Source organism: Paenibacillus sp. Marseille-Q9583, from assembly GCF_976954365.1.
Window position 1 is genome coordinate 1 of sequence record NZ_CDRJTB010000004.1, and the last position, 115,343, is coordinate 115,343.

A 115,343-nucleotide genomic window follows, 5' to 3' on the forward strand; every position below is an offset into this window, starting at 1 on the left:
GTCCATTAGGGACGCAGAAGGCGTTTTAGCTTGTGACGCGGAGAAATGTTGTACGGCCAATGTATGTATCTTTCTTAGCCGAAAGAAGTGAGAACGCTCTCCGTAACGATGTCCCTCAGCTCCGCTTTGTGTGCTGTATACTGCTCGGCTGTAATATTTCCGGAAGCTAGTCGTGAATCTAGCTGTTCCGTTAGCTGGGTTACCTGTAGATCGATCACATCTTCAATATCTGTGTTTTGTTCTATTGCAATATCTTGAAGTGATTTGCCGTCATATAAGGCATCGTACAGATCATCATCTGTGGGTTGGTTAAGGGCTTTCAGTAATAATTCGTCTTTATCCGCAACACTTGTGGTGGACCATTGAGTTGACGAGCTTGCGTTAGCAGTAAGGCTACTCCAAGCATTTCCGAAAGACATTACTATAACTACGGTTCCTACTATAATCACTCTTTTTATATCCATTAGAGTCCTCTTTTCTTATTTTACAAATAACGTTTTGTGGTTTCTGTCGAAAGTGTCTGTGATGGTTGAGGTTTAACTTGTTTCTATTATAACCCGGAAAGCTGAGCTGAAGCTTAAACAATATTTAAGATAACCTAAAGATTTAACATTGGAATAATATAGCGATAATATACCCCTAGTATACTTTCCAGATGATCTAAATTGCATATTTATGCAGAAGGGTCACAATCAAACTTACGGGGAGTGTTCGGGATTTTGAGAATAACAGCAAAAGCTAAACGTTTTCTATCCAGCGTAATTGCAAGTAGTTTGATGTTGGGGATCATGGTTCCAGCAGGATATGCAGAAGAACAGCAGCCGGATACGGAGCAGACATCTTCCGAATTAGGAGCATATTTTGATGAAAAGGTTGAGCTCGACACGCTTTTAAGTCAACCGACTGTAATGACAGATGTGTATGCGACACCAACCAATCCAGGCTCTTTACTTATTACAGAGGTTGTTCCAGATACTAAAAATGTAAAAGGCACGGACGGGACCTCAGTAGATGGCTATGAATTTGTCGAGGTCTACAATAATACGGACGAGCCGGTTAACTTTAAGGATTATTATTTCTTTTATAATGACAAAGATACTTGGACACCAAATGGCGATGCGGTCATACCGGCGCATGGAAATATCGTCTTCTGGATTATGAACGGCAATAATCTGAGTGTTCCTGCCGAGGATTTCATCAAAAACTTTAATCCTTCAGCATCTCTGCAGGAAGGTGTAAACCTGTTCCGTATTAACGGTGGCGGTGGTATGGCAAACACTTCTCCGCGCAACTTACAAATTAAAAGTAAAGCAGGAGATGCTCTTATTGTCTCTGCTTCTTATGGAAAAGAACAGGTGAAGGAAAACAACGGGATTTTCTATAAGTATTCGCAATCCAACAGCTCTATGATGAGTCTCATGGCGATTTCGGGAACGGTTGCGGCTACACCAGGAACCGTAGATCCAGAGCAACTGCCTGAGCTAGTACCTGGAGACAAGCAACCGGTAATTGAACACCACTCGCAGAGCAGTGTGGATCCAGCGGATCTTCCCGTCACCGCGAAGATTACGAACCTAGAGATTGGACCAGACGGAACGCTACCGGTAGTGAAGTTGCAATACGGCTCTCCTTCTCAGGTGAAAGATACGGTAATCACCATGACCTCAAAAGGCGAGGGGGAATATACGGCCGTGATTCCTGCGGCTGCACTGGAAGAACCAGAACTGCACTACAGCATTCGTGTAAACAATGTAACAGAGAGCTATTCTGTTCATGTGAACCTGCCTGCATTCGATTCGAGTAATGTGCCGCCGCTGTTAATTACAGAGCTGCTGCCAAATTCGACGAATGTAAAAGGTACGAGCAGCGATGCTTTTGAATTCATTGAGGTATATAACAATACTGATGCACCGATTGATTTTAAAAACTACAAGATCTATTATCGCTATCCTGATAAAGGCAATGCTTCCGATGTGAAGTGGCCCTCTACGAAAGAGAGTTTTGTAATTCCTGCACAGCATTCCGTAGTGTTTTGGGTTATTAATAGTGCTAACAGTACATACACCGCTAGTGATTTTAATGCGGAATTCAACACTAATCTGATGGATGGCACGAATCTCTTTCAAATCAAAAGCGATGGGATGGCGAACTCTGGCCGCCGGGCCGTCGTAATCAAAAGTAATACCGAGAAAGAAATCTCCTCTGCGTATTATGATGCTGATCTTACCTATGATGGTGGGGCTAAAGGTGATGACACCAAAGAAAATAAAGCCCTTCTATACAAGTATCCTGTGAATGGGCAAAGTAAAATGCTCAAGATTAGCACAGGATCAGCGGTTCCGTCACCAGGGCAGGTGGATGTAGTACAGCTTCCTAACACACCGATCCATGTGGAGCCGGATACAGAGAAGCCAACGGTAGATGATTTGACTGGTGTAACGGAGATTGATCAGTCGATGAGTCTGGATTTGAAGGCTTTTGCGGATGACAATAAAGCCGTTACGTCTGTAGAAGTAAGGGTAGCTTCGGATAAGCAGCCTGATTTTGTCAGCCATAATCTATCCCAAGACTTTAACGATAGCTTGTATCATTATAAATTGTCGTCTGCTGATTTGATTGGCAGAAATGAAATTCAGTATTACTTCGTCGTTTCCGATGGCACAAATGAGACTGAATCTCCGGTAATGAAAGTGAAAATTACAGGGGGTCCAGATCAATCAGCGCTTCGTTTGAATGTGAAGGATGGGCAATTCATTAATGGCTCTATGACGGTAAAAGGAACCTCTGCCACTGCCAAGGCTGATGAAGTGGGCCTGAGCATCGACAATAAAGTGCTCGGCAATAACGAGGTATATGCCGCGCTTGAGAATGATGCTTACTTTGTATTTGATGCGAAGAATGTAGACTATTATTTCAAAAATGGTATCACAATGGGACCGGCAGAATTAGGGGACGCGAGCATTCTATATACCTTTATGGACCCGATTACTACGTATACGACTTTGACCTTCCCGATCTCCTCTGCCGCATTACAAGTGGGCACGGATAATGTGATCTACATTCGGGCGGGCTCTAAATCATCGCCTTTTGACCCTCGTCCCGAGGAGAATAAAGATGACTTTGAAGTAAAGAATGTGCGCCTATTACTTGCAGATGGTACTGAAGTTTGGGACCCTGCTTATGCAGAACGTGATAAAGAAATTAAGATGGGGGACAGCGCAGGGAAGCATGAATCCATCGGCTTCCGGTTCGATCTGAAATCTGATTTATTCCGTTCGAAGGCTTATAACTGGAATACTAAAGAAGTAACTGACGGAGAACATAAAGTAACAGTGACCGAAGGTGGATCCAAGGTATCGTCAAACGTAGTTGTAGACAACACGCCACCATCCATTAAAGCATCGATTGAAGATGGAAAAACTTATCGCGGTAATTTCGTAATTACTGCTGAGATCAAGGATACTTACGCAGGTGTAGATAAAGTTAGCGTGAAGCTGGATGGCAATGTTATTGAATTGCCGTATGCTACTTCATCTGGAAAGCTATCGGGTGGAGACCATACGCTTTCTATCACTGCATTGGATAAGATAGGTAATCAGGTGGAAAAGGTAATTACATTCCAAGTACCGAATGAAAATCCATTTGCACCACTCCTGATCTCACCTCAGAACTGGGAGATTGGTGTGGGCACGAATCCAACTTTGAAGGTTAAGGTTGAAGATCCTAATCAGGATAAGATGGATGTTACCTTCTATAGAGGCTTCAAGTACGATGGTAACCATCCAGAGCAAGGATTTACTGGATTTAAGAACGCATCGGATACAGAACCGCCGAAGCAATCCGTTCCTGCGGGCGAAGAAGCCCTTAGCAGTGACGAATACAGCAAAATAAGTGCAGTTGACGGACAGTACTTAATTAACGATGCTGTGGAGCAATTCCCATATCAGCGCTATGAAATTAAGCTGGATGAATCGGTGAAGGCTTCAGATCGTGTGGATATTGAATGGAAGGGGAATTCACTTCCAGGTCGTAAAGTAAGTCTCTACGCGTGGAGTCCTGCTGAAGAGAAGTGGATACAGCTGGATCATTTGATTGCTGGTACTGAGGATTTTGAACTGAAATCTACGGTGACTGTTGGAGAATTCGCTAGCGGAGATAGCATTGCTGTCATGGTTCAGGATGAGATTGCGTCCGCGACTAAGACTGCACCTACAGTTACGCAGGATACCTATGATTTTTCTTTTGTATGGATGTCTGATACGCAATATTATTCTCAAAGCTACCCTTACATTTATCAGAAAAATGTAAAGTGGATTGCCGACAATAAAGATAATTTGAATCTGAAGTATGTAATTCATACAGGTGATGTAGTGGATAAATCGTATCAGGAATATCAATGGGAAGAAGCCGATCGGGATATGAAGGTACTCGAGGATGCAGGTATTCCATATGGTGTTCTTGCGGGTAATCATGATGTAGGCCATCAAACCGGAGATTACACGAAATTCTGGCAATACTTTGGGGAATGGAGATTTAAGGACATGCCAACCTTTGGCGGATCCTATGACAACAACCGAGGCCATTATGATTTAGTATCTGCGAACGGAAATGACTTCATTATCGTATATATGGGCTGGGGACTGGCTGAAGAAGAAATTGAATGGATGAATGAGATCGTTGCTCGTTATCCAGAACGTAAAGCGATTCTTTGTCTTCATGAATACCTGCTCGTATCTAATAACCGCGCACCGATTGCCGATACGATCTTTGAAAAGGTTGTAAAACCTAACAAGAACGTAATCGCAGCTTTGTCCGGTCATTATCATGATGCGGAGCTTAAGGTAGATGAGTTGGATGATAATGGAGATGGCATCGCGGACCGCAGTGTATATCAAATGCTGGCAGATTATCAAGGTGCCGAAGAGGGTGGACTTGGTTATATTCGTCTGCTTCAGTTCGATGTAGCTAACAACAAGCTTCGTGTGAAGACTTATTCGCCTTACTTGGATGATTATAATTATTATGATGAAAATGAGTTCCCGGGCAAAGATGAGTTCGTACTAGATCTCGATCTGCAGCCTGTAACAAAACGTGTAGCTACCGATTACATTGGAGTTAAGGTTTACAGTGATCAGACAATCGCGACCCAGCAGCAAGTAGAGAGCGGTACGGAGACTCAGGTCACTTGGAGTAAGCTTAATCCAGAAAGCTACTACCAGTGGTATACAAAAGTCGAGGATGATCACTCTGGTAGTGTGCTTTCAGACATTTGGGGCTTCTACACTGGGAAAGAGAATGTAACACCGACACCAGAGGTGACACCAACACCAACACCAGAGGTGACATCAGCACCTCCAGTAGTTTTACCAGTGCCAACAGTGACTCCAATGCCTACAGCCACACCTGGAGCGGGAAAAGGAAACATTGAACTGGCATTAGGAAGTAATGGAACGTATACAGCTGATCCGTCAGCCTTGAAGAAGCTGATTGAGGAAGCTACGACAGGTGGAAATATCAAGATTAGCTTAGGCGGAGAAGCTTTGACTCAAGATCAGTTTAAACTTGCACTTGATGCAACGAGCATCCAACAGGCTGCCGACAAGAAGCTGAATCTGAATATTGTGTCTTCCAGCGTTACATTAAGCGTACCAACAAGCTCTTTACCAGCTATCCCGGCAGGCAGTGATATGCTGCTACTAAGCATTGATACGAGTATGATTTCTGTACAGGCCAATGTCTCTGGAATGAGTCCATCCGGAGCTAACGTTACGCTGAACCTCAGTACATCAGCAGGAGGCAAAGAAACGGCTATCCACCAGCTTAAGGGTGCTGTTACGATTACCCTGACGCTGACGAAGGAACAGCTTGCTAAGCTCGATACAAATTTTGCGGGTGTCTATTATGTAAATGGCAGTACCTTGGAATATTTGGGTGGAGTGTTTAAAGGTAATACCGTTACCTTTACAACAGATCATTTCTCTTCCTTCGCGGTACTGGAATACCATAAGCAATTTAGTGATACCGCTGGTCACTGGGCAGAGACGTACATTTCCAAGCTGACGGCTAAGCATGTGATTAAGGGTATCGACGATACGCACTATGGTCCACAAGCGAATGTAACCCGTGCAGATTTTGTTACACTAGCCATTCGTTCACTCGGATTGAATGAGACAAGTGAAACTACGGGGAATGGTGCTTTTGCAGATGTATCAAAAGATGCTTATTATGCATCATCGATAAACAAAGCTGTCCAGCTTGGACTTATCCAAGGCAGTGATGGCAAGTTCCGTCCTAAAGATGCAATTACACGTGAAGAAGCGGCTGTTGTCCTACAGAAATTGATACAATACAAAGCTGGAGTGCAGTCTTCCATTGCTGCTACTGCAAGCTTTAAGGATATGAACAGCGTATCAGAGTGGGCGAAGCAAGCGGTAAGTGAATTGAAAGCTAAGGGAATCCTTGACGGTAAGGGCGACAATAATTTCGATCCTCGTGGCAAAGTAACCCGTGCTGAAATTGCAAAACTGTTATATGGAATAATCAGTTTATAAGAATAGTATGGCAAAAGCAGGCAGAGGTAACTCTGGCCTGCTTTTTGTCATTTTTTGCACTCTATATTCCTTTTCTGCTAGCAAAGCAGGAAATTCTTACTATTCATATGATTTTTCATATATAATATTTTTGAATAAATTTTTAATAGACATAATCTAGCTTCCTGCTGGCATTCATAATGATATCTTTCGTTGTTACACTAGTTATTCACGATGATCCGGCAGTTATTCTCCTTGTTACAGCACTTCTTCCAATTGGCGCAGGAATGGGTATTCATCCATGATTGCTGGTATTCCTTATTCTGATATCCACTGCCCCCTTCTTCTTTGCTTATCAATTACCAACGTATTTGAACGCTTATTATAGCGCTGGCTCGGACTCATTCCATATTACATAGATTGGAGAAACGAACCTTGAGAGTTAAGTTAGCACATATTTTGCTTCTACTTACGATGATTTTTGCGGTTCTACTGTATAGAGGGAGTCTTGACTCCATTGATCATCTGTTACAAGACCGCGTGATGCAGCACGAGCGGTCTGTGGATACTACGATTGCTATCATCGGGATAGATGATCAGAGCTTGGAGGACTTTGGCAGCTGGCCGTGGAGCAGAAATGTTCATGCACAGCTGTTAGATACGCTCTCCGAGGGACATCCAGCAGTGATCGGTTTTGACCTTACGTTCCCTGTAGGCTCGGAGGACCCGGAGGCGGATACAGAATTCGCTGCGGCTGTGGCCCGTGCGGGGAATGTAGTTCTGCCTGTATATGGCACATTTGCGCCAAATACCGAGCAGGGAAAGATCGAAGCGCTGGAGCTATCCCAGCCGTTTGAGGCTTTGGGGAAGGCTGCGGCTGCAACCGCCCATATCAATACTATTACCGATACTGATCGAGTGGTGCGTAAGGCTCTTTATTCTTTTGACTATGAAGGGGATTCTATTCACAGCTTGTCATGGACGGTCTACCAGAAATATCGAGAGGCGATGGGGGGCACTGCTGATCCGCAGAAACTCCCACTGGATGACTTTGGGCGCTTTTATATCCCTTATTCAGGTGGCAATGGCGACTTTGAGGAGATTCCTTATTCGGCGGTTCTTAGCGGGGAGGTTCCACCATCTTATTTTGAGAATAGAATTGTGCTTATAGGGCCCTATGCTACAGGGTTTAAGGATGATTTCCTAACACCCATTAGCGGAAAAAATACGTTATATGGTGTGGAAATTCATGCAAATATCATTCAATCTCTACTGGACGATAATTATAAGCGGGTACTGAATTGGAAGTGGAACGAGGTAGTGTTGCTTTTTGTTGCGCTCTTAGCCTATCTACTATTCCGTAAAGTGAAGATGCTATATTCCTATGCGGTCATTGTGGTCATCATTGCACTTCTTATCTTTGCAGGTCGTTTTTTCTATGACCAAGGGATAGTCATTTCACTGGGTTATGTGATTCCCTTTCTAATCGTTAGTTGTATTATCGTAATAGCTTTTCAATATTTAGAAGAACTGATGGAGAAACGTAGAGTTACGGATATTTTTGGTCGATATGTTGCCCCGCAGGTTGTCGATCAAATTCTTAAGAACGGTCAAGAAGGGCTGAAGCTGGGAGGAAGTCGCAGAGAGCTAACCCTGTTATTCGTTGATATTCGCGGGTTCACTCCGTTGTCGGAGGCTGCTGAACCAGAGGAGATTGTTGAGATTCTGAATGAGTATCTGGATCTGACTGCGGGTTGTATTTTTAAGTATGATGGCACGCTGGACAAGTTTATCGGGGATGCCACGATGGCGATCTTTAATGCTCCATTGCTGCTGGAGGATCATCCAATGCAAGCGGTGAAGGCGGCGTGGGCGATGAAGGAAGGCTCGGCTGCGGTGGAACAAAAGCTGTTCGAACGGTTTGGTCTTATAGTGAAATTCGGTATCGGGGTGCATACTGGTCCAGCTGTATTCGGGAATATTGGCTCCAAGACCCGGATGGATTATACAGCGATTGGAGACACCGTCAACACGGCGGCCCGTCTGGAAAGCAATGCGAAGCCTGGACAAATCCTCATCAGTGAGGCTACCTACGCTTTTGTAAAAGATAGAGTATCAGCTGTTTCATTAGGGGAGATCAAGGTAAAGGGCAAGGAACAAGGAATCAGTGTCTATGAACTGGAGGGATTGAGATGAGGTCGTTAAAGCTTACACTGTCGTTTATGCTGTTGTTCAGTATTCTTTGGCCCGCAGTTGTCACAGAGGCGAAGGATAGCGTTAAAGTGGGGAAAATAACTGCGGTCTCAGGCAAGTCTGAAGTGAAAAAGAGCGGTGGAACGAAGAAATTCAACGCTTTTAAAGGAATGGCGATTACCCAAGGTGATACGATTATAACAGGCAATGATGGGCAAATTAGCCTCGATCTTGATGCTAACAAAGAAGTTACGATCGGAGCTAGTACTACGCTTACTATTAGCCAATTAGTCGAAAGTGCAAAAGCGCTGGGCGGTAAGACAAGTCTGAAGCTGCAAAATGGGCAAGTCTTGATCAAGGTGAAAAAGAAGCTGGAGGGCGATTCCCGCTTTGAGATTGAGACACCAACGGCTATTATGGGCGTTATGGGTACAGAGTTTTTTGTTAGCGTTAATAGCCAAGGCAATGTAGTCCTTAATAATGGGATAGGGAATAACGGCGATTATCTGGGAGTTCTGGAAGGAACAGTTCATGTAGTTTCGACTATTGATCCCACGCTGATTGAGCGTATGATAACAGCCTCCCAGCAGTTAATTATGGAGAATCAACAATGGATAGAGTCGCAGTTGTCCCTAAATGCATTACCACAATTTGCGCTAGAGCAGCATTTGAAATATCTGAACGAAGAAGAGGTATTGGAATTCGAATCGGCTAAGAAAAAAATCGAGCAACTACTCGAGCAAATAAAAGCCACTATGCCCGTTCACTCAAGTCCGCCTATTCCAACAATTCCACCTCAGATTAACTATGATCTATCTAGTTTAGCTCCCTTAGATATGACGAGACCAACATCGCCGACGAGACCTACACCAACGCCGACACCGACACCGGAGCCGAAGCCGACAGCAACGCCGACGCTGGAACCAACACCAACACCAACACCAACACCAACACCAACACCAACACCAACACCAACACCGGAGCCAACACCAAATCCACTAGGTGCGCCTGAGCTAGACCAGCAGGAATTTAGAGAACATATCTATGACTATCTCGTCCGTGATAATGAGATTGTTTTGCCGTTTACTGCACCATTAGTCTTTAATATCGCAGATGACTCTAATCCTAATGCTGCGAGGGATGGGGTGAGTGTTACTTTGAATCAAAGTGAGGACAAGCTCGATTTAGGTGAGGTATATATTCGAGAGAATAAGCTTCACATTCAGCTGCGTGAATCACTTCCTTATAGCTCTTTCGTTCAAATCAAGGTAAACGGCGGTTTGTTAAAGAATGCCCTTTCCGGGGGGGAAGTACAGGAAGAGGATCAACGGATAGCAGATGGCGGTTTTACCTACAAGGGAATGATCACTCCGAGTTATTTTAACCATACTGGCCCTATAGGTGAAGGTGAAGCACCAGAATTTATCATCCATTCGCTGGGTTATGATGTAGGGGAGATTAGATATCATTATGAATATTCTGAGGGAGATCCATCTCCACTAGAAGATACAGATTATGTACTGGATCGTAACGGTGAGAATACCTTTGTGCTTAAACTTACTCCGGAGTTCTTGAATGGATTATTTCCCGAATCTTATATCGTTACCATTCCTCTCGTGAGGATTGAAGATACAGAAAATGGCCCTGTAGAGGTAGTGGTAGATAACCTCCAGATTAGATTATCTTTGTTATTTTAAAGGCGTAATAACCTTCGAGAGGAGAACAAACATAATGAAAAAGGAACTCATCTCCATCGTTTGTGGATTTATGCTCATAAGCGGATCTCTGTCCAGTATTGCTACGGCAGAGGCAGTGCAACCCGTAAGCGGCAACGTTCAAGGGAATATAAATCAGAATATCTCTGCTAACGCTGTACTCTCTCTTAAACAGCCGTGGGGATTGACTGCCGTACCTAGTAGCAATGATCTCATTATTGTTCAGTCCGGAAGCGGTATTATCAGCAAGTGGAGCAATGGAGAGCTGCAGACAGTGGCTGGACAAGGTGCGGAAGGATATATCGATGGTAAGAGTGCCAATGCCTTGTTTAATCATCCGTCGTATACCGCTGCTGACAGTAAAGGCAATATCTATATCAGTGATACCGACAACCATGTAATCCGCAAAATTAAAAATGGAGAAGTGTATACCTTCGCAGGAACGGGAGTAGCTGGCTATAAAGATGGACAACGCAATACCGCGCAGTTTAACGCGCCGGGTGGATTGACAATAGACAGCAATGACAACGTCTATGTAGCTGATACCTTGAATCATATGATTCGCAAAGTTACACCGGAAGGTATTGTGACTACTTTTGCAGGACAGCAAGGTAATATGGGTGCTTATTTAGATGGTTCGGTAGCTTCAGCCAAATTTAATGAGCCTGTTGGTCTTGTGTTCGACGAGAAAGGAAATCTTTATGTGGCTGACAGTGGGAATCAGATGATCCGGTTGATTAAAGGGGATCAGGTTGAGACCTTTGCAGGCAAAGCAACCAGTATTGATCCGGTGACTGGCTATATGGCTGGAGGGTTTCAGAATGGAGATCGTCTGTCGGTGCTGTTCAATCGTCCTCGTGGACTGGCTTATGCCGATGGGGTATTGCTAATTGCTGATAGTCTGAACCACCGGGTTCGGGCCATTCAGAAGGATGGAAGAGTCATCACAGTTGCAGGGCAGGGTATCTTGGGAGATCAGGTTGGAGCATTGGATAAAGTGATGTTTAATCAACCGTCCGGTGTTGCGCTTGCTTCCGGGAAATTGTATGTGACGGATACACTGAATAACAAGCTGAAGGTATTAAATCTCGATTTGCAAGCCCTTAAGCCACTGCGTAGCGAGGCTGATCTGCTCGATGCAGTCACGCTACTACCAGTGGGTAAGGAGATGCAAGTATGGTTGGACGGAGTACAGGTGAAATTGAATACTAACAATCTACCACTTGAGCAATCCGGCAAAATTTATTTACCGGTTAGAGCGCTATTCAGCGCATGGGGAACGGACATTCGTTGGGATTCGGCAAGCAAAGAGACGATGATTAGCAAAGGGGAGTGGACACTTTCCCTAAAGCCAGATGCAAGTCTTAATGTGCAAAACATAAAGGGCACTTTATATGTGGCAGCTGAATATTTGCCGACGGCTTCAGCTTTTATGCAGGTATATGATGAGGACAGTCACGCAATTGTGCTGGAAAGTGGCCAATAATGGTTCGTTATTATTAAAGTTAAGGCTGTCGAGAAAAATCTCGACAGCCTTCTTTAACGTACTTGAAAGTATTTATTTGGGGCCCCGCAAAGTATCTGAGTATGCATCGAAGTAAAACCCCACTTTGTGGGGATATTTTATGACGACAATCCTTCAACGACTTTATCAATATTCCATTTAATCATCTTAATGTATGTGTCGCCTTCTTCGCCTTTCTTAGCTAAAGAATCGGTGAAAATCTTAGAATGTATCGGTACACCCGTTTCATTGGAGATGGTTTCCATTGTTTTCAGATTAACGCTCGTCTCCAGAAATAATGCCGGCACTTGATTTTCATCAATGACTTTAATTATATTTTTCATTTGTTGTGGGGTTCCTTGACTATCGGTATTGATTTCCCAAATAAATGCGGATTCAAATCCGTAGGCTTTTGAAAAATATTTAAATGCCCCTTCGCTTGTAACCAAAATACGTTTCTCCTGCGGGACTTTTTCTACCGATTCTTTTGCATATTGATCCAATTCATTGAGTTTCTTAACATATTCTGATTGGTTATTTAGATAAAATTCTTTGTTGTCCGGATCTTTTTCGATTACATGTTTAGTGATGATATCTACATATTTAATAGCATTCTGAACATCAAGCCAGGCATGAGGATCTTCTTGAGTTTCTTTGCCTTTTTCTGTTAGGTACATTGGAGTTACTTCATCTGAGACGGCAAAAGCGACATCCTTTTTATTAGTGACATCAAGAAGGTCTTGGAACCACCCCTTACCTGTTTCCAGATTCAATCCGTTATAAAAAACTAAATCTGCGCTAGATACTTTACTTGTGTCCTTAGGTAGTGGATCGTACATATGCGGATCTGTTCCGATGGGAACCATGCTGTATACCTCAGCTTTTTCCCCTACAATGTTTTCAGTCATATCCGCGATAATGGAATAGGTTGCAACAATCTTTAACTTGTCGTTATCTGCTTCTCCTTCAGTAACGTTTGAGCATGCGGTCAATAGTAAGATGAACATAGTCAAAGAGAGCATCTTTATTGTTTTCATCCTTGTTTCAACCCTTTCCTTAGAAAATTATTTTTGGGCGAGATAATAAAAGATATAGCAAACAAACTTACGCCTACTAGAACAATGGTGGCACTTGTAGGTAAATTGAATCTAAAGCTAATGATCACACCTATAATTCCAGATACAGCGCCGAGGGTAGAAGCTAGGATAATCATGTGGATCAGCTTATTCGTCCAAAGATAAGATGTAGCTGCTGGAATAACCAGCATTGCAATCACAAGCACAATGCCGACTTGAGATAATGAGGACACAGTAACCACGGATAACAGCATCATCAATAAATAATGATAGAATCCCGTTTTTAAACCAAATGCCTTAGAGACGACAGGATCAAACGAACTAATTGACAGCTCTTTATACAACAATGAAATGATGGCTATAACAACAAGCATGATAATAAATGATTGCATTAACTCGGACTGCGGGACGGCCAAAATGTTACCAAATAAAATATGAGTTAGATCAAGCCCGCTCTTAGCGAAAGTGATTAAGACAATTCCTAGAGCGAAAAATGAGCTGAGAATAATTCCGATTGAGGTATCACTTTTGATATTGCTGCGACTTGTTATGAATTCAATGAGGATGGCCGCTAAAAGTCCAAACAATGAAGCTCCCACAAGAATGTTAATCCCTAAAATATAAGATAACGCCACACCTGGTAATACAGCATGAGACAAAGCATCGCCCATTAATGACATTTTTCTGAGTACAATAAAACTTCCTAAAACCCCTGAAACAATACCAAGAATGATAGCAGACAATCCAGCGTTAAGCGCATAGATCGGAATGTTTAATAACGCTGAGAAATAATCAATCATTTTCGGCGCCCCCCATTCCTTTGATTACCAGATTACCTAAGGACGCCCCGTAAGCATTGAGGATATTGTCGGCTGTAAAGGTGTCTTCCACATCGCCAAAAGCAATAAGCTTTTTATTGAGAATGATTACTTTGTCAAAATATTCTTCGACCTCATGTAAATCATGATGAACGATCAATATGGTTTTCCCTTCTTCACGAAGCTGTTTAAGCAGTTTTACAATAATTTTCTCACTGACTAGATCTATGCCAACAAAAGGTTCGTCTAAAAAAAATACATCCGCTTTTTGGGCAAGCGCTCTGGCAATAAAAACCCTTTGTAGTTGTCCTCCAGACAAATTACTAATTTGTTTATCCGCAAGATCACTTATATCTACCATGGCCATACATTCCTCGACGCTTTGCCGCTCTTTTTTGCCTGGGCGCTGAAAGATTCTTAAGTTTGGGTAGGTTCCAGTTAGAACGGTATCTTTCACTGTGATTGGAAAAGTAAGATCAATGTCGTTCTTTTGTGGCACATATGCGATCTTCCGTTTGTACTCAGAAATATCCTTTCCCTCTACCATCACCGTTCCGCTTCTTTTCTTGATTACTTCTAACAATGACTTAATAAATGTCGATTTTCCTGCACCATTAGGCCCGATAATTCCGATGGTATACCCAAAGGGAATATCGATATTTACATTTTCTAGCGCTGAATTACCGAAATAATCCACGTTTAGGTTTCTAATTTCAATCATTAAAAAGCTCCTCGTCTTGAAATTTATTGATTTGTTTCCTGTTGGAAACATTTATTTTAATTATCTAATTTGTTTCCCTAGGTAAACATTTATTCTTAGGTACAATATATTTAACAATGGGCAAAATGTCAATGAAAAAGCTTAAAATTTATTTGATTTTGAATTAGTACAAGCATGCGATCTGCGCCGGTATCGGGGTAATTTTTTGGAATGAAAAATACATACTTGACAGGTAGGAATAAAGGGTTATATGATATCATCAATCCTTAAACACTAATTAAATGAACAGTGAAATAATTTATCTGAGCCGATTGGACCGCCAAAGGCTCCCGCACTTTTCCCTTGCCAGGGAGTTGTGCTGGGAGTCTTTTTTTGTTGGCTATGGAGAGAGATGAGGTAAGAATGGGCGATACGTATTGGAGACAGCTGGAGGAGACGGACTGGGTATTCCGCAAGATGGTCCGCAGATTCGTAAAGGAACGGGATAAGGTTACAGTAGCAGGCATCTCTTTACCCGGCATGCTGATTCTACATAAAATCATTCGCGAGGATGAACAGCGGCTTGGGGATTTAGCAGATGAACTGGACTTTACGTCAGGTGCGATCACAGCTTTGAGCGATAAGCTTGAGTCAGGTGGATTTACTGTACGCAGACGTAAGGAAGGGGACCGTAGGACGGTGATGCTGGACATCACAGACAAAGGCCGGAAGATGGCAGAGCTTAATAGCAACATTGGGGAACGATGTATTTCGCTTCTGTTTGAGGGGTTCACGGAAGAGGAATTGGTGCAGCAAAGTCACTTTTATCAGCGGATCATTAGTAATCTCGAAGGATTCTCAGACATCTTGCTGAAGCTGGTGAAGGAGAATGCTGAGGCTGAAGCTTCTCCAAACCTTGAACAGAAGCCACGAGCAGTCACAAAGAAAAGTAATTATCTTAGCTATTAAAATAAATTAAATGTAGGAGAGATGAACGATGGGACATTCAACCATATTTCCAACTGGAGCAACCGTATATAATCCAAGCAAAGCGTGGAGTGGGTATACCGTATTTCAAGCGGGTGAAGAAGGCGTTGTACTGATTGATATGAACGGTAAAGAAGTGCATCTGTGGAAGGGGCTGCTCGGGTTTCCGGCTAAAATTTTCCCTGGTGGTTATGTGCTAGGCAGTACAGGAAGGAGAGATCCCAAATTCGGCATTCAGGATAATGTAGATCTCGTACAGGTCGATTGGGACGGTAACATCGTATGGAAATATAACAGCTATGAACATATAGAAGATCCGGGTTATGAACCGCTCTGGTATGCTCGCCAGCATCATGACTATCAGCGCGAAGGCAATCCAGTGGGTTATTTTGCACCAGGGCTAGAGCCTAAGGTTGACGGTGGCAAAACCCTAATCCTCGCTCACAAAAATATCTACAACCACCAAATCTCCGACAAGCAGCTGCTGGATGACACGATTATCGAAGTGGATTGGGAAGGGAATATCGTTTGGGAGTGGGCCCCGAATGAACATTTTGCAGAGCTAGGCTTTGATGAAGCGGCGAAAAACGTCTTATTCCGTGATCCTAACTCACGCTCCTTCGGGAATCTGGGGGGCGGTGTGGGTGACTGGTTGCATATCAATTCAGCTTCGTATGTAGGACCTAATAAGTTTTACGATGCAGGTGATGAGCGTTTCCATCCAGATAATGTGATCTGGGATGCACGGGAAGCGAACATTATCGCAATTACAGATAAGCGTACCGGGGCCATCGTGTGGAGAATCGGTCCAGACTACTCACTGCCAGAATTGAAGCATATCGATTGGATCATTGGCCAGCATCATGCGCACATCATTCCGAAGGGCTTGCCGGGAGAAGGAAACCTACTCGTATTTGATAACGGAGGTTGGGGCGGTTATGGTCTTCCCAATCCATCTTCACCCTTTGGGCAAAAAAATGCACTCCGCGACTACTCTCGAATTCTAGAGATTAATCCCGTGACACTCGAAATTGAATGGCAGTATACCGCGGCAGAAGCAGGCTTCTCTGTTCCGACGGATTCTTATAAATTCTATAGTCCTTATATTAGCTCCGCCCAGCGGTTACCGAATGGCAACACCTTAATTACAGAAGGATCTAACGGTAGACTTTTCGAGGTTACGGCAGAACATGAACTGGTCTGGGAATATATCTCACCGTATAACGATTCCAGAAATACAAACATGGTTTACCGTTCCTATCGTGTGCCTTATGCGTGGGTACCACAGCTGGAGAAGCCGGAAGAACAAGCGATTGAGAGGATAGATGTCACACAGTTTAGAGTACCAGGGGCTGCACCTAAGGGATCGGATTCGGTAGTGAACGTGGTAACAACCCTGCCGTTTGTTGAGGGGGCTGCTTGTGTGGCGACGACTGATGAAGTGAGTAGCCGCAAAGCCTGATTCATGTGATCGTCCCGGCGACGATACCGTATATTTTTACAGGAATCCGGTTAGCGATGGGAACCTCGTATATGGCGATTGTCGGTGCAGAAATGATTGCTTCGAACGAAGGTGTAGGTTATCTGATTTGGAATTCCAGATTGTTTTTTCGGACAGATTGGATCTTTGTAGGGTTATTCTGTCTTGGCTTTATGGGCTTTTTCACGGATCGGTTATTTGGCTGGTTCGGCAAGAAAGTACTCTATAGATACGGCGTGGTAAGTGTGACGGCGCGTAGAAGGTAGTGTAGCTTTAAGCATAAACACGAGAACCGCCTGAGTGAATCAGGTGGTTTTTTGGGATGTCTTCCTTTTTATTTACAAATATTCCTATCCTCCTTAATGCCGCGAAAATAGTACACGCCTATACTGCAATTGGGTGCCTAACAGTTGGAGCATAGAGAAGCCCGCAAATAAGAAATAGGAGTGAAGGGGAAATCATGAAAAAAGGGATCAAAAATCAATTATCGATGGGTCTAATGTTATCCTTGCTCGTCTTGTTGCTTGCTGCTTGTGGAAATTCGGCTAAGGCTGACGAATCAACGAATGGAAAGGCTGGCACCAAAGAATTAAGTCTGACCGAGATCGAGAGTAAAGCTAAAGAAGAGGGTAGTGTTATCAGCGTGGGAATGCCGGATTCCTGGGCGAACTGGAAAGATACATGGAGTGATATGAGTAGTAAGTATGGTCTTACACATTCAGATACGGATATGTCGAGCGCGGAGGAAATTGCCAAGTTTGATGCGGAAAAAGATAAGCCAACGGCTGACATCGGAGATGTAGGGATCGCATTTGGATCAGTTGCCGTGGATAAAGGGGTAACACAACCTTATAAAACGACCTACTGGGATGAGATCCCTGATTGGGCTAAGGATAAGGACGGGAATTGGATTGTCGGCTATCAAGGGACGATTTCGTTTTTGACAAACACCAAGCTCGTGACTAACCCACCGAAGAGCTGGGAAGATCTGAAGAACGGAAATTACAAAATCATCGTAGGTGATGTAACCAAAGCTGCTCAAGCGCAGATGGCTGTATTGGCCGCAGCGATTGCTTTTGGTGGCGATGAGTCGAACATTGAGCCGGGGATTGCTTTTTTCGAGGATTTAGCTAAAAAAGGACGTCTCTCCAATGCAGAGGCTTCCCTTGCCAACATTGAAAAAGGGGAAGTAGAAGTTACCTTGCTCTGGGATTTCAACGCTTTGAACTATAGAGATCAAATCAACAAAGATGGCTTCGCGGTAGCCATTCCGAAGGAAGGCAGTGTAGTGAGCGGTTATGCAACGATCATCAACAAATATGCGCCACATCCTAACGCTGCGAAGCTGACACGTCAATATATTCTTAGTGATGATGGACAGATTAATCTTGCCAAAGGGTACGCGCGTCCGATCCGTGACAGTGTAAAGCTACCGGATGATGTTGCTGCTAAGCTGCTGCCAAAAGAGGAATATGTTAACGCTAAGCCTGTTGGTGATTACAAGGTGTGGGAAGAGACAGCTAAGACTATTCCGCAATTATGGCAGGAACGTGTACTTGTGCATTTGAACTAGAATTGTTCTCCCCCAAAAAAGAAGCAGGGCGCCTTCGTCACGATGCCGTAAGGTGCCCTTGTTCTATTCCCGCGACAAGGAGTGAGGAAATTGAAACAGAAAAGCCGCGGTGTGGTCCTGGCACTCATTCCGTTTGTACTGATGGTGTTAGCATTTCAGCTGGTACCGGTATTGTCCATGCTGACAGGAAGTTTCCAAAAGTCCGATGGCACTGGGTTTACGCTAGGCAATTATCTGCATGCACTGCAAAGTGCCTATTATATGCAGGCAATCAAGAACAGCTTGCTGATCTCTTTAATCTCAAGTCTGATAGGAATCATTGTCGGACTTTTTTGTGCATATTGTATTACTCGGTTCACTCCGAGAGTAAGAGACAGACTCTTAATGCTGTCGAATATGACCTCTAACTTCGCAGGGGTTCCGCTGGCTTTTGCGTATATTATTTTGCTCGGTAACAACGGAGTGTTTACGCTCTTATTCAAACAGTGGGGCTGGAGTGTTTTTACCGATTTTGATTTATATAGCTGGTCTGGTCTGATTCTGGTGTATGTCTATTTTCAGGTTCCATTAGCCTTACTGCTCTTGTATCCATCCTTTTACGGAATTCGTGAGCAGTGGAGAGAGGCGGCGTCCTTGCTGGGAGCAGGACCATGGCAGTTCTGGAAGACGATTGGGCTGCCAATTCTAACTCCGGCGATCTTCGGCACACTGGGAATACTGTTTGCCAATGCGATGGGTGCCTATGCAACGGCATATGCTTTGGTTGGCGGGAATTATAATCTGCTGGCGGTACGTATCGGTTCACTGGTTGCTGGAGATGTGGTTACTCAGCCAGAAATGGGGAGTACGCTTGCTGTTCTGCTGGGTCTGACTACGATTTTGGCCGTCTACTTGAATCATCTGATGGTTCGGCGAACGGAGAGGTTTGGATCAAAAGCGCTCAGTAAACCGGATGTGAAAACCAAATCTTCTCGGCGTTTGTGGACGGCAGCTAGTGAGGAGGTGGGGCAATGAATATACGTAAAGCAGGCTTCGCTCCGCGCACTTTCATGCTAATGCTCATGGTGTATTTATTACTTCCACTGTTAGCAACCGGTATTTATGCCTTCGCGCAGGACTGGCAAAATACCTTATTGCCTCAAGCTTGGACACTGAATTGGTTTGGAGAAATGTTTAAGGATATTCGTTTTTTGGAGGCGCTCTGGACCTCGCTGTATTTATGCCTGATTAGCGTGGTGCTGAGTCTGGCCGTGATGCTGCCAGCTGTTTTTGTCATCACCATTTATTTTCCGCGCTGGGAGAGCTTTATGAAAGTGATTGTTGTTCTGCCTTATGCGGTGCCTGGTGTAGTGGCTGCGGTGGGACTTATTCGTACCTATTCCTCTGGCCTCTTTGATATCGCTGGAACAGCTTATTTATTGGTGGGGGCGTATTTTGTGGTCATTCTTCCCTATATGTATCAGGGCATTCGCAATAGTCTGTTGACCGTTAACGCCGTAGAACTGCTGCATGCCGCAGAATTGCTTGGAGCCCGCCGCAGAACGGCTTTTATGAATGTGATTTTGCCAAATATCTGGCCTGGCGTTATCGTCTCTACCTTATTATCATTCTCCGTTCTGTTCGGTGAATTTGTCCTTACAAACATGCTAGTTGGCGGGCATATTCAGACGATTCAGGTGTATCTATATCAAAGAATGGGCGAAAGCGGACATTTAGCCAGTGCAATTGCCATCTCGTATTTTCTGTTTATTCTAGTCCTTTCGATGGTACTAATGAAGCTTGGCAAAAAGATGGGAGGAGGCGTTAAGGGATGAACGATTATCTGAAGCTGCAGGGAATACGCAAAATGTTTGGTGAGACCTGTGTGCTAGACAATATAGATTTGGAGATTCGTGAAGGGGAGCTTGTGACGCTGCTAGGACCTTCCGGTTGCGGGAAAAGTACGTTACTTCGCTGCATAGCTGGCCTTTCGGAGCTGGATGGCGGCAGAATCCTTCTAGAGAATAAAGATCTGGCAAATCTGCCGCCCCGTAAACGCGAGGTGGGGATGGTGTTCCAGTCTTATGCTCTATTCCCTAATCTGACGGTGAGCCAAAATATTGAGTATGGAATGAAGATGCGTGGTTTGTCCAAAGCCGCCCGACGTAGCCGCTGCGAGGAACTGCTGGCTTTAGTCGATCTAGAGGAGAAGCGGGATGTCTATCCGCAGTCACTCTCCGGTGGACAGCAGCAGCGGGTAGCGCTGGCCCGTTCTCTAGCCGTACAGCCCAAAGTATTACTGCTGGATGAGCCCCTGAGTGCACTTGATGCCAAGATTCGTAAGAATCTACGTGCCGAAATTCGTGATATTCAGAAGCGCTTTAACATGACGACCTTATTCGTTACGCATGATCAGGAAGAAGCGCTGATCCTATCCGACCGCATCTGCATTATGAATGGTGGACGCATCGTCCAAGGTGGAACACCGGAAGGACTGTACACCGCGCCGCGCACAGAGTTCGTTGCTCGGTTCATGGGAAGTTATAACGTATTGACTCGGCCAGAGATGATGGCGCTGTTCCGTGGCATAGATAGTGGTATGGACAGCTTTGCCATTCGCCCTGAAGCCGTAACGTTACTGCATGACGGGGCGGGTCAAGAGGAGGCTGCTGCAGGAGCACAACTGGTGAATGGAATGATTAAATCGGTGTCTGTGCTAGGCAATATTATTCGATGTACGGTTGAGGCTGAAGGAATCCGCTTAACGGTTGATCTTTTAAATGATGGACGCTGGCTACGGGTTGGAGAAGGGGACAAAGTCACATTGGCGTTGAACCCTTCCGAGCTTTTACATTTAGAGCGAGAAGGAGCGTGAGTAGAATGACGGAAATGAGCAATAAACTCATTGTGGTTGTCTTGGACGGACTTAGATATGATGCTGCTCGCAAATACATGGGCTATCTGGAGCATCTTGTGGAACAAGGATCCTTATCTTGTTATCGAGTACAGTCGGAGTTACCCAGTCTATCACGCCCGCTTTATGAAGTGCTCTTAACGGGTACACCCGTGTCCAAAAATGGAATTACGGCTAACCATATTGTGAGACCTAGCCATGAAGAAAGTGTATTTCATTTGGCAGTAGCCGCTAATTTGCGTACAGCTGCTGTCGCCTATCATTGGGTCAGTGAGCTTTATAATTCGGCACCCTTTGATCCACTGGCTGATCGCCATCAGCATAATGTGATGAGGCCAATTCAGCATGGCAGTTTTTATTTCGAGGATCACTATCCTGACAGTCATGTGTTTGCCGACGCTGTGTATTTACGGAGTGCTTATGATCCGCATTTTCTATACATTCACTCCATGAATATAGATGACGCCGGGCATCGTTATGGCGGGGAGAGCAAGGAATATGAGCTTTCCGTGCGTAACGCCGATGGACTGCTAGCCACTGTTTTGCCTATTTGGATGGAACAGGGGTATAAGATTCTGATTACGGCAGATCATGGAATGAACGAAAATGGGTACCATGGAGGGGTCACCTCTTTCGAGCGGGATGTGCCGTTATATACGTTTGGAGTAGATGCATTGCCTTCGAAAAAAGAGGGAGAAGTGCTGCCTCAGCTGCGAATGGCTCCTTTAATGTGCCACTGCTTAGGCCTTGCTCCCTCAGCTGCAATGAGCAAGGAAGGCTTGCCCCCATTTGTGCAAAAGCAACCACTTCATGAGGTGGATGAACCTGTGATTTTAGGATGAAAATAAAATAGTAAAGCAAGATGAAAATCATATACGGGAACGCTGGTTTTTTGTATAATAAATTGTATATTTTACCTAATTAGGAGGTTGTCTTTTGAGCGCTTCTAGAGCTTTGAAATGGATTACAGGCTCGTTTGAAATTATTTTGGCAATTCCAATTCTGGGTGCTGCTATTGTAATTGGCACTGGCTACTCCGCACTGGGGTTGATGTTTATTCTTCACCTAGTTACATTGATTTTATCTTCAAAGAACCAAGAATCTATCTATGGTTCAGTACTCGGAATTGTAACTTCTTTATTCGCTTGGATTCCATTTGTGGGATGGGTATTGCACTTGATTACAGGGATTCTGTTGATGGTAAGTGGCGGGCAGAAGACTCGTCATTCTTCGAATCATACATATCCACAATAATTAGAGACAGCCTAATACAGCCCGATTCGGACGTTTGTCCGGTCGGGCTGTATTCATGTTATAATGAGGGCACATTTTAGCATGAAGTACATGAAAGGAGGCACATCCATATGGAAGTAACAGCACAAGATGTAGCGGAATGGATGGTTAAGGAAATTCGGTTTACGGGTACCCTGTATCAGACCGCGGCGATTGAATATGTAAAAGAGAATTTTGGAGAACAATTTGTATTTGTGAATGAGAATGGCAATGCCTCACTGTCCAAGGAAGTAAAGAAAGCTTTCCGGAAGCTGCACGGCGGCAAAATCGCGTGGGATCGCGATGGATTTTTGTGGGCATGGACCTAAGCTGGACACAGCGCAATATATTAAAAAGCAAGTTTCCAGGGAAGAGGAAACTTGCTTTTTTTGCGTGTAAATCATACTGGAACTTCTCTAGTATCCTTCGTCATAGGAGTGCTACATAGAGGGCATGGTTTTGAGGTTAAATGATCCTCAGCTCCGCCTGCCTTCATGCGTGTCCAACCAGGACAACTGCTGCCCGTGCAGTTCCATACCGGAACGACATGGGTTTTTGTTTTTGTCGTGGCCGCTCGGCTGGTCGGCAAGGATCTTGTTGTCACTGTTCTGCTTACCGTAGTCGCTGCTGTGGAAGAAACCGCTGAACGGAAGGCGGATAACATGAAGCGGGAGACCTCCGCTTTTTTACCCCGATGCTGTGCAGGTGAGCTGATAAATAGCTCCTCTCGGGCTCTCGTAACGGCCACATACGCCAGTCTCCGTTCCTCCTCCAGTGCTGCTAAGCTTGAGGCTCCACTGCTTCCAGCCGCAAGCTTGCGGTCTTTTAGCCGATCACCCTCCAGTGCAGAGCTATGCGGAAGAATTCCCTCAGACGCTCCAATTAAAAAGACTACAGGGAACTCTAGCCCCTTTGATTTATGAATGGTCATTAATACAATCCGATTGCCTTGCTCTTTAGTGCCTGGTTGGCGATTATGCTCGTTACGCTCCGTGACATTATCTATGAAATCAAGAAAGGCAGGGATGCTGTCGAAACGCGCCGCGGAGGATTCTAGCTCATCTAGCATTTCTTTTAACGTCTCTCTATGCAACGTCGCTTGATGCCGTTCATTCGCTTCGATGAAATAATCGTAGAATTGGGTACGAATCTGCCGGATTGCTTGTATTGGGGTCAGTTCGCGTATATTTCGGATTAGATCGAGCCGATCTCTTAGCTTGGTTCCTTTGAAATCCTCCATGCCGGGCATGGACAATAGGTGGATTAACGGTCCTTGCTTGGGCTGTCTAGCTTCCATCTGGCGGATGTGATTCATGCCTTTTTCACGGTTCATATATAGCGTCGGCAGGATATTCTCCATCGCTGCAAAATTTCGCCGATTCACGGAGAGTCGCAAATGATCCACTACCGGAGAGATCAGCCAGTGCTCGTACAATAATTGCCCTTCTCCGTAATCAATATAGGGAATATCGCGTAAAAGGAGCAGTTCGAGAACGGCCCGATTACTGCTCGACGCCCGGTACAACATGGCGAAGTCGCTATATTCTCTTTTGCCGCTAGAGACCTCGTTTAAAATATGCTCGATCATCTGCTCGGCTTCTTCGTCTGCAGTTTGCGGACGCATATACCGTGGCTGACTTCCACTACCTTTTGCGGCTTGCAGGGTTTTGGAACGCCGACGTGTATTGTGCTTGATAATGCCGTTGCCAAGTCCAACGATAGCTGGACCTGAGCGGTAATTAATATCGAGCGTAATAACCCTTGCTCCCGGATAGAGCTTCTCGAACTCTAGAATGAACTCACTGCGCGCTCCATTGAAGGAATAAATCGTTTGGTCATCATCACCAACCACCATTAGATTATGCTGTGGGTGAGCGACCATCTTGACAAGTTCGTACTGCAAGGCGTTTGTATCCTGGAACTCATCCACCATCACGTACAGATATCTCATCTGCAACTCTTGCAAAAGCTCCGGACGCTCCTTTAGCATCCGATAAGCGATTAAGAGGACATCATCGAAATCGATTTTGAAATTGTCTAGTTTCCATTGTTCATATATTTCCAGAATGGACTTCATTTCTTTTTCGGCGGTGGTGCCTTCTGGCAGATCTTCCACGGTGCCCATGTTCATTTTGCAGGAAGAGAGCAGCGAGAGTAGGGTTTCCGGTGGATAAGCATCCTTCGGCAGTCCGAGCTCACGCATGATCTGCTTCAATAGGATATGCTGGCGCCGTGTTTCGCTGAAAATTTCCTGCTGCAATCCTTGTCTGCGCAAGAAAAATAAGAAAAAGGAATGGAACGTGCGGGCCTGCAGCCTTGCAACGTCCGCTGTGCTGACTCCCGGCAGCAGGGCGATCCGTTCGCGCATTTCTGCCGCGGCTTTACTCGAAAAAGTCAGCAATAGCAGCTGACTCGGCGAGACGCCGCGCACGGACAATAAATAACCGGTTCTGCAGATCAGAACCGAGGTTTTGCCGGAGCCTGCACCGGCCAGTGTCAGCAGCGGCCCTTTATGATGCCGAACCGCAGCAATCTGCGGGCGGTTGAGCAGGATGCCGCCTTCCTCCAGCCTGCGGAAATAAGCGGAGTCCCCCTCCTCCCGCTTCACTAGCTCCTTGCTAGTCTGCGCTGAAGCTACTGCCGCTTGCGGGATGCGTTCGCCGGTTGCTCCCAGCGGAATATTATGAAATAAGAGCTTATTCAATAGATTCACCTTCATATATTTCTGTATAGAGTGAGCTCAACAAAACTAGTTGGAGAATGGTTGAGTTCATCTTAAAATGTGCCGATTAAAATACGTCGAAAATTTAGCCAATCTACAATATACCATCCCAGCCTTTTTACTGCACAGAAAAAAATGCTGGATATAGTATGGGGGAGTGTGGAGCTTGGTTGTGTGAATGGGGGTTGGTGGGCAAGATGTACGGTATAAATCCCGTAGAAGTGCTGGAATTGGGCTTTATGGGCGAAAAGAAGGGTATAAATCCCCCCCTTGTCCTCCTTAAGTTTACAGTAAAGCCCATTCCCTTTCCTTATTATCCTCATATCCTAAAGCAAAATCATGATATGGAGATGACCGTATGCCCTCGCCTAAAAAGGTCCGCATAAGCCATGCCGTTACCATAGATGTACTGATTCCGGCTATCGAGAAAGATTTGGCAACACTCCCCTATGTTATTGACGCTGTCCGAACACATGTTAAGCATCCGATAGGTCGAATACTTATTGTTGCTCCAAAAAAGACACGTATACTGGATTTCTGCCGAAAAAAGGGCTGTACCTTTGTCGATGAGAATACAGTCCTTCCGATTACAAAAAAAGATATCCATTACCGTTCACGGAAATGGGAAAGATCCGGTTGGTTGTTCCAGCAATTGTTGAAGCTGAATGGTGACAAGCTGTGTAAGGCTGACTATTTTTTAGTTATCGATGCAGATACGGTCTTAATCGCTCCTCATCGATTCCGTGAGAAGGGAAAGACGATTTTTTACAGCCGCAATTGGAGTCAGCCTCAGTACTTTACAACCTATAGGAAGCTAATGGGTAAGAAGGCGGCATCTGCTTCTTCTTTTGTGACGCATTATATGCTGTTTGAACGCAGCCAATTGACTCAGATGAAAAGAGAGATTGAAGCAAAGCATCAGAAGCCTTGGTATTCGGCGATTATACACAGTATGAACCGAACTAAGCAATTTGCTTTTTCTGAATTCGAAACTTATGGGAATTACCTGTATTCGAAGGATCGTGGGGGCATGAAGATCCAAAAAGCACGCAATAAAGGCCTCCATATGAATGCAGGTCAGCTGTCCAAGCAGAAGCTGGATGAGCTGGCGGAAAAGTATAGATCATTGTCTTTTCATAAACGGAAGGGGTATGTGAGAACACCGAATAGTAAGTCCAGCGCAGGGGGGCGATAGCGTTGCAGATCGTACTCCTTTCAGGGGGATCGGGGAAGAGGCTGTGGCCGCTGTCGAATGAGATCAGGTCAAAGGCATTTTTAAGACTTCTCCCAACAAAAGATGGCGGCATGGAGTCGATGATCGAGCGAGTATGCAGAGGGCTGGATGAGGCAGGATTGTTAGATTCAAGCTGCATTGTAACCCATTGCAGTCAGGTGGAAATCACCCGCAAATCTGTTGGAAATCAGATTGCCTTACTAGCGGAACCACAGAAGCGGGGGACTTTTACTGCAGTTGCACTGGCGGCGAGCTATTTGCATTCCGTGAAGAAAATAGACTTAGAAGAGACCGTTGTGGTCATTCCGGTGGATTCATATGTGGAGGCTTCTTTTTTCAGTCAGCTTCGGCGGTTTCCCAGCGTGCTATCCGAATCACAAGCGGATATTGCCCTGATCGGTGTTACGCCTGAATTCCCATCCACACAGTTCGGGTATATATTGCCGAGTGAAGGTTCAGAGGGGACGTATTTTCTAAATGTGAAGCAATTTGCAGAAAAACCAGACGAACTGGCGGCGACCGAGTTCATTTCCCGTGGAGGACTATGGAACTGTGGGGTGTTCTCCTGCTCATTAGGATACTTGCTCTCAAGTATGGTGGAACGGAATCTTTCAGCAGATTACATGGAGCTGGTGGAGCGTTATGACGAATTGCCAGAACGAAGTTTTGACTATGAAGTGCTTGAACATACGCAGCGAGCGGTAGTTATTCCTTACACCGGAGTTTGGGCGGATATTGGTAGTTGGGATGCGCTTACCCCTCATTTGCAGGAAAAGGTAATTGGCAGGGGGAGCATTTCTGAGGATTCAAAAGGAACCTATTTAGTGAACGAACTCTCTTGTCCCGTACATGTCATCGGTGCCCCAGGTTTGATTGTGGCGGCGGGTGCGGATGGTATTTTGGTTGCTGGGATCGAGCAGGCGAAACGGATTAAGCAGAAGCTGGAGGGTCATGCCGCGAAGCCGATGATTGAAGAAAGGCGGTGGGGGAGCTCCCGCATTCTGGATTTCTCACGAACAGCAGCAGGAGTTGAGGTTACGACTTCCAAAATCACGATGTTGGCAGGGAAGCACACCAGCTATCATTTTCACAGGCATACCAAGGAATTATGGTCTTTTCTTTCGGGGAATGGAGAGTACCGTATGAACGGCGTTCTTCATGCAGTTACAGCCGGAGACACAGTCACAGTACCTGCCGGTGCGAGACATGGTTTACGGGCGATTACACCGCTGGAATTGATCATTATTGAACTGGTGACATCTTCTGATGTGGGGGATTATGTACGTGTTTCTGCTGAATGGGTGGGGGAGGAAAGCGCTCCTGATCATTTGTAATTCAATAGATTGAAAAAAAATCAACCGGGTTTAACCCAGCGTACATGTCCCGGTTGAATTTAATTTTAGAGTGTAGCTAGTTAACATCACTGCATTTAAAAGAGTTATAGATCTGAGCCACCTTCGTATCTTTTGGATGGAAATCGAAATGTGACCTCCGTTCCCAGTCCTAGAATACTGGTAATGGACAAGCCGTACTCTGGTCCGTACATTAGCATAGCCCGGTCATTTACATTTTTGAGCCCATAGCCTATAGACTGGGATTTAAGCAGAAGATTGAGTCGTTCTTGTGGGATGCCAACGCCATTATCCTTTACTTTGAAGATGATACACTCCTCCACCATTTCTCCGGATAGAATAATTTTGCTTCCTTCTTCTTCTCTATTCTCAATACCATGAATAATAGCATTCTCAATTAGAGGCTGAAGCATCAGGTTAGGCATGTAATAAGAGAGAATAGCCTCGTCGATCTGATATTCTATCTCAAAGCTGTTGCTATGCATGTTAAGCTGAATCTGGATATAAGATTGTACATTCAATAGTTCATCTGAAACCGAAATAATATTATTCCCTTTATTCAGCGTAGTCCGATAGAACGTGGATAGAAGCTGCGCCATTTCACTTATATCTGTTGCATGGATTCGGATGGCTCTCCAATTGATGAGCGAAAGAGCATTGTATAGAAAATGAGGATTAATCTGAGCCTGTAGGGCTTTCATTTCATATTCTTTTCGTGAAATTTCCTCAATGTAGACTTTATCGATTAACACTTTTGTTTTGTCAACCATATTGCCAAAGCCTCTAATTAGATCCCCAACTTCATCTTTGGATGTGCTGGTGACGGTGACTTCCAGGGATCCCTCTTCTACGGTGCGCATATTATTGCGCAGACGCTTAATTTGTGAATTGAACTTTCGAGAAAATAGATTGGCGGTTATAGCAACGGCAGCAATACAGGCAACAATAACAAGCCCAACTGTCGAGAGGATTTTCCAAGCAGAATTCGTAATCACCTTCGTAGGCTTGCATAACATCACTGTCCATCCTGATATAGGAACTTCAGATTGCAATACAGTGTACTTTGTATTTTTCCATTGCAGCGTATCTAAGTTGTCTGTGCTATTGGAAGGAATATATCCTTCTATACCAGACGAGGCATAGATCGACTTTCCATCAGCATCTTTGACGAGAATCTCTGAACCTTGAGAGAGTAGGGAGTCAAAAGGTGTGAATAACGAATCGTAATTCACACGTGCATACAGCACATTTTCTTTTGGATCTTTCTGTTTTGTATTAATAATGCGTCGAACAGCAAAAATCTCCTTTTTATCCGTAAACCACAGGACATCGACTGACTTCATCAAAGCCGGGTACCAATGTTTCTGTTTAATATCATTTAGGGCTCTGACGGTGTTGCCATGTGCCAAAAGATTGGTCCCTGTATACAGAGTGATTTGTTCTACACCTGTATTTAGATACCGTGCGGTATTGAAATTTTGGTCAATCACATGGGTTAACTGATCATACATTTCATACATACTTGTGTAGGTATGATTAGCTGAATTAATAATTTCCTGATTAAAACTCAAGAAATTCATGAGTTTATTGTAGACATCCAGATGACTATTTAAAGCTAAAGCCCCTTGATTTAAGGCTGCTTTCAAATCAGATTTGGATTGCTTAATGAGGGATGATTTGGCTTCTTGATAGCAGAAGCTGCCCAATACAATCATAGGAATCATACTGATTAACATAAATGAAAGCATGATCTTGGTTTGAAACTTCAAGTCGCGAATATTTTGCTTAAGTGTCTGCCAAAGTTGCATAATGCTCCTCCCGATATGCAGAGGACTTCTGATTATACTGTCTATATTTTTCTGGTGTGTACCCATAGAAATCTCTGAAATTTTGGCAGAAGTATGAAATATTGCGATAGCCCACTGCGGTGCAAATATTTGATATTTTTTGATGTGTATTTATTAACAACTCTTTTGCGTTTTGCATGCGGACATTCTTAATATATTTATTAAGCCCACAGCCTGTCTGCTTCTTGAATATGGAGCTAAGATAATGTGGAGACAAATACACTTTAGCAGCAAGCATTTCCAGACTGAGATCATCTGCATAATATTGTTCAATATATTGTTTGACGGCATCGACATCACGGTTCTGAGTAGGCTCATGGTTAGTAGAGTTCTGATCAATCCGAGCGATACCTTCAAATATAATATCTTTGATATCCCGCAGATCTTCAGATCCATATATGATCTCGACGGCAGTCTGCAGCTCCATTTCTGATATAGGTGCAGCTTGTGTCATGATCTCTTGATAGATTGTGGAAAACATATACTTTACATATAAATGTGAATACTGTACTTGATGTACGTATTTTTGATATAAAATCTCAGTATTTGCTCGTAAGCTAAAAATATCTTGATCCTTCAGATTATTTCGAATCTGATCTAGTAGATGGCTATCTGTAAGGTCTGGATACAAGGCCTCAGAGAAATGTAAGTCATTTTGTGTATTAAACACAAAGGTATCTGGGAGAAAAAAACGATATTCCATCAATTCCTCTAATGAAGTCAGAAGTGAACCTAAATCTAGTATTGAGGTTAGTTCCTCTTTCATAGCGAGATAACAATTCACTTTATATTTATCAAGGATACAATGATGCAGGTGCATCGCTGAATGATTATCAAACCGGGAAGAAGGGGACTCTTGCTCGGGAAACAGTAGTAGACTCTGACATCCGTTTAGATTTAAGTAATCAGCAGATGTGTCTACTAAACCAAGAACAAACTCTTCGAACTCCGAATCCACAGATTCAAAAAATGGCTTATCGAATTCTAACAAAAGCATTTTATTGTAATGGCTGGGTAATTCAATAGACAGCTCTTGAAGAGGAGGCGGGCTTCCGATGCCATTGACTAGAGAGAAGAGTAGATGTTTTCTCACATAGCTTAGCTTTCTTTGTGACGCTTCTTCTTTTTGTTGCTGGTTCTTTAATTCCTGAATAACTTTTTCTAAAGTAGTTTGGAATGCTTCAATGTTAACCGGTTTCAAAAGATACTCGGATACGCCCAGGGAAAGGGCTGTTTTGGCATACTCAAATTCAGCGAATCCACTGAATAAAATCACCTTTAATTTGGGGTGCAACCTTAATGCTTCCTTTGTTAGCTGTAATCCATCCATTATAGGCATCCGCACATCGGTAAATAGAATATCGACAGAGTGTGCGCTTACATATTCAAGTGCTTTACGACCGTTTTCTGCAACATGCAATTGGAGGGGGAAGCCAAGCTCCTTAATGAGGAAAGCAATCCCCTCTCGCTCCTCCTTATGATCATCTACCACCAATATGGATAACATTATTTACCACCTTTCGACATGTAGTGACATTGATATTGTAGTATAACATCTTCGACCGTAGCAATTATTCCTCGATATTATCGTTAATGATGAGTATTTATTTGTGTAAAACATAATTTTTTTGCGTTTACGATGGATAGCAATAATCTATAAACTTAAGGAAGTAACAATATAATTTTTTTTGAAGCTGGCCGGCGCTTTGAAATCGTTTTCTAATACGAGTTTTTTTATAGAAAAAGGGAGGCTCTTATAATGAAACATAAATTGAGAAAATCAAGCTCCATAGTATTAGCATCACTATTAGCTGTTGCTATGGTAGGTTGTTCAAGTTCTAATAATTCTTCAGCATCTACCCCAAAGACAGATGCGAGTGATCCTGCATGGAAAGAAGCACAGACGACTCCATTTGGCGCCTATCCTGAAACAGTGACTTATTCTGTTGGACAAGTGGCAACGAGCTATTCAGCACTTGCAGGAACGCCTTATGAGAAAGATAATGCCACAAACAATGTGTGGACAAGATATTTCAAGAATAAGCTGAACATTCAAAATACGACCTCGTTTGAGTCCAATGATGGTACAGACTATAGTCAGAAAGTTTCGATGGCAATTGTAAGCGGTGAAATCCCTGATCTAATGGTGGTTCCTGACTACGCGACATTGCAACAGCTTTATGAGAACGATCTGATTGCAGATCTGACCGAGGTTTACGAAAATACTGCCAGCGATCGAATTAAGGAAATTTATGATTCCTACGGTGGTCGTGTTCTGGATAGCGCTAAGTTCGATGGCAAGCTGATGGCCATACCAACTACTGAAATCTCACATGGTCCTGGTATCCTCTGGCTTCGCAAAGACTGGATGGACAAATTGGGACTTGCTGAGCCGAAATCAATGGCTGATGTCGAGAACATTATTAAGCAATTTGTAGAAAAAGATCCAGGTGGTAACGGAGCGGGTAAGACACTAGGTCTTGTTGTCGATAATGAGAACGTTGCCGGTGTCTCTGGTGGACAATTCTCATTTAATAATATCTTTTCACTATATGGTGCGTATCCAAAACAGTGGATTGATGATGGAAGTGGAAAGGCTGTATATGGATCTGTTCAACCAGAGATGAAGCCAGCACTGACCAAGCTGTCTGAAATGTACAAGAATAACTTGATTGATCGTCAGTTTGCAGTACGTACTGGTGATGATCGCAAGGCGCTACTTACAAGCGGAAAAAGTGGGTCGTTCATGGATAACTGGTGGGGAAGCTGGACTGTGGCTGACACACTTAAGCTGAATCCAGCAGCGGAATGGGTATCTTATGTTGCCCCACAATCAGAGGATGGCTCGCTTACAATGTTCACTGGAAATCCTTCCAGCAGTTATTTGGTTGTTCGCAAAGGCTTTGAGCATCCTGAACTTGCAGCCAAGCTTGTGAGTGTTCAATATGACTATCAGCGTTACCAAGAAAAAGATGCAAAAGCTTTGAAAGAATTTGAAGATTATAAGAGCATGAATGTTGGCGGATCTCCGCTCGCCATTAATATCGATTATTATGACGCTTTCTATCGTAACGTTGACATCATGAAAGAAGCATTAGAAACAGGCGATACAAGTAAATTAACTAGCAATGAGGATTTAACCGCGTATAACTCCTATAAGAAATTTCTTGATAGTAAGAAGAATGGAGAAACACCAGACTCCAATGCATGGGCTGGATATACTTCCAGTATTACGACAGCTAGTTTGGTGAAAGCCTCTAATATTAAAGAAGTGAATCCATTATTCTTTGGAAGTACATCATCCATGACGTTGAAATGGCCGACACTTACTAAAATGGAACTTGAAATGTACTTGAAGATCATTACAGGTGAGCAAACACCTGACGCGTTTGATAAGTTTGTAGATAGCTGGAATAAAACTGGCGGCGAAGTCATTACTAAGGAAGTTAACGAAGCGATAGCAACCAAATGATGTTGAAAGAGATGATCCGTAAATGAAAAATAAAAAAGATCAGACAGCATTCCATCTCATGATGGCGCCAGGCATGATTTTCCTAATTATCTTTTCGTTTATTCCAATGTTCGGTATTATAATGGCTTTTCAAAATTATGTTCCGGCTAAGGGGATGAGTGGTTCATCCTGGGTAGGTCTTGATAATTTCAAATTTATGCTCCAAATTCCTGACAGCAAACAGATTTTCAGTAATACGATCGTTATCGCGTTATGGAAAATTATCGTGGGTACTTTTACATCCATCGTGTTTGCCCTGTTATTAAATGAAATTCGGGTAAAGTTTGCTAAGCGATTCATACAGACGGTCGTTTATCTGCCGAACTTCTTGTCATGGGCGATCTTAGCTACTGTAGTCATGAATATCTTCTCTTATGAAGGTCCTGTTAATGCCATGTTAAGTTGGTTTGGGATTGACCCGGTCTTGTTTATGGCCAGCAATACCTGGTTTAGACCGATGTTAGTATTAACAGATGTCTGGAAGGGTTTTGGGTACGGTTCAATCATCTACCTAGCTTCCCTGACATCCATTGATCCCGGACTTTATGAGGCGGGCTCCATTGATGGAGCCAACCGGTTTAAGAAACTGTGGCATATCACTTTGCCAGGCTTAATGCCAACTATTTTGCTGGTTACAACCTTGAACTTGCCGAATGTATTGAATGCTGGTTTTGATCAGATCTTCAATCTGTATAATCCTTTGGTGTATGAATCTTCGGATATTATTGATACCTACGTTTACCGGGTGGGTCTGGTAGAAAGACAATACAGCTTAGGTACAGCAGTTGGCCTATTACGGTCGGTCGTTGGTATCGTACTGATTCTTTCTGCGAATAAATTGGCCCAAAAACTTACGGATTATCGTATTTTCTAAAGAAAGGGGGGTTCTCCCATTTACGCATCTAACATCAAGGGTCGTATTGCAGATGTTATTATCTGGGTATTTGTTCTAGCGTTCGCCTTGTCCTGTCTCATACCGTTAGTCAATTTAGTAGCCATCTCTTTCAGTGATAATGCGGCGGCTTCCGCAAATCTAGTAAGTATATTCCCGGTTAATCCGACGTTTAGCTCCTATGAAAAATTATTGTCTGACAGCCAGTTTTGGCGTTCATTCATGATCTCTGTAGAACGGGTAGTGTTAGGTCTGCTTGTGAATATGGTACTGATGATTCTTACAGCCTATCCATTGTCTAAAAGTTCACGAGTATTCACGGGTCAGAAGATTTATATGAATCTCGTTATCTTCGCGATGTTATTCTCAGGCGGATTGATTCCAACCTTTATGGTAGTCAAAGAGCTTAATCTTTTAGACTCCATCTGGTCATTGATCTTGCCGGGTGCAGTACCGATAGGGAATGTTATCTTGCTGATGAATGCTTTCCGCGCTGTACCGAAATCTCTAGAGGAAGCAGCGAATATAGATGGAGCTTCACAGTGGAGAATATTAGGGACAATTTATCTTCCGATAGTATTACCTACGCTTGCCACCGTTACGCTCTTTACTATTGTGGGCCATTGGAATGATTACTTTGGTGCCCTGGTGTATATTAATAAAACGGCGAATTATCCATTGCAAACCTATATCCAACAGCTTAGCGTTGAGGTTCAGAACATTACAGATCCTGAAAAATTATTGGAATTAGCAAAAGTTTCGAATAAGACTTTGAACGCTGCTAAAATCGTAGTTTCGACGCTGCCATTGTTGTTGATTTATCCGTTTATGCAAAAGTATTTCGTATCAGGGATTGTCGTTGGTTCGGTTAAAGAGTAAATATTGTAGACAGCCGCTATGAGGTTTCATAGCGGTCTACTATTTTAAAGGAGGAGGCTTACAATGAATAGTGATCAAGTTCATACATCAATTCTGGATGACATGAAGACATTTGTCTCTCAAGAAGCCAATCGGAGTATTTCATTTACGAATAAAGAGGCAGCATTTTATTTTACGCAATCCCATCATACGGATCATGTGGAACATGCATTTTTTGAGGGACTTAATATTGCTAAGAATAGAATTTTCGGTGGATACACCTTATTCGCAGGTGAACAGAAGCTAGACAATCGACAATCTGAAGTTTGGGCCTATCCTTATAAAATGGTGCGTAAGCACGCCGATCTGACAGAAGAGCTGTGGTTGTTGGATTATCATAATCTATTAGAAATTAGTCTCGCTAATGCTAAGGAAGACATAGGCATCGTTTTAAGGGGAGAGAATGTTAGCTATATAAACCAACAGGATCATATCGCGTTCTTTAGCGCTATCGAGGGAGATTGGGTGATTGCAGTTAGTGCTATCAACCTTGTACCTTTGCATATGGATAATGAAGTTCTAATTGCCGATGCAAACGCTGGGGGTTATTATATCGCTGCAGGTAAGACATCCGAAGAAGCAGCAAGCTTAATCCTTAAAGCTAGACAAGATATTAGTACTTTGAAAGATGAACGTGTTAAGCGGATGGAAGATTTCTTACACCATAATGCCCATCTAACCAGCAGTGATGATACGTTTACTTTAGCCATGAATTGGTTGAACATCACAATGGATCAGTTGGTTACTAGACAGCAGGGTGATGGTATCTATGCAGGACTGCCATGGTTTAACGAATATTGGGGACGGGATCAATTCATAGCTCTTCCAGGCGCTGTGCTCGTTACAGGGCAATTCGAAACGGCTAGAAATATCTTGCTATCATTCGCAGAGTTTCAGAATACGGACGAAGATTCTAAATACTTTGGTAGAATTCCAAATATCTTGTCTCCTGGAAAAGTAGATTACCATACAACGGATGGTACGCCGCGATTCATTATCCAGTTGCAGGATTACGTTAAGTATTCAGGAGATACAGCGATCATTAAAGAGCTGTATCACAATGTACAATATAGTATTGAAGGTTCCATAAAATATTGGGTAGATGATAAAGGGTACTTGAAGCACGCAGATAATGAAACTTGGATGGATGCCCGGGATGGCAATTTGGAGTCATATTCTCCTCGGGATACCCGTGCTAATGATATTCAAGCACTCTGGTATAACCAATTGCTTGCTGGTGTTTACTTTGCTGATTATATGAATGACAAGGTGAATGCTGATAAATGGAAGGGCATTGCTGAAACCTTGAAGCGCCATTTTGAGGTCGATTTCATTGATCAAGCGCATCCTTATTTAGCAGACAGACTGGATGCAGAAGACAAGCCGGAATTCTCCCTGCGCCCAAATCAGTTATTTGCTTTTGAAATGTTTGATGATAACGATTTTAAGGCCAGAGCGATTCGTACCGCGTGGGAAGAGTTGGTCTATCCATGGGGTGTTGCTTCGCTAGATAGACATCATTCATTGTTTCGTCCGTTTCATTTAACATCTCATTATCCGAAAGACGAGGCTTACCATAACGGTGCGGTTTGGATTTGGCTTAATGGTATTGCGATGCAGCGTATGATTGAAGTGGGGCAGGAAGAAACGGCCTATCAGCTATTCAAGAATATGAACTGGCAGGCCTTGAATTTAGGTGTTGTTGGTGGACTTTGTGAGAATATGGATGCTTATCCTGAGGAAGGTGAGAGCTGGGCGAAGTTGACGGGTGCATACCTGCAAGCTTGGTCCAATGCTGAGCATCTGCGTGTGTGGTACCAATATTTCTTAGGTATCCGTCCAGACCTGATTAACAATACACTGACAATTGCTCCAAGAATTCCGCAAGAGCTTGAATCCTTGGCCTATAATGTGAACATAGGAGAGGGACAGATCGAAGCCACGTATAACCGTGGACTTGAAATCACTTACACCTATACATTCAAGAATGTGGGACTGGAAGTAATCATCGATAGGTCTCCTTTCGAAACGGTATCGCTTGAAGTTAGGCCCAATATGGAGCTGGTTGTAAGACAAGATGATCATACACTGGCAGTTACCTTATATGATGAGAATCGTCAAATGCTCAAGGAGATTCAGTCAGGGCTATCCGAATCACGTGTTATGCACAATAAGCGGAATACCGAGTTATTAAAAGACGTTGGGTTTGCTAAGCCATTGAGCTTGGACAATCATCCTTGTATAAAGCTGTAGCTATAATTAGTTAAGACAATCTTAAAAAAACCTCTGACCCATCCTCAGGATGCTGTCAGAGGTTCTTTAGCTGTTTATGATTTAAGCCAGGCATGTTGGTTCAGAATTTAGCCATAAGATGCTCAAGTCCTGCCGCCACTCCATCTTCGGCATTACTGACTGTAACAAATTCAGCCATTTCCTTTAGAACCGGTGCTGCGTTAGCCATGGCAATCCGGTAGCCTGCCACCTCGAACATCGGTTGATCATTATAGCTGTCACCCATTACGGCTACATCTGTTAGCGGGATGCCATAGTGGGCGGCGAGCATAGCTACACCGGAGCCTTTGTTGGCGTCCTCATGGTTAATTTCGATATTATTGACATGGGAGGCTGTAATAATAAGGCCAGGGATCGCGGCGAAGCGGGTGGAGGCTTCTTTGAGCAGTTCCCGGTCTAGAGAAAAGGCTAATGTTTTATAAATGACGTTTTCTTCTTTACTCCAGATCTCTTCCATACTTTCGACGTAAGTTACAGCCGCTTGTTGAAACTGCTGATCGATCATTGCTTTTAGCAGCCAGCTGACTTCCTCAGGTACTTCTTCTTCACTTAGTGCAGATAGTTTCTCTAATCTTACCCGTTTATTGAGTTCCACATATACGTTGTCCTCTGTGTATACCTCGTAATACAAATCCGGAATTTCGTTCATCCAGCGTAATGCAGGAATGATGTCTTCCTTCTTCAGCGGTTTACTTGCTGCCAGCGTGTGGTCAGACAATGTAACCACTGCGCCATTCAGACTGACTACCGGGCATTCCAGATCTGCCAGACGCAGCTGTCGTTCCGCATCCATAAAAGAGCGTCCCGTAGCAATAATTACGATATGACCTAAATTCTGAGCCTTTATAATCGCCTCGCGGTTCTTTGGGCTAATTTGTCCTTCTTCGTTCAGCAATGTTCCATCCATATCTAAAGCAATCAGCATAGTGTATGATCTCCTTATCCAGTCATAGTTGTCCCCTTCGCGGGCCAGTGAGAACGTTACTTGTATCTTATCATTAATATTCTGAAAACCAAAAACACCTTTTCATTTCTATTCTAATCGTATATTTTTAGAAAATAGTTCAGTCGTGGTACAATAGTTGTTAAACTAATCGACTAGCCGAGTCTATCGTCAGTTCATGTTCGTGGGACGTGATCCGTCGGTATTTTTCCTGCGTAAGGACATCGGCAGCTGTGTATGTAAGGGGGACTAATCGTGAGATCCAAAAACTTGGCCACCATGTCACTAGCTTTTATGGCATGTGGGTTTCTGATTACACTATTTCTACCTGAAAATCTTGCCGTGATTCTACTAAGAGGCGGCTTTGAGGCCGGGCTGGTTGGGGGGATTGCCGACTGGTTCGCGGTAACCGCATTATTCCGCCATCCGCTCGGACTGCGTATTCCACATACCTCACTGCTACTCAAGAATCGGGATAAGATTATTCAGTCGCTAATTACCGCTATGGAGACTGAGCTGCTGAACAAAGAGAGTATTGAGAACAAGCTGCGCAAGTTTGGCATTATGTCTATGAGTTCCAAGCTGCTGACGAAGCTCTTTAGCAAGAAGAAGGCGAGAGCCCAGATCCTAGAGCAACTTAGCGAATTCGTGTCACGTCTTCCGGTAGAGAAAGCTGTACCTTTTCTTCAAAAGGCAGCCTCTGACTATATTCGTGAAGCGGAGCTTGGAGTTGCGGCTGATAAGATTGTCACTAAATTAATGAACGATGGAAAAGATGTAGCAGCTCTGGATTATGCGCTGGAAGGGGTATCTAACTGGAGCGGTCGCCCTGAAACGAAAGCTATGCTGGGTAAGATCGCTAGTGAGAAACTGGCTGAAGTAAAGCTCGGTGGACTGAAAGGAATGGCTTTTCAGGCTTTCGTTGGATTCATGGATGCGGATATGCTTGGTGAAATGCTGCAAGGCATGCTGCAGTCCGGTATTCGCGATTTTCGTGAAGAGGATAGCCCATATCGTGAAGAGGTCATCCGGGAAATTCGGGTGGCGTTGTTCCAGATTGTTAATGATGAGGCTAGAATGACTTCTGTGAAAGAATGGGCACTACAAGAGCTTGAGGGAGAAGCGGTAACTGCTTTTCTGCATACTCAATTGGAGAACGTACGTAGTAAGGCACTCTCCCTATTAGAAGAGGACCGGGCAGCTGGCGGACGAAAACTATTTGCACTATACACCCTTCTTATGCGCCGTATTAGTAAGGAACAAGAGTGGATCGGTAGCTGGGAGGAGCGGATTCGCGCTTCATTGATTGCATTTGTAGAGGCTAACCACTTCCGAATCGGTCTTTTGGTGAAGGAGAATCTGGATAGCATGGACGATGCTAGTCTAGTGAATATGCTGGAGGATAAAGTAGGTAAGGATCTTCAGTGGATTCGTGTGAACGGTGCCTTATGCGGTTTTGTTGTAGGGCTTGTACTTACGGTTGTTCAATTTATTTAAATCAAAGTAGTCCGTCTCCAGTGAATGGAGGCGGACTACTTTTTTATGTTTGTAGGGTCTATCGCTGTATTAAGGCAGCTTGATAAAGCCGCTCCAAATCAGTTGCTGTACGTTGCCAATTGAAGGCTTCAAGCGCATCCGCTCGTCCTTGTTTCCCAATGGTTGCTGCTACCTCAGGATTCCGGCCTAGTCGCAGCAAATCTCTAGCAAAGGGCAAGGCTTCGCGATATCGTTCCACCAGATATCCGTTATGGCCGGAGTCGATAATCTCACGGATACCACCATTGCTAGAAGCGATGACCGGTAGTCCCGAGGCCATGGCTTCTACATTAACAAGTCCAAAGGATTCATGACTCTGAGAAGGACATACGAAGCAGTCGGCTGCTTGATAAAGGGTATGGATATCCTCATGAGCTACATTTCCAAGGAAGGAGACGGAAACGCCTAGTCGCTGTGCAAGTAGCTTCAGCTGTCGCAAATAGGATGATTTCCCTTTGCCTGCAATTACAAGATGAGAGGGAAGGTGCTTATTTAAATGGTACATAGCACGTATCAATACGGGCACCCCTTTGCGGGGGATGACTCGACCGACGAACAATACGGTAAAGATCCTCGGGAGTCTGTAAAGTTTGCGAAGATGGTACTTTTCCTGTATTGCAACAGGAGTGAATCGATCAAGATCTGCTCCGAGCAGGACGATACGAATTTCATTGTTCAATTGAGGGAAGCGACGAGTCAGTCTTCGCTGTAGAGAGTGGCTATTCGCAATAATCAGATCTGCTCTAGCCAAGGCTCTCGCAGTCTTAACTGAGTCCGGTGTGAATGTAAGAGAATGCAGAAATAGAAATACCGGAAGTTGAGGGAGCCGTTTCTTAACAGCAGACATAAGATGGGGACGATTATCGATCTGAACGATATCAAATGGCTCATTCTGAATGTAGTCTAACACCGAAGTACGATAATGAACGGGAGTACTTGCGGGTAAACGAATGATTCTTACCTGCTCCAATATGGAGGCATCGGGCAGTCCCGGCGCTCTGCGGCTCACAATGGTAACCCTATGTTTCTCAGCCAGCCTTCTGGCAATGGCCCAAATGCAGATTTCTACTGACCCGTCTCCCGGAACCGGGAGACGTTCCGGCGCAATAATACAAATATGCATGGTTCATGCCTCCTCTGATCCGCTAATGGTTATCCTCTTCCCACCATATGCAGCTTGAGTATCTGGAGATACATCTGAGAGCGGAGAGGGCGTTCAACCCATTCCATTCATATAGTCGGAGCATAAAATACTAAGGTTAAGCAAGGCTGTGATCATTATTTAGTGACAGGGGAGAGGGCAATTGGGAACGAAGTTAAAGTCTGCGTTGACCAGCAAATGGATTAAAACCAAGGTGCTCATGCAAAGTTCCGAGATTTCACCGCTGATTCCAGAAACAGTGAAGTTTAGTAAAGCAAACTTAAGAACGATGCTCTTGAAATATGGGATGATTTACGTTAAGCCGGAACATGGCACCTATGGTAATGGTGTAATGAAGGTTGAACAGAGTAAGGATTCTCATGGAACAGAATACAAATACCAAAGTGGAACAAAGATTAAGACCTTTGGAGCCTATGACACCTTTTATTCATCCCTTAAGAAAGCGACACGCGGACGCAGTTACTTGATTCAGAGAGGGATTGTTTTGCTAAAGCATGGAAAGCATCGTTTTGATATCCGTGTGATGGTCCAGCTCAGTCCGCGTGGCAAATGGGAAACTACCGGATTGATTGGCCGAGTAGCTGAGAAAGGCAAGATTGTTACCAATTATCATAACGGTGGTACGCTAATGTCTATGGAGAAGCTGCTGTCGCCTTATTTGAACGATGCTCAGCAAACTCAGATGCTTAAGATATTGCGAAAGCTAGGTGAGGACACTGGACGTTTCTACCATAAGAAATATCCTGGCTTTAAACAGATTGGTGTTGATGTAGGATTAGATAACCACATGACGCCTTGGATTATTGAAGTGAATACGAGTCCAGATCCATATATTTTCAAACATCTTCCTAATAAAAGCATGTACCGCAAAGTGATGGCTTACCGCAGAGCAAGTAAGAAGAAGTCCGCTAACTGATTTGCTTCTTCGTATTCGCAATAACAAGGGAAACCTTTTGTTCGAGCTCAATTATTTTTTGCTTATGGGTTGCGATCTGACGATAACTAGAGACCAGTGAAGATAGGGACTGGGTGGTTAGTGTAAGATTCTGTTTGCGAATTGCTGCTTTAAAGTCAGTCCAATCTGCTGAGGCACGTTTGTTTAACGAGGTGATTACGCTCTTGTTAGATTTGATCGTGATTTGAGGACTTTCAATGCCAGATAAGATTTTACGAGCTTCGGCTATCTTTTGGGTACGTGTCTTTTTCGCGGCGCTCAGCTGATTTTGTTTGTCGCTTATCTCTTGCCGTGCCAGCTGAACCAAGATCTTCATAGCATCACCTTGGGCACGCAGTACGGTATTCAAGGTCTTGTCCTTAAGTGACTTGGCGATGCTAATTCGCTTGTTAAGTGCACTATACTGGTCAAATAAGGGCTGATAGCGCTGCTTGCTACTCTTAACGGAGGCTTCCAATCGGGTCACTGTTTCAAGATCAATCCCTTTAATTTGTTGACGAACCATAACTAGCGATTGCTCATTATTGAAGTGAAGGATTCGGATTTGCTCCTCGCGCTGATCATACTGCAGCTTTAAGGTGGATAAATCATTGTACAGAGAAGTCAGCTTAACCCTGGTAGGACCATCTGCCGTTGCGGCCGTCAGATCAAAAGACGCTTTAACAGAGGGGGTTAATTCTGTTGTAGATGCAGCAATAGCTCCTGATGATGTGCTTAGCAGTAGCAGGATCGTAAGCAGTAGTAAGGGCACTGACTTAAATATTTTCATTTATTCTCCTCCTATTGTCGTAATCTAATGGCAACAAAAAAAGCACCCGTAGCAAAGGCAAAAGCCTTTATTACGGGTGCTTCCAGCGTAATAGGTCACGAACGATATTATTATATTTCTCGCTTAAACGCTTATCGTCCTAACGAGGACGCTGAAGGCGTTTATGCTTATGTTAAATAATAGTTTTCCCCAGGCCATCCAGTCAATATTTTAAATTAAAATATTCCCAATTCAAAATGATGCGCAGGGCATTTCTATACTCACTTCTCTTATCGTATACTGAACTTAGGATGGAATAAGGGATGCAACGTTCGCAACAAAGGAGGTCTGGCGTAGATGGATAACGCGGTAGAATATAGCACAATGTTGGAACATGCACTTATGAGGTCCCCAGAGGGAATAGCCGTATTGTCTTTAAACGATGGTAAGGGCAACTGGCTGAAGGTCAATCCGGCTTTTTGCAATTTACTTGGCTCTACGGAAGCTGAGTTTCTTGCTGGGGCTATTTTTGCAGAAATGAAAGATAGACAGTCGTCTTCGAAAGAGCTCTCCTATAGATTGGTGATGGACGAGCTTCGGAATTCCCCAACAGGAAGCTGGAAGAAGGAAGAATACTTTCACAAAGGGGATCACCCGGTATGGCTTTCCTTGACATTCTCAGGATTTGGAACAGCAGGACAAGCCCCTTCGTGTATTATTGTGTACGCCGAAGATATTACGGACCGTAAGATTACAGACCAACAAATGGAAGATCAACGAGATCTAGAGGAACAGATTTATCAAAGTGAACGTAATTATAGATTGATGTCCGAGAATTCGCTGGATTTAATCTCGCGTCATGCAGTTGAAGAGCGCAAACAGTTCGAATTTAAGCTTCAAGAGAATGAACAGCGCTATAAATCCTTATTTGAATATAATCCCTCTGCTGTGTACTCAATGAATTTACAAGGGGATTATTTAACAGCCAACGCGAATCTGGAGAAGCTGACCGGGTATCCGCTGGAAGAACTGATTGGAATGTACTTTGGTCCCGTTGTGCATGAGAAGGATATGGAGAAGACGCTGTATCATTTTAACTTAGCCGCTAAGGGATATCCCCAAAGCTATGATCTGACGCTTATTCATAAGGACGGACATTTTGTAGAGATTAATACTACTAATATTCCGATCATTGTAGACGATCAAGTGGTTGGTGTATATGGTATTTCCCGTGACATTACGGAACGTATAAGATATACAGAACAAATTGAGAAGCTGAGCAATGAGTACACCCTTATATTAAATGCGGTTTCGGAGGGTATTTTTGGACTCGATATGGAGGAGAAGGTGACCTTCATCAACCCTGCAGGTTTGCATATGCTCGGCTATGAACATGATGAGATCATGGGCCATTCCTATCTGGATCATATTCAGCAGACAGCGCTTGATGGGATCCATTACCGGCCAGAGGAGTCGCCACTTATCAAAGCCATTAGGTCAGGAGGATCTTATCAGAGCAAGGATGCAGTCTTATGGCGTAAAGATGGTACAAGCTTTCTTGCGGAGTACCAAGTAACCCCTCTTTTTGATAAAGGTGAACCTAAGGGTGTTGTAGTCGTGTTCAGGGATATTACAGATGAGAAGGAGATCATTCGGGCGAAGGAATCTGCAGAAAAAGCGGACCAGGCTAAATCAGAGTTTCTAGCCATTATGAGTCATGAAATACGCACGCCGATGAACGGCATTGTGGGGATGACTGATCTGCTTGCAGAGACAGAACTAGATGAAGAACAACGTGAGTACACAAATATTATTAAGGAGAGCAGTAGCTCTCTTCTATATATTCTGAATGAAATTCTAGATTACAGTAAAATTGAGGCCGGAAAAATGATGATCGTACATGAGCCCGTACATCTTCGAGAGGTACTGGACAGTGTAACGGATCTATTTATGGCTAAGGCTTTGGAAAAAAATCTTGAGCTGTCTTACAGCATGGCACCAGAAGTTCCTACGTTCATTATGGGAGATGCAGGACGATTACGTCAGGTATTGGTTAATCTGGTCAGCAATGCGATTAAATTTACTGACCGAGGTAATGTCTGTATTTATGTGGAGCAGAAATTGTCCGTGGTTTCAAAGAAATCGACTTTGAAGTTTAATGTCAGAGACACGGGGATAGGTATTCCTTTAGAAAAGCAGCATCAGTTGTTTCAATCATTCTACCAGCTGCACTCCTCGTTTAATCGTAAGTATGCTGGGACGGGTTTAGGACTAGCCATTTGCAAGAAGCTTGTCGAGTTGATGGGCGGAGCCATTGCGGTGGAGAGTAGCGAAGGAAACGGCTCTAATTTCTATTTCACGCTACAGATTAATCCTGAAAGTAAATATAAGGGCGATGAGGGAGATATTGCTCAGGCAGAGCAGAAGCCCGCACAGGAAATGGAATCAAGATTTAATTCAGAGGGATCTATGGATGTTGGTGAAAATGTGATTTTACTTCCGGAAGGCCCTGCCCTTTCAGCTTCTAGGCCGAACTCTTCAAAGGGAGAACCATCCTGATGAGGCATAGAAACTCCAGTCTCAGTAACAAACTATCGGTAGATCCATACACACAGTGGGAGGCTGGGGTTTCATCCCCGTCTTCTGCATGTGGACCAGCTACGCTGGCAGCTTTAACCGAGTATTGGAATACCCAGCTAGGAATGGACTTTATTCGTGGCAAAGGTCATTTTCACTCTAAAGCAGCTCATATTAATTACATATACAGTCATCACGGAGGTACCCCTTTGGGGATGAGTACACGTAGTTTTGTAAAGGGGATCACAGCTTATATCCACTCTTCAATCTCGCCAAAAGGGGGACATAAGCTTTCTGTCTCTACTTTTAACGATTTCGATGTGTATAAAGTGGAGATTGATGCAGGTCGGCCAGTAGCTGTTAAATTTGATAAATGGTTTAATTTTCGGTGGAGAGGGAATTTTGCTTACGATTACCATTGGGTATTAGGAATAGGATATGAAGTACCTGATAACGGGGATCGTCCAATCCTCATCGTTCAGGATAATGGTGTGAGGTATAAGGATGGAAGGATTGCTCTTTGTAAAGAACGCCGCATCCCATATTATGCAAATAAAGACATCATTACGATGGTGGGAATGAATATCATAGAAACGCCTAGTTAATCGTGATTTAGCTATGAAATTACCCTGGAAAAATGATCTGGTTATTTTGAGTCCAAACGTTTGCACAAATTCGAGGATCATACTATAATCCAGTTAATAACTGGAAAAGGGGATAGGTGCTTTGTCCGTACAAAAGGAAATGAAGGAACCGATTTATTATGGTGACCCTGCGACTACTAGAGGGATTTCCGTATTCGCTCAGGAGTTTGATCAGTTGTTTAGTTATGACGGGGATGATCTCGGACTTACATATTCATCGGCCTGTTCATCATTTTGCTTGTGGGCCCCTACGGCTCAGGAGGCAGAGCTAGTAATTTATGATTCATGGCAGGGAGCTGCGGGGTCTAAATATGGTATGATTCGCGATATTCGGGGAACGTGGAGAGCTACGGTTGACGGTGATTTAGATGGCAAGTTCTATACCTACCGAGTGCGTCTAGGTGAACAGTGGAATGAAGCAGCTGATCCTTACGCGCGTGCTGTCGGCGTGAATGGGGACAGAGGTGCTATTCTAGATTTGCGCAAGACGGACCCTGAGCGGTGGACGGAAGATAAGCCGTCGTTTGAGGATCCTGTAGACGCTATTATTTATGAGCTTCATTTGCGTGACTTATCCATTCATCCAGCAAGCGGTATGGCTCATAAGGGTCAATATCTCGCCTTGGCGGAAGAAGGTACCCGCGGACCAGAGGGTATTCTCACCGGACTCGATCATATCGCAGATCTCGGTGTAACCCACGTGCAGCTATTGCCTATTTATGATTATTCTACAGAGAGTGTAGATGAGACGAAGCTGGATGAGCCTCATTTCAACTGGGGTTATGATCCGAAGAACTACAATGCTCCTGAAGGCTCCTATGCTACGGATCCTTATGTGCCGGGACTACGTATTCAAGAACTAAAAACAATGATTCAAGCGCTTCATGATCGTGGACTCCGCGTCATTATGGATGTTGTTTACAACCATGTGTACGACGGATATCGCGTGAATTTCACTAAACTGGTTCCTGGCTATTATTTGCGTTATAAACAAGACGGAAGCCTGTCGAATGGCTCGGGCTGTGGGAATGACGTGGCTACAGAACGCTTGATGATGTCCCGCTTCATTGTGGAGTCCGTGGTCTATTGGGCTAAAGAATACCATATCGACGGCTTCCGCTTTGATTTGATGGGCTTGATGGATGTTGATACGATGCGGGAAACCCGGCGGCGTCTGGATGGAATAGATCCGTCTATCATGACGATCGGTGAAGGCTGGATGATGGGGACTGAGCTACCGATGGAACGGCTCGCTCATCAGAAGAATGCCTCCCTTATGCCAGGAATCGGACATTTTAATGATGATTTCAGGGATGCTATAAAAGGAAATATCTTTTTGTACGATCAGCCGGGCTTCATCAGTGGAATGATGGGTCTGGAGCCTGCGATCAAGGCGGGGATTGCGGGAGGAATCGACTTCAGTCCAGGAATTAAGCAATTTGCTGAGGAGCCTCAGCAAAACGTTAATTATGTGGAGTGTCATGATAATCATACCTTATGGGATAAAATCGTATTGTCCACCGAGGGTGAGACGGTTACTCAGCGCCGTTCCATGCACAGACTAGCTTCTGCGATAGTGTTCATGAGTCAGGGGATTCCTTTTATCCATGCAGGGCAGGAGTTTATGCGTACGAAGGACGGGGTGGAGAACAGCTATAAATCTTCGGTCGAGATCAATCGTATGGACTGGGAATTGTGCGCCGCGCATCAGGAAGATGTGGCGTATATGAAACAGTTAATCGAACTGCGTAAAGCTCACCCGGCCTTCCGTATGCGAACAGCAGCTGACATTCGGAACCATTTGGTTTTTGAAAAAGCACCGGCAAGTGCAGTAGCTTACACGCTACGTGGCCATGCTGGAGGAGATGCAGCGAAGCATATTTATGTTTTTTTTAATGCGAATGCTGAACAGATCACTGTGGTTCTGCCGCAGCTTGGAGCATGGAAGAGCATCTTCGGGGCTGATCTTACGCAGGAGCTGACTGGAAATAAGCTAACTGTAAATGGGATTGGGACAGTAGTCCTGACGGCGAAATAATTATTCTTTTACAAGATCATTATTGAAAAGCATGCGGAGTAACGTACTTTAATTAGGTACAGTACACTGTGTGCTTTTTTTATTTTTCCATTTTCTTAATTTGATTGTTTCATTTTACATAAAAAGGTGACATTACTCATTTTCGATGATGATATTGGATGTTAATATGAAGGCATTTACTTTGTCGCTTTAGAGTGGCATAGGCTTGGCAGCAGACAAACATAGCGCGTACTTTTCTTTTTTAACGGTTTAGGAAGTATATATCTGTGGGGATATTTAGAGAGGATGAGAGAGATGGGGAAAGCAACCGGTTTTTTGGAATTTGAACGGCAGTCGCCTTCGGAGTGTGAGGCGCTGGAGCGGATTAAGAATTGGGATGAATTCACGATTCCTATGGATGAAGAGAATCTGCGCGAGCAAGGCGCACGTTGTATGGACTGTGGTACGCCATTTTGTCATGTAGGACGTCTGTTGTCTGGTATGGCTTCCGGCTGCCCTCTGCACAACTTGATTCCTGAATGGAATGATATGGTTTATCGTGGAAACTGGGAGGTTGCACTGAAACGTCTGCATAAGACCAATAACTTCCCTGAATTTACTGGACGTGTGTGTCCGGCACCTTGTGAAGGTTCTTGTACAGTAGGGATGAACGGCAAGCCCGTAACGATAAAGTCGATTGAAAAGTCGATTGTAGATAGAGGTTTTGAAGAAGGTTGGATTGTTCCTGAGCCACCGCTTACTCGCACAGGTAAAAAGGTAGCTGTAGTGGGCTCGGGTCCAGCAGGTCTTGCCTGTGCAGCTCAGCTTAACAAGGCGGGGCATACGGTGACCGTGTATGAACGGGCAGATCGGATTGGTGGTTTGTTGATGTATGGTATTCCGAACATGAAGCTGGATAAGAAGACGGTTCAGCGCCGAGTAGACCTGCTAGCGGCTGAAGGCATTACATTCGTAACTCGTACAGAGATTGGGAGAGATATCTCGGCGTCCCAACTCAAGGAGGAGCACGATGCTGTTGTCTTGTGTGGCGGATCTACGCAGGCGCGAGAGCTTCCTATAGAGGGTCGTGAGCTGCGGGGCATTCATCAGGCGATGGAGTTTCTGACACTGAATACTAAGAGCTTACTGGATTCAGAGCTTGCTGATGGTGAATACTTGTCTGCGGCAGATAAGGATGTAGTTGTAATCGGTGGCGGGGATACTGGCACAGACTGTGTAGCTACGTCGATCCGCCACGGCTGTCGTAGTGTGATCCAGCTTGAGATTATGCCACAGGCTCCACTGACCCGTCAGCCTAGCAATCCGTGGCCAGAATGGCCAAAGGTTCTTAAGGTGGACTATGGCCAAAAAGAAGCGGCTTCACTGTATAAGGAAGATCCACGTCGTTATCTCGTTTCGACGAAACGTTTTGTTGGTGACGATGGTGGACATGTGCAGGAGCTGCATACCGTACGCATTGAGTGGGCTCGCAATGAACAGGGACGGATAGTTCCGGTTGAAGTACCAGGCAGTGAAGAAGTTCTAAAGGCACAGCTGGTACTACTCGCATTAGGATTCACAGGGCCCGAAGAGATTGTACTAGGTGAGCTTGGGGTGGCACGTGATGAGCGCGGAAATGCCAAGGCGGAGTTCGGAGCACAAGCGACCAATGTAGAGGCGGTATTCACAGCAGGTGATATGCGCCGCGGACAAAGCCTTGTAGTTTGGGCCATTGATGAGGGGCGTCAGACAGCCCGCGAAGTGGACCGATTCTTGATGGGATCATCGAATTTGCCGTAAGAATAGAGGCATATAGGGCAGGGCGTTCCTTTTGGAGGAACGTCCGCTTTTGCGTTGTCTGCCTATTCAAGGTTAAAATTGAAACCTAAGCACAAGATCTATTTAAGTCGAAAAGGAGAATACATGATGAAGCTAATGTTTATTTCCGATATTCACGGTTCTTTATTCTGGTTAGAACGGGCTTTGGAAAAGGTAGAGGAAGAACAGCCAGACAGTCTTGTAATCGTAGGAGACTTTTTATATCACGGTCCCAGAAATCCACTGCCGAAGGGTTATGACCCGCAGGGAGTTGCTAATAAACTGAATGAATATAACAAAAAGAAGCCTATAACGGCAGTGCGTGGTAACTGCGATGCTGAGGTAGACCAGATGCTGCTGCAGTTCCCGATGATGGGCGATTATGTGATGCTCCTGCATGAAGGCAGACGAATCTATGTTACACACGGTCATGGCTTTAGTATTGAGAATTTACCGGCACTATCTGAGAAGGATATCTTTATTCAGGGGCATACCCATCTTCCGGTTGCGGATGTAAAAGAGGGCGTATACGTGCTGAATCCCGGTTCGATATCGCTGCCTAAAGAGAATAATCCGAATTCCTATGGTATCCTTGAGGGTGGAGAATTCATCGTTAAGGATTTTGAAGGCGATGTGGTAAAAAGGATTACACTATAAGCTCAGTCAGATCACATGTGACCCGAATTTCTTCCAACATTATTAGTGCTCTAGGGAATTGAGCACTAGAACATATTATTGTATGATGAGGTAGGAGTTTTAGGGCAGGGCTGGCTCCAAATATAATAGTAAAGGTAGTTAACACATGAATCCTAAAGATTTGAACTATACAATGCCACCGGAATGGGGCAAGCATGAACGTACTTTTATCTCCTGGCCGGTGCAGGAATCTATGTGTTTCCCGGACAATCACGAGTCGGTATGCCAAGGTTATGCTGACATTATTACAGCTATTGCCGAGTTTGAACCGATTACGGTCATCGTTAACCCGGAGGACGTGGAAAAGGTAGAACGTCTGGTCAGCGGACCGAATGTAACGCTGCTGCCTATAATGCATAGCGATGCTTGGCTGCGTGATAACGGGCCTACCTTTGTTGTTAATAGAGACGGCGTTCTAGCAGGCGTGAACTGGAAGTTTAATGCCTGGGGCGGTAAATATTCACCTTGGGATCTGGATGATGAGGTAGCTCCACAGATTCTCGAACACTCACAAGTGACACGCTTTGATGCGCCGCTTGTGATGGAAGGCGGCTCGATCCATACGGATGGAGAAGGCACCTTGATTACTACTGAAGAATGTCTGCTCAATACGAACCGCAACCCGAATTTGAAGCGCGAGAATATTGAAGAGTACGTGCGCAATTATACAGGTACAGAAACTATTATCTGGCTTAAGCGTGGTCTAAGTGGTGATGAAACCGATGGTCATGTGGATAATATCGCTTGCTTCGCTGCTCCAGGTAAAGTCATCATTCAGGTCTGTGAGGATCCGCAGGACGAGAATTTTGAGATTACACAGGAGAATCTTCGTATTTTGGAGAATGCCATAGATGCCAAAGGGCGTAAGCTGGAGATCATCAAGATTCAGCAACCACCACGGGTGGATCATGACGGCAGCCGTCTGACGCTCAGTTATTTGAACTTCTATTTCGTAAATGGTGGAATTATATTGCCTGTGTTTGGCGGTACGGCGGTGGAAACAGATAAACTTGCCGAGGAAGTACTGGCTGGTTTGTTCCCGGAACGTAAGATTCGTACAGTTAACGGTATGGCGGTCATCACCGAGGGCGGGAACGTTCACTGCACTACGCAACAAATGCCTGCTCTGCAATAATTGAAGGAAACTAAACGTCCAAAGGGACATTTATATATAAGGAGGACAGATTCTTGAGAAATGTAAAAGTAGCTGCGACGCAAATGAGCTGTTCCAGCAATATTGATGAGAATATCAGCAAAGCCGAAACATTGGTCAGAGAAGCGGCGGCACAGGGAGCGCAAATTATTTTGCTGCAGGAGCTGTTCGAGACTCCGTATTTCTGCCAGAAAGAGAAAGCTGATTATTACGCATATGCAACAGAGCTTGAGCATAACAAAGCGATTAATCATTTCACAGCAATAGCCAAGGAACTGCAAGTGGTGCTGCCAATCAGTTTTTATGAGAAAAAGAACTACGCACGTTACAATTCACTAGCTGTAATCGACGCCGATGGAACGATACTGGGCAAATACCGCAAGAGCCATATTCCAGATGGCCCAGGGTATGAAGAGAAATTCTACTTCAATCCGGGAGATACTGGCTTTAAAGTATGGAACACCCGCTATGCCAAGATTGGTGTAGGGATTTGCTGGGATCAGTGGTACCCGGAAGCGGCTAGAGTGATGAGCCTGATGGGAGCGGAAATTCTGTTCTATCCAACCGCTATCGGATCAGAACCGCAGGATGGATCGATCGACTCTAAGGATCATTGGCAGACTTGTATGCTTGGGCATGCAGCGGCTAACCTTATTCCAGTCGTTGCCTCCAACCGTATCGGTGAAGAAATTGATGAAGATTCTAGCATTAATTTCTACGGCTCTTCGTTCATTGCGGGACCGCAAGGCAATAAAATTGTTGAAGCAGGCCGGGACGAGCAAGCTGTAATAGTGAGCGAATTTGATCTGGATGCTTTGGAAGTCGGACGGATTGAGTGGGGCGTCTTCCGTGATCGCCGGCCGGAACTGTACAAAATGATTGGTTCTTATGATGGGGACATCATTCTTTAAAAGACTTCACAGTTAAATGTGCTAAAGGCATTGCTAGAGAGGATAGAATCTCTGGCAATGCTTTTTTTGGTGTTTCAACGAGAAATAAGGGGATTCTTTGAACAGAGGAGCAATTGTTCGGAAATCCTGTGCAAGATCGGACACAATCTTTTCTATCAAAAGTGCTGTAAAAGTCTGGAAAAGTAGAATATTGATATTTTATCAGGTATATTAGAAGAGTAAACCGTGATTCAGGGATCTACTATGAAAATTCTGTCGGATACGTGGAGAGGAGGCTCTGGGATATCTTTTGTTATCATAATCTTGCGGTGATAGAAGGAGAATACGATGAGCACATTTAAAAGCTGGTTGAACACCACCAAAAACGGACTAACAGATCAAGTGAAGAAATTCAAAAATAAAGATTTCATGAATGCGGTAGTTGCGGGCTGCGCCTTAGTTGCTGCTGCCGACGGTAAGATAGAAGAAGCTGAAAAGAATAAAATGGCCGGCTATATGAATATGAGCAATGAGCTAAAGGTGTTTGACATGAGAGACGTCATTACCCAGTTCAATTTTTATGTAAGTAACTTTGAATTCTCGCCAGAAATCGGTAAACAGGAAGCACTGAAAGCCATCGGTAAGTTTACTGGCAAACCGGATGTGGGACGCGTAATTGTGGGTGTATGCTCAGCTATTGGATCAGCTGATGGTGATTTTGATGACAATGAAAAAGCGGTTGTGCGGCATATTTGCGGTGTCTTGGGATTAAACCCTGGTGAATTCAGTTTATAAACGATGTAATACCATATACATGAGTTCGGATGAAACGTATTTAGTTCTTTAGCGTATCACTCATATAACATCCAAAAGCTAGACTAATAGATGGTGATTCTTTTTAGAGAATGGAGGTACGTAAAGTTGGCTGGAATTAATCTGGTAAAAGGTCAGAAGATTGATCTCACAAAAGGTAATGCAGGCTTATCTAACGTAATTGTAGGTTTAGGTTGGGATCCGGCTGAGCCAGCTCGAGGATTCTTCGGTGTGAAGAAACAGGCCAACGTGGACTGTGACGCTTCAGCACTGATGCTGAACGAGAATGGTAAGCTAGTTAAGAAGGGTAACCTGGTGTGCTTCCATAACAAGCAAAGTCCTTGTAACTCTGTCATTCACTCCGGAGACAATCTCACGGGTGATGGTGACGGAGACGATGAGCAAATCATGGTTAACCTGAATGCCATTCCTTCCGATGTACACAAGGTTCTGGTAGTTGTGAATATTTATGATGCCACGAACCGTAAACAGGATTTCGGATTGATTAAGTCAGCTTATATCCGTGTGATAAACGCTGTAGGCAACAATGAGCTAATCCGTTTCAACCTATCTGATAATTACAATGGCTATACGGCGCTTATTTGTGGGGAACTTTACCGTCAAGGTGGAGAGTGGAAGTTCGCCGCAATTGGTGAGGGTAGTCACGCGGCACATATCAATCAACTGGCAGAACGCTACGTATAATCCAAATAAAAGAAAAGAGGAATGTTATCATGGCAATTAATCTATCTAAAGGTCAAAAGATCGATTTAACAAAAACAAATCCAGGCCTGTCCAAAATCACAGTAGGTCTTGGTTGGGACACTAATAAATATGACGGCGGTAAAGATTTCGATTTGGACGTTTCCGTATTCTTGACTAATGCGAACAGCAAAGTTGAAAAAGAAACGAACTTTATTTACTTCAATAATAAACAAAACGAGAACGGTTCTGTTGTTCATACAGGTGATAACCGTACGGGAGACGGCGATGGCGATGATGAGCAGGTTCAAGTGGACCTTCTGAGTATCCCAGCGGATGTAGAAAAGATAGCATTCACTATTACTATTTATGAAGCTGAAGCTAGAAGCCAAAACTTCGGACAAGTTTCTCGTTCTTACGTACGTATCGTAAATGATTTGAACAATGAAGAACTAATTCGTTTCGATTTGGGTGAAGACTTCTCTATTGAAACTGGCGTTGTTGTCGGTGAGCTATACCGTCACGGTGCAGAGTGGAAGTTCAATGCAATCGGTAGTGGCTACAAAGACGGCTTGAGCGGTTTGACTCGCGATTACGGCTTACAATAAATCCTGCAGTATAAATCTTGTAGTATTGATCTTGTGATTACACAGTGAACTGAATCTACTCATGAAAGAAGGTTATGTCAGTGACGATCAGTCTTTCCAAAGGACAGCGGATTGATCTTACCAAGACTAATCCAGGTCTGACAAAGGTAGTAGTTGGATTGGGCTGGGACACTAATAAGTATAGCGGAGGTCAAGATTTTGACCTCGATGCTTCAGCGTTTCTGCTTCATGAAGACGGCAAAGCTAAAGGTGCAGATGATTTTGTATTCTATAACAACCCAAATGGTGGCGCAGGCTCTGTAGTCTACACGGGAGATAACCGTACAGGAGAAGGCGACGGAGATGATGAGCAAATTATCGTTGATTTCAGCAAAGTCCCTACCCATATTCAGCGTATTGGTATCACCGTAACGATTTATGATTACGAAACTCGTGCACAGAACTTTGGACAAGTCTCCAATGCTTTCGTACGTGTTGTTGATGCTTCCACAGATCGCGAAGTACTTCGTTTCGACCTGGGTGAAGATTTCTCAACAGAGACGGCAGTTGTATTCTGCGAATTCTACCGCAATGGTACGGATTGGAAATTCCAGGCAATCGGTAGTGGTTTTGGCGGCGGTCTTAGCGCATTGTGTAAAAATTATGGGCTGGACGCGCAATAGCATCTTCCGGGCGGGGTCATCACCGATCCTGCCCTTTTTTTAATTCTTTATGGATTGCCTCACAAAGGAAATGGAATGGGTCTCGAAGTATAAACTCCACTTTGTGGGGTTATTTAAAAATATAAGTTTCACACGATACATGATGTCTTATATTTCTCGCTTAAACGCTTGCCGTCCTTATAAGGACGCCGTAGGCGTTATGATTGCTCCATTTATAAAGGTGGTGTAAGAATGAGTATTACAGTTGTCAAAGGACAAAAGGTTGATTTAACTAAAGGGAATCCAGGACTTGGTTCTCTTATCGTAGAGATTGGCTGGCAATCGCCATCTTCACTTGAGATTGATACTTCTGCTTTTCTGCTTGGAGCGCAAGGTAGAGTAAGCAAAGATGAGGATTTGATATTTTATAATAATCCGTCTACACCTTATATCAGATATAAGGAAATGCCTACATCAAACAGCCTCAAGCAATTTGACGTGGAACTAAACAAAGTTCCTTCTGATGTGATGAAACTCGCGTTTACACTTACCATTTATGATGGCGAGAAGCGGGGTCAAAGCTTTAGGCAGGTAAATCAGGCCTATTTTCGGATTCTGAATCAAGTAACAGGTGCGGAGTTTCTCCGATGTGATCTTGAAAATCATTTCTCCGTGGAAACGGCTATTGTGGTAGGAGAATTATATAGATATAACGGTGAATGGAAATTCAGCGCCATTGCTGCTGGCTTTGCTGGTGGTCTACAGGAACTGTGTAGGAACTTTGGGATAGAAGCGAACGATGAACCGGCACCGACACCAGTGCCTAAGCCTGCTGCTCCGCCGCAGCCAGAGCTTAAACGTCAATCAGTGCCGGTAACGGAGCCTAAGATTCAGATTCCACCTCCTCCTGCAGCTGCGCCTTCACCTGTAACACCCCCTCCGGTTAATCTCAACCTGAAGAAGATCGAACTGAAGAAAAAAGGTGATTCGATCAACCTGAAGAAATCAACTGGTGGTTTGGGCGAATTGCTAATTAACCTCAACTGGAATCAGAAACAGGGTGGAGGGCTTTTTAATCGTAAAAATGGTGTGGACTTAGATCTTGCTTGTCTTTATGAATTGAAGAATGGCAGTAAGGGAGTAGTTCAAGCGCTGGGCAATGCTTTTGGCTCGTTGAATCAACCTCCTTATGTCATGCTTGATGGAGATGACCGGACAGGCTCTGTAACAACCGGTGAGAATCTGCGGATTAATGGCAGTAAAATTGCTGATATTGAACGGATTCTAATTTTTTCTTTTATTTATAAAGGTGTTACCAATTGGTCAGAAGCTGATGGTGTTGTCACGATTACCCAGAGTGGTGGCCCCGATATTATTGTCAATTTGGACGAGCATAACAACCGCAAAGGGATGTGTGCAATCGCGTTATTTCGGAATGTGAATAACGAGACATTCAGTGTTGAACGGCTGGTCCAATATTACAGTGGTCATCGGGAGATTGATGAGGCATATGGGTGGGGACTGCGCTGGGTTGCTGGCAGTAAATAGACGATTTTTTCGGAGGCGCAAGTGTAATGGATTGGTTCGCTGATTTTTTTAGGAATATTAGTGAGAACTACGGTCATTTTTTCTCATGGAGCGATGTGGTAGGTACGCTCTCAGACCCAGTTAGCTGGGGCATTATTGGTAGCTTAGTTCTGCTAGAGGGACTGCTCTCTGCAGATAATGCGCTTGTTCTCGCCGTCATGGTTAAGCATTTACCTAAAGAACAACAGAAGAAGGCGCTCTTTTACGGTATTATAGGAGCTTATGTATTCAGATTTTTGGCTATCGGTCTAGGGACATTTCTTATTAAATTCATGTTGGTTAAGGTTCTTGGTGCAGCCTATCTCTTTTATATCGCTTATGGCGGGTTATTTAAGGGCGGTGGCGATGAGAAGATCGAGAATAAGGGGTTTTCTTTTTGGAAGACGGTTCTCCTTGTTGAATTAATGGATATTGCTTTTAGTATTGATAGTGTTATTGCTGCATTTGGTGTTAGTAACCAGGTTTGGGTGCTCTTTATGGGCGGAATCATAGGCGTTCTGATGATGCGGGGAGTAGCGCAATTATTCTTGAAGCTTATTGATAAAATTCCGGAACTCGAGCGTGCCGCTTTTGCGCTTATTGCCATTATTGCTGGTAAAATGCTCGCGGGCGCCTTTGGGTACGAAATGCCACATGTATTATTCTTTTCAATCATTATTCTTGTATTCGGTGGTACGATCCTTTACAGCGTACTGCGTAAGAAAAAAGAAGCCCATAGAAATGCTTGATATCAAAGCTAGTTGAACACTGCTGCTTTCAGGTAATCGTATATGTTTATAGCGTAGGCCTTCACTTATATATGAGAGAACCAGATAGGGTATAGCTGGTTCTGCCACTCTCTATAGGAGAGGCCTACGCTTGTTTTGCTTGGCTTCGCAAAACTATAAGGGGGAACCATCTTGAGATACTTCGATTACCTGACGAAAGATCAAGAAATAGGCTTATTTTATAATCCGCCGATTTCATTTAACCATAATACTACGAGCAAGGATTTGCTGGCTCATGCTGTTGGAGCTGCCCTTTATATGCCAGCAACTCGTGCTAGTGTTCCCGAAGACATTTTGAAGCTTAAAAGTGCAGGGCTTGTAACCGTTATTATTGATTTGGAGGATGCGATCGGAGATAACGAGGTTGACCATGCAGAGGAGTCTCTCATTCAGCATCTTATTTTTCTCTCCGCATATGAGGAGAACGAGCCAAGCGGGAGTGATAGTCTTCCACTTCTCTTCATTCGAGTTCGTAACCCGGAGCAGCTACAGCAGCTGATTTTCCGGTTAGGATCTTTGGTTACGATGCTAACGGGGTTTGTCTTTCCTAAGTTTTCGGTCGACAACGGAATCCAATATTTCGAGGCGATAGCCGATTACAATAGAACTCGTAGTTACTCAGATCCAGTGCTTTATGGTATGCCAATTCTGGAAAGTGCGCCTATTATTTACCGGGAGAGCCGGGTAGATAGTCTTTTATCTATTCGTAATTTGCTAGGCAACTACCGCGAATATGTGTTGAACGTTAGAATTGGAGCAACAGACTTCTCAAGTTTATTCGGACTGCGCCGTAGTCCTGATATTAGTATTTATGATCTTACCCCTATTAGAGACTGCATATCGGATATTATTAATATTTTTGGTAGAGTGGAAGAAGGATATGTAATTTCTGGACCAGTCTGGGAATATTTTGCGAACAAAGGGCATCGGGTGCTCAGACCACAGCTACGGCAGACTCCATTTGAGGACACCTATGGTAAAAACGGCCGCGACATGCGAAATAGTTACATTTCTAGCAGCATGGATGGGCTTATTCGTGAAGTGATTTTAGATAAAGAAAATGGGATCTTGGGCAAGACGATTATACATCCCTCACACCTCAGACCTGTTCAGGCCATGTACACGGTAATGCACGAGGAATATGTTGACGCCTGCAGTATCGTAGAGAGTAACGATGGTAGCCTAGGAGTCTTCAAGAGTCAATATTCTAATAAGATGAACGAGATTAAGCCGCATTTGAACTGGGCAAAACGGATTTTACTACGATCACAAATATACGGGGTGTTACATGAACAACAGCATTTTGTCGGATTATTACCCGAAAACGAATTTACACACGTATAACATAGTCGAGAACCTGCAGGTTACGGTTACCGAAACATCTAATCCCTTTCATTTGCCTGTGGATACTTTATTCTCCATGGCAGCCCGGATTAATAAGAAACGCTCCTTTTTGTTCGTCAGCAAGGTACTTGGCAAACATATCCCTGTTAATCCGTATACCTCTCTGCTAAGTGGTGCTGCATTAGCGCTGCTGTTATATCAGGAGATGAACGGTAATTCTGCGGATAATGATAGGATGGAAGATTTATTAGATAAAGCTGTACATGGACTGATGCACCCTGAGTCTGCCAAGGAAGCCTATGAGCATTTATTAGCCGCACGATTAGTTCTTCCTAGGCCTGTTGTCTTTATTGGTTTTGCTGAGACTGCAACTGCGCTGGGTCACAGTGTGTACAACATGTTTGCCGATGCAGCATCATATATTCATACTACCCGTGAACATATCATCGATTTGGAGTCCATTGTTAGCTTTGAAGAAGAGCATTCACATGCGGTTGACCATCTATGTTACGCCTTGAATACTAAGCTATTATCAGGGACTGAGCCGATTATTTTGGTGGATGATGAGATTACAACAGGGAATACAGCAATTAATACGATCCGTGATATTCAGTCCAAATTCCCTCGGGAGGAATACGTAGTCGTTTCTATTTTGGATTGGAGGAGCGGTAATAATCTTCATACCTATAGCGAATTAGAACAGGAACTGGGGATTCGGATTAAGTCCTTGTGTTTGCTTCAAGGAAGTATTGAAGTAAAAGGCACGCCTTTGCTAAATGCTAGGAATGACAAAGATTTGTTATCGTCTTCAGTGGAATCCGAAGTAGTGACCACTTATGTGGTGGACGGTTTAGAACGTCTGCAGGCAACATCCATAGATTCATATGGTGACACCAACTCAACTCCATATGTGAAATACAGTGGACGTTTCGGACTGGAGTCGCTGAATAATGATGAAATTGATGTAGGAGTAACCCGGATATCCGCTCAGCTAAGAGAACTACGAGGGGGAGATTCTAAGACTCTAGTGATGGGTGTAGGGGAATTTATGTACCTTCCTATGCGGATAGCAGCTGAGATGGGGGAAGGCATTTCATATCAGTCCTCTACTCGCAGTCCAATCCACCCTGAACGTCGACCAGATTACGGAGTGCATAGTGCTGCCGCATATCCTTCTGCTAGCGATCCGCAAATTACAAACTTTATTTATAATGTGGATTCTGATCAGTATGATGAAATATTCGTGCTGATTGAGCGTGATGTACCGCATGAACGAATGAAACCCATGCTTGATATACTGAAGACACTTGCCCGCCATAAAGTTCATCTTATTGTACTGACTCCTGAAGGAAGAAGTGGAGGCCTCCAGTATGAAGGGAACAAGTAATCATAAAGTCATGGACAAAAAAATAGCAGAACCGGTTCCGCTAGGTAGCTATCCACCGTCAGATGTTACGTTTCTGCTCAAGGATCTTAGTGACGTTTCGCTGGAGCTGGCGACAGAGGAAAGGGAGGAAGCTATTCAATCGGGTGTCCATTATTCTGAGATGTTGCCCGTTGAATATCAGCCTACCGAGCAGTATATCGACTTGTTTCATGAGACGTTGCAGCAATCAGCTAAGAAGGTTGCTTTAGCTGTTGCCATTGTTTCTGAGATGATTGTCTTAAGAAGAGGACTAAGTACGGTGCTTGTCTCTTTAGCTAGAGCAGGAACACCCATTGGTATACTGATTAAGCGTTATATAGCTGAGAGATACAAGGTAGACTTGCCGCATTATAGTATTTCTATTATTCGAGGAAAAGGTATAGATGAGAATGCGATACTCTACATTCTGCAGAAGCATGGACTTGATGCTGATTTGCAGTTTGTGGATGGGTGGACAGGAAAAGGGGCAATCCGTGGGGTGCTGATTGATTCTTGCAACACCCTCTATGAGAAGTATGGTATTCGCTTAAATGATGATCTTGCCGTATTGGCTGACCCGGGAAACTGCGCCGGCATGTTTGGGACTAGAGAAGACTATCTCATTCCTAGCGCCTGCTTAAACTCCACCGTTTCAGGGCTGATGAGCCGAACGGTGTTACACGCTGATCTCATTGGTCCTGAGGAATTTCATGGTTCAAAGTTTTATAAGGAGTGGCTGGATGCGGACGAGTCCAATGTATTTATTGATACGATTTGCCCGTATTTTCCTTCCGTGGTAGCAGAAGCAAAGAATATTGCTGAACAGATGCTGGAGCATCCGCCAGAAATTACTTGGCAGGGTCTTCGTGATATTCAGAGTATTCAGGAGACTTTCGGTATAGATAACATTAATCTGATAAAGCCGGGAGTCGGCGAAACAACCCGCGTATTACTGCGCAGAGTACCTTGGAAAATTCTTGTCGATACTATGGATAATCCGAATCTAAAGCATATTCTTCTCTTAGCGAAGGACCGGGGCGTTCCTGTTGAGATCTTTCCTGGGATGACGTACTCCTGCTGCGGAATAATTAAACCGCTGAAGGGGGAGACAGAATGATATATGCTAGTGATCTAGATCGTACTTTGATCTATTCTTTAGGTGCAATAGGTGTGCCGGAGAATACCCCAGGTCTAATTCCGGCGGAAGTTATCGAGGGAAAGACGAGATCCTACATTTCGCAGCAAGCATTAAATCAGCTGATGGATCTGAACACACGGATTATTTTCATCCCGGTTACTACGCGTACGATACAACAATATAAGCGTATTAATCTGTTTCAAGAAACGGTCATACCTGACTATGCGGTTACGAGCAATGGGGGGAATATCCTAATCGGTGGAGTTGTCGATAAGGAATGGAGAGAATCAATCGGTAGATTGGTAGCTCGTCACTCTGCTGGGGCTGAAGAGGTTAGATCATATATCAAGGCGGTAGTACGTGAGGATTGGATCATTAGTGAGAATTATTGTGATGATCTATTCTATTCCTTCATGGTTTATCGGGATCAGTTGCCTTTAGATGAAATCACTAATCTATCAGATCGGCTCTATAATCTCGGCTGGAGAGTTTCTTTACAAGGCCGCAAGCTGTACGCTGTGCCGGCTGCCGTGAACAAAAGCGATGCTATACTTCATTTGCGGCGCACCGTTCGCTCTGAACCTATGGTGGCCTCCGGGGACTCACTGCTAGATAAGAGTCTGCTTGAGAGTGCCGACTATGCTATTGCCCCTTGCCATGGTGAAATATTTGCAGAGCAACAGAGTGGTCTTGTAAAATCAAGATATCCATTTACGAAAGAATCAGGTGTATTTGCTGGAGATGAGATTTTGCAGTATGTAAATATGATCTATAATAATCTAACTGCATTGGGAGTGGGGCCACTATGAAAAAGGTAAATATTTATTTCAATCGTTGGTTTTCCGTGGCTTACCATTATATGAATCTCCTCCGCAACAACGAGGATGGAATACCGGTTCAAATCTTTGCAACACATCCTGATATCCGCCATATGTCTCTACAAGGTGCTGACTTTGCTGAAACCGAGCCGGCGCTGAAGGGAATAGAATATGTTCAGTTTTGCGTTGATTTCTGTCGGCGTAATGAGATCGATGTTTTTATTCCACGGTTGCATATGCTTGATATTGCTCTCCATGCGGCAATGTTTGATGCGATTGGTACAAAGGTTCTGGTCTGTAGAGATCTTGATTTGCTGGAGTCCATTATGGACAAAGGTAAATTTTACGAGAATGTTAGTGAGCAGGGCATTATGAGTATCCCGGATTATCATGTAGTTAGTACAGCGGAGCAGTTTAAAGAGGCTTACGAGGACCTTGTTGCCAAGGGACATCGTGTTTGCTTTAAGCCTACTGAAACAGAAGGCGGGTTAGGCTTCCGTATTATCGACAATACCCGCGATCCTCTTCAAGAGCTTTTTGGGTATGTAACTCCATTGATTACGTTTGATGATGCCTATCGTATTCTTGCAAGTAAAACGACTTTCCCTGATTTGATGGTGATGGAATTACTGGAGGGTTACGAGTATAGTATAGATTGTCTGGCAGATGAGAACGGTAAGCTGTTAGTAGCTGTGCCACGTCGAAAAGTGGGCGGTCGTCTGCGATTGATGGAGCATATTCCTGAACTGGAGGAGATTGCAGCTAGAGTTGCAGAAGTTTACAAGATCCCCTTCAATTTCAATATTCAAATGAAATACAATGGAGATACTCCAAAGCTGTTGGAAATTAACCCTCGAATGTCCGGTGGACTGCATATGTCATGTCTGTCAGGGATTAACTTTCCTTATTTAGCCGTCAAAAGCGCACTCGGTGGCGAGGTTCAGCCTATGAATTTTGAAGGTGATGTATTGGCTAGCCATCTGGAGCAACCGATGATTATGAAAATAAACGGCCAATCTGTCATTCCGGATGCCGTGAATTGAGCGTTCATAAAGTCGCTCACAAGAGGTGAGAACAATTCAGTTTAAATCGAAAGTATTGCTTTACGCCGGTATCGGCTACGTTGTTGCTGTATTAACGAGTTCTTTTCTTCCCGAATTCATCTCTTTGCTGTTGCCTTTAGCGGGTGCGGGGATAGGTGCTCTGGTAACGAGAAGTCCAAAAACCAATCTCCCAGCGGAGGTGTTGCCAGCAGGCCCTGTGACGACACCTATTGCTAAGGCACCCGCTGCGAGTGCTCCTCAATTAAGCAACACGACAAATGATACTACATCAGGTAATCACAGCTACGACGGTAGAACTGAGAGCGCGGTGAAGATTGGACCGGAGTTCGCTCCGGTTGTGGAGTATCTTAGCATTCTGGAAGATATGATTATCTCAGAAGGGCAGAAGGATACGCTGGACAATGAAATTGTCGAGAAATCATTGGCGCTCTTCGCGAGGCTTCAACGTGTAATTCCACTGCTGCAGGAGCTGAATAACGGCGAGATTAATCATACGGTCCGCAGATTGATTCTGAAGGATTTGAATGGTGTAATCAACCCGTTCTTACGCCTAGGCGGTGAAGCAAAGACGAAGAATCGGAGAATGCTGCTGAACGGTCTAAGAGATGTCGATTCCAAAATATCGGATATTGCGTCCACGATCGAACATAAAGACCTGATGGAACTTCAGACGAAGGCGGAACTGATTCATCAGCGGTACAGCAGTTCCGAACTATAGGAGGGAATCCCATGTCCACGCAGTTGATCCAATTAAAAAAAGAAGATGAACAAAAGGTAGTCGAGGAAGCGGCACAATTAATTGAGAAGGTATCCCAAACGGATACTGTTACACTGGATTCCTTGATGGATGATATCGGTAAGCTTGGGGTTAAGACGCAGGAAAAAGCAGGACAAACCTTGAAGCTGCTGGATCGCCCGGTGAATGACCTGATGTCTGGTAAGCGCGTTGAAGTGCCTAACATGATTATGAAGCTGCGGAATGAGTGTGAGAATCTGCAGCAAAGTAAGAATGTGAGCTTCTTTGGCAAGATGCTACGCAAGAGTCCGATGAAGAACTATGTGTACAAATATCAGTCGGTCCGCACGAACATTGATGCCATTGTTACAGGGCTTCGCGATGGTAGAGATACCCTCGAAGAGAGCATTGTGAATATGCGTCAGCTGAAACGTACTTCCATGGAAGAGATCTATAACCTACAGACCAAAATTGCTTTCGGCACTAAGTTGAAAGAGTTGTTCGAGGTAGAGATCGCAAAGCCTGAGAATGAGTACCGTAAAGCTTATCTGGAGCGCGGTTTGCGTAAAGTGATGGTTCGAATTCAGTCGATGACAGAAATGATTCTGCTGTATAATCAAGCGATTGCTGCTACAGATATTATTAATGACAATAATGACAAGCTGATTGATTCCGTGAATAATGCTATTGATAAGACCTCTAATCTGATCACGGTGTCGGCAATGATTGCGATGTCTTTAGCGGATCAGGAGAACGTCATCAATGCTGTAGAAGCGACGAATAAGACGATTGAAGATCAATTTAAAGAAAATGCACGTCTGCTGCGTACCACTACAGAGAAAACCACCGAGTTGCTGTCTAAGCCTTCTATGTCTATGGAAGCTGTGAATCAAGCGATCGGTGATCTGCTTAGCGCATTAGACACTTCAGAACAGTCCAACCGTCGTATTATTGAGAGCTGCCAGGATTATACGTCTAAAATGACGGCAATCAATACTCAACTAGGCAATCGTTTAGGACTAAATGAGGCGGACAAGCCTCAGGCACTGAAGCAAGGAGAGGCTGAGAGTCAACTGAGCAGTTTCTTGAACTAAATTGTTTCTGAAATTTGCGAGAATACACAGTATAGGATGTAAAGCCTGTTGAATTTTTCAGCAGGCTTTTTTTAACGCCAATACTCAATCATAAAGCTCTATCTTCACACATAAGTTGTCACAAGACTATGTGGAGGAAGTGAGGATAGGCATATGATCTTAGGGTGCTTGATACTCGTGCTTATCATCGTAGCCAGTAGTGAAAGAGCAGAAGCGATTGCAAAAATGAATGAGGACACTTAGGGTTTTTACCATGATTTGGTTCAAGTAATTTCCAGCTGGTTATTGGGTATAATAACGCAAGATTGCACGATTAGCCCATAACTAGCTGGAAAACCCAAATTCCTAAGGAGGTCACATGGAGAACGAGGCGCTGCTACAGGTTGAAAAATTAGCACTTAAGAAACAAAAGATCTATCGGCAAAGTATATTGCGCTATATTGCCAGAGCCATGCTGGCCAGTATGTTTATCGGGTTCGGCGTAATTGTAGCATTCAAGACAGGCAACTACTTCTATATGGAGCATTCACCATTTGCGTATCCGATGGCTGCGATTACTTTTGGAGCAGCGATCATCCTAATCTCATACGGGGGAGGAGACTTATTTACCGGAGATACTTTCTACTACACGTACACGGCTTTGAGACGCAAAATGAAATGGTCCGAGGTTGTACGCATGTGGATCATGAGTTATATAGGTAACATTCTTGGTGCTGCTGCATTTGCACTGTTGATTTTTTTAACAGGCCTGTTTTACAGTTCTGATGTAAATGGTTTTTTACTATATGTGGTTGAGCATAAAATGGAGGCTCCGGCAGGTCAGCTTTTTTTTCGTGCTATCCTCTGTAACTGGCTCGTTTGTATGGCTTTTTTCATCCCGATGAATATAAAGGGCGATGGGGCCAAAATGTTCGCAATGGTCTTATTCGTATTCTGTTTTTTCATCTCCGGTTATGAGCATAGTATTGCCAATATGTGCACCTTTGCAATTGCATTAGTCCTTGACCATCCCGGAACGGTTTCGTGGGGCGGTGTGGTACATAATCTTGTGCCCGTTACAATCGGAAATCTAATTGGCGGTGGAGTTCTGATGGGGGTTATGTATTATTATGTGAACAAACCTTTTCTTGACGACACGAAGGATTAAGAAGAAATAATGTGCATCCGCAACTTCGCTCTTTAAAAGAGCGGAGTTTTTTTGTGCTGCAAGAAATTTATTTGTATTGGGATATTTTGATTTTTTAGGGTTCAAAAGGATTAGGGGGAAAGAAGTAGAATACATATTAGTATTACAAAATTGAAGATTCATACAGAATGGGGTAAGGCTTTGGAAAAGACAACAGGGGTACTGACGGATGAGACTATCATTAAGGCTTCCAATCAGCATTGCATGGATCAAGGAATAGACCCTGAGCAGCCTCCTATTTTTCCAAAATGTTATGCTGCAGATGAACTGGGGTCACAACTCCATGTATATAGTGAAGTGATTGAGGTTATTGATTTTTTTGTGACTAAGTTTCTTTCTTCAGTAAAAGGTAATCCGATCCTTGTTACGATATCGGATGATGCAGGTTATCTATTGGCGTTCAAAGGGGATCCGACAATTATTGATCTCGTTGGGCAGGTTGGCATCAAAGAAGGTGTGCAACTTAATAAAGAAGTGGGTACAAATTCAATTGCGTTGTGTCTCGAACACCAGCGGCCTTTTCAGTTGAAAGGACAAGACCATTATCATCAAATTCTTCATCGTTTAGTATGCTGTACGGCTCCTTTTTATAAAGAGGATGGACGAGAAATTTTGGGGACGATATCATTTATGGCGGATATAGATGTGGCGCATCCCCACTTATTGCCTTTGCTCTGTACCATGGCTGACTCCATCGAACGCGAGATTTTGCTGCGTAGAGGGAATGCTGAGCTTCAGCTTTTAAATCGAATCCTATTGGATACCAATTATTTGGGTGTTATTATAACGGATGAACTCGGAACGATCGTCAATATAAATGAGAACTGCTTAAACATGCTTCATTTGGATGGTGAACATCAAGAATCTGTTATCGGTGCCAGTGTCTTCGAAATTCGAAATGTGGGCTCTTATTTTCAGCATGTCATTCTTCAGCAAGAGGCATGTGCTGGGCTGGAAGTGATTCAGGAGAGCAACGGTTTGTTTGAACATTATATGCTGGATGTGCTTCCGGTTTATGATTCGAATGCATGTTTAGCTCGTGTGATTGGGAGTCTTCGTAATATCACAGAGATGAAAAAAACGGAAGAAGTGCTGCGCAATACAGAGAAGCTAGTGGTTGCTGGACAACTAGCCATGAGTATCGCACATGAGATTCGCAATCCGCTAACTACAGTCAAAGGAATGCTTCAACTGGCCAATAAAGATTCGCAACTGTTACATTATGATCTTATTATGTCAGAAGTAGAAAGAATGAACCTCATTGTGAGTGAGTTCCTCATACTAGGTAAACCGCAGGCCGCGCATTATAGGGTAGAACAATGTAGCACGATTCTGCAGGAAGTGCTCAGCATCTTTGCGATTCAAGTGGAGATGAATAATATATCATTGAGCACGCAATTCCATTTTGATGCGAATATCTTGTGTGATCGCAATCATATCAAGCAGGTCTTCCTAAACATCCTAAGAAACTCAATGGAAGCCTTGCCCTTTGGCGGAAGCATTACAGTTGCCCTAGATGTGGAGAATGGATTCCAGAAGATTACCTTCACAGACAACGGAGAGGGTATGAACCAGGAAGTACTGGAGAAATTAGGCCAGCCTTTTCACACGACCAGAGGTGACGGTAATGGACTGGGAATTATGATTGTTAAAAAAATAGTGTCTGCACATAGAGGACGCGTGGCCATAGCAAGTGATGAGGGCGTAGGTACAGTCGTTACGATTTATCTGCCAATAAAATAAAGGGCTTGTCTTGGCTATTTCTTCGTCATGCAAGCAGTAATTCATAATAAAAGACTCTTCCGCCCAAGCAGGCTGGAAGAGTCTTTTGTTTGGAGATTGTCTACCACTTGGATCCGCCTGATGAATTTCGGCCGGACTTCCCTCCGCCGCCCCAAGAAGATCCGCCGGAGGATCTGCCGCTGCTGCCGCCTCCACCCCAGGAGGAGCCGCCGGAGGAGCGTCCTCCACCGAATCCACCTGATGAAGGTGGGCCAGAGGACATTCGTTTACGAGCCTGCGCGCGACGTTGCTGTTCTCTCATCATAGCTAATTGAGCTAGTCGTTCTTCTTCTTCCTTCTGACGAACGAGTCGGTTCGCTTCATTCACAAAGGAAGTGATCTGTGAATCATAAGAACGGCCCAGGGACTCCAGTTCCTCAAGATTATAAGGCCGGGATGCCAGGCGATGATCCAGTGCACTGTATTCCGGCAGTAAGGATAGCTCGAAGTGAATTCTAGAAGATAACCCTCTGCTATGCAGCATTCGTTGGGTCGTTTCCACCCGGCTTTGCCCTTCGGAAAAGAGGCGAGTGACCTTATCCAGTCTTTCATGAAGTGCATTTAGACTTTCTGAGACACCATCGAACTGCCTTGCAGCTTCATCTAGGAGGGACAGCAACTGTTCTAGCGCATTGTGGGCCTTATCATATTCGCCGCGCTCATCACTGGTCCAATTCTCAATCTGCGCCACTTCACTAGCACCTTCCCGAAGGCGTGTGCTCCACTCTGTAAGGATGCTCTCCACAGTTGACACATGCTGTTCTTCAAAATACATACGTGCTTCAGTAATTCGGCTTTGCAGTCCGTCTCGCCGCTGTTTTAATTGGCTCCATTCGGTGCGGAATGTCTCTAAATCTCTGCGGTTGTTCTGCCGAAGGAGTGCTTGTTGTTCTGTCATAGCAACAGCCTCATCCAGGAGAAGGTCAAGAGTGGCGCCAATCTTGCGCACCTCATCCATATCTCCAACACGCAGCGGCGCTTCAAGCGTCAGCGATTCTGTGCGGGCCTGCTCCAGACGGTCAAATGGTTTTACCTTCATGTTGTGGAGTGAGTTCTGCTCGATGATGTTTGTGATTTTCGCACGGGCTGCAGCTAATACCGTAGGGAACTGGTTTAGCTTATCATCGTAGAGATCGACATCCTTCAGGTCTTGTTCAATCTTTTCTTGGCGATCTTGTGCATCCTCGGTAATTTCTTGTGCGGCGATAGGGTCAAAAAGCTCCAATTGATCTGCCTTAGAGGTCTCCTCGGCAAGCTCCTTGAGCTCTTCAACAATTTCTTGAAGTGCATAGCCAGTTTCTTTAATCGCACCTTGTAGCTGCTCTTCAAGCTCTGGTGCATCCTCTTTCAGCTCTGTAATTCGCTGTTTAACATTGCGATCAGCTTCACTGATGACAGCAATGTTCATCTCTTCCTCTTCAAGCGCTGCGCGGAAGGAGTCCTCTGTCAGCTGTAATTGTTCCACGGCTGCCTTAAGGGCAGTCAAATGATAAAAGGGTGGCTGTACACCTTGCCCATCACTTTGCAGTGAAGAGATTTCAACGAGCTTTGCAGAGAGTCGTTTTGAAATGCCTTCTACCAGTACCTCGGTTTTTCCCTGAACGATCCCTTGAAATGGCTTTAATGACTCCAATGCTCGATTCGCCCGTACTAGCAAATCGGATAACTGCTCTTGTTGTGCGTTTAGCTGTTTGCGTCGACGTAGACCTGTGATCACAATAAATAGCACAAGTAGTATTAGTACGATTCCGATTAGAATGGCGGCAATCGTAAACATGGAGCTACTGGAGCGGCTTCCTGTACTGACCGAGTTCCCTGGTTTACCGGAGGTTCCGTTTCCTAAACCGCTATTCGTACTGCCAACTGCGCTACCGCTTCCTGCACTTCCTCCAGCATTTCCTGTACTCTCCCCGATGGAATGGACCGCTTTAATTAAAGCCTTTGTCCCTCCGGCGAAGTCTCCTTTTCTGGCATAAGGGATGAAATAAGTATCAAGCAGCGCTGTAATGGCAGCACTTCCTGATTTCCCTCCCTGATTTTGGGACCAGGCATTTAACGAGGTTTGAAAGCCAGGATTGTTAAAATTAAGTTCAATGGACTGATCGCCAGTGGAGATCAGCAAGAGAATATCGCGAGTGGACAGCCCCCATGAGGCGTAAGTATCCTCGGCGTATCTATCGGCCGGAGTACCGTTTAAGGAATCTACGGTGAGTACATGCATAGTAACGAGATCTCCAGTGGCAGCAGCAGAAATGGACGTCGCTTCTGCGGAACTAAACATTCCAGCTTTATCGGTTACTAATCCCTGCTCAGCAGGGATTTCGGCGGCGTATGCAACGGGTATCCATAACACGCTGATCAATAAGAATAAAGCTAAATACTTTTTCAAGCGGACACGCTCCAATCTGAAGGACTTTGTATTCAATATATTATGCTGATAATTATACTATATCATTAACCCTCACGTGACGCGGGGATACTCCTATTCTTACATGGCTGCCAATCATACAAGCAAAAAAAGCCACATTCCCTAAAGGAATGCGGCGAATATTCAGAAAGATTATCTTGTCGGCAGACAAAGAATGTATTGCAATCTGGATTTAATTTCTTTTTGCCATTTTAAATCTCCAACTTTAACGGCAAGATTGAGCAGATCCAGATAATCGTCAACCTGTAGTGTTGTTCGGGTAGAGGTAACGTTCATGGGTGATCAGTCTCCTTTTAACTTAAATATAGTAAAGTGAAATCAATAACTTATTTAATAATGATAATCATTATCAACTTGTATCATTATTGCTATTATCCACATTTTCCATCTAAAAAGCAATATAAAAATGTAGCATCCGTAATTTTATATAATTTACAAAGGGAAGGGTTCATTGATGGGATTTGCGTATATTATGTGACGAGGAAAGAAAAAGCAGGGGTATTGCCATATTTTGTCGAATAACATTTAGGATATTACTGTAAATTCAGTAAAAAGGGGGAATGAGCGATGAAGCAGTACAGACTGTTGCTTCTGATTAGCATTCTATTTATGCTCTTACCTCCTACTGCCATTCACGCCGAAAGAAAGGAGATCGAATATCAAGTAGAGCTGGAATATCCACCTTATAAATATATAAAAGATGGGTACATGACCGGTTTTGATATTGAATTGAGTAATATGATCTTTGAGAAGCAGGATTACGATGTCCACTACAGTACAGGGAAGTGGCCTGATGTATATAATCGGCTCGTTCAGGGAGATATCGAAACAGCGGGTCTAATGGCAGTAACGGAAGGACGAAAACAAGAGTTGCTATTTTCGGAACCTGTTTTCAAAAGCTATATTTCAATCTACGCAAGGCGAGGGCTTAAGGGTGAGATCGATTTAAATAAGCTTGGAGGTTATAAGATAGGTCTAGGAAACGGGCAGTATTCTGAAACAGTACTGAACGGGAAACTGGGAATTAATGATTATGTAGAATATGCAACGATTCCTGAAGCCTTGGAGGCTTTAGAAAAAGGGGAAATTGACCTTCTATTTGAGAATCAGGAGGTGGTCGATTATCTGCTCGTTGAACAGGGGAAGACGGACAGTATTATTAAGGAAATGAATGATCTTTATCCCAGGGATGTGGCTTTTGCAATCAATAAGTCTACACCGGAGTTAGTTTCTTATGTTAACGAGAGATTGGTGGAATTACAGCATTCGGGTGCTTTTGAAGAATTGTACCAGAACTATTTCTTCGTTCATTCTGATTATTATAAAGGCATGATCCACAAAAGATGGGTTTACGGAGCAATCCTTCTATTCTGTCTTCTTATGCTGGGTGGAGTCCTGCTTAAAATGAATATTAATCGTTTACGGCGTGCTGTTTATTCAGAGCATCAATTTTTTGAGGATGTTATAGAGCATAGTGGCATGGTAGTTTGGGCGGTGCAGGCAGATAAAAAGGTAGTGCGGTTTAACAAGTTCGCTGAGCGGATGACGGCTTTAAGCGAAAAAGAGGTGCTGGGAGTAAATATTGAGGAAATCGATGGTCTAAAAGGTAGTACGGCTGCAATCCGTGATCTTTTGATGCGGGCAATACGGTATGAATATGTTAACAACGTAGAAATTAAGCTCCCAGACCAGTCATCTGAAGCGCGATATTTCTCATTCCGGACAGCCTTATTAAAAGGACTTGATAAGCAAGCAGCCGATATCTTTGTACTTGTAGGTGTGGATATCGATAATCGTAAACAAAATGAGCTGAGGCTACAGCTAAGTTATAAGGAATTGGAAGCTACATACGAAGAGCTCTCAGCGACAGAGGTCGATCTACAGGAACAATTTAATAGGCTTCAAATCAGTGAACGACGTTTCCGGCTCACCACAGAAGGTTCTGGTGCATATATGTGGGAGTTTGATTTGGAGGCGAGACGATTTAATTTATCAGACCGATGGTATGACCTCATAGGTTACACGAAGGATGAAATCAACTCGTTTGAAGAGGGAGCTTTTAGTATTGTTCATCCCGATGACCTAGCTTCAACCCGTAAGCTTAAACATGATCACCTGGAGGGTGTTACACCTATCTTCGAAACGGAGTTCCGCATGATTACCAAAGACAATCAAATCGTGTGGTTTGAAGTTAGGGGTAAGGCTACCGTTAATCCAAAGGATGAAGTTCTGTTATTTATGGGCTCCTTGATTGATATCAGCGAGCGGAAGCAAGCGGAGCTTAATCTGAGCAACAGCTACCAAGAACTTGGGGCGACCTATGAGCAGCTCGCGACTACTCAACAGGAGCTTCTAGTACAATATAATATGCTTCTAGACAATCAGAAACATATGCATCGTCTGGCTTATGTGGATGCGCTCAGTAATTTACCTAACCGTTTATGTCTGCTGGAGACCATGGAGAAGTATCTAAAGCATCCGGAAGGGAAATTTGCACTACTGTTTCTAGATTCAGATAATTTCAAATACATCAACGATACCTTAGGTCATAAATCCGGGGATGTACTCATCCGGAAGGCAAGTGAGAGGTTGCAGTTACTGATGCGGGAAGGAGATATGCTCTCACGGCTGGGTGGAGATGAATTTGTTATTTTTATTAAGGATACAGAGGACCGTGAGGCTGTATTGAATCTGGCAGAGCGTATAATGAGAGCGTTCAGGCAGTCCTTTTTAATAGGAGAAAGTAATCTGTACGTCTCGCTAAGCATCGGAATTTCCTTTTACCCAGAGGATGGGGAGACGGCCGAGCAAATTTTGAGTAATGCGGATGTGGCGATGTATCGTGCTAAAGAGGATGGCAAGGGGACTTATGTAGTCTATGACAAATCGATGCATACAGCGTTTAATGAGCGAATGAATATAGAGAAACATTTGCGCAGTGCAATGAACAATAATGAATTTGAACTGAACTATCAGCCCCAGATGGATATCGAATCCGGATTCATCTCAGGCTTTGAAGCTTTAATTCGTTGGAACAGCCCATCGCTTGGTTCTGTATCTCCACTTTCGTTTATAAAAGTTGCTGAGGATTCCAGACTGATCATCGATATTGGTGAATGGGTGCTTCGCGAATCTTGCATCTTTATGAAGGGTATTCAAGATCGTACAGGTGTTCCTTATAAAATATCGGTCAACATTTCGATTATTCAGCTATTCCAGAACGATTTTATCGAGATGGTACAGGATAGTCTGGCAGTAAGTGGCCTAAATCCAAGCTGTCTTGAGCTGGAAATCACGGAGTCTATTTTTATGAAATCATTTGAGAGTATTCTGGGTAAGCTGCAGTTTCTTAAATCTAAGGGCATTAGTATCGCCTTGGATGATTTCGGAACGGGTTACTCATCACTTAGCTATTTGCAGCAATTGCCGATTTCAACGCTCAAGATGGATAAAACATTTATTGATTCACTCTCAGAAAAAGCTAACAGCCAGTCTTTTGTGCAGTCCATTATACAGTTGGGGCATAATATGGGATTAAAAGTTGTAGCAGAGGGTGTAGAAGAGGTTATTCAAATGGATTTGCTCAAGCAATTAGGCTGCGACAAGGTTCAAGGCTACCTGATTAGCAGACCTGTGCCAAAGCAGGCAGTCGAAGAGCTTTTGGAAACACAGAGGCGCTATGAGATTTAGCAGTCAGATTCAAACAGATGAACACAAACAAGCCCGTGAAAAGATCCGTGGGCTTATTTGTTCAAATATAAGAATTTATAAGTCTCAAGCTATATATTATCCTTATATTTCTCGCATAAACGCTTACCGTCCATTAGAGACGTCGAAGGCGTTTTTGCTTGTGTTCGGTCTTTAGCCGATTACGATTTTGTTCTTCCCGGTGTTCTTAGCTTCGTAAAGTGCATCGTCTGCTTTCTGAAATGTAGAGTTTTTGGAATCTGTACCTATAAAATCGTGCATACCGATACTGACGGTTACGTTTTTATCGTTCATTTCCGCAAAGGGGGTATCGGAGATGGACGTTAGAATATGCTTCATAATCTCATGAGAATGATCAAGGGTTTTAGAAGTCAGAATGACGACAAATTCTTCCCCGCCAAAGCGAGCCGCGAAATCATCAGGACCGACATGCTCGAGGAGGATCGCTGCAACCTTTTGTAATACGATATCTCCAACGGAATGCCCATAGGAATCATTTACTTTTTTGAAGTTGTCGATGTCCATAACGGCTAGCTGCATGGGAAATGGATTACTTTGCTGATGATCGATCAGCCATCCTAAGTATTCATGAAACGTCTTATGATTATAAAGGTCCGTCAGAGGATCGATCTTGGATAGCCGATCCATGATTATATTCTGAATGCGTAATTCCTGTTCTGACTTTACGGAGTTCTCCAGCGATCGCATCAAATCACGCCCACGACCGATGACTGCAAAACCTGCTAAAGCAGTAGCAGCAAAAATAAAAAGAATAATGACAGTTTGGGTGATGGGGACGTATCCGTGATTAGATGCCCTGATGAATAAAATGATCGTGTACAGTAGACAAACAGCAGAAGAGGCTATCATATAACTAGACTTCATATAAATCATGGATACAAGCAGCGGCAGCAGCATAATTAATGACATAACATACAGTTCATCATTGAGATTGATGATCATCAGAAGCGCAAATAAATGGCTCGCTACTGTAATAGCTAGCTCGGACCATAGGGGTTTCCATCTATAGATAAATTCCAGAATAATGATCAAAGTCAATATGATGGAATCAGGAATCAGCGACTGAGTAATAAACTCTCCCATGGTTAGGGTATCCGAATGTTGGCCCCATAGGCATTGAGAAACAAACATATGAATACTTAAATCCACAATCAGGATGATCCAGAATGCATTAAGCAGCACGCGATTCCAATGGGTCTGACGAGGAGTTTGAGATGTAGTATGCATAATGTGTTCCTCTTTTCCAGTGGCAATTTGCTTATATATTCGACAATAATTACGGATTCCCTCTCGACCAATTATCTCCAAATATATTCGTATATTTCGGTAATGTGGATGCAGGTCCTCCAGAGATATGAATTTGTGTGTGGAAGGACTAATCGAAAAGGAATAGTATAGAAAGTATTTCCTTTAATTAACTCTGCTGATATAATGTTAGAATACATAACATCAATCGAGTGGAGTGGGAATAATGATGCAGATTCGTCAAAGCCAGATTTTTGTAGTCGTCCTGTTGCTCCTTGTCAGTGTTTACAGTTTGTTGATAGACATGTTCTGGATTCATAAGCTGGTAATCATCCCGCTTATGGCTTCTCTAGGCTGGGTCCTGCTAAATTTATCCCGCTACGGTTATCGTAAAGAAGTGCTGCTGAAGGAAGCTAATAGTAAAGTGGAGCTGCTTGGCAATGAGATTGTAGTTACTTCGGACCGACTGCATGGTGCACTCGAAGAAATCAGTCGTCATACAGAAGAGCTGCAGCAGACAGCAGATTATTCACATGAATATGAGATGGATTTGCGGATTCGCAGTAACGAAGCTAAAGCTAATATTGAAGGTGCTTATCAGACAATGGGCGGAGTAGCATCCGTTACCGCACATATCGAAGAGTTGACGGAGAGACTGGGGTCAAATATGAAATATGCTCGTCAAGGAATGACAAGCATGGTTGATTCCTTGAGCATCGCAGATGCTGTGATGAAGGATTTACAGATGCAGAGCGGGGATATGTTAGCTAAGTTTACTATCTTGAGTAATCATATTGCGATGGTAGAAGAGATCAATACGCTTATTAACGGAATTGTGGATGAGACCTCACTGCTAGCGCTTAATGCTTCCATAGAAGCGGCCCGGGCCGGGGAACAGGGCCGCGGATTTGCGGTGGTGGCCAGCCGGATTAGGCAGCTGGCTGATCAAAGCAAGAGCTCGGTTGACCGTTCCTCTGGTATCTTGCTCGACATTAATAACGGAGTACAGCAGGTGCTGGAATCCGTGACGAAAGAGCAAGCTTCAGTGGAACGTGGGGTGAACGAGGTCGGCACTGTGAAGCTTCGACTCGATGATATCGCGTCGAGAGTCGATGAGGTAGGCAGCGCCGTAACGGAAACCATCGATGCTGCCGCGAAGCAGAGCAAGCTGATTGTTGAAGTGACGACGGAGCTGAGTGGGGCAGTGGCTATCGTGAATGAGACGATTGCCAATGTTGATCTTACGCTGGAACAGGTGACACGGCAGCGGAGCCAGATCGGGCAGCTGAACGAAGTCAGCGCTAATCTGTTAGCGGAGTCGCAATCGTTGCAGCAGTCGGTTACCAGCATAGCAGCCCGAGAAGAAATCGAGATGAGCCAATATGCTGCCCGGCTTCAAGAGATGAAGAGTCTCTTGGAGACAATTTCAGCTAAGGAAGAACTGTACGACCCGGATACTGAAGTTCATCAAGGTGTTTTGACCTCTTACATTAAAAAAATTCCGGATGTACAAGCCATTTGGTCCAATCGGACGGATGGGACCTTTATCTATTCCGAGCCAGCGGCTGGCCTCTTGAATGCCAAGCGACGGGATTGGTGGAACGGGGCCATAAATGAAGGTCAATATGTCTCGAAGCCTTATGTATCAGCGATTACGAAGCGTTCTTGTGTTACATTATCCAGAGCGATTAAGAATCGTCAGGGAGATGTCGTTGGTGTAGTAGGTATCGATTTGGCGGTGTAATAATTCCGGAAAAGCAAGCCCTGCTATATTGGGGGCTTGCTTTTTGTTATTTTAGGTAGTGCTGATCTGCAACTGTTTCCACGTCGCCTGCCAGTTCTTTTTAATAACGCGTTGTTCATAAATAGGGAGTAAGTTCGGGTTTTCAGTAAAATGTGGGGTAGGTCGTAATACTACATGAATAACATCGTAAATTCCGTGTGGAGCGACTAGGATGATTTTACCTGATGGATCTAGGGAGAGCCCAAGTGCTGTGGCGGTTTCCGGAAACTTGGATATCGCATCAACAGCTGATGTATAAGGTGGAATTTGATTGACGGTATGCATTCTTGCTTCATTTTTAACAGACCAGGGAATGTTGGGGTTTAAATCTCTTAGCTTCCCCTCCCAATCCTTCTCCACTTCCTCTTGAAGATTGCTGTTGTCATAATAAATAACATCAACATCTGGCAAAGGTGTCCGTTCTTCGAAGCCATGAAGGGTATCCCAAATTTTTGCACGCACAAAGCCAGCGCAAACCCACCAGTCAGGTAACTGCAGCGATCTAGCATTTTCTAATATATCCATCATCCAGGGATCATTTTGTACAAGCTGTATGATATCTGCCTCGTGTTCTAATTTTTGCAAACCGCCCACCTCCGTATATGTATGCTTTTATTCTGTTCATATCATACAACAAGAGTTTCAATAGAGGGAATAAAGGATAGGCTGAATGGACAGAGGCATGAACTATCTTTATAATAAGTCGACATCTAGTCCTTTGGAGGCGGAGACCGTGCAATATACGTTTACGATTTTACTGCAATTATTCGAAAGAGCTGCACTACTGCTGATGTGTCTGTTCGTGCTGACTCGTCTGCCGCGGTTTAAAGAGATTTTTCAAAAAGGAACTTACGCCCCGCAGGAGCTAGCCATAGCGACGACGATCTTCAGTTTATTCGCCATCTTTGGTACCTATAGTGGGATTAATGTGGAAGGCTCGCTTGTGAATGTGCGAATTATCGCCATCGTGTCTGGTGGGATTTTGTTCGGGCCATGGGTAGGACTCATAACAGGCATTATCTCAGGGGTTCACCGTTTTCTAATTGATATCGGAGGGGTAACCTCTCTTCCTTGTCTGATTACGAGTATTACCGCAGGGATTGTGTCAGGGGTAATATACCGCCGCACTTCTGGTGAACGCCGCTGGATGGCCGGTATTTTGGCCGGGATGGCCTGTGAAGCCCTGACGATGCTGCTCATTCTGGTGATGGCGCAGCCGTCGTCGCTGGGTGTGGATATCGTGTCCAAAATTGCTTTTCCGATGATTATGAGCCAGATTAGTGTCGGTCTGATTGTCATGCTAGTGCAGAGTGTGGAAGGTGAAAAGGAACGGATTGCGGCGAAGCAGTCCAAGCTGGCACTGGATATTGCCAATAAGACCTTGCCTTATTTTCGCAATATTAATCCCGAGTCGCTTCGTACTATCTGCCAAATTATCAAAGAAGATATCGGTGCAGACGCTGTAGCTATTTCGGATACAAGACTCATTCTCGCTTACGTTGGTGTTGGAGAAGAGGATTATACTACGACCAATGAAATTATAAGTGAAGAAACTAAAGTGACATTGTCCAGTGGTGAAATTACGATCCGTAACGACGATAGTGATTATGTGAATCCGGAGATTAAATCGCTGATCATTATTCCATTGAAGGAAAAAGGCGAAGTGACGGGAGCGCTCAAAATCTATTACACCAGAGCCCACAAGATCACTTATTCTCTACAAGCTATGGCTGTAGGTTTGTCGCAAATGATCTCTACACTAATGGAAGTTTCGCGGGTTGAGGGCATTAAAGAAATGGCGAACAAAGCAGAGCTAAAGGCGCTGCAGACAAGCATTAACCCACACTTTCTGTTCAATGCGCTGAACGCGATTGCGTCCTCGATTCGGATTAACCCGGATAAGGCGCGCGAGCTGATCGTGAATCTGTCCGGTTATATGAGATACAATCTGGAGCTGACGGATGAATTCATTGATATTAAGCGCGAGCTGCAACAGGTTCAACAATACGTAGAGATTGAAAAAGCGCGCTTCGGAAGCCGGCTTAATGTCCTCTATGATATTGATGAGGTTCAGGTTCGGATTCCGAGTCTAATTATTCAGCCGCTTGTAGAGAATGCGATCATACATGGCATACTGAAGGTACGAGGGACGGGAACCGTAACGATTTCTGTAAAAGATCAAGGCGATAATGTACGAGTTGGCATTCGGGATACCGGAGCTGGCATCAGCGAAGAAACCATAGAGAAGGTCTATGCTGGCGATATGCCGGAGAATAAGATCGGACTGTTTAATGTACATCAACGGGTCAAGCTCATCTATGGAACTGGTCTTACGATTCAGAGGCTCGATAAAGGGACGAACATTTATTTTGATGTCAAAAAGGAGGGCCTATGAGAGCAATTATCGTGGAGGATGAAGAGCTAGCGAGACAGGAACTGGCTTATTTAATAGAGACTCACAGCGGAATCGACATTGCCGCACAATTTGAAGATGGGCTGGATGCACTGAAATTTTTACAGGTTGAGACGGTAGATGTGATTTTCCTGGACATTAACATTCCCTCGATCGACGGAGTACTGCTGGCTCAGAATATTAGCAGATTCTCGGTAAAACCTTATATAGTGTTTATTACTGCGTATAAGGAGCATGCCGCCGAGGCGTTTGAGATTGAAGCGTTTGACTATATTCTTAAACCCTATAGTGAGGTTCGCATTAAGGCTATGCTGCACAAGCTGGAGGGGGCGTTCGCTGCTCGCGGAAGACAGGGGGAAGAGGAACGTAATCCAGTAAGTGATAAGGTGAATCTGTGGAAAAATGAGAAGATTATCGTAGTGAATGCTGATGATATTTATTACGCCTCCGCACAAGAGAAAAGTACGAGTGTAATAACTAAAGGTGAGGAATATAGTATGGCGCTCAGCATCAGCGATTTTTATAATCGACTGCCGGAGGATCGTTTTTTTCGCTGCCATCGTTCCTATATCGTTAACCTGTCCAAAATCAAGGAAATCATCCCTTGGTTCAACAATACATACTTGCTGCGCCTGCATGATTTGGAGTTTGAGGTGCCGGTAAGTCGAAGTAAGGTAAAGGAATTCAGGCAGATCATGCGCCTATAAATGCAGTTCATTCTTCATTTTCGTCATCTCATGCCAGATTTCTCTCAACATCCGCTGGTTTAGCTACAATAAAGAGGCAATAGAAGCTCTTGTAGCAGATCACGAGAGGGAAAGAAGGAATAGACCATGACTTCGACGATGGACAACAAAAACGCCAAACGGTGGCTTATCGTATTAGGAACAGTAATTATGCAGATGGGTCTAGGTACCATTTATACATGGAGCTTGTTCAATGCACATCTGGTAACAAAATTCGGCTGGGAGCTTAATTCTGTTTCGATTACGTTTTCGATCACGAGCTTTGCACTCGCTTTTGCGACTTTGTTCGCAGGGAAATTGCAGGATCGTTTTGGTCTTCGCCGGTTAACTGCCGCCGCAGGGATTGTGCTTGGTCTAGGATTGATTCTTAGCTCTCAGGCGAATTCGCTTCTAATGTTCTATGTACTGGCTGGTGTAATCGTTGGATTTGCAGACGGAACAGCTTATATCACTTCATTATCTAACTTAATTAAATGGTTTCCGAATAATAAAGGCTTAATCTCCGGTGTGTCCGTGGGTGCTTACGGAACGGGGAGTTTGATTTTTAAATATATCAATGGTAGTTTGATCGAATCGGTGGGTGTGTCTAATACGTTTATGTATTGGGGCATGATTGTTATGGTGATGATTGTAATCGGTTCCTTACTCGTCAGAGAAGCTCCAGTACAAACGGCATCACTGGGTGCAGCAGCAACTTCGACTATCACTAAACCAAAAGACTACACGGTAAAAGAAATGCTACGCACGAAAGAAGCTTATCTGTTGTTCATTATTTTCTTTACCGCTTGTATGTGTGGTCTGTATTTGATCGGTATTGTAAAAGACATCGGTGTGCAGCTGGCTGGACTTGATGTACAGACGGCAGCTAATGCGGTAGCAATGATCGCAATTTTTAATACAGCAGGACGTTTGATCTTGGGTGCCTTGTCTGACAAAATGAGCCGTTTGAAGCTGGTAGGCGCTTCGCTTGCAGTAACGGCAGCCGCTATGTTGACCCTAAGCTATGCGACGCTGAATTTCGGACTGTTCTTCACTTGTGTAGCTGCCATTGCATTCTGCTTCGGGGGTAACATTACAGTGTTCCCGGCGATTGTCAGTGACTTCTTTGGTCTTAAGAATCACAGTAAGAACTATGGAATCGTATATCAAGGTTTCGGTATTGGAGCCCTTTCAGGTTCGTTCATCGCCGTCTTCCTGGGCGGGTTTAAACCTACTTTCGTGATCTTTGGTCTCCTGTGTCTGCTGGCCTGTATCATCGCAATTTCGCTAAAACCGCCGGTGGAGAAAGCGAAAGAGAAGAAAGCGCTTCGGCTCAAAGCTACAGAACGGACGGCTTAAAGGTAAAAAGACAATAAATTAAACAAAGACGTACAAACTGACAACAGTTGTACGTCTTTTTTTCTATTGGCGGGGCTAACGGACTGTGTAGCAGCTATTTTTGAATTTTGGCTCATTTCAATAGGGTTGCGGACTGCATTGCTCTTATTTACCACTAAATGTGTATAATTGGAGTGAATTTGGGAGGATAGTTCGGTTTACTTAGGCACTTTTTTCGTTGCCCAAGTGTTATAGAAGATATAAAGGTTAAGGAGGTGCTTACATCGCCACAGGATTCGCTAGACCCAAAGGAGCTGGAAGAGTTAATCATTAGTATTCAAAAGGGGAATATCGAACGGTATGCTTTTATTGTTAGAGCTTTCCAAACGTCAATCTACTGCTATTGCTATCGTTTGTTAGAAAACAAGCAGGATGCGGAGGACGCGGTTCAGGATATTTTGGTAAAAGGCTATCAATCTATCCATCAATACAAGCCGAAGATGCATTTCCCGGCATGGCTCTATCGAATCGCGTATCATCATTGCTTAAACCTGCTGCGCAGACGGCGGTTGCAAAAGCGAGTCATGAGTATCTTCAAGCCTGATTTTATGTCTGTAAGTCCTGAACAAGAGCTGGATGACCGGTTGTTTAATCCCTCATTGTCTGCTGCTTTAGCGCAGTTGTCGCTGGAAGAGAGGAATATGCTTATTCTGCGGGTGTTCGAGGAAAAAACTTATGCGGAGATAAGCGAAATTCTTGGGGTAAGTCCCAATGCACTGACGAAGAGAATGAACCGGATCAAGCGGAAGGTGCAGGAAGCTATGAAATTGGAGGAGGAGATCAGATGGAACGAACCACAATCAGCGATGAATACCAAAATATAATTTATGCCTCAGCCGGGAATGAACTTCTGGGTGAGATCGATGTAGAAGAGAAGGTTATGGGACATATTCGTGGCTTATCAGATCGAAAGCGATCGTTCTCACTCTCGCTGAAGACGATGAATAAAACAACGGCAATTGCCAGTATGTTAGCCTTGTTCCTGATGATCTCAGTGACAGCTTATGCTGCATCGGAATATGTACAGATCCGCAATAGTGAAGGCGTAGTAAAGGTTCAGCATGTTGCGCCGAATGAATCTGCAGGAGTAGCCTCCTATGATAAGTATGCACAGAAAGTAGATGCTTTCGCTAAACCGGGAGAATTGATCGCCTATCTTGTGAACAATAATGCAGGTGCAGCAGGCTTGGCAACAGAATTGCAATTTAAGTATAAAGAGCAGCGGATAGGCGCATATTCTGATTTCTTGAAGGAAATCAAACGGACAGGGGCGCCGACGCTCCCTGCATTGGCAGCAGGGTATGCTTTTGAATATGGGGTTATAAACCCTAATCATCCGACTACGGATGCGGAGAAGAACAGTTCTCTATATCAGGAGACGTTACAAGATCTTACTGTCCAAGCCAATAAAGAGAAGGGGAGCGGTAAGTTAATCATGATGGCTATACCGTGGTCGGAGCCCGGCTGGATTAGCGCTACTTATTCCAAGAATAACGCTTTTATAGGTATCTCTGCATCGATCATGCATGGTGGCAAAATGTTTGTGGAGCAAGAACCTGAGAATCAAGCGGATAAGATTATAGTGGCTGGCACAGAAGTGATCTATAACAAAGTAGTGAAGGAAGAGGTCAGCTACGATTATCTGAATTGGTATAACGAGAAGCAGGATGCGTATTATACACTCAGCAGCTACGGAGATAAGATTTTGACCAAGGAGCAATTTCTGCAGGTGGCTGGGGAGCTGCTGAAGTAGATTCTTGTAGTTTTGTAGTTGCATGCGCTAAGTTAGTTGTACTATGTACAATTAAAGTTAACTAACACGTTTATATAAGCCCTGTAGTTGTATTTAATACAGCTATTGCTGGTTAGATTAGTGGAAATAAACGTTTTTATGGATTTTAGTTGTAGAGAATGCAATTAAGGAAGAGGATATGGGAGATTAGAAATAAATAAGTGTATAAAATACAGTTAGATTATATGCAAGGCAGGAAGCATTCCCGACAACGCCGGACTTTCTAACCTAGAGATTCATGATTCACCTTGTACTTATGAAATACTTCATCTCAAAAGTTAATTGAGATACAAAAGAAGGTATCCCTAATGCGAAGCATTAGGGATACCTTCTTTATATTCTTAAGTCGAAAGATCGATCAGGGTTAGCCTTCCAGCAGCAGTGCTTCTGGATCTTCCAGCAATTCCTTCACTTTGACGAGGAAGCTTACCGCTTCAGAGCCGTCAACGATCCGGTGATCATAGGAAAGGGCAATATACATCATTGGACGGTTAACGGTTCTTTCTTCATCCAGCGCGATCGGACGCAATTGAATCTTATGCATCCCTAGAATACCTACTTGAGGGGTATTCAGAATCGGAGTGGATAACAGGGAACCGAATACACCGCCGTTGGTGATAGTGAACGTACCGCCTTGAAGCTCGGAGAGACTAAGCGTATTAGCGCGTGCCTTGGAAGCGAGTTCGCCAATCTGACGTTCGATTTCCGGGAAACTGAGGCGATCTGCGTCACGGACAACCGGAACCACCAGACCTTCCTTAGCCGCAACGGCAATACCGATATCGTAGAATTTCTTAACGACCAGATCTTCACCGTCAATCTCTGCGTTCAGTAGTGGGTAGGTCTTCAGCGCACCGATCACGGCTTTGGTGAAGAAGGACATGAAGCCTAGTCCTACTTCATGCTTCTCTTTAAAAGCATCCTTGCGGCGCTTGCGGATGTCGAGGATCGCGGTCATGTCCACCTCGTTGAAGGTGGTCAGCATAGCTGCGGTCTGCTGCGCTTCTACCAAGCGGCTGGCAATCGTGAGCCGTCTGCGCGACATGCGCTTGCGCTCCACGTTCTTGCCATCCTCCGGCGCGGCTTTGCTCGCTGCCGGCTTCGCTGGCTCCGGCTTGGCTTGCGCCGCCGGAGCTACCGGTGCAGCGGCCTGTGGCGCTGCTGCACCATGACCCGACACATCGGCCTGACCAATCCGGCCGATAGGATCACGGGCGCTAACATCGCCGAGGTCGATGCCGCGCTCCCGTGCCAGCTTGCGTGCGCCCGGCGATGCCAGTGCAGCGGGGCTTTCGCCACCCGCTACAGCGACTTCGGGCGCTGCTACAGGTGCGGCTGCTGCGCTGCCGCTTGCCGGTGCCGCTTCAGGCGCTATGCTCTCAGCGGTCCGCGGTGTACTGCCGCTAGCGGCTCCAATGATGCCGATGGCTTCGCCAACGGCTACGTTCTCGCCCGCTTGACGTAGGATGGAGGAGATGACACCCTCCACCTCCGCACTAATTTCCAAATTCACTTTGTCCGTCTCTAACTCAGCAAGCACATCACCTTGACCTACCGTGTCGCCTTCTTTAACCAGCCATTTGTAGATGGTTCCTTCGGATATAGATTCTCCCAGATCGGGTACTAAGATTTCTGACACAGGCCGTTACCTCCCCAAACATAATGGTTTACGCTATTGTGATACCGTCCTCTTAAGAGGATGGTACAGCTGTTTGTACTTGTGAATTTGCTTTTAGGGCCTCTGAAACAATTCTACGCTGTTCAAAGCTATGAACATCTGCATAACCACTCGCAGGACTGGAACGTTCAGGACGTCCGATATATCTCACGCTAGTGTTTTGCGGTGCGATGGCCCGTAACCGAGGTTCGGTATAGCTCCATCCGCCCATATTCTTCGGCTCTTCTTGCACCCAGACAATTTCCTGAAGGGATGTGAAGGAGCTTAAGTGAGCACTCAGTTCATGTTCTGGGAACGGATAGAGTTGCTCTAGGCGCAGTACATGTAGCCATGACCAATCTTTGTCTGAAGCAGCTTCTAGCTCTGTTTGGATGTCGATAGCTACTTTACCGCTGCAGACTACTAGACGTTTGATCTCACCTGGTTTCTGGCCTAGCAGGGGCTCTGCTAACACAGGCTGGAATTGTCCGGAGGCGAGCTCAGTTCCGGCAGATGTGCTACGCGGATTACGAATGAGACTCTTCGGCGTCATAATCACCAGTGGTTTAGCGTCTTCCTGTCCACATAAAGCAGCTTGGCGTCGCAAGACATGGAAATATTGAGAAGCAGTGGTCAAGTTAGCAACGGTCCAGTTCTCTTCCGCGGATAACTGTAGGAAGCGTTCCAATCTACCACTGGAATGCTCAGGTCCCTGTCCCTCATAGCCATGCGGTAACATGACGACGAGATTGCTGCGCTGCGTCCATTTCGCACGTCCAGCGGCAATGAACTGATCAAATATAACCTGACCTGCATTGGCGAAGTCGCCATATTGTGCTTCCCAGATGACGAAGGTTTCTGGTGCGAACACATTATAACCATACTCAAAGCCTAGCACAGAAGCTTCAGATAGCGGACTGTTATATACGCCAAAGGAAGCGCGAGAATTACTTAGCTGATGAAGCGGAGAGAATAACTCTCCTGTCTTGCTGTCGTGCAGCACTAGATGGCGGTGTGCGAAGGTGCCGCGCTGTGCATCCTGACCGCTAAGTCGAATTGGCGTTCCATCCTTCAGGATGGTTGCAAAGGCGAGGGACTCAGCGAGTGCCCAGTCGACCTTTTCACCCTCATTCAGCGCGTCCTTGCGACGCTGCAGAATTCGCTCCAGTTTCGGATAGACTTGGAATCCATCAGGTACGCTCAGTAGCTCACGATTAATCTCTTGCAGACTGGAGATCGGTACGGCTGTAGTGCCTGCCGCTGAGCGATCTGTTTGAAGAGGAAGGAAGGCTTTTGGTTCTTTTTTCTTGTGATTGCCTTCCTTCATACTATCGTACGCACGTTGCAATACGCCTTCTGTTTCAACGTGCATCTTTTGTACATCTTCAGCTGTAAGGATTTTTTCACGCTGTAGCCGCTCCGCATACACCTTGTAAACGGTTGGATGATTGCGTACCTTACCGTACACGATAGGTTGTGTAGTTTCAGGATCATCCATTTCGTTATGTCCATGACGACGATAGCCGATGAGATCAATAACGAAATCCTTTTTGAATTGATTGCGATATGCACTAGCTAAACGAACGGCTGATATACAGGCCTCAGGATCATCAGCATTGACATGGATAATTGGAATTTCATATCCTTTGGCGATGTCACTCGCATAATGCGTTGAACGGGAGTCTTCGCTTTCTGTCGTAAAGCCGATCCGGTTATTAACAATGATATGGATCGTCCCGCCATTCTGATAACCTTGAAGTTTGCCAATATTAAGTGTTTCTGCAACAATCCCTTCACCTGGAAAAGCAGCATCGCCATGCATCAGTACCGCCATAGCTTTACTGGTATCAATCTTCGGCAATCCGGCTGTGCTCCGATCTTCTTGAGCAGCACGAGTGAAGCCTTCCACGACAGGATTGACGAATTCCAAGTGACTTGGATTATTCGCTAGTGTTATTCTTGTGCGTACGGTTTCTCCTTCGCGGACAGCACGATCTGCACCGAGATGGTATTTCACATCACCCGTCCAGCCATAGTTAATGCCTGTAGAGCCTTCGGAAGGGAAAAGCTCCTTGTTTGGAGAATGATGAAACTCTGAAAATATAATGTCATAAGGTTTACCCAAAATATGTGCAAGAACGTTGAGGCGACCACGATGCGCCATGCCCATCAGAATATGCTCTGCGCCGTCATGCGCAGCAGCGCGTACGATTTCATCCAGCATCGGTACGAGAGCGTCATTGCCTTCCAAACTGAAACGCTTCTGACCCACAAAGGTTTTGTGGAGGAAGGTTTCGAATTGCTCTACTTGGATCAGGCGGTTTAGCAGCTCTTTACGTTCTGCATTATTTAAAGGCGCTGGTGAGCTTGTGGATTCTGCCTGTCTGTTCAACCATTTCAGTTCTTGTTCTTCATGCACATGCCCGAATTCATAGGCGATTGTCTTGGTGTAAGCCTGACGCATACGCTGAACTGCATCCCATCCGGTATGCACATCATTCGGCGCATTCTCCCAAATGAGCGTGGCAGGTAGTGCGATCAGATCCTCACGAGTCAGCTCATAGGTCTCGAGTTCAAGATATTTAGCCATGGGATTGTGATCGCGCTCAAGCGGATCAATATCAGCGGCCATATGGCCATATATACGAATATTAGCGATTAGCTTGGAAGCTCTTACTGCCTTTCTAAGCCATTCGGTGTCTCCCGAAATGCGAGGCTGTGGAGCCGGTTCGCTATCCGGTGTTAGGGGTGGGGGACCCGAATTTGTAAAAAGCTCGCGATAATTATTCTCTACGGTGGAAGGATCTTTCACAAACTGTTCATATCTTTCTTGAATGTAGCCTAAATTGGGTCCGTAATACTTACTCCAAATGGATTCGTTATAGGGCTCTTTGGCTGCCATGAATACATCCTCCTTAACGGATGAACTCCATACGTGACATTTTGTGTCAACGCTTACTGGAGCTGTGATGATTGCGGTTTCATTTCTCATCTTATTGTGCTACTTTCCACACGTGTAATCAATTCATTCTTTCGTCCAATACGTTCGCAAAATGGTATGGGTTAGCTTGTTCTAATGAAAAGAACGCTGTTTCTTCTCATTACCCATTCCTAAGGCCCACTAAAATGATTCTAATATCCTTATTTTTAACTAATAGGGAAGGAAGTATTATTATATTGGCTTAATTAATTTTATGAATGGGACGAGTATCGTGTTAATAGGACAAGATATCGCACAAAAGCGCTTCTATTTTTTGTTTTTTAATGGAAAAACTAATCAGAAATCGACACACTTTTCCACTTTAGTATAGTATAATGTTATTGCAGTTAGCGATTTTCATATATTTCAAAGTAGATCCTTTCGCGTAAAGGGTCCAGTAAAAGGTAAACCTGCCGAAAGGCAGGGGCACAAAGTCGCGGGTCTAAGGTAGAAATACTATGACAGCCGGATTGCCTGGGGACGTAAAATCTTAGGAGGAGATTTTTTGGACAAGTCCAACCAGGGAAGCAACAGAGAACAGCAGGTCATTGATCTAGACGTTGAGTGGGTACATTTATTATTAGCAGCTAAGAAGGCTGGCATAAAGGCAGATGAAATTCGTCGATTCTTTCATGAGAAGACAGTGCAAGCCGTGCAGTAATACATTTAGTGCGTTATATTTTGAAAAGGGGCCCAGCGATAACTCGCTGGGCCCCTTTTCGGTATAAAGCAAAATGTAAGTTTCACAACGAATATGATCATTGATTCTGCTAGAATTCAAACGCCTCCGCAGTCCATGTTAGGAGGGTGAAGGCGCTTATGTTTAATAGTATGAGTAGAAGAGGATCTTATCAGGTCAGGTGGAATATTAATCCTTCTGATCAAGGCGCCATTTCTGGTAGTCCAGAAACTCCTTGAATTCGCGTTTGCTTATGCCTGAGGCCATAGCTTCCTGCACCAATCGGAACCATTCCGAATCTAAAGGTGACTCCTCAGCATCATTAGGTTCTCCATAGAGCAAAGCGTGGATGGATACCTGAAGCGCATCGGCGATCTTTTCGATAAACTGGATTGAAGGATTGGATTGGATGTTTCTCTCCACATTGCTAAGATACGACTTAGCAACATCCGCTCTGTCCGCAAGCTCAGATAGGGAGAATCCCTTTTCTAGGCGGAGATGCTGGATACGTTGGCCCATATTTTGTGGCACTATGCTGACGCCCCTCCGTAATTTTTGTTATTAGTATAGCAAATATCAATAAATTCGACAAAGTTTATTGTAAAAAGAAGAGCAGCATCTACTTATCCGCTTTCCGGAATAAGAATCTGCTGCTCTTCGAATGGAAGACTTATTAGATTATTTAGCGGATCCAGCAGTTTGCTTACCTACGAAATCCCAAGTCAGTGTTAATGAATCTTTTTGGAAGTAGTTCTGCTCTTGGCCGTTATCAACAAATTCGAATTGAACGGTGAAGCTATCATTTGTGCCGGCCTTAATTCCAGATGCTTCGCTAGTTCCCCAGATTGCATCAAGTCCAGTGTTTTTTACGAGATCCGGTGTCTGAGTCTTCAAATCGGCCAGGGTAGTTTCCCAAACTACTTTCTCTTCACTACCAGGTAAGATGCCGCTTTTATCTTTATTCACCAGGAATTTAACCTTGATGGATTTTGCCAAATCGTTAGCGCCGTTGTTACCACCTACATCATTAATAGAGGTAGCTGTTTTGAGGAGAATCGAACCGATATCAAGTGTACCGTCATTTTTTAGTTTGAAGTCTCTTTTGATCGTATCGCCTGGCTTCAAATCCTTCAAATCAACGATAACAGAAGGATCTGAGTTCAAATCCAGTGTACCTGCTGCAAATGTAGCGCTGCTTTGTGCAGTGTCACTAAAGTAAGCGAAGGTTCCTCCACCAATCAATGATAAACCCAGTGCTGCTGATGCTACGCCAAGACCCAATGTTTTTTTGATACCCATAATTAAAATTCCTCCTCGGTTTTTGTGGTTTTTTTATAAAAGTTATATATTGTAACTTCCGGTTCGTAAGCGGAAGCGGACAATCAACGAATTACTGTATTTCAGTTGGGGGTGGAGAGGCGGGCAGTATAGCAGCATTTTTCTTTTCGAGTGCAGCTACAGCCTTCCATGACGAATACAGAGCATAGAGCAGGAGCATCAAGCCTGGTACGATCATGAGCATGACACTTCCAGCTTTGGAAACTGCGAAATTCATAGCGTAACCTACGTAAGGTACGGTGACCCCGGTATACTCAGCTACAACATTCGTGGAACTGGTAGGGTTCATATCAGGCGCATCATTGTTATCGCCTTTCGTGCGATACATGGCTTCACCAGTAGCGTTGTTCATTGTTGCTTCTACAACACGGTGAGTAATGAGCAGGTTTTCTTCATTTCTAAAGGTGATAACATCGCCTTTTTTGAAGCGATTCATATCTCCTCCGGGTTTTAAAGCGACAATCGATCCGGTATGAATCCCTGGTTCCATCGAACCTGAGAGTACCGATTTGATCTGGTATCCGAAGAAGGCAGGTTCACCGCCGGAGGCCTTTGATAAAACTACGGCTACCACCAGCAGAATGAATATCACAAGCATGATGCTCGATAATGTATTGTTGATCATTTTTTTAATCCGCATATTATTCGCCACCTTTAACTTGTTGAGGGTCCGAAGGGGCTGGTGTTGCTACCGGTGGGGAAGTGGTTGTATCTTCCGCTTTTGGCGCCTCCTGAGGAACTGCTTGCTGTGGTACATCTTTTGGAATCGTTAGCTCTTCACCAATTTCCGGAACGACCGGGTTAGTGGCTGGGGCTTCAGGCTGTTCTTTATTTATGTTCTCTGGAGTAGCTTCACCTTTCGGTGGAGTCACTTCCGATTTTGCTTTCTCCTCAGCTTCAGCTTTCGCTTTGTCCTCAGCTTCTTGCTTTTCTTTTTTCTCCAGTGCCAAACGTTCTTCTTCTTTCTTCGTTTGTTCCAGCGCCTCTAGTCGGGCTTTCTCAAGTGCTTCCAATTGTTGTTCACGGGTTTGACTGATCAATTGGAGCTGACTCTGAAGATTGCTGATTCCTGAAGTAGCCGATTCTTTAAGACCATTCATTTCAGTATTGAGATTTTCATAAGTGGAGGTAAGTTCGCTAGAGATATTGCCGGCCGGCTGACTAAAAGGAATCAGGAAAGGTAACGGCTGCTGAAACGCCTCGTTGCGTAACTCGGGTTGTCCATATACATCATTGGTCACTACCGAAGCAAGTGGAAGCCCGATGTCGTGTATGGAGTTTAGATATTGGATGACTCCCTTTAAGGAAGCATTCAGGGATTCAGAGATTACACCGCTTTGATTCAGGCTGCTTTGCAGCTCTCTGAAGAATTGTTCATCCTTGATTTCTAGACAGTTTGAATCTAGAGAGGTCATATATCCTCCAATCTGGAATAGGACAGCTGCTGCTGCGTTCAGCTCACCATTGATTTCGTTCCAAATTTGGCTGTTGGTGGCCAGTTGCTCATTCACGCCATCGATTTGAGATTGAAGCGCGGAGATTTGTGTGGAAATCTCTTGCGCTGCGACATCAAGCTCATCCAGCGTCATGCCTTCTATTCCCGAAACGTCTGAGAGACTGCCTGAAGGGGCATAGCTTTGAAGCGATCCTTTTAAAGCAGTAGCTCTTTCGATATGATCTTTGAGTTCTGTTAGAAGCCCCTTGATCGAGTTTGGAAATACTTCGCAAAAGCTAATGGTGCTAGTGGTTTGCGTAGTAGCTCCAAAACCACCATAGGTACTACCCACTTGCTGCGAGGTAGTCAGAAACAAGACGGAGACAGCCATTCCTGATTGCAGAACACGTAATCCGATTTGTTTCTTTCGTTTAGGTCTTCTTTTTGCTGATCTGGGTCTCAGAGGAATACCTCCCCTCAATGTCTTGAATTTCTTTGGTTCGTTATTATTGTTCTTTATTGAGAACAACTTCTGTAATGAATAATACATGGAATAAATTGAAAAGAAAACTGTCAATAAGTCTCGTTTGTGCTCTATAAAGAACAAAAATGTTAATTTATCTCTATTTATCTCGGTTTATCGCTTTATATCTATTTTTATTCGCAATAGAGAACGATATATAGGTGGGGAATGTATTAAAAATAGCCTAATCATGCGAGAGGCACGATTAGGCTATTAAGAATTCTTGCGAGTTTAATTGTGGGCTCAGTTAGGGAAGACGATTACCACGTGAACTAACATATAGGTCATACCATTCTTTACGAGTAAGCTCCAGCTTGTCTGCATCGGCGCAGGCAGCGATGCGCTGCGGATTCACAGTCCCAATCACAGGCTGAATAGCTGCCGGATGTGTCATTAGCCAGGAAAGCACTATGGCTTCGGGTGTGGTTCCTTTTTCATCTGCAAGTTGTTTAACCATGGCAGCTGTCTGGACGATATTCTCTGGTTGATCCTCTAATGAACGTCCACTAAATAAGCCTTGTGCGAGTGGGCCCCAAGCTTGAAGCTGAATGTTCTCCATTCGACAATGTTCAAGGGTTCCTTCGGGAAAGGTAATATCCTTCCAAGGTTCACGGTTTACACTGATTCCAGCATCGACCCAACTTAGCTTGGCTAGGCTCATGTGTAGCTGGTTTACGATAAAAGGTTCCTCGCAGTAGGCTTGCAGCATTTTGATCTGCGCTGCGCTCATATTGGAGACGCCGAAATGACGAACCTTACCTGTTGCTTTTAATTGATGCAAAGCAGAAGCCACTTCCTCCGGATCCATTAGGGGGTCAGGCCGATGGAGCAGCAGAATATCAATATATTCCGTTCCTAGTCGCGACAATATTCCTTCTACACTGCTTAGAATATGCTGTCTTGAGAAGTCAAAGACATTAGAGCTGTCTCCAGGCTCCATTAGCTTAATACCGCATTTCGACTGAATAATGATTTCTTCTCTTAGTCCTGGGCGTTCCTTAAAGATTTGACCGAATACCTTCTCGGCTTTACCACGGGTATAAATATCTGCGTGATCAAACATATTGATACCACTAGATAGTGCAGCGTCGACGGCTGCATGTCCTTGTTTAACATTCTCGGCGGTAATCGGTTCATGATCCCAGCCCCCACCAAATCCCATACAACCTAGAGCAATACGGCTGGCTGGTATACCGCGCTTGTTTAAAGGCAGTGTTCTCACAATGTGATTCCTCCTAGGAAAATATGATTGCGTACACGTACATATTGTACACGCTTAGATTCTAGTGTGGTATTTATTGTCTCTGCAAAAGCGAAAAAAAGAGTAGAGGTCCCTAAGGACTCTACTCTGTATAAAGTGGTGTTCCAATGTCATTCAACTTGCGTGCTACAACATCATCATAGAGACGTTGCAGCCATTTTAGTTCAATAAGGGTGTGTTCATAGGTGCCGTACATGAGATGAAGGGCGGAACGAGGAACAATAGGAATATGTTCTTCATATACCTGATAAGCCAGATTCACCTGATGTTCGGTTTCCCGAATACGTTCTTCGAGCAGCTTCTCCACCTTGTTTTGATCAACATGACGGGACATGGCTAGAGCCATATACATCGGATGATAGAAGGGCTCGTTCTTTTTAATTTGCTGTAGAATTAACTGCTCGAATAAATTTTTACCTTGCTCAGTAATACCATAAATGGTTTTGTCTGGGCGATCACTGCTGCTAATCACTTCTAAAGCTTCGATATAACCATTTTGTGCAAGTTTATCGACAGCATAGTAGAGAGACCCTAGCTGGAGCTTTGTAATCCGGTCCATGGAGCGCTCTTTCATGACTAGTGTAATTTCATAGGGGTGCATATTTCGTTCAAGCAATAGTCCGAGAATAGCCAATTTCATCGACATAATCGTTACCTTTTACCCTCGGACGCCTGAGCAGTTTTACTCGGAATGGTGAGGCGGTCTTTTGGCATAAGCAGCACAAAGACTAAACCAAGGACGGCAGGAATCATGGCCCACATAAAGGTATGTGCGATTGAAGAGGACAGTGCACTAGATATTTTCTCTAAAATTTCTGGTGGAATCTTGGCTCTTGCTTCAGGTGTCAGGGCTGCCCGTGGATCGCCGAAGGCTGCTGACTGCTCACTTCCGCCAAAAGCTTCGCTAATGCTGCTAGTGAAGTTGTTACGCTGAATAATACCGAAGATCGTAATCCCCAACGTCATCCCAAGAGAGCGCATAAAGGTACTTGTTGAAGTTGCCGAACCGCGTTGGCGCATATCGAAATTATGGATAGCTGCCATGCTTAGCACGGAGAAGGAGAAGCCCACGCCGAATCCAGTTAAGGCCATGAATACATTAAGCATGAGACGGGAGGTATCTGGTGATAAAGTGCTTAGACTGTAGACACCTGCTACAAAACAGACTGCGGATAGGATCATAATGTTGCGGAAACTGGTTTTGGTTGTAAGTAGCCCACCGGTCTGACTGCCCACGACCGTACCGATCATCATCGGCATAAGGATCAGTCCAGAGTTCGTAGCGGAGCCGCCAAATACGCCCTGTACAAAGATAGGAATGTAGATAGTGGCTACGATAAAGGCAGAGCCATAGAACAAGGCTGTCACACTGCTTGTTGCAAACAACCGTTTACTGAACATCGCGAACGAGATAACAGGTTCAGCCGCCACTCTCTCAATGAGGATGAATGCCAGCAAGAGTACATCGAAGCCGGCGAATAAGCCGAGAATGACACTGGAATTCCAAGCGTATTGATTGCCTCCCAGTTCTAGCGCAAACATTAGGCAGATAATGGCGCCGACGAGAGTGAAGGCTCCGCCCCAGTCGATGCGCTGTTTAGCGTGAGAGATCGATTCTTTGTAAGAAGTTGCGATCAGAAAAAGTGCAATAATTCCGAGCGGCAGGTTAATGTAGAATACCCATTGCCAGCCTACATAGTCGGTAATATATGCACCCAATAATGGTCCGAGTACACTGGAGATTCCGAAGACCGCACCGAAAAGGCCGGTCAGCTTTCCTCTTTTTTCAGGAGGGAAAATGTCGAAAACGATGGTGAAGGCGATAGGCATTAGTGCACCGCCGCCGATTCCTTGAATTGCCCGGTAAATACTTAGTTGTGTAATACTGGTTGCAGTACCGCACAGTGCTGAACCAATCAGGAATACAATCAGTCCGAACATGAAGAAACGTTTACGTCCATACATATCCGAGAGCTTGCCGAAGATAGGGGTCCCAGCCATTACCATGACCATATAGGCCGAAGTGACCCATACGATTTTGTCCAGACCGCCAAGGTCGGAAACAATGGTTCCCATAGCTGAAGCTACAATGGTATTGTCCATCGCGGACATCAGAATACCGAGCAGCAGGCCGATAACTACGAGTTTAAGATTACTTTCTTTAGTATGCATGCTTCGCAGGCTCCTTTTTCTAATAGTGATAAATCCGTTCAAAAAATGTTCATAGGTTAGAAGCAAAATTTATTATATTCAAATTTGAATAGGGTAGCAATAGTTTTTTTCAAATATAAGAAGTATAAGTTTCACACAATACTATATGTCTTATATTTCTCGCTTAAACGCTTACCTTCCTTATAAGGACACCGAAGGTGTTTATGCTTGGAAAAATGGGATTTGGGGGATAGAAAATAAAGAACGCCTCTTGACATACCCTACGGGGGTATATTATATTATTGGCAAGGAGGCTGATTCTTATGTCTACTAGTAAGCAAGAACAAACTGAGAAATCCTGCGAAGCTGACTGTCATTCTTCAGCATCTGGAGAACGAATGAGTCATCATTCGACAGATTTCAAAAATGGTTTGAATACTCGCCTCAACCGGATTGAAGGCCAGATCCGCGGGATAAAGGGTATGATAGAGCGGGATACTTATTGTGACGATGTGCTCAATCAGCTCGCAGCGGTTCAAGCGGCACTAAACGGTGTTGGTAAGATGCTGCTGGAAGGGCATATGAAGAGTTGTATTATTGAACGAATCGAAGCCGGTGAACATGAGGTTATCGATGAGCTGCTAATTACGGTTAACAAATTAATGAAATAATAAGCTAATGCTCCTTGAGCATGGCTTCATAACATTTACTGGAGGTAATAATAATGTCGAACGCTACATTAAACGTTGAAGGAATGTCTTGTGGTCACTGTGTCAACTCTGTAGAGAAGGCTGTAGGTAATCTTGGAGCTACTGCTAAAGTTGATCTTGCTGCTAAAAAAGTTTCCGTTGAGTATGATGAGAACAAGGTGAGCCTTGGAGCTATTAAAGAAGCTATTGAAGAGCAAGGGTATGATGTAGTTTAATTTGAAGCACAGTAATAAGGCTTGGAGCTGTATGGGAATGCCATAAGCTCCAATGCCTTTTCTTTTTATAGAAATTATCATACTCTATAGGGGTATGAGGAGGCTTTGGAATCATGGATAAGTTAAAAACAACAGCTTCACCCAATGAACAGCAAGCAACCGTACAGATTACAGGCATGACCTGTTCTGCTTGTGCAGCTCGAATTGAGAAAGGATTGTCCCGGATGGAGGGTGTTTCTCGCGCAAATGTAAATTTGGCCTTGGAACAAGCCACTGTCGGCTTCGATCCTTCTGTATCAGGGTTACCACAAATTGAAGATAAAATCCGCGCTCTTGGTTATGATACCGTCAAAGAGACCGCGGATTTTGATATATCAGGCATGACCTGCGCTGCATGCTCGGCGCGGATCGAAAAAGTGTTAAGTCGTACGCCGGGGATCGCAGCAGTGAATGTGAATTTAGCGCTGGAAACGGCACATGTAGAATATACTCCCGGTAATATTAGTCCAAGAGAGATTATGGAGAAGGTAAGCAATATCGGATATAAAGCTACTCTTAAAGAAGACCGCAAGGATCATGTGGATCGTCGTGTACAGGAAATTCAGCATAAGAAGTGGAAGTGGATCATTTCTGCTATTCTTTCTTTCCCATTGTTATGGGCGATGGCAGGTCATTTTTCATTCACAAGCTGGATTCCAACACCGGAGTTATTTATGAATCCTTGGTTTCAGCTTGTTCTGGCGACCCCCGTACAGTTTATCATCGGCTGGCAGTTCTACGTAGGCGCGTATAAAGCACTTCGTAACGGGAGTGCCAATATGGATGTGTTGGTCGTACTGGGGACATCAGCAGCGTATTTCTACAGTCTTTATCTGACGATTGATTCATTAAGTATGAAGGGAATGAATCATACCGCCCCAATGTATTATGAGACGAGTGCTGTACTCATCACACTCATCCTCGTCGGTAAATGGTTCGAGGCGCTAGCCAAAGGACGTTCCTCTGACGCCATTAAGAGCTTAATGGGGCTTCAGGCAAAGACGGCTCTCGTGATCCGCGATGGCAAAGAAATGAATATTTCGACAGATGAAGTGATTCCCGGCGATATTGTATTGGTGAAGCCTGGAACAAAGGTGCCGGTGGATGGAGAGGTAGTAGAGGGTTCCTCTTCTGTGGACGAGTCTATGTTGACCGGAGAAAGTATTCCTGTAGAGAAAAAACCTGGAGATACCGTTATCGGTGCTACATTAAATAAGAATGGGATCTTAAGAATCAAAGCCAACAAAGTAGGAAGAGACACTGCACTCGCTCAAATCATTAGAGTAGTGGAGGAGGCCCAAGGCTCCAAAGCGCCGATCCAGCGGATCGCGGATGTTATCTCAGGTATTTTTGTACCGATTGTTGTAGGCATTGCGATGATCACTTTCTTGGTCTGGTACTTCTGGGCAGCACCTGGTCAATTTGCCGATGCCCTTGAAAAAGCTATTGCGGTGCTTGTAATCGCTTGCCCATGTGCGTTAGGTCTTGCAACGCCGACCTCCATTATGGCGGGATCGGGCCGCGCTGCGGAGCTTGGTATTCTGTTCAAGGGTGGTGAGCATTTAGAAGGCGCACAAGGGATTAAGATCGTTGTTTTGGATAAGACAGGTACGGTTACAAATGGTAAGCCTGTGCTGACTGATATCGTGACTACCACTGGAATTGCCGCTTATGGTAAAGAAAGTGCAGAGAATCGTCTATTAGCTTTAACTGCGGCAGCCGAGAAATTATCAGAACATCCGCTTGCGGAAGCTATCGTAGCAGGAGCCGCTGACAGAGGTTTGATCTTACCCACCGCTGAACAGTTTGATAATGTACCTGGACGGGGAATTATGGCTGTTGTCTCCGATCATCAAGTTAGGGTGGGTACACGGCGTATGATGGAAGATCATCAATTGGACATCACAGAGTGGACCCCAGTCATGAAGAGACTGGAAGAGGCAGGAAAGACAGCTATGCTTGTAGCGGTGGACGATGAGATTGCCGGGATTGTCGCTGTGGCGGATACGATTAAACCAACCTCAAAAGCAGCTGTAGCTGCGCTTCATGCGATGGGCATAGAGGTCATTATGATTACAGGTGACAATAAAATCACCGCAGAAGCTATTGCGAAGCAAGCAGGTATTCGAAAAGTGTTAGCAGAGGTTCTACCAGAAGGCAAAGCGGAGGAAGTTCGTAAGCTGCAGCGGAATGGGACAAAGGTAGCTATGGTTGGGGATGGCATCAATGATGCTCCTGCACTGGCTACTGCAGATACGGGCATGGCGATCGGTACAGGTACGGATGTAGCAATGGAGGCTGCAGATATTACACTGATGCGGGGAGATCTGAAGAGCATACCCGATGCCATTATGATGAGCCGTAAAACGATGAGTAATATTAAGCAGAATTTGTTCTGGGCACTTGCATACAATACAATAGGTATACCGATTGCTGCACTCGGATTTCTGGCTCCATGGCTAGCTGGAGCTGCGATGGCATTCAGTTCTGTGTCCGTCGTCTTGAATGCACTTCGTTTGCAGCGGGTAAAGCTGTAAGAGAAACCTAACTATGTAAGGAGTGGCCGCTGTGCAAGAAAACAACGAAACAATATCTCTATTAATGAACCATGCATCTGTCCGCAAGTATCAGGATAAGCCAGTAAGTGAAGAGCAGCTTGCAGCTATTATTGAAGCAGGCCAAATGGCTTCGACTTCCAGCAGTGTACAAGCCTATAGTGTTATTGCAGTGACTGATCCGGCTCTAAAAGCAGAGCTTGCCGGATTAGCGGGTAATCAGGCTTATATAGAACAATGCCCAGTCTTCTTGGTCTGGTGCGCGGATCTGTATCGGCTGCGTGAGGTCACAAAACCTCATTTGCAGGGAGAGACATCGTATGAAGATTCTGCAGAGAACCTGATAGTGACAACCGTGGATGTTGCGCTTGCTGCACAGAATGCTGCTGTAGCTGCAGAATCGCTCGGACTTGGGATTGTTTATATCGGCGGAATTCGTAACCGGATCTCGGAGGTTTCTGAGCTGCTAGGACTGCCCGAACTGGTTTACCCGATATTTGGAATGTGTGTGGGCTATCCTGAAGGAGCCTCAAGCCTGCGTCCGCGTCTGCCATTAGAGGCTGTTCTACATCGCAATCGCTACAATGCCGAAACGACAGTGGAGCAGGTCAAGACTTACGATAAAGTCTCTTCAGACTATATGCGTGAGCGGACTCATGGTGCCAAGGATACACCTTGGTCTGTGATTATGGCAGAACGGTTGGCACAGCCAGCGCGAATGCATATGAAGGAATTCCTTATCGGAAAAGGATTCTTCCAGAGGTAATCTAGTATTTTCGCTTAAAGAGGTTGCCCTATTCGTAGTTAAAACTACGGGTAGGGCAGCCTCTTTTTCGTACCCTGAGGCATGAAGGTGACAGTTGTCATCTTAAAGAAATGACAGTCCATACTAATGTCAGGTCTCTTTTTTTCATATGATTGAAATAGATCAAACGCATTCGGAATCGGAGGGGTTACGAAATGGACAGTGTTATTGAGATGAATGAAGTTAGCAAATTATATAAGGATAAGAAAGCAGTAGATAACATCAGCTTCAACATTGCCAAGGGTTCGATTACAGCTATTCTTGGACCAAACGGAGCAGGCAAAACAACGGCATTGGGAATGTTATTGGGGCTATTAGAGCCCACTGAAGGTTCAGTGAAAATATTCGGACAACATCCAAAAGAAAAAATGGTACGTGAAAAGACAGGTGCGATGCTGCAAGAAGTAAGTGTGATGGATCGGCTGAAGGTTCGGGAGATCATTGCGCTGATCCGTAGCTATTATCCACAGCCGATGGATATGGAGTTTCTAATTAAAGCTACAGGGCTTGCGCCAGCGGATTTGAATAGATACGCCGAGAAGCTCTCGGGCGGTCAAAAGCGTAGTCTAGGCTTCGCGCTGGCCCTGGCGGGCGACCCAGAGCTGATCTTTTTCGATGAACCCACGGTTGGACTTGATATTACTTCCCGGCGGCGGTTCTGGGATACGGTTCGTGGACTTGCGGAGCAGGGCAAGACGATTGTGTTCACGACACATTACTTACAGGAAGCTGAAGATATTGCGGATCGTATTCTGTTGTTTAGCAAAGGCCATTTAGTTGCAGACGGAAGTCCAGATGAGATTAAATCGCGGATTGTGAAGCGTTCGCTGTCCTTTTTGCCAATAGGTGATCGAACTAAATTACGCAGGAGCCTGCTGGAGCTAACCGCTATTGAAGGTTGTTATGAAAAAGAAGGCCGAATTCATGTGACGACAGACGATACGGATGAAGCACTGCGAGCCATTTTTGTTACTGGACTTCCCGTGAAAGATGTTCGTATAGACCAGGGACGTTTGGACGACGCTTTTGAACAATTGACCATGAACCAAGAGGAGGCTATCTAAAGATGAGACTAATAACTGTACAGTGTAAAGCCGAGATGCTGAGGATCATCCGTAATCCTTATTACGTGTTCTGGTCGTTACTTATGCCTATCATGTTCTACTTCATCTTCACCCGCGTGGTCAATACAGGTAACGATGACCCGACATGGCGCGCTCACTACTTAATGTCGATGGCAACTTTTAGTGTAATGGGCTCTGCGATCATGACCCTTGGCATCCGTTTAGTGCAAGAACGAACACAAGGCTGGACTACCTTTATTCGGATTACCCCGCTACCGGGTTCCGTCTATTTCTTCGGAAAAATGTTCGGGCAAACGATGATGCATCTGTTTTCGGTCATTTGTATTTTTGCGGCAGGATATTTAATCAACGGTGTCTCCTTATCTGCGGGTCAATGGGTGCTTAGTGGGCTATGGATTCTGATCGGTTCCCTTCCATTTTTGGCGATTGGTACGCTTGTGGGTGCTATGAAACGGGTGGATACGGCTAGTGGAGTCAGTAACGTGATTTATATGGCGCTTGCTGTAGCGGGGGGCATGTGGATGCCAATTGAGATTTTACCACGTTTAATGCAGAAGATTGGTCATTGGTTACCTTCTTATAACTATGGAAATGGGGCGTGGGAGATTGTACGTGGCTCAGCCCCGCATTGGAGTAATGTCTTGATTTTGCTCGGATATTTGGTAGTTTTTATGTTACTATCGGTTTATATTCGAAAAAAACAGGAAGCGGTGTAAAGTAATGACCGAGCGTGGACAGTTCCAGTTATTTCCGAGAAGTCAGGGGTTTTTCCCTTATGTATGGGCTGTTTATCTAATTTTGCCCATTCTGAATTTGCGCGGGGAGACTGGAGTGAAGCTCATTCTAGGTGGGATTATGATAGCGGTGTTTGCCATCAGCTATCGCCAGCTGTATTGGGTTCGGGGTGGCGTGTTTAATGTTTGGTTAACGACTCAAATGGTGATTATCGTGGTGCTTAGCTTGTTCTATACGCCCTTTAATCTGTATATGGGCTTTTTCACCGTGAATTTTATAGCTTATTATACGGAGAATAAAGGGTTTAAAATTGCATTTACTTCTTTTGTGGTCATGGTACTTTCGGTGCTGGTCTTAGTAGGCCGTGAGTTGGAATGGGTTAGTATTATGTTCTTAATCCCGTTTATCGTTATTATGCTGATTATGCCATTCGGCGTAAGATCCATGCATCAACATCAGAAGCTGGAGAAAGAGCTAGATCAAGCTAATGAGGTGATTAAAGAGTTGGTGAAGCGTGAGGAACGCATGAGAATCGCTCGTGATTTGCATGATACCCTCGGGCATACGCTGTCCTTGATTACATTAAAAAGCCAACTCGTAGAGAAGCTGGTGACCAAAAATACGGAGCGAGCCCAAGAGGAGGCGCGGGAAATTCAGCGTACTTCGCGGGCTGCGCTCCGTCAGGTGCGCGAGCTAGTGTCGGAAATGCGTGCGATCTCAGTAGCAGAAGAACTGGCAGAAACCGGGGAAATGCTGCGCACGGCGGAGATTGCCTTGGAAGTGGAAGGGGACATCTCGCTAGAGGGAGTATCCGATCTGACGCAAAATATTCTCAGCCTCTGTATCAAAGAAGCGGTGACTAACATTGTGAAGCATAGTAGAGCGGATAAATGCTTCATCGGGGTGGCAAAGACCGCCGGAGAAGTTCGAGTTACCGTTAAAGATAACGGAATTGGCCTCCAGAACGGTGAGAGATGTAATGGTGAGCTTAGTGATGGAAATGGTATGAAGGGGATGGCGGAACGTCTATCCCTGATTGATGGCTCTCTGTCGCTAAGCTCAGAAGAAGGTCAGGGAACTACGCTGATCGTTATGATCCCTCTAATCGTTAAGGAAGCAACAGGAGGTGAGAGTGCATGATAACCATCGTTATAGCGGAGGATCAACGTCTGCTTCGGGGAGCGATGGCATCCCTGCTGGATCTTGAGGATGATATCGAAGTCGTCGGAGAGGCTTGTGATGGAGCTGAGGCGTTAGCTTTAATCGACAGGCTTCAGCCGGATGTATGTCTCATGGACATTGAAATGCCGTTCAAGAGCGGGCTGGAGGTTGCAGAAATATTGCGGAGTAATGGTTGTCCGACTCGAATTATCATCTTGACTACCTTTGCCCGTCCGGGCTATTTCGAGCGTGGAGTGAAGGCTGGTATACAAGGATATTTGTTGAAGGACGAGCCTGTAGATAAGCTGGCTGAATCTATTCGCCGTGTCATGGCTGGACATCGGGAGGTATCCCCCGAGTTAGTTTTTGGTAGCCTGCGGGAAGAAAACCCACTAACAGCACGGGAACGAGAGATATTAAAGCTGGCTGGTGAAGGACAAACGGCGGCGGAGATTGCTTTTTCGCTACACCTTTCTTACGGAACTGTTCGCAATTATATTTCTGAAATACTCAATAAGCTGGAAGTGAAAAGTCGAATAGAGGCGGTACGACTGGCAGAGGAAAAAGGCTGGATTTGAGGGGAGCAGGGCATTATTATGCAAATATTTCTGATTCGTCATGGTGATCCGGACTATTCCATAGATGGTCTAACAGAATTCGGGCATCAGGAAGCAGCAGCACTAGGAAAACGCATGGCATCTATCGGTCTGGATGAACTATATGCTTCACCACTGGGTAGAGCACAGACCACAGCCAGTTATGTGGCCAAAGAGACGGGACTTGTAATTCAGACAGAACCTTGGACTTGTGAACTGGATTGGACAGAGATTATGTTAGATGGACAATTGTCGTCTATTTGGGATAGCCCCGGAGAACATATTAGCGAACTATCGAGTGGAAAGAGAGTATGGTCTGATGAAACAGATCATTGGTTGAAGCAAGAGGAATACAGATTGCGATTCAGCGAATTACAAGCGGCTTCAGATCAATTCTTACTTCGACACCATTACAAAAGAGAAGATGGCCTGTATCGGATCCTTGAGCCTTCTACCAAGAAGATTGGAGTAGTATGCCATGGTGGCTTTGGCCTCGCATGGCTAGCTCATTTATTACAGATTCCTTTAGCTTTGGCTTGGTCCGTATTTTGGTTAGCGCCAAGCTCGGTAACGACGATCTTGTTTGAAGAGCGCAGCGAGAACTTTGCGGTTCCTAGATGTATTGGACTAGGAGATGTTTCCCACCTTTATGCTGGCGGCATGAACTATCGCCCGAGGGGATTAATGGGCAATCATGTTTAAAGTGAATGCTTAAGAGTGAGTAAGAACATTGCCTATGAAGTGAAAGGCCATCCCACAGAGGATGGCCTTTTTACTAGCTCTATATGATCGGAACGAATAGAGCACTCTTCAACGTGGATTTAATCTCACCTGTGACCCTTTACCACCTGTTTGGATGCCAGTGTCCTTCGTTCCAACTTCCTTCAAGTCAGTCACTAGTCGCTCCAATACGGCCTTAGAAGCGGCAGCTTCTTTGGCACCGGATGCCTTCACGACTAATTGCACTGGCTTGCCAGAACGGAGATGCTTCTCGGCCTGACGGAGCTTCGTATCGTAGTCATGCTCTTCAATATGAGCAGTGAAGCGGAGCTCTTTGACCTTCTCCTTGCTGCCGCCCTTTGCAGCTGAGCCACCACTGGCCTTGCGTGCAGAGGCTGCTTCCTTCTGCGCGGCCGCCTTTGCTTTGCCCTTTGCAGTTAGGCTGCAGGGCGGTGGGCTGCTCATTAGCGAGGTGCATACCAGATCAGCACCTGCTGATCTGGCCATGGCCAGCGCTTCTTCCCGGGAGACGATGCCCAGCTTTTCGCCTCTAAGTCCTGTAAGGACTACTTCGGATGCTCTGATTTGTTCGTTAATTAATACTGCCACTACTATGAATCCTCCCCTGATAACTGATGATAAAGCTATCATATATGGAACTAGCTTGAGGTTCAAATGTGGAAAGGAGGATTAGCGTTACTAATCTTCTCAATTTCCTCTTTTATGATTTGCATGAATAGTTTTTTTGATGATGTTGCTAGATATTCTCGGTTGCGCCGCTGCAATATACCCACTTGAATGAACGGCTCGCTTAGTTCAACATCGATTTTTACAATATCTGTCATTAAAGATGTCGAATCAAGCACTACCCCCACCCCAGGGTTCTTTCTTATAAAATGAGGAATAGCAGAAATTTGGCTTATGGTGGATAGAGTGGGCTTTGATTCGAATCTCGAAAATTGCTTAGCTAACCGAAGGTAGTATAAGCAAGTGCGTCCTCCAGCTATAATTGGATATTCAAGAATTTCTCGAAATGGAATATCGTGTCGTTCGCCTAAAGGATGATTGTGATCTACTATAAAAGCGATTTTCTCGTGATAGAGCGGTTCGAAATAAAAGAGAGACAGGTCGGACGGCTCACCGCAGATGGCGAAATCGATTTCACTTTGAAGGACGAGTTGAGAGAGGGAATCAGTGTTACCCTGAATAAAGTTACATTCCATTTTTGGTTTTTGCTCATGAAACTTTAGAAAGGTGTTCGGTAAGACAGATTCCATCATGGATTCAATGCCTCCGATATGAAGTGTGCCAATTTCGTCATGCTGTAAAGCCTTGGTGAGTTCTGTTACATAGTTCCAATGTTGAATAAGGTTGACGATTTCCGCTGCAAAGACTTGCCCTGCACTTGTCAGTTCTACTTCCCAGCCTCTGTGAAAGAGTTGTATGCCAAGTTCTTTTTCAAGACGTTGAATTTGGTTTGTAATGGTAGACTGCGCATAATTCAACTTCTCTGCAGCGCGTGAGAAAGTTCCTTCTTGAAGGATGGTCTTAAAAGCCATCAGTTCTTTTAGATCCATCGACTGTCACCTCTATCGGTATAATTGATTAAGATTATTATCTTATTCAATTATATAAATTATAAGGGTGAGAGTACAATAAAAGAATTCCAAAGAAGGAGTGAATTAATTTGCCATTCATTAGAGTCAGTTATTTGGAGCAACAATACGACATTCATCAGCTAGAGGGAATATGCAGAGCGATTATGAGTGCATTAATTCAGCATTTCCATGTACCGGAGGATGATATGTTTCAGGTTTTTCATGCGCATAAAGCGGGGGAGTTTTTTTATAGTAAAGATTATTTAAATATTGAACGAAGCGACGGACTGATATATATCCAAGTTACGCTAAAATCCGGAAGATCGACGGAGCAGAAAACAAGCTTTTACGCGATGCTAGCCGAGGAATTATCGATGACGCTAAACATCAGAAAAGAAGATATATTCATTGTGCTCGTCGACACGGAATTCGAAGATTGGTCGTTTGGTAACGGTGTTGCTCAAATGCTACAACCTCCGGTTAGGGAGGTGTAATATGGCGCATCGGAAAATCGCCACAAATGTACGGGAATCGTTAGGGGAGTTCGCTCCGGCATTCGTCGACTACTCGGAAAATGTGTTATTTGGGGACTTATGGAGACGGGAGCAATTATCACTTCGGGATCGCAGCATGATTACGATTTCTGCTTTGGTGATGGGGGGCATGACGGAACAACTCCCCTATCATTTGCGCTTGGCTTTAGAGAACGGATTACAACTTGAAGAAATCGTGGAGGCCATTACCCACCTTGCTTATTATGTAGGCTGGCCGCGAGCCTCTTCAGCTCTAGAGGTTGCAAAGGATGTAATAGGAAAAAAATAAATAACGTCTGACTTTTTTAATCTCATCCGTAACCTTTGGGAACTTCATTGGCACTTGTATATAATACGGAAGAAGGGAGCGAGCGAAGGTATGCTTCAGTATATTGAAGAGGCAGGGCGAGGAGATCGTCACGCCTTTGAACAGATCGTTAGGCACTTTACACCGATGGCAAATGCAGTTGCGTTCGAAAAGCTCCACGATTACCAATTAGCGGAGGATGCTGTGCAAGAAGCCTTCACAGAAGCCTTCCTGCATTTGAATAAATTAAGAGAAGTAGAGGCATTTCCAGGCTGGTTTAAAGCGATTGTGGCAAGGCAATGTTATCGTATCTTGCGAAGAAAACAGCATTCTGCAGTACCTTACGATGAAGCAGTGGAATCGAGAGAATCTTCATTTAATGTGACAGACATTATTGAGAAAAAAGAAGCGCGGCGACTGCTTCACGAGTCTATAGCTGCATTGACATCCAATATGCGGATCGCCGTTCAATTATATTATTTTCAGGGATATTCCCTTCAAGAGATTGCTGACTTTCTGGGGACTTCAGTCCCGGTATTGAAGAAACGACTCTTTGATGCTCGCCGCAAGCTTAAGGGTGCGCTACCTGTAGCGGATGTCCTCTCCGTGTTCAATCATTTGTACGAAGGAGGAAAAGGTGTGCTTCATATTGTAAACGGAGATGTAGTGGGAGATAAGCTGCGTCAGGGAATTGTGCAAGGGGATGTATTAGTATGGAGAGAGGTCTACTCTCATGGTCCGGTCTTTTTAGAGCCTGCGGAACAGAATAACCGCTTAGTAAGAGCGCATTATTTAGAACAAACGATGGGGATTCCGCAGAAGGAATTTATACAGAACAGTAAGGAACAGGAAAAGATCTTAGCTGATTTTCATAAATATGATGAAGTTGTATTATGGTTCGAGCATGATCTATTCGATCAGACGATGCTGTGCTATTTGCTCCATTGGTTCTCGAAGCAGAAGAAGGGATCCACGAAGCTGAGTTTATTGTGCATTGGAGAATATCCCGGCATTGAGCTGTTTCGAGGACTTGGACAACTATCTGTAGAGCAAATGGAGACTTTATCAGGAACGTGGAAGTTAATCGGCGACAAGGAGCTAAAGGTAGGCCAAGAACTCTGGGAAGCCTATGTATCACCGAATCCAGAATCATTACAACAGCTACTAACTAAGGATACGTCCGCATTGCCATTTGCACATGACGCCTTCATAGCGCATTTATCTCGTTTCCCATCGACCTATAATGGAATTGGTATCGTAGAACAGATCACGCTGGAGATGATCCATAAGGGAATAAAATCACCCTATGAGCTATTCAAAAATGTGGGAGATAAACTTCATATCTTAGGCATGGGTGATCTGCAATATTGGCATATTCTAAGACAGATGGCACAAGATCCATATCCGTTACTGCAAACCCATGGGTTCAATGATTTCCCTGGTTATAACGATCCAGTAATGCCATTCAAAGACTGCGAGCTTGCATTAACCGAGCTAGGCAAAAGTGTATTGGCTGGAAGTGAAGACTGGGTTCAGAAAAAAGGAATCGGAGAATGGTATGGAGGGGTGCAGCTGCAAGGATCGACTCCGCGCTGGCGATGGAATTCGTTGGTCGGAGCGCTTCAATAAATACTCGGCTCTAGTCAGCTTACACAATCATTATGGTTCAACGATGCGGAAAGTTTAGCTATATTTAATAAATCCCTCGCCTTTATACGGTCCAAACGTGAAAATAAATAGTGAGTAGCAATTAACGTTGAAGGGTGATTTATATGCTGAAACTACCGGTGTATCATTCCGTTATTTCTTCCAATGCCTTAGTACCCGTAATTAATGATCTTTATGAAATCGGGGATGTTTTGGAGTGTAGTTTTTATGAGAACGGACTTAATGATACCTATTTACTAAAGACCTCTATTGATAAATACATTCTTAGAATCTATAAAGCTCATTGGCGAAATAAACATGAGATTGATTTTGAAGTGGAGTTGTTGAATCACTTAAAAAAGAAGAATATACCTGTATCGACCCCAGTAATCAGCAAGGATGGTGGTTATCTGATTGAGCTGGAGGCTCCTGAAGGAACACGCTACGCAGTTCTGTTTACTTTTGCAAAAGGCAATTATTCCGATGAAAAGGTTAGCTGTGAATTATACGGTGAACAAGTGGCTAAGATGCATCTGGCTATGGATGATTTCGAATGTGGGAAGCAAAGATTTACGCTTAATTTGGATCATCTGCTTAAAGAACCGCTTCAATCGATTCGCAAGCCTTTATCCCACAGGCAAGAGGATATCGTCTATCTAGAATCTTTGTCGGAAGTATTGGCAAATAGCATAACTGAAATCTCAACAGAGCTGGATTGGGGGGCATGTCATGGTGATCTTCATGGAGCAAACGTACATTTCTACGAGGATACCCTGACTCATTTCGACTTTGATTGCGGAGGTTTTGGATGGAGGGCCTATGATGTTTCCGTGTTTTTGTGGTCAAGGGTTAGAGGGAAAGAACGAGAGCATTTTGACAATGAACAATGGACTGTTTTCCTGGATTCATACCAAAAGCATAAAGTATTATCTGAGAACGATTTAAAGGCAATCCCTATATTTGTTGCTATCCGGGAGATATGGTTGATGGGTCTGCACACAGGGAACTCACAGGTCTGGAGTTGTGGGTGGCAAAACGATCATTACTTCAATACTAATCTGCAATTTCTACGTAATTGGTGTGAAGTTCACTCTATCCAATAGACAAATACCCAAACAAGAAGCCACTCCATATTTAGGGGTGGCTTTACTTCAATCATTATTCATAAATGTCTTATGATAGGCGTTACGATATTGAGTTGGTGTCATGTTCTCGTATTTTCGGAAGAGGCGCATGAAATACTTATCGTCGGTGAACCCCGTCTCTGTCGCGATTTCCCTCACGCTGAGGGCGGTTCTGGTTAGCAGCTCCTTCGCTTTAGTCACACGTACGGAATGAATATACTCCAAAGGCCCCATCGAGGTATGTTGTTTAAATAGCCGAGCTAAATAATCCTTGTTGTAATTGAATTTCTCCGCGATGATTGCCACCGTAAGAGGTTCGCTTGCATGTATTCTTGTCCACTCGGCTATTTTTACAAAGGTGACATCTTGCTGCGCACGGATTAGCTTACTGGCGAACGGCTGAAGCGCATGCTCAGATAGCTCAATTAAGAGTGAGGTCAACAAATAATTAACGCTGGAATAGGTTAAATACCCCGAGTTGGCTACATGGAGGATTTGATTCGCCAGAATATGAATCCGGTCACTGTGCTCGATCTTTATGAACTGTGGTAGATATAGATCATGTACGGACCATAGGCGCTGTGTGCGCGAAAAGATTTCTTCTGCCTCAGACTTCAATTCCTCTTCACTCAATAATAGCCCCTCGTATGTCAGTTCGAAATGAAACCAATAAAACTTAACCCCGGGCCGTGATTCTCTATAGCCGACATGCGTGCGATTAGGCATAAGCAAAAGAGCTTCATCAGGGCCTACCTCGAAGCTTTTGTTCTCCTCACTTAAATAGACTGTTTCATTCACGCCTATGATTAGCTCATAATTGCCCATTGCACGTTCTACATGTTTCCATGGAGTTTCTGAGATGAATTCACCTGCCGCAGTAAAATGAACAGGTATATCTGCATTTATTTTTAAATAGGTCATGCGGTCCTCCTAGCAATCAATAAGTCGGATTAGTCCACTATTTGTATGGCTGATCTACCGACAAACCAACGTTCCGATGTTATCTTATGGATACAAATATACACTTGTCATATCACCCTGACAAGATTGCGAGGGAGCGATTTCATTGAAGACGCAAGCTTTTGATTTGCAGAATGTACGCATTGATTCAGGTCCACTTCTCCATGCGATGGAGTTAAATACGGATTATTTACTCAAGCTTGAGGCAGATCGGCTACTGTCGCGTTTTCGCCAATATGCTGGCTTAGAGCCAAAGGCTGCTCACTATGAAGGCTGGGAATCTCAAGGCATTAGTGGCCATACGCTAGGCCATTATATCTCTGGATGTGCGTTAATGTATGCCTCTACAGGGAATGAAGAGCTGCTCATCCGCGTGAATTATGTAGTAGACGAATTGGAGCATTGTCAGGATGCGCATGGTAATGGCTTCATTTCCGGTATTCCTCGTGGCAAAGAGCTGTTTGAGGAAGTGAAGGCAGGCGATATTCGCTCACAGGGCTTTGACCTCAACGGTGGCTGGGTACCGCTGTACACGATGCATAAGCTGTTTGCGGGTCTTCGTGATGCTTATCGATTGGCCGGAAATCAGAAGGCGCTCGTTATTGAAACGAAGCTTGGGCTGTGGCTTGAAGATATTTTCGCAGGGCTGAATAAAGATCAGATCCAAGAGGTGCTGCGTTGTGAATTCGGCGGCATGAATGAAGTCCTCACAGATTTGGCAGAGGATTCTGGCGATGACCATTTCCTCACCTTAGCCGAAAGCTTTTACCATGGAGAAGTCCTTAATGATCTTGCCGAAAAAAAAGACGCATTAGCAGGAAGACACGCCAATACTCAGATTCCGAAGATTATTGGAGCGGCAAGACATTATGAGGTAACGGGACAGGAGCATTACGCAGGCATCTCTCGCTTCTTCTGGGATCGGGTCGTGAATCATCATTCATACGTGATCGGCGGCAACAGCTATAATGAGCATTTCGGCGAACCGGATAAGCTGAACGACCGATTGGGAGAGGGTTCATGTGAGACGTGTAATACCTACAACATGCTGAAGCTGACCAAGCATATGTTCCTGTGGGATGCTTATGCCGCATATGCGGATTACTACGAACGTGCAATGTATAACCATATTCTAGCTTCTCAAGAGCCGGTAGATGGACGTGTGTGTTATTTTGTATCCCTCGAAATGGGTGGGCATAAGTCGTTCAACTCCCAGTTTGAGAGCTTTACATGCTGTGTAGGCTCAGGAATGGAAAGCCATTCTATGTATGGCTCGGCGATTTACTTCCATAGTGAAGATGAGCTGTATGTGAATCAGTACGTACCTTCAACAGTGACTTGGAAAGAACAAGGCATTAGTTTGAAGCAAGAGACCAAGTTCCCTGAAGAGGGACAAGGCACCCTGCGTATCAGTACGGAGAAACCAACTAAATTCACTTTGAAGCTAAGATACCCTTACTGGGCCGAGCAAGGCATGAGGGTTAAAGTGAATGGTGAAGACATTCAAGTGAGTGTGGGCAAATCCAGCTACCTAGCTTTGGATAGAGTATGGCAGGATGGAGACGTTGTCGAATATGATATTCCGATGTCGGTAAGAATCGAGTCCATGCCGGATAATCCAAACCGAATTGCATTCCTCTATGGACCGCTTGTGCTTGCAGGTGATTTTGGACCTATAAATGCAGAGCTAGGTAGTGATCGCGCCCTTGCCTCCGTATTAATCGGAGATCGCGAGACACTTGCCGATAACCTCATTCATTCTAACGTGAGCAAAAATGTGTTCCGGATGAAAGGTTTAGGATATGCAGGAGACCATGAACTTCGTCCGTTCTACCCTATGCATGATCATCGTTATTCGGTGTATTGGGATTTATTCACGCCAGAGGAGTGGAAGCTGGTAGAGGCTGAATATCGCGAGGCCGTAGAGAAGAATTTGCTGCTTGAGCAGCTAACCGTCGATTCGATACAACCTGCTGAAATGCAGCCCGAGCGCGACCATAATTTCGAAGGAGAGTATGTAGGCTTAGGAAAAATTTACAACCGCAAGTATCGCGACAGCTGGATCAATGGCTGGTTCTCCTTCACGATGGAAGTCTTGCCAGAGGAGCAAGTGGATCTGGTGGTAACGTATTTGAAATCCAACGATACTTCGGTGGCTTTCGATATTACGGCAGATGGGGAACGACTTGGGCTAGGCGTCCTTGAGTCTGAAGAGATGAACAAGCTGGAGACCATTCGTTACGAGCTTCCGCAAACGATCACGGGCAGCAACTCAGCGGTTACGATCAAGTTCGCTTCGCATGAAGGACATAAGGTGGGCCAAGTGGCAGGACTACGTATCGTCAAACGTAATTCTTGAAATATATGGATTAGAGAATTATAATAGGAACAATTCTTTTAATTGGGGTGAAATGGATGTCTTTCCGTATCGTTCGAAGTAACTAGTTATCGGGCTGGGTCAAACGCGTACCAGCTATCAAGGGGGGAGTCTACCCTTTTGATTACATGAACTAGAGCTTTGAACGGTGCCATAGGCAGCTATTTGTAAGAGCCAGGCACTTAACCTATTTAACTTTGAAAACCGTTTAATTGTGGATGGTTTTAATAGTTGGATGGTGGGGTTTCCTGGCTTTTTTGCATTCAATTAAAAGATAGGGGATTAACGATATGTTGAAAAAGAGTCTAGCTCACCTGAAATGGTGGATATGCGGTTATATTGTATTGGGCTTTACTATTCAGCTGCTGAGTAGTTTAGGGATTGTAGTGTTTCAAAAAATATTAGACAAGGCCACGATGATCAACAGCTTTGGTGAAATATCCAATTTGATCATGGTGTATGGGATTTTGCTGGCTGGGGTGGTGATCCTAAATTATGTGGACGAATATCCTAGCGTGTATTTATCGAACAGTATAACGGAGAGGTTAAAGATACTTGCACTATCTAAAATATCCAAAATCGACTATCAAGCCTATCAGGATATCGGCACAGGGCAGATGATCAAAGTGATCGAGAACGGGGCAGCGGCTGGAAACAGCATGATTTATTCCTTTTTCCTCAAAACATTACATGAGTTATTGCCCACTCTTCTGTTCAGCCTAATCTTTATTAGCTTCTATGATTTAAGAATCATGTTAGTCATAGCAGCTGGCTACGTGGTCGTCTTTCTAATAACGAATCTGCTGTTGAAATTTCTGTATGCAATGAAGGCTACCATTCTCCAGGAACAAGAAAAGATGTCTAGATTCTCTATCCGTGGCTTTATGGAATTGGTCGTCTTCCGAACTAATAAACGATATGAGAAAGAGATCGATAAGTTAAGCCAGACCGCACGCACTATCATTCAGAAAAATGCTCAGTTACAAATGATCCATGAAGCTTTTTTCGCGATATTCGAGCTGTTTGTCACGGTAATTAAAGTGGTCGTCTTGATTTATGGTGTGAAGAGCATTGTCGCAGGTGATAGCACTCTTGGTGTTGTAGTCGCATTGTTTATGTTCATTGATAAGATTTACTCGCCGATTGCCATCTTTAATGTTCTGTTTGTAGATTACAGACTGAATAGAGTAACCTACAAGAGATTTGAAGAGTTTATTCATGCCCCAGAAGATAAGAATCTAGAACGAGGAGAAGTTATCACTGAGATCCACGGTAATATTGAATTTAGAGATGTATCTTTTGATTATGGACAAGTGAAGATCTTGAATAATCTATCCTTTTCGATTGCGCGAGGAACGTCGGTTGCTATTGTCGGATTAAGTGGGGGCGGGAAATCAACCCTGATTAAGTTAATCGTAGGCTTATTAAAAAAGGACAAAGGTGAACTCTTATTGGACGGTAAGGATATCGATAAGATCCATCTGGATAGCTACTATGATCATATCTCTTACTTATCACAGGACACGCCAATTTTCGATGCCACGCTTAGGGACAATATTATATTTGATGAGCATACCTTGTCCGATGAAGAGTTGTATGAGATTTTGGAAAAGGTTCATCTGCAAGAAAAGGTAAGCCAATTACCGGATCGTTTAGATACTTTGGTAGGTGAAAAAGGGGTTAAATTATCTGGCGGGGAGAGACAGCGATTAGCTTTTGCCAGAATCATTGCTCAGAAAAGAAACATTTTAATTCTAGATGAACCTGTTTCTGCACTTGATAATATCACGGAGCAAAGTCTAATGGAGACGATTTTGCAGGAATTTAAGGACAAAACCATCATTATTGTTGCCCACCGACTAAATTTTATAAAAGACGTTGATAAGATACTGGTAGTGGACCAAGGATCGGTCGTGGGTGAAGGAAAGTTTGAGGATTTAATAGAGCATTGCGAAGCTTTTAAAGCGTTATGGAATAGTAAAATATCGTTTACAAATGCTGATTAAATTGTTAACCTCTTCTAAAAAGAGGTGCAATCTATGGCTTGGCCAACACATATTGTAGCGGTAGGTGGATTCGCAGAAAATGAACAAGGAGATATCCTTTTAGTAAAGACTCATCATGGTGGATGGGTATTTCCTGGTGGACAAGTAGAGGCCGGAGAGAACCTAATGGATGCATTAATTCGAGAGATTAAAGAGGAAAGTGGAATAGATGTCACGGTATCTCAATTGGTTGGTGTGTATTCCAATACAGGCATTCATAAATGGTATGACGGAGTAACCGATGTTCCCACCAAGGTCATG

At 44.3% G+C, this 115,343-nt stretch carries 93 protein-coding genes, 1 pseudogene and 1 riboswitch (1 of these 95 running past the window's edge); of the genes and pseudogenes, 68 read left to right on the plus strand and 26 right to left on the minus strand.

Going from position 1 to position 115,343, the window contains the following annotated elements; translation table 11 throughout:
* Window positions 1–74 precede the first annotated feature (74 nt).
* Window positions 75–464 carry a hypothetical protein gene (locus tag ACWNM1_RS03270; protein ID WP_449599859.1) on the minus strand — a complete coding sequence of 130 codons (390 nt, stop codon included), beginning with the start codon at window positions 462–464 and terminating at the stop codon, window positions 75–77.
* A 255-nt stretch (window positions 465–719) separates the two neighbouring features.
* Here ACWNM1_RS03270 and ACWNM1_RS03275 point away from each other — a divergent pair, with 255 nt between their 5' ends.
* The 4 genes from ACWNM1_RS03275 (at window position 720) to ACWNM1_RS03290 (ending at window position 11,924) form a co-directional block, all read left to right on the plus strand.
* Complete coding sequence (locus ACWNM1_RS03275) at window positions 720–6,551, plus strand: S-layer homology domain-containing protein (RefSeq protein WP_449599861.1); 5,832 nt, start codon at window positions 720–722, stop codon at window positions 6,549–6,551.
* A gap of 414 nt (window positions 6,552–6,965) precedes the next feature.
* Window positions 6,966–8,726: a CHASE2 domain-containing protein gene (locus ACWNM1_RS03280; RefSeq protein ID WP_449599863.1), complete on the plus strand. Its 1,761-nt coding sequence runs from the start codon at window positions 6,966–6,968 to the stop codon at window positions 8,724–8,726.
* On the plus strand, window positions 8,723–10,420 hold the full coding sequence (locus ACWNM1_RS03285; protein ID WP_449599865.1) for a FecR family protein: 1,698 nt from the start codon (window positions 8,723–8,725) through the stop codon (window positions 10,418–10,420). Before ACWNM1_RS03280 ends, ACWNM1_RS03285 begins: the two co-directional genes overlap by 4 nt.
* Before the next feature lie 34 nt (window positions 10,421–10,454).
* Entirely contained in the window at window positions 10,455–11,924 is a 1,470-nt protein-coding gene (locus ACWNM1_RS03290) for a stalk domain-containing protein (RefSeq protein ID WP_449599867.1), read from the plus strand.
* A gap of 137 nt (window positions 11,925–12,061) precedes the next feature.
* Here the strand turns inward: ACWNM1_RS03290 and ACWNM1_RS03295 are convergent, their stop codons facing one another.
* Genes ACWNM1_RS03295 through ACWNM1_RS03305 form a run of 3 tightly spaced genes read right to left on the minus strand, consistent with a single transcriptional unit; the run spans window position 12,062 to window position 14,554 of the window.
* The gene (locus ACWNM1_RS03295; RefSeq protein WP_449599868.1) at window positions 12,062–12,979 is read right to left on the minus strand and encodes a metal ABC transporter substrate-binding protein; all 918 of its coding nucleotides are present in this window, start codon (window positions 12,977–12,979) and stop codon (window positions 12,062–12,064) included.
* Complete coding sequence (locus tag ACWNM1_RS03300) at window positions 12,976–13,818, minus strand: iron chelate uptake ABC transporter family permease subunit (RefSeq protein ID WP_449599870.1); 843 nt, start codon at window positions 13,816–13,818, stop codon at window positions 12,976–12,978. Before ACWNM1_RS03300 ends, ACWNM1_RS03295 begins: the two co-directional genes overlap by 4 nt.
* Window positions 13,811–14,554, minus strand: coding sequence for a metal ABC transporter ATP-binding protein (locus ACWNM1_RS03305; RefSeq protein ID WP_449599967.1), 744 nt, complete (start codon window positions 14,552–14,554; stop codon window positions 13,811–13,813). Before ACWNM1_RS03305 ends, ACWNM1_RS03300 begins: the two co-directional genes overlap by 8 nt.
* Window positions 14,555–14,959: 405 nt before the next feature.
* On the opposite strand from ACWNM1_RS03305, the gene ACWNM1_RS03310 reads away from it, so the two are divergent.
* The 10 genes and pseudogenes from ACWNM1_RS03310 to ACWNM1_RS03355 all read left to right on the plus strand — a co-directional run bounded on the left by ACWNM1_RS03310 (window position 14,960) and on the right by ACWNM1_RS03355 (window position 23,070).
* Complete coding sequence (locus tag ACWNM1_RS03310) at window positions 14,960–15,505, plus strand: MarR family winged helix-turn-helix transcriptional regulator (protein WP_449599968.1); 546 nt, start codon at window positions 14,960–14,962, stop codon at window positions 15,503–15,505.
* Between the two features lie 28 nt (window positions 15,506–15,533).
* Entirely contained in the window at window positions 15,534–16,985 is a 1,452-nt protein-coding gene (locus ACWNM1_RS03315; protein WP_449599872.1) for an aryl-sulfate sulfotransferase, read from the plus strand.
* Window positions 16,976–17,269 (plus strand): annotated as a pseudogene (locus ACWNM1_RS03320) (ABC transporter permease); the annotation flags it as partial. The gene ACWNM1_RS03315 and the pseudogene ACWNM1_RS03320, both read left to right, overlap by 10 nt.
* A gap of 194 nt (window positions 17,270–17,463) precedes the next feature.
* Window positions 17,464–18,576 carry an ABC transporter substrate-binding protein gene (locus tag ACWNM1_RS03325; protein WP_449599874.1) on the plus strand — a complete coding sequence of 371 codons (1,113 nt, stop codon included), beginning with the start codon at window positions 17,464–17,466 and terminating at the stop codon, window positions 18,574–18,576.
* A gap of 90 nt (window positions 18,577–18,666) precedes the next feature.
* Complete coding sequence (locus ACWNM1_RS03330) at window positions 18,667–19,590, plus strand: ABC transporter permease (protein ID WP_449599876.1); 924 nt, start codon at window positions 18,667–18,669, stop codon at window positions 19,588–19,590.
* Window positions 19,587–20,390: an ABC transporter permease gene (locus ACWNM1_RS03335; protein WP_042184213.1), complete on the plus strand. Its 804-nt coding sequence runs from the start codon at window positions 19,587–19,589 to the stop codon at window positions 20,388–20,390. Before ACWNM1_RS03330 ends, ACWNM1_RS03335 begins: the two co-directional genes overlap by 4 nt.
* A complete protein-coding gene (locus ACWNM1_RS03340; protein ID WP_449599878.1) occupies window positions 20,387–21,430 on the plus strand; it encodes an ABC transporter ATP-binding protein in 1,044 nt (347 codons plus the stop codon). The genes ACWNM1_RS03335 and ACWNM1_RS03340 overlap by 4 nt, the downstream gene beginning before the upstream one ends.
* A gap of 5 nt (window positions 21,431–21,435) precedes the next feature.
* Entirely contained in the window at window positions 21,436–22,311 is an 876-nt protein-coding gene (locus tag ACWNM1_RS03345) for an alkaline phosphatase family protein (RefSeq protein WP_449599880.1), read from the plus strand.
* A gap of 94 nt (window positions 22,312–22,405) precedes the next feature.
* Window positions 22,406–22,723: a hypothetical protein gene (locus ACWNM1_RS03350; protein WP_449599882.1), complete on the plus strand. Its 318-nt coding sequence runs from the start codon at window positions 22,406–22,408 to the stop codon at window positions 22,721–22,723.
* Between the two features lie 110 nt (window positions 22,724–22,833).
* Window positions 22,834–23,070, plus strand: coding sequence for a DUF6953 family protein (locus ACWNM1_RS03355; RefSeq protein WP_042123499.1), 237 nt, complete (start codon window positions 22,834–22,836; stop codon window positions 23,068–23,070).
* Window positions 23,071–23,141: 71 nt separating this feature from the next.
* On the opposite strand, the gene ACWNM1_RS03360 is transcribed toward ACWNM1_RS03355, so the two are convergent.
* Window positions 23,142–25,445 carry a UvrD-helicase domain-containing protein gene (locus tag ACWNM1_RS03360; RefSeq protein WP_449599885.1) on the minus strand — a complete coding sequence of 768 codons (2,304 nt, stop codon included), beginning with the start codon at window positions 25,443–25,445 and terminating at the stop codon, window positions 23,142–23,144.
* A 376-nt stretch (window positions 25,446–25,821) separates the two neighbouring features.
* Between ACWNM1_RS03360 and ACWNM1_RS03365 the strand changes: the two genes are divergently transcribed.
* Both ACWNM1_RS03365 and ACWNM1_RS03370 read left to right on the plus strand, forming a co-directional pair.
* Entirely contained in the window at window positions 25,822–26,658 is an 837-nt protein-coding gene (locus ACWNM1_RS03365) for a DUF6492 family protein (RefSeq protein WP_449599887.1), read from the plus strand.
* 2 nt (window positions 26,659–26,660) lie between these two features.
* A complete protein-coding gene (locus ACWNM1_RS03370) occupies window positions 26,661–28,031 on the plus strand; it encodes a sugar phosphate nucleotidyltransferase (protein ID WP_449599888.1) in 1,371 nt (456 codons plus the stop codon).
* Between the two features lie 104 nt (window positions 28,032–28,135).
* On the opposite strand, the gene ACWNM1_RS03375 is transcribed toward ACWNM1_RS03370, so the two are convergent.
* Complete coding sequence (locus tag ACWNM1_RS03375; RefSeq protein ID WP_449599889.1) at window positions 28,136–29,857, minus strand: sensor histidine kinase; 1,722 nt, start codon at window positions 29,855–29,857, stop codon at window positions 28,136–28,138.
* Window positions 29,835–31,403 (minus strand): response regulator transcription factor, encoded by a 1,569-nt coding sequence (locus ACWNM1_RS03380; RefSeq protein ID WP_449599890.1) that lies wholly within the window; start codon window positions 31,401–31,403, stop codon window positions 29,835–29,837. The genes ACWNM1_RS03375 and ACWNM1_RS03380 overlap by 23 nt, the downstream gene beginning before the upstream one ends.
* 252 nt (window positions 31,404–31,655) lie before the next feature.
* On the opposite strand from ACWNM1_RS03380, the gene ACWNM1_RS03385 reads away from it, so the two are divergent.
* From ACWNM1_RS03385 to ACWNM1_RS03400, 4 genes are all read left to right on the plus strand, one after another.
* On the plus strand, window positions 31,656–33,368 hold the full coding sequence (locus tag ACWNM1_RS03385; RefSeq protein WP_449599891.1) for an ABC transporter substrate-binding protein: 1,713 nt from the start codon (window positions 31,656–31,658) through the stop codon (window positions 33,366–33,368).
* Between the two features lie 22 nt (window positions 33,369–33,390).
* Window positions 33,391–34,281, plus strand: a complete 891-nt coding sequence (locus tag ACWNM1_RS03390) for an ABC transporter permease (RefSeq protein ID WP_042184236.1) — start codon at window positions 33,391–33,393, stop codon at window positions 34,279–34,281.
* An 18-nt stretch (window positions 34,282–34,299) separates the two neighbouring features.
* Window positions 34,300–35,178: a carbohydrate ABC transporter permease gene (locus ACWNM1_RS03395; RefSeq protein ID WP_283912014.1), complete on the plus strand. Its 879-nt coding sequence runs from the start codon at window positions 34,300–34,302 to the stop codon at window positions 35,176–35,178.
* Between the two features lie 63 nt (window positions 35,179–35,241).
* Window positions 35,242–37,470, plus strand: a complete 2,229-nt coding sequence (locus ACWNM1_RS03400) for an amylo-alpha-1,6-glucosidase (protein ID WP_449599892.1) — start codon at window positions 35,242–35,244, stop codon at window positions 37,468–37,470.
* A 100-nt stretch (window positions 37,471–37,570) separates the two neighbouring features.
* Here ACWNM1_RS03400 and ACWNM1_RS03405 read toward each other — a convergent pair whose 3' ends face one another.
* Window positions 37,571–38,434: a Cof-type HAD-IIB family hydrolase gene (locus ACWNM1_RS03405; protein ID WP_449599893.1), complete on the minus strand. Its 864-nt coding sequence runs from the start codon at window positions 38,432–38,434 to the stop codon at window positions 37,571–37,573.
* A 273-nt stretch (window positions 38,435–38,707) separates the two neighbouring features.
* Between ACWNM1_RS03405 and ACWNM1_RS03410 the strand changes: the two genes are divergently transcribed.
* The gene (locus ACWNM1_RS03410) at window positions 38,708–39,949 is read left to right on the plus strand and encodes a DUF445 domain-containing protein (RefSeq protein WP_449599894.1); all 1,242 of its coding nucleotides are present in this window, start codon (window positions 38,708–38,710) and stop codon (window positions 39,947–39,949) included.
* Window positions 39,950–40,007: 58 nt separating this feature from the next.
* Here the strand turns inward: ACWNM1_RS03410 and ACWNM1_RS03415 are convergent, their stop codons facing one another.
* Window positions 40,008–41,111, minus strand: coding sequence for a glycosyltransferase family 4 protein (locus ACWNM1_RS03415; protein WP_449599895.1), 1,104 nt, complete (start codon window positions 41,109–41,111; stop codon window positions 40,008–40,010).
* Window positions 41,112–41,292: 181 nt separating this feature from the next.
* Between ACWNM1_RS03415 and ACWNM1_RS03420 the strand changes: the two genes are divergently transcribed.
* Window positions 41,293–42,066, plus strand: coding sequence for a YheC/YheD family protein (locus ACWNM1_RS03420; protein ID WP_449599896.1), 774 nt, complete (start codon window positions 41,293–41,295; stop codon window positions 42,064–42,066).
* On the opposite strand, the gene ACWNM1_RS03425 is transcribed toward ACWNM1_RS03420, so the two are convergent.
* On the minus strand, window positions 42,059–42,874 hold the full coding sequence (locus tag ACWNM1_RS03425; protein WP_449599897.1) for a hypothetical protein: 816 nt from the start codon (window positions 42,872–42,874) through the stop codon (window positions 42,059–42,061). The two genes, ACWNM1_RS03420 and ACWNM1_RS03425, sit on opposite strands and share 8 nt — an antisense overlap.
* Before the next feature lie 336 nt (window positions 42,875–43,210).
* Here ACWNM1_RS03425 and ACWNM1_RS03430 point away from each other — a divergent pair, with 336 nt between their 5' ends.
* The 22 genes from ACWNM1_RS03430 to ACWNM1_RS03535 all read left to right on the plus strand — a co-directional run bounded on the left by ACWNM1_RS03430 (window position 43,211) and on the right by ACWNM1_RS03535 (window position 68,294).
* The gene (locus ACWNM1_RS03430) at window positions 43,211–45,412 is read left to right on the plus strand and encodes a PAS domain S-box protein (RefSeq protein WP_449599898.1); all 2,202 of its coding nucleotides are present in this window, start codon (window positions 43,211–43,213) and stop codon (window positions 45,410–45,412) included.
* Window positions 45,412–46,035: a C39 family peptidase gene (locus ACWNM1_RS03435; RefSeq protein ID WP_449599899.1), complete on the plus strand. Its 624-nt coding sequence runs from the start codon at window positions 45,412–45,414 to the stop codon at window positions 46,033–46,035. The genes ACWNM1_RS03430 and ACWNM1_RS03435 overlap by 1 nt, the downstream gene beginning before the upstream one ends.
* 121 nt (window positions 46,036–46,156) lie before the next feature.
* Window positions 46,157–48,112: a type I pullulanase gene (pulA, locus tag ACWNM1_RS03440; RefSeq protein ID WP_449599900.1), complete on the plus strand. Its 1,956-nt coding sequence runs from the start codon at window positions 46,157–46,159 to the stop codon at window positions 48,110–48,112.
* A gap of 294 nt (window positions 48,113–48,406) precedes the next feature.
* Window positions 48,407–49,891, plus strand: coding sequence for a glutamate synthase subunit beta (locus tag ACWNM1_RS03445; RefSeq protein WP_449599901.1), 1,485 nt, complete (start codon window positions 48,407–48,409; stop codon window positions 49,889–49,891).
* Window positions 49,892–50,017: 126 nt separating this feature from the next.
* A complete protein-coding gene (gene yfcE, locus ACWNM1_RS03450) occupies window positions 50,018–50,566 on the plus strand; it encodes a phosphodiesterase (protein WP_042184252.1) in 549 nt (182 codons plus the stop codon).
* A gap of 145 nt (window positions 50,567–50,711) precedes the next feature.
* Entirely contained in the window at window positions 50,712–51,740 is a 1,029-nt protein-coding gene (locus tag ACWNM1_RS03455) for an agmatine deiminase family protein (RefSeq protein WP_449599902.1), read from the plus strand.
* Window positions 51,741–51,793: 53 nt separating this feature from the next.
* The gene (gene aguB / locus ACWNM1_RS03460; RefSeq protein ID WP_042184256.1) at window positions 51,794–52,669 is read left to right on the plus strand and encodes an N-carbamoylputrescine amidase; all 876 of its coding nucleotides are present in this window, start codon (window positions 51,794–51,796) and stop codon (window positions 52,667–52,669) included.
* A gap of 327 nt (window positions 52,670–52,996) precedes the next feature.
* Window positions 52,997–53,443, plus strand: a complete 447-nt coding sequence (locus ACWNM1_RS03465; protein ID WP_234532780.1) for a tellurite resistance TerB family protein — start codon at window positions 52,997–52,999, stop codon at window positions 53,441–53,443.
* 126 nt (window positions 53,444–53,569) lie between these two features.
* Window positions 53,570–54,166, plus strand: a complete 597-nt coding sequence (locus tag ACWNM1_RS03470) for a TerD family protein (protein ID WP_042184259.1) — start codon at window positions 53,570–53,572, stop codon at window positions 54,164–54,166.
* Window positions 54,167–54,195: 29 nt separating this feature from the next.
* Window positions 54,196–54,771, plus strand: a complete 576-nt coding sequence (locus ACWNM1_RS03475; protein WP_449599903.1) for a TerD family protein — start codon at window positions 54,196–54,198, stop codon at window positions 54,769–54,771.
* A gap of 80 nt (window positions 54,772–54,851) precedes the next feature.
* On the plus strand, window positions 54,852–55,433 hold the full coding sequence (locus ACWNM1_RS03480) for a TerD family protein (RefSeq protein WP_449599904.1): 582 nt from the start codon (window positions 54,852–54,854) through the stop codon (window positions 55,431–55,433).
* 231 nt (window positions 55,434–55,664) lie between these two features.
* Window positions 55,665–56,960, plus strand: a complete 1,296-nt coding sequence (locus ACWNM1_RS03485) for a TerD family protein (RefSeq protein ID WP_449599905.1) — start codon at window positions 55,665–55,667, stop codon at window positions 56,958–56,960.
* 26 nt (window positions 56,961–56,986) lie between these two features.
* Entirely contained in the window at window positions 56,987–57,727 is a 741-nt protein-coding gene (locus tag ACWNM1_RS03490) for a TerC family protein (RefSeq protein ID WP_042123539.1), read from the plus strand.
* A gap of 171 nt (window positions 57,728–57,898) precedes the next feature.
* Entirely contained in the window at window positions 57,899–59,110 is a 1,212-nt protein-coding gene (locus ACWNM1_RS03495) for an HpcH/HpaI aldolase/citrate lyase family protein (RefSeq protein WP_449599906.1), read from the plus strand.
* Window positions 59,055–60,497 (plus strand): phosphoribosyltransferase family protein, encoded by a 1,443-nt coding sequence (locus ACWNM1_RS03500; protein WP_449599907.1) that lies wholly within the window; start codon window positions 59,055–59,057, stop codon window positions 60,495–60,497. Before ACWNM1_RS03495 ends, ACWNM1_RS03500 begins: the two co-directional genes overlap by 56 nt.
* Window positions 60,481–61,632: a cysteine protease StiP family protein gene (locus ACWNM1_RS03505; RefSeq protein ID WP_449599908.1), complete on the plus strand. Its 1,152-nt coding sequence runs from the start codon at window positions 60,481–60,483 to the stop codon at window positions 61,630–61,632. Before ACWNM1_RS03500 ends, ACWNM1_RS03505 begins: the two co-directional genes overlap by 17 nt.
* On the plus strand, window positions 61,629–62,462 hold the full coding sequence (locus tag ACWNM1_RS03510; RefSeq protein ID WP_340973822.1) for an HAD family hydrolase: 834 nt from the start codon (window positions 61,629–61,631) through the stop codon (window positions 62,460–62,462). The genes ACWNM1_RS03505 and ACWNM1_RS03510 overlap by 4 nt, the downstream gene beginning before the upstream one ends.
* Window positions 62,459–63,514 carry an ATP-grasp domain-containing protein gene (locus tag ACWNM1_RS03515; protein ID WP_449599909.1) on the plus strand — a complete coding sequence of 352 codons (1,056 nt, stop codon included), beginning with the start codon at window positions 62,459–62,461 and terminating at the stop codon, window positions 63,512–63,514. The genes ACWNM1_RS03510 and ACWNM1_RS03515 overlap by 4 nt, the downstream gene beginning before the upstream one ends.
* Window positions 63,515–63,632: 118 nt before the next feature.
* Complete coding sequence (locus ACWNM1_RS03520) at window positions 63,633–64,253, plus strand: hypothetical protein (protein WP_405176684.1); 621 nt, start codon at window positions 63,633–63,635, stop codon at window positions 64,251–64,253.
* An 11-nt stretch (window positions 64,254–64,264) separates the two neighbouring features.
* Entirely contained in the window at window positions 64,265–65,365 is a 1,101-nt protein-coding gene (locus tag ACWNM1_RS03525; protein WP_042184271.1) for a toxic anion resistance protein, read from the plus strand.
* 358 nt (window positions 65,366–65,723) lie between these two features.
* A complete protein-coding gene (locus ACWNM1_RS03530; RefSeq protein WP_449599910.1) occupies window positions 65,724–66,512 on the plus strand; it encodes a formate/nitrite transporter family protein in 789 nt (262 codons plus the stop codon).
* Between the two features lie 180 nt (window positions 66,513–66,692).
* A complete protein-coding gene (locus ACWNM1_RS03535; protein WP_449599911.1) occupies window positions 66,693–68,294 on the plus strand; it encodes an ATP-binding protein in 1,602 nt (533 codons plus the stop codon).
* Between the two features lie 100 nt (window positions 68,295–68,394).
* On the opposite strand, the gene ACWNM1_RS03540 is transcribed toward ACWNM1_RS03535, so the two are convergent.
* Both ACWNM1_RS03540 and ACWNM1_RS03545 read right to left on the minus strand, forming a co-directional pair.
* Window positions 68,395–70,722 (minus strand): TPM domain-containing protein, encoded by a 2,328-nt coding sequence (locus ACWNM1_RS03540; protein ID WP_449599912.1) that lies wholly within the window; start codon window positions 70,720–70,722, stop codon window positions 68,395–68,397.
* A 171-nt stretch (window positions 70,723–70,893) separates the two neighbouring features.
* Window positions 70,894–71,037: a hypothetical protein gene (locus ACWNM1_RS03545; RefSeq protein WP_167348483.1), complete on the minus strand. Its 144-nt coding sequence runs from the start codon at window positions 71,035–71,037 to the stop codon at window positions 70,894–70,896.
* 291 nt (window positions 71,038–71,328) lie between these two features.
* Here ACWNM1_RS03545 and ACWNM1_RS03550 point away from each other — a divergent pair, with 291 nt between their 5' ends.
* A complete protein-coding gene (locus tag ACWNM1_RS03550; RefSeq protein WP_449599913.1) occupies window positions 71,329–74,451 on the plus strand; it encodes an EAL domain-containing protein in 3,123 nt (1,040 codons plus the stop codon).
* A 171-nt stretch (window positions 74,452–74,622) separates the two neighbouring features.
* Here the strand turns inward: ACWNM1_RS03550 and ACWNM1_RS03555 are convergent, their stop codons facing one another.
* Window positions 74,623–75,717, minus strand: coding sequence for a GGDEF domain-containing protein (locus ACWNM1_RS03555; RefSeq protein ID WP_449599914.1), 1,095 nt, complete (start codon window positions 75,715–75,717; stop codon window positions 74,623–74,625).
* 244 nt (window positions 75,718–75,961) lie between these two features.
* Here ACWNM1_RS03555 and ACWNM1_RS03560 point away from each other — a divergent pair, with 244 nt between their 5' ends.
* Complete coding sequence (locus tag ACWNM1_RS03560; RefSeq protein ID WP_449599915.1) at window positions 75,962–77,479, plus strand: methyl-accepting chemotaxis protein; 1,518 nt, start codon at window positions 75,962–75,964, stop codon at window positions 77,477–77,479.
* Between the two features lie 51 nt (window positions 77,480–77,530).
* On the opposite strand, the gene ACWNM1_RS03565 is transcribed toward ACWNM1_RS03560, so the two are convergent.
* Entirely contained in the window at window positions 77,531–78,046 is a 516-nt protein-coding gene (locus ACWNM1_RS03565) for a nucleotidyltransferase family protein (RefSeq protein ID WP_449599969.1), read from the minus strand.
* Between the two features lie 262 nt (window positions 78,047–78,308).
* On the opposite strand from ACWNM1_RS03565, the gene ACWNM1_RS03570 reads away from it, so the two are divergent.
* The 5 genes from ACWNM1_RS03570 to ACWNM1_RS03590 all read left to right on the plus strand — a co-directional run bounded on the left by ACWNM1_RS03570 (window position 78,309) and on the right by ACWNM1_RS03590 (window position 83,807).
* Window positions 78,309–79,913 (plus strand): sensor histidine kinase, encoded by a 1,605-nt coding sequence (locus ACWNM1_RS03570; RefSeq protein ID WP_339804116.1) that lies wholly within the window; start codon window positions 78,309–78,311, stop codon window positions 79,911–79,913.
* Window positions 79,910–80,638, plus strand: a complete 729-nt coding sequence (locus tag ACWNM1_RS03575; RefSeq protein ID WP_042184277.1) for a LytR/AlgR family response regulator transcription factor — start codon at window positions 79,910–79,912, stop codon at window positions 80,636–80,638. The genes ACWNM1_RS03570 and ACWNM1_RS03575 overlap by 4 nt, the downstream gene beginning before the upstream one ends.
* A 138-nt stretch (window positions 80,639–80,776) precedes the next feature.
* Window positions 80,777–82,015, plus strand: a complete 1,239-nt coding sequence (locus ACWNM1_RS03580; RefSeq protein ID WP_449599970.1) for an L-lactate MFS transporter — start codon at window positions 80,777–80,779, stop codon at window positions 82,013–82,015.
* Window positions 82,016–82,269: 254 nt separating this feature from the next.
* Window positions 82,270–82,878 (plus strand): RNA polymerase sigma factor, encoded by a 609-nt coding sequence (locus ACWNM1_RS03585; protein WP_449599916.1) that lies wholly within the window; start codon window positions 82,270–82,272, stop codon window positions 82,876–82,878.
* Complete coding sequence (locus ACWNM1_RS03590) at window positions 82,839–83,807, plus strand: hypothetical protein (RefSeq protein ID WP_449599917.1); 969 nt, start codon at window positions 82,839–82,841, stop codon at window positions 83,805–83,807. Before ACWNM1_RS03585 ends, ACWNM1_RS03590 begins: the two co-directional genes overlap by 40 nt.
* Window positions 83,808–84,210: 403 nt before the next feature.
* Here ACWNM1_RS03590 and odhB read toward each other — a convergent pair whose 3' ends face one another.
* Window positions 84,211–85,485, minus strand: a complete 1,275-nt coding sequence (odhB, locus tag ACWNM1_RS03595) for a 2-oxoglutarate dehydrogenase complex dihydrolipoyllysine-residue succinyltransferase (protein WP_449599918.1) — start codon at window positions 85,483–85,485, stop codon at window positions 84,211–84,213.
* Window positions 85,486–85,537: 52 nt separating this feature from the next.
* On the minus strand, window positions 85,538–88,405 hold the full coding sequence (locus tag ACWNM1_RS03600) for a 2-oxoglutarate dehydrogenase E1 component (RefSeq protein ID WP_449599919.1): 2,868 nt from the start codon (window positions 88,403–88,405) through the stop codon (window positions 85,538–85,540).
* A gap of 471 nt (window positions 88,406–88,876) precedes the next feature.
* Window positions 88,877–88,961, plus strand: a riboswitch (cyclic di-GMP riboswitch).
* 27 nt (window positions 88,962–88,988) lie between these two features.
* Between ACWNM1_RS03600 and ACWNM1_RS03605 the strand changes: the two genes are divergently transcribed.
* Window positions 88,989–89,144 (plus strand): anti-repressor SinI family protein, encoded by a 156-nt coding sequence (locus ACWNM1_RS03605; protein ID WP_231573373.1) that lies wholly within the window; start codon window positions 88,989–88,991, stop codon window positions 89,142–89,144.
* Window positions 89,145–89,351: 207 nt separating this feature from the next.
* Here ACWNM1_RS03605 and ACWNM1_RS03610 read toward each other — a convergent pair whose 3' ends face one another.
* From ACWNM1_RS03610 to ACWNM1_RS03640, 7 genes are all read right to left on the minus strand, one after another.
* Window positions 89,352–89,681 (minus strand): helix-turn-helix domain-containing protein, encoded by a 330-nt coding sequence (locus ACWNM1_RS03610; RefSeq protein ID WP_256989782.1) that lies wholly within the window; start codon window positions 89,679–89,681, stop codon window positions 89,352–89,354.
* Between the two features lie 159 nt (window positions 89,682–89,840).
* Window positions 89,841–90,461, minus strand: coding sequence for a TasA family protein (locus ACWNM1_RS03615; protein WP_449599920.1), 621 nt, complete (start codon window positions 90,459–90,461; stop codon window positions 89,841–89,843).
* Between the two features lie 91 nt (window positions 90,462–90,552).
* Window positions 90,553–91,140: a signal peptidase I SipW gene (sipW, locus tag ACWNM1_RS03620; RefSeq protein ID WP_449599921.1), complete on the minus strand. Its 588-nt coding sequence runs from the start codon at window positions 91,138–91,140 to the stop codon at window positions 90,553–90,555.
* Between the two features lies 1 nt (window position 91,141).
* Entirely contained in the window at window positions 91,142–92,311 is a 1,170-nt protein-coding gene (locus tag ACWNM1_RS03625; RefSeq protein WP_449599922.1) for a hypothetical protein, read from the minus strand.
* A 394-nt stretch (window positions 92,312–92,705) separates the two neighbouring features.
* Complete coding sequence (locus tag ACWNM1_RS03630; protein ID WP_449599971.1) at window positions 92,706–93,683, minus strand: aldo/keto reductase; 978 nt, start codon at window positions 93,681–93,683, stop codon at window positions 92,706–92,708.
* 118 nt (window positions 93,684–93,801) lie between these two features.
* On the minus strand, window positions 93,802–94,365 hold the full coding sequence (locus tag ACWNM1_RS03635; protein WP_449599923.1) for a PadR family transcriptional regulator: 564 nt from the start codon (window positions 94,363–94,365) through the stop codon (window positions 93,802–93,804).
* A 5-nt stretch (window positions 94,366–94,370) separates the two neighbouring features.
* Complete coding sequence (locus ACWNM1_RS03640) at window positions 94,371–95,891, minus strand: MDR family MFS transporter (RefSeq protein ID WP_449599924.1); 1,521 nt, start codon at window positions 95,889–95,891, stop codon at window positions 94,371–94,373.
* Window positions 95,892–96,268: 377 nt separating this feature from the next.
* Here ACWNM1_RS03640 and ACWNM1_RS03645 point away from each other — a divergent pair, with 377 nt between their 5' ends.
* The 9 genes from ACWNM1_RS03645 (at window position 96,269) to ACWNM1_RS03685 (ending at window position 104,473) form a co-directional block, all read left to right on the plus strand.
* Entirely contained in the window at window positions 96,269–96,541 is a 273-nt protein-coding gene (locus tag ACWNM1_RS03645; protein ID WP_231573462.1) for a metal-sensitive transcriptional regulator, read from the plus strand.
* Window positions 96,542–96,594: 53 nt separating this feature from the next.
* Window positions 96,595–96,795 (plus strand): copper chaperone CopZ, encoded by a 201-nt coding sequence (gene copZ / locus ACWNM1_RS03650; protein ID WP_042184300.1) that lies wholly within the window; start codon window positions 96,595–96,597, stop codon window positions 96,793–96,795.
* Between the two features lie 113 nt (window positions 96,796–96,908).
* Window positions 96,909–99,371, plus strand: coding sequence for a heavy metal translocating P-type ATPase (locus ACWNM1_RS03655; protein WP_449599925.1), 2,463 nt, complete (start codon window positions 96,909–96,911; stop codon window positions 99,369–99,371).
* 31 nt (window positions 99,372–99,402) lie between these two features.
* Complete coding sequence (gene nfsA, locus ACWNM1_RS03660; RefSeq protein ID WP_449599926.1) at window positions 99,403–100,155, plus strand: oxygen-insensitive NADPH nitroreductase; 753 nt, start codon at window positions 99,403–99,405, stop codon at window positions 100,153–100,155.
* Between the two features lie 194 nt (window positions 100,156–100,349).
* Window positions 100,350–101,258 carry an ABC transporter ATP-binding protein gene (locus tag ACWNM1_RS03665; RefSeq protein WP_449599927.1) on the plus strand — a complete coding sequence of 303 codons (909 nt, stop codon included), beginning with the start codon at window positions 100,350–100,352 and terminating at the stop codon, window positions 101,256–101,258.
* 2 nt (window positions 101,259–101,260) lie between these two features.
* Window positions 101,261–101,995: an ABC transporter permease gene (locus ACWNM1_RS03670; protein WP_042184306.1), complete on the plus strand. Its 735-nt coding sequence runs from the start codon at window positions 101,261–101,263 to the stop codon at window positions 101,993–101,995.
* A gap of 4 nt (window positions 101,996–101,999) precedes the next feature.
* Window positions 102,000–103,154 (plus strand): sensor histidine kinase, encoded by a 1,155-nt coding sequence (locus ACWNM1_RS03675; protein ID WP_341127019.1) that lies wholly within the window; start codon window positions 102,000–102,002, stop codon window positions 103,152–103,154.
* Window positions 103,151–103,753 carry a response regulator gene (locus ACWNM1_RS03680; protein WP_449599928.1) on the plus strand — a complete coding sequence of 201 codons (603 nt, stop codon included), beginning with the start codon at window positions 103,151–103,153 and terminating at the stop codon, window positions 103,751–103,753. Before ACWNM1_RS03675 ends, ACWNM1_RS03680 begins: the two co-directional genes overlap by 4 nt.
* Before the next feature lie 18 nt (window positions 103,754–103,771).
* Window positions 103,772–104,473 carry a histidine phosphatase family protein gene (locus ACWNM1_RS03685; protein ID WP_042184312.1) on the plus strand — a complete coding sequence of 234 codons (702 nt, stop codon included), beginning with the start codon at window positions 103,772–103,774 and terminating at the stop codon, window positions 104,471–104,473.
* A gap of 108 nt (window positions 104,474–104,581) precedes the next feature.
* Here ACWNM1_RS03685 and infC read toward each other — a convergent pair whose 3' ends face one another.
* Both infC and ACWNM1_RS03695 read right to left on the minus strand, forming a co-directional pair.
* Window positions 104,582–105,100 carry a translation initiation factor IF-3 gene (infC, locus tag ACWNM1_RS03690; RefSeq protein ID WP_449599929.1) on the minus strand — a complete coding sequence of 173 codons (519 nt, stop codon included), beginning with the start codon at window positions 105,098–105,100 and terminating at the stop codon, window positions 104,582–104,584.
* A 62-nt stretch (window positions 105,101–105,162) separates the two neighbouring features.
* Window positions 105,163–106,068, minus strand: a complete 906-nt coding sequence (locus ACWNM1_RS03695) for a LysR family transcriptional regulator (protein ID WP_449599930.1) — start codon at window positions 106,066–106,068, stop codon at window positions 105,163–105,165.
* Between the two features lie 110 nt (window positions 106,069–106,178).
* On the opposite strand from ACWNM1_RS03695, the gene ACWNM1_RS03700 reads away from it, so the two are divergent.
* The 4 genes from ACWNM1_RS03700 to ACWNM1_RS03715 all read left to right on the plus strand — a co-directional run bounded on the left by ACWNM1_RS03700 (window position 106,179) and on the right by ACWNM1_RS03715 (window position 109,679).
* Window positions 106,179–106,583 carry a tautomerase family protein gene (locus ACWNM1_RS03700; protein ID WP_076300080.1) on the plus strand — a complete coding sequence of 135 codons (405 nt, stop codon included), beginning with the start codon at window positions 106,179–106,181 and terminating at the stop codon, window positions 106,581–106,583.
* Between the two features lies 1 nt (window position 106,584).
* A complete protein-coding gene (locus ACWNM1_RS03705) occupies window positions 106,585–106,911 on the plus strand; it encodes a carboxymuconolactone decarboxylase family protein (protein WP_449599931.1) in 327 nt (108 codons plus the stop codon).
* 90 nt (window positions 106,912–107,001) lie between these two features.
* Window positions 107,002–108,558 (plus strand): sigma-70 family RNA polymerase sigma factor, encoded by a 1,557-nt coding sequence (locus ACWNM1_RS03710; RefSeq protein ID WP_449599932.1) that lies wholly within the window; start codon window positions 107,002–107,004, stop codon window positions 108,556–108,558.
* A 143-nt stretch (window positions 108,559–108,701) separates the two neighbouring features.
* On the plus strand, window positions 108,702–109,679 hold the full coding sequence (locus ACWNM1_RS03715) for a phosphotransferase (protein WP_449599933.1): 978 nt from the start codon (window positions 108,702–108,704) through the stop codon (window positions 109,677–109,679).
* A 48-nt stretch (window positions 109,680–109,727) separates the two neighbouring features.
* Here ACWNM1_RS03715 and ACWNM1_RS03720 read toward each other — a convergent pair whose 3' ends face one another.
* Window positions 109,728–110,621 (minus strand): helix-turn-helix transcriptional regulator, encoded by an 894-nt coding sequence (locus ACWNM1_RS03720; protein WP_449599934.1) that lies wholly within the window; start codon window positions 110,619–110,621, stop codon window positions 109,728–109,730.
* Window positions 110,622–110,766: 145 nt separating this feature from the next.
* Between ACWNM1_RS03720 and ACWNM1_RS03725 the strand changes: the two genes are divergently transcribed.
* The 3 genes from ACWNM1_RS03725 to ACWNM1_RS03735 form a co-directional block, all read left to right on the plus strand.
* Window positions 110,767–113,019, plus strand: a complete 2,253-nt coding sequence (locus ACWNM1_RS03725) for a beta-L-arabinofuranosidase domain-containing protein (protein WP_449599935.1) — start codon at window positions 110,767–110,769, stop codon at window positions 113,017–113,019.
* Window positions 113,020–113,327: 308 nt separating this feature from the next.
* Window positions 113,328–115,043, plus strand: coding sequence for an ABC transporter ATP-binding protein (locus ACWNM1_RS03730; protein ID WP_449599936.1), 1,716 nt, complete (start codon window positions 113,328–113,330; stop codon window positions 115,041–115,043).
* Window positions 115,044–115,076: 33 nt separating this feature from the next.
* Window positions 115,077–115,343 carry the 5' portion of an NUDIX hydrolase gene (locus tag ACWNM1_RS03735; protein ID WP_449599937.1) on the plus strand. 216 nt of this gene lie beyond the right edge of the window, so 267 of the gene's 483 nt are visible here — the first part of the coding sequence; its start codon is at window positions 115,077–115,079; its stop codon lies beyond the right edge, outside the window.

What these genes read in the sequence shown, in the direction of transcription:
- ACWNM1_RS03600 (WP_449599919.1), bottom strand. Translation starts at nt 88,405, where the DNA reads ATGGCAGCCAAAGAGCCCTATAACGAATCCATTTGGAGTAAGTATTAC.
- ACWNM1_RS03525 (WP_042184271.1), top strand. Translation starts at nt 64,265, where the DNA reads ATGTCCACGCAGTTGATCCAATTAAAAAAAGAAGATGAACAAAAGGTA.
- copZ (WP_042184300.1), top strand. Translation starts at nt 96,595, where the DNA reads ATGTCGAACGCTACATTAAACGTTGAAGGAATGTCTTGTGGTCACTGT.
- ACWNM1_RS03270 (WP_449599859.1), bottom strand. Translation starts at nt 464, where the DNA reads ATGGATATAAAAAGAGTGATTATAGTAGGAACCGTAGTTATAGTAATG.
- ACWNM1_RS03565 (WP_449599969.1), bottom strand. Translation starts at nt 78,046, where the DNA reads ATGATGGATATATTAGAAAATGCTAGATCGCTGCAGTTACCTGACTGG.
- ACWNM1_RS03635 (WP_449599923.1), bottom strand. Translation starts at nt 94,365, where the DNA reads ATGTCGATGAAATTGGCTATTCTCGGACTATTGCTTGAACGAAATATG.
- ACWNM1_RS03655 (WP_449599925.1), top strand. Translation starts at nt 96,909, where the DNA reads ATGGATAAGTTAAAAACAACAGCTTCACCCAATGAACAGCAAGCAACC.
- ACWNM1_RS03325 (WP_449599874.1), top strand. Translation starts at nt 17,464, where the DNA reads ATGAAAAAAGGGATCAAAAATCAATTATCGATGGGTCTAATGTTATCC.
- ACWNM1_RS03310 (WP_449599968.1), top strand. Translation starts at nt 14,960, where the DNA reads ATGGGCGATACGTATTGGAGACAGCTGGAGGAGACGGACTGGGTATTC.
- ACWNM1_RS03665 (WP_449599927.1), top strand. Translation starts at nt 100,350, where the DNA reads ATGGACAGTGTTATTGAGATGAATGAAGTTAGCAAATTATATAAGGAT.
- ACWNM1_RS03300 (WP_449599870.1), bottom strand. Translation starts at nt 13,818, where the DNA reads ATGATTGATTATTTCTCAGCGTTATTAAACATTCCGATCTATGCGCTT.
- ACWNM1_RS03355 (WP_042123499.1), top strand. Translation starts at nt 22,834, where the DNA reads ATGGAAGTAACAGCACAAGATGTAGCGGAATGGATGGTTAAGGAAATT.
- ACWNM1_RS03515 (WP_449599909.1), top strand. Translation starts at nt 62,459, where the DNA reads ATGAAAAAGGTAAATATTTATTTCAATCGTTGGTTTTCCGTGGCTTAC.
- ACWNM1_RS03500 (WP_449599907.1), top strand. Translation starts at nt 59,055, where the DNA reads ATGAACAACAGCATTTTGTCGGATTATTACCCGAAAACGAATTTACAC.
- ACWNM1_RS03560 (WP_449599915.1), top strand. Translation starts at nt 75,962, where the DNA reads ATGATGCAGATTCGTCAAAGCCAGATTTTTGTAGTCGTCCTGTTGCTC.
- ACWNM1_RS03335 (WP_042184213.1), top strand. Translation starts at nt 19,587, where the DNA reads ATGAATATACGTAAAGCAGGCTTCGCTCCGCGCACTTTCATGCTAATG.
- yfcE (WP_042184252.1), top strand. Translation starts at nt 50,018, where the DNA reads ATGAAGCTAATGTTTATTTCCGATATTCACGGTTCTTTATTCTGGTTA.
- ACWNM1_RS03400 (WP_449599892.1), top strand. Translation starts at nt 35,242, where the DNA reads ATGAATAGTGATCAAGTTCATACATCAATTCTGGATGACATGAAGACA.
- ACWNM1_RS03590 (WP_449599917.1), top strand. Translation starts at nt 82,839, where the DNA reads ATGGAACGAACCACAATCAGCGATGAATACCAAAATATAATTTATGCC.
- ACWNM1_RS03705 (WP_449599931.1), top strand. Translation starts at nt 106,585, where the DNA reads ATGGCGCATCGGAAAATCGCCACAAATGTACGGGAATCGTTAGGGGAG.
- ACWNM1_RS03415 (WP_449599895.1), bottom strand. Translation starts at nt 41,111, where the DNA reads ATGCATATTTGTATTATTGCGCCGGAACGTCTCCCGGTTCCGGGAGAC.
- ACWNM1_RS03545 (WP_167348483.1), bottom strand. Translation starts at nt 71,037, where the DNA reads ATGAACGTTACCTCTACCCGAACAACACTACAGGTTGACGATTATCTG.
- sipW (WP_449599921.1), bottom strand. Translation starts at nt 91,140, where the DNA reads ATGCGGATTAAAAAAATGATCAACAATACATTATCGAGCATCATGCTT.
- ACWNM1_RS03670 (WP_042184306.1), top strand. Translation starts at nt 101,261, where the DNA reads ATGAGACTAATAACTGTACAGTGTAAAGCCGAGATGCTGAGGATCATC.
- ACWNM1_RS03695 (WP_449599930.1), bottom strand. Translation starts at nt 106,068, where the DNA reads ATGGATCTAAAAGAACTGATGGCTTTTAAGACCATCCTTCAAGAAGGA.
- ACWNM1_RS03385 (WP_449599891.1), top strand. Translation starts at nt 31,656, where the DNA reads ATGAAACATAAATTGAGAAAATCAAGCTCCATAGTATTAGCATCACTA.
- ACWNM1_RS03550 (WP_449599913.1), top strand. Translation starts at nt 71,329, where the DNA reads ATGAAGCAGTACAGACTGTTGCTTCTGATTAGCATTCTATTTATGCTC.
- ACWNM1_RS03685 (WP_042184312.1), top strand. Translation starts at nt 103,772, where the DNA reads ATGCAAATATTTCTGATTCGTCATGGTGATCCGGACTATTCCATAGAT.
- ACWNM1_RS03340 (WP_449599878.1), top strand. Translation starts at nt 20,387, where the DNA reads ATGAACGATTATCTGAAGCTGCAGGGAATACGCAAAATGTTTGGTGAG.
- ACWNM1_RS03490 (WP_042123539.1), top strand. Translation starts at nt 56,987, where the DNA reads ATGGATTGGTTCGCTGATTTTTTTAGGAATATTAGTGAGAACTACGGT.
- ACWNM1_RS03375 (WP_449599889.1), bottom strand. Translation starts at nt 29,857, where the DNA reads ATGCAACTTTGGCAGACACTTAAGCAAAATATTCGCGACTTGAAGTTT.
- ACWNM1_RS03675 (WP_341127019.1), top strand. Translation starts at nt 102,000, where the DNA reads ATGACCGAGCGTGGACAGTTCCAGTTATTTCCGAGAAGTCAGGGGTTT.
- ACWNM1_RS03720 (WP_449599934.1), bottom strand. Translation starts at nt 110,621, where the DNA reads ATGACCTATTTAAAAATAAATGCAGATATACCTGTTCATTTTACTGCG.
- ACWNM1_RS03390 (WP_042184236.1), top strand. Translation starts at nt 33,391, where the DNA reads ATGAAAAATAAAAAAGATCAGACAGCATTCCATCTCATGATGGCGCCA.
- ACWNM1_RS03445 (WP_449599901.1), top strand. Translation starts at nt 48,407, where the DNA reads ATGGGGAAAGCAACCGGTTTTTTGGAATTTGAACGGCAGTCGCCTTCG.
- ACWNM1_RS03570 (WP_339804116.1), top strand. Translation starts at nt 78,309, where the DNA reads ATGTGTCTGTTCGTGCTGACTCGTCTGCCGCGGTTTAAAGAGATTTTT.
- ACWNM1_RS03435 (WP_449599899.1), top strand. Translation starts at nt 45,412, where the DNA reads ATGAGGCATAGAAACTCCAGTCTCAGTAACAAACTATCGGTAGATCCA.
- ACWNM1_RS03640 (WP_449599924.1), bottom strand. Translation starts at nt 95,891, where the DNA reads ATGCATACTAAAGAAAGTAATCTTAAACTCGTAGTTATCGGCCTGCTG.
- ACWNM1_RS03710 (WP_449599932.1), top strand. Translation starts at nt 107,002, where the DNA reads ATGCTTCAGTATATTGAAGAGGCAGGGCGAGGAGATCGTCACGCCTTT.
- ACWNM1_RS03505 (WP_449599908.1), top strand. Translation starts at nt 60,481, where the DNA reads ATGAAGGGAACAAGTAATCATAAAGTCATGGACAAAAAAATAGCAGAA.
- ACWNM1_RS03715 (WP_449599933.1), top strand. Translation starts at nt 108,702, where the DNA reads ATGCTGAAACTACCGGTGTATCATTCCGTTATTTCTTCCAATGCCTTA.
- ACWNM1_RS03315 (WP_449599872.1), top strand. Translation starts at nt 15,534, where the DNA reads ATGGGACATTCAACCATATTTCCAACTGGAGCAACCGTATATAATCCA.
- ACWNM1_RS03345 (WP_449599880.1), top strand. Translation starts at nt 21,436, where the DNA reads ATGACGGAAATGAGCAATAAACTCATTGTGGTTGTCTTGGACGGACTT.
- ACWNM1_RS03430 (WP_449599898.1), top strand. Translation starts at nt 43,211, where the DNA reads ATGGATAACGCGGTAGAATATAGCACAATGTTGGAACATGCACTTATG.
- ACWNM1_RS03465 (WP_234532780.1), top strand. Translation starts at nt 52,997, where the DNA reads ATGAGCACATTTAAAAGCTGGTTGAACACCACCAAAAACGGACTAACA.
- ACWNM1_RS03615 (WP_449599920.1), bottom strand. Translation starts at nt 90,461, where the DNA reads ATGGGTATCAAAAAAACATTGGGTCTTGGCGTAGCATCAGCAGCACTG.
- ACWNM1_RS03425 (WP_449599897.1), bottom strand. Translation starts at nt 42,874, where the DNA reads ATGAAAATATTTAAGTCAGTGCCCTTACTACTGCTTACGATCCTGCTA.
- ACWNM1_RS03455 (WP_449599902.1), top strand. Translation starts at nt 50,712, where the DNA reads ATGAATCCTAAAGATTTGAACTATACAATGCCACCGGAATGGGGCAAG.
- ACWNM1_RS03485 (WP_449599905.1), top strand. Translation starts at nt 55,665, where the DNA reads ATGAGTATTACAGTTGTCAAAGGACAAAAGGTTGATTTAACTAAAGGG.
- ACWNM1_RS03380 (WP_449599890.1), bottom strand. Translation starts at nt 31,403, where the DNA reads ATGTTATCCATATTGGTGGTAGATGATCATAAGGAGGAGCGAGAGGGG.
- ACWNM1_RS03285 (WP_449599865.1), top strand. Translation starts at nt 8,723, where the DNA reads ATGAGGTCGTTAAAGCTTACACTGTCGTTTATGCTGTTGTTCAGTATT.
- ACWNM1_RS03295 (WP_449599868.1), bottom strand. Translation starts at nt 12,979, where the DNA reads ATGAAAACAATAAAGATGCTCTCTTTGACTATGTTCATCTTACTATTG.
- ACWNM1_RS03575 (WP_042184277.1), top strand. Translation starts at nt 79,910, where the DNA reads ATGAGAGCAATTATCGTGGAGGATGAAGAGCTAGCGAGACAGGAACTG.
- ACWNM1_RS03645 (WP_231573462.1), top strand. Translation starts at nt 96,269, where the DNA reads ATGAGTCATCATTCGACAGATTTCAAAAATGGTTTGAATACTCGCCTC.
- ACWNM1_RS03290 (WP_449599867.1), top strand. Translation starts at nt 10,455, where the DNA reads ATGAAAAAGGAACTCATCTCCATCGTTTGTGGATTTATGCTCATAAGC.
- ACWNM1_RS03510 (WP_340973822.1), top strand. Translation starts at nt 61,629, where the DNA reads ATGATATATGCTAGTGATCTAGATCGTACTTTGATCTATTCTTTAGGT.
- ACWNM1_RS03530 (WP_449599910.1), top strand. Translation starts at nt 65,724, where the DNA reads ATGGAGAACGAGGCGCTGCTACAGGTTGAAAAATTAGCACTTAAGAAA.
- ACWNM1_RS03555 (WP_449599914.1), bottom strand. Translation starts at nt 75,717, where the DNA reads ATGCATACTACATCTCAAACTCCTCGTCAGACCCATTGGAATCGCGTG.
- ACWNM1_RS03610 (WP_256989782.1), bottom strand. Translation starts at nt 89,681, where the DNA reads ATGGGCCAACGTATCCAGCATCTCCGCCTAGAAAAGGGATTCTCCCTA.
- ACWNM1_RS03365 (WP_449599887.1), top strand. Translation starts at nt 25,822, where the DNA reads ATGCCCTCGCCTAAAAAGGTCCGCATAAGCCATGCCGTTACCATAGAT.
- ACWNM1_RS03580 (WP_449599970.1), top strand. Translation starts at nt 80,777, where the DNA reads ATGGACAACAAAAACGCCAAACGGTGGCTTATCGTATTAGGAACAGTA.
- ACWNM1_RS03730 (WP_449599936.1), top strand. Translation starts at nt 113,328, where the DNA reads ATGTTGAAAAAGAGTCTAGCTCACCTGAAATGGTGGATATGCGGTTAT.
- ACWNM1_RS03680 (WP_449599928.1), top strand. Translation starts at nt 103,151, where the DNA reads ATGATAACCATCGTTATAGCGGAGGATCAACGTCTGCTTCGGGGAGCG.
- ACWNM1_RS03475 (WP_449599903.1), top strand. Translation starts at nt 54,196, where the DNA reads ATGGCAATTAATCTATCTAAAGGTCAAAAGATCGATTTAACAAAAACA.
- ACWNM1_RS03405 (WP_449599893.1), bottom strand. Translation starts at nt 38,434, where the DNA reads ATGCTGATTGCTTTAGATATGGATGGAACATTGCTGAACGAAGAAGGA.